Source organism: Actinomadura rudentiformis, assembly GCF_008923185.1.
GTDB classification, from domain to species: Bacteria; Actinomycetota; Actinomycetes; order Streptosporangiales; family Streptosporangiaceae; genus Spirillospora; species Spirillospora rudentiformis.
On the sequence record NZ_WBMT01000030.1, the window covers coordinates 1 to 115343 of the forward strand.

A 115343-nucleotide genomic window follows, 5' to 3' on the forward strand; every position below is an offset into this window, starting at 1 on the left:
TGCAGGCGCTTCCGGGCGGTGGCGCGATGGTGGCGATCGCTGCGGACGAGGAAACGGTGCGGCCGTTGCTGAGGGCCGGGGTGGACATCGCGGCGGTGAACGGCCCGTCGTCAGTGGTGATCTCCGGTGTGGAGTCTGAGGTGCTGGAGATCGCGGATCGGTTCGCAAGGACGAAGCGGCTGAAGGTGTCGCATGCGTTCCACTCATCGTTGATGGAGCCGATGCTGGCGGAGTTCCGGCGGGTTGCCGAGTCGGTGACGTATCACCCGCCGCAGATTGCGATGGCGTCGGGTGAGGTGACGTTGCCGGAGTATTGGGTCCGTCAGGTGCGGGACACCGTCCGGTTCCATGACGCGGTCGAACAGGTCACCGACCAAGGAGCCACGTGCTTTTTGGAGATCGGTCCGGATGCCGCCTTGTCAGTGCTGATCGATGGCGGGATTCCAGCACTGCGCAGGGGCCAGTCTGAGACGCAAGCTCTGATCGCCGCCGTGGGGCGGCTGCATGTGAGCGGGGTGTCGCCCGACTGGGAGGCGTTCTTCGCCGGGCGGGACGTCCGCCGCGTCGACCTGCCGACCTACGCGTTCCGGCGCGAGCGGTTCTGGCTGGACGGGCGTACCGACGGCGACGACGCCGCCGCTCTCGGGCTGGACCGTGCCGATCATCCGCTGCTGGGCGCGCTGACCGTCGTGGCCGACTCCGGCGCGGTGGTGCTGACCGGGCGGCTCTCGGTGGCGGCGCAGCCGTGGCTCGCCGACCACGGAGTGGACGGCCAGGTGGTGCTGCCGGGCACCGCGTTCGTGGAACTGGCGATCCGGGCGGGCGACCAGGTCGGCGCGGACCGCATCGAGGAGCTGACCCTGATCGAGCCGCTCCGCCTCGACGAACGGAGCACGGTGCGCATCCAGGTCGTGGTCGGCGAACCGGATGACTCGGACGCCAGGACGGTGGGGATCTTCGCACTGGACGAGGACGGGTGGACGCGGCACGCGACCGGACTGCTCACCCGTTCCGCCGAGCCAGGCGGATTCGACCTGGCCGCCTGGCCGCCCGCGAACGCCGAGCGGATTCCGGTGGACGACCTCATGGACGGCCTGGCCGAATACGGCCTGGTCTACGGCCCCGCCTTCCAAGGGCTGCACGCCGCATGGCGGCGCGGCGACGACGTCTTCGCCGAAGTCACGCTGCCCGCCTCGACCGGAGACGACGCCGCCCGGTTCGCCATGCACCCCGCGCTCCTCGACGCGGCGACCCATGCGCTGCGGCTCGGCACCGGCAGAGCCCGGCTCCCGTTCTCCTGGTCCGGTGTCACGCTGCACGCCTCCGGCGCGGACACCCTGCGCGTCCGGTTCTCGCCCGCGGGCCCCGACGGGTTCGCCGCTGAGATCGCCGACGCGACCGGCGCCCGCGTCGCCTCGGTCGAATCGATCGTCTTCCGTCCGGTCGCCGCGGCACCGGCCGGTGGGAGCGGGGGAGGGCTCTTCCGCCTTGAGTGGAGCCCGGTCCTCCCGACCTCGGACGTCCATGACGGGGAGGTGCTGACCTGCCCGAGCGGCGAGGTTCCGGAGGTCGTCCGGGAGGTACTGGAGGGCCTGCGGACCTTCCTGGAGAGCGACCGGCCGGCGCTGGCCGTGGTGACCCGCGGTGCGGTGACCGTGCACGACGAGACGCCGGATGCGGCGAGTGCCGCGGTCTGGGGCCTGGTGCGCTCGGCGCAACTCGAACACCCCGACCGGATCCTCCTGATCGACTCCCCTGATCCCGTCGACCGGATCCCCGTGGCCGGGCCGCAGCTGGCGATCCGTGGCGGCGTCGCCCACGCGCCCCGGCTGACCCGGGTGGAGCCGTCGCCCGGGTCGTTCCGACCGGATGGGACCGTGCTGGTCACCGGGGCGTCCGGTGCCCTCGGCGGTGCCGTCGCGCGTCACCTCGTCACCGCGCACGGCGTCCGCCGCCTGGTCCTGGCGACCCGGCGTGGCAGCACCGGCCTCGCCGGCGAGCTGGCCGCGCTCGGAGCCGAGGTGACCGTCGCCGAGTGCGACGTCGCGGATCGTGAGGCCCTGGCCCGCGTCCTGGCGGAGATCCCCGACCTGACCGGCGTCGTGCACGCCGCGGGTGTGCTCGACGACGGCGTGCTCACCGAACTGACGCCCGAACGGTTCGAGGCGGTCATGGCGCCGAAGGTGACCGGCGCGCTGAACCTCCACGACCTCACCCGCGACCGCGAGCTGTCGGCGTTCGTGCTGTTCTCCTCGGTCTCCGGAACGCTCGGCGCACCGGGACAGGGCAACTACGCCGCCGCCAACGCGGCCATGGACGCCCTCGCCGCCCGGCGCCGCGCCGAGGGACTGCCCGCGCTGTCGCTGGCATGGGGCCCGTGGGTCACCGGCGAGGACGGGATGACCGCCGGGCTGAGCGCCGCCGACCGTTCCCGCATCTCACGCGGCGGCTTCCTGCCGCTGACCGCCGAACGAGGCCTGGAACTCTTCGACGCCGCGCTCGGCTCCGCACACCCGGTGGTCGTCCCCGCCCGGATGGCCGGGGCGGACGGCCGGGCGCGCACTCGCCCGGCGGCCGCCGGGCGCCGGGCGGCGACGGGACCGGCCGCCGTGCCCACCGACCGGGCGGGCATGCTGGAGCTGGTGCGCGGCCAGGTCGCGGCGACCCTCGGGCACGCCTCCGCCGCCGCCGTCGATCCCGGCCGGCCGTTCCACGAGCTGGGCTTCGACTCGCTCACCGCACTCGAACTCCGCAACGGTCTCAGCGCCGCCGTCGGGCGCCGACTGCCCTCGACGCTCGTCTTCGACTACCCGACCGCCACCGACCTCGCCGCCTACCTCCTCGACGAGCCGGGTGGCCGGGCCGCGAGCCCGGCTCCGGCTCCCGCTCCGGCCGCCGAACCGATCGCGATCGTTGGGATGGCGTGCCGCTTCCCCGGCGGCGTGCGGTCACCAGAGGACCTGTGGCGGCTGGTCGCCGAGGGCGTGGACGCCATCGGCGGCTTCCCCGTCGATCGCGGCTGGGATCTCGAGCGCCTGATCGACAGCACGGGCGAGACCCCGGGCACGACCTACGTCGGCGCGGGCGGTTTCCTCTACGACGCGGGCGACTTCGATCCCGGCTTCTTCGGTATCGCGCCGCGTGAGGCCGCGCTGGTCGATCCACAGCAGCGGTTGTTGCTGGAGGTGTCCTGGGAGGCGCTGGAGCGGGCCGGGATCGACCCGACGTCTCTGAAGGGCAGCCCGACCGGGGTGTTCGCCGGAGTCCAGTACCACGACTACGTCGGCAGCAACAGCACGGGAGCGATCGCCACCGGCCGCATCGCCTACACCTTCGGCCTCGAAGGACCCGCCGTCACGGTCGACACGGCATGCTCGTCGTCGCTGGTCGCGCTGCACTGGGCCGCGCGATCGCTGCTCGGCGGCGAGTGCTCGCTCGCGCTGGCCGGCGGCGTGACCGTCATGGCGACGCCCGAGACGTTCGTGGAGTTCAGCCGCCAGCGCGGCCTGGCGCCCGACGGCCGCTGCAAGGCCTTCGCCGAGTCCGCCGACGGCACTGCCTGGTCCGAAGGCGTCGGCATGGTCGTCCTGGAACGCCTCTCCGACGCGCGCCGCAACGGCCATCCCGTCCTCGCCGTCCTTCGGGGAAGCGCGGTCAACCAGGACGGCGCGTCCAACGGGCTCACCGCCCCGAACGGCCCGGCGCAGCAGCGCGTGATCCGTCGCGCCCTCAACGACGCGGGCCTGTCCGCCGCCGAGGTCGACCTGGTCGAGGCCCACGGCACCGGTACGACGCTCGGCGACCCGATCGAGGCCGAGGCGCTCCTGGCCACCTATGGGCAGGACCGTCCAGCCGACCGGCCCCTCCGCCTCGGCTCGATCAAGTCCAACATCGGGCACACGCAGGCGGCGGCCGGAGTCGCCGGCGTCATCAAGACGGTCATGGCCATGGAGAACGGCGAGTTCCCCAGGACACTGCACGCCCGCATCCCGACGACGCACGTGGACTGGTCCGGCGGCGAACTGGAGCTCCTCACCGAGCAGGCTCCCTGGCCCTTGAACGGGCATCCGCGCCGGGCAGGGATCTCCTCGTTCGGCGTCAGCGGCACCAACGCCCACGTGATCATCGAGCAGGCCGAGCGGGACGACGACCGCGCCGCGCCGGTGCCCTCGCCGGTCGTCGCGTGGCCGGTCTCCGCCCGGACCCGCGCCGCGCTTCGCGCCCAGGCCGAACGTCTCCTCGCGCATGTCGACGACGCGCCCGGCACCGACCCCGCCGACCTCGGCTACTCCCTGGCCGCCGGGCGAGCGTCGTTCGAGCACCGCGCGGTCATCGTCGGCCGTGACCGGGGCGAACTCCTCACGGGACTCCTCGCCCTGGTCGACGGCGAGGACGCACCGGGTCTCGTTCAGGGTGTCGCCGACGGAGCCGGCAAGACGGCGTTCCTGTTCTCGGGTCAGGGTTCGCAGCGGGTGGGGATGGGCCGGGAGCTGTATGAGGCGTTCTCGGTGTTCGCTGAGGCTTTCGATGCGGTGGACGCCGAGTTCCCGTTCTCGCTGCACGAGGTCATCGCTGATGAGCGTGTCCATCAGACGGCTTACACACAGGCTGCTTTGTTCGCCTTCGAAGTGGCGTTGTATCGGTTGGTGGAGTCGTGGGGTGTGCGTCCGGATTGGCTGGTGGGTCATTCGATTGGGGAGTTGGCGGCTGCGCATGTGTCCGGGGTGTGGTCGCTGCCGGATGCGGCTCGTTTGGTGGAGGCGCGTGGCCGTTTGATGCAGGCGCTTCCGGCTGGTGGCGCGATGGTGGCGATCGCCGAAGCCGAAGAGGTCGTCCGGCCGCTGCTGAGGGCCGGGGTGGACATCGCGGCGGTGAACGGCCCGTCGTCAGTGGTGATCTCCGGCGTGGAAGCGGAGGTCATTGACATTGCGAGTCGGTTCGCAAGGACGAAGCGCCTGAAGGTGTCGCACGCGTTCCACTCGGGGTTGATGGAGCCGATGCTGGCGGAGTTCCGGCGGGTTGCCGAGTCGGTGACCTATCACCCGCCACAGATACCGATGGCCTCCGGCGAGGCGGCCTCACCGGAGTACTGGGTGCGGCAGGTACGCGAGGCCGTCCGGTTCCATGACGCGGTCGAGCAGGTCAGCGGCCAAGGGGTGACCCGTTTCCTGGAGATCGGCCCGGGCGCCGCCTTGTCGGCGCTGGTCGGGGACGCCGTCCCGGCGCTGCGCAGGGACCAGCCCGAGCCCAAGGCCCTGGTCACCGCCGTCGCTCAGCTGCACGTGAACGGCAGGTCCCCGCAGTGGCGGGCCTTGTTCGAGGGCGCCAGGACGGTGCCGCTGCCCACCTACCCGTTCCAGAGGGAGAGGTACTGGATGTCCGTACCCGGAGCAGAGGCGGACGCGGCGTCGATGGGGCTCGCATCGGTCGAGCACCCGTTGCTGGGCGCCGCGATCGAGTCCGCCGAATCAGAAGAGGTCCTGTTCAGCAGCCGGCTGTCGGTGGAGACACACCGCTGGCTGGCCGATCACGCGGTCGGCGGCGCGGTGCTGTTTCCAGGAGCCGGCCTGGTCGAGATGCTGATCCGGGCTGGTGACGAGGTCGGCTGCGGCCGGATCGAGGAGCTCACGCTCGAAGCCCCGCTGGTGCTGCCCGAGCGGGGCGCACGCCAGGTGCAGGTGGCGGTGAGCGCGCCCGACGGCGGCGGCGCCCGCACGGTGAACGTCTACTCGCGTGCCGAAGGCTCGGCCTGGACACGGCACGCCTCCGGGGTCCTGGTCCCGGGCACGGCCGACGCCTCGTTCGGCCTGACGTCGTGGCCGCCGCCCGGCGCCGAGCCCATCGCGATCGACGGTCTGTACGACGAACTCGCCGAGCGCGGCGTCGACTACGGCGCGGCCTTCCGCGGCCTGCGGTCCGCATGGCGGCTCGGCGACGAGGTCTTCGCCGAGGTGAGCCTCGCCGAGCCCGACCGGAGCCAGGCCGGCGAGTACGGCCTGCATCCGGCGCTCCTGGACGCCGCCCTCCACGCCGCGGGTCTGGCGAAGGAAAGCGACGAGGTGGCGCTCCCGTTCTCCTGGTCGGATGTGGAGCTGTACGCGACGGGCGCCGGCGATCTTCGCGTTCACGTGCGGGAGTCCTCGCTCCATCTCGCGGACGTCGCCGGACACCCGGTCGCCTCGATCGGCGGCCTGGTGCTCCGCCCCCTCCCGGCCGGAGGACTCGGAGCGGCGCACGGCCCGGACGACGCGCTCTACAAGCTCGCGTGGGCCCCCGGGGCCGTCCCGGCGTCCGCGCCCTCCTCCTGGAGCATGTACGAGGACCTCGTGGACGGCGCCGCCACGGCCCCCGACGTGGTCGTCCTGCCGGTCACGGGAGGCATGGACGCCCCCGCCGTCCACACCGCGACGAGCCGGATGCTGACGACCCTCCAGCAGTGGCTTTCGGAAGACCGCTTCGCGTTCTCACGGCTGGTGATCCTCACCCGGGGCGCGGTGGCGCTGCCCGGCGAGGACATCGCCGACCTGGCGGGAGCGGCCGTCTGGGGCCTGGTCCGCTCCGCGCAGAACGAGCACCCCGGCCAGTTCCTCCTCATTGACGCGGACGCCGGAACCGATGTCGCGGACATCGTGTCGATCGATCGGCCGCAGGCAGTGGTCAGAGGTGGCAGGACGCATCTGCCGAAGCTGACCGGTGTCCCGTCCGGCGCGTCCGGCGCATCCGGCGGGGGAGGCACCGACCTCGGTGACGGCACCGTGCTGGTCACAGGTGGTACCGGCGGTCTCGGCCGGATCGTCGCCCGGCACCTGGTCGAGCACCACGGGGCCCGCGACCTGCTGCTGGTCGGCCGCCGGGGCGCCGCCGCCGAAGGCGCGGCCGAGCTGCGGGCAGAGCTGACCGGCCTGGGCGCGGACGTCTCGATCGAGGCCTGTGACCTCGCGGACCGGAGCGCCACGGCCGAACTGCTCTCCGGCCGGAAGGTCACCGCCGTGTTCCACACGGCGGGCGTCCTGGACGACGGCACCATCATGAGCCTGACCCCGGACCGGGTCGGCACCGTTCTGCGGCCCAAGGTGGACGCGGTCCTCAACCTCCACGAACTGATCCCCGGCCACGACCTCAGGGCGTTCGTGCTCTTCTCCTCCGCTGCCGGTGTTCTCGGCACGTCCGGTCAGGGCAACTACGCCGCGGCCAACACGTTCCTGGACGCTCTGGCGTGGCACCGTGACGCCGCCGGGCTGGCGGCGCGGTCGCTGGCCTGGGGGCCCTGGGCGAGCGGCATGGCGGACGGGATCGGCGAAGAGGACCTCGCAGGCACCGGCCTGGCGGCCCTCTCCACCGAGGAGGGGCTGGCGCTGCTGGACGCGTCGGGGGTTGCCGTCGAACCGGCACTGGTGCCCGTACGGCTGGACCTGTCGACCCCGGACCTCCCGTTCCTCCTGCAGACCCTCGCCGACAACGCGCCGGCACGACGGTCCGTCGCGGCGGCCGGCGAGCCGGAGGAGGGGACCGGGTCGCTCCGCGACCGGCTCGCCGGCCTGCCGAAGGCGGAACGGGACTCCGCCCTGCTCAAGCTGGTCCGCGGGGAGGCGGCGGCGATCCTCGGCCACCCCGACCTCGACGCGGTCGGATCCGACCGGCCGTTCCACGAGGTCGGCTTCGACTCGCTGGCCGCGGTCGGGCTCCGCAACAAGCTGACCTTCGCGGTCGGCAGGCGGCTGCCCGCCACCCTGGTCTTCGACTACCCGACCCCGAGGGCCCTGTCCGGATACCTCGCCGCAGAGATGTTCCCCGACGAGCCGGACACGCCGCCCGGTGCCCCTCCGGTCGAGGACCGGCCCCCGGGCCTGACGGAGAGCTCGATCGACGCCCTGGACACCGACACCTTGATCAGCATGGCCCTGCGGGGCAGCGACCTTGACGACGTTGAAACGGGAGAAGTGAGCGTGCGATGAACAAGCCCGACGAGAGAGTGGTCGCCGCCCTCCGCGCCTCGATGAAGGAGACCGAGCGCCTCCGCGAGCAGAACACCAGGCTCACCGAAGCGCAGCGTGAGCCGATCGCGATCGTCGGCATGGCGTGCCGGTTCCCGGGCGGGGTGACCACGCCCGGGGAACTGTGGCGGCTGCTGGCCGACGGCGGCGACGGGGTCGGCGAGTTCCCGGCCGACCGCGGCTGGGACCTGGACCGGTTGTTCGCTGGGGACGGCAGGCCCGGCACGAGCGCGGTCCGCGAGGGCGGCTTCCTGCACGAGGCCCCCGAGTTCGACGCCGACTTCTTCGGCATCAGCCCGCGCGAGGCGCTGCTCATGGATCCGCAGCAGCGGCTGCTGCTGGAGACGTCGTGGGAGGCGATGGAACGGGCCGGGATCGACCCGCACCGCCTGAAGGGCAGCCAGACGGGCGTCTTCGCCGGGGTGATGTACCACAACTACCCGGGCAGCTACGGCTCGTCCGGTGTGGTGTCCGGCCGCCTGGCCTACACCTTCGGCCTGGAGGGACCGGCCGTCACGGTCGACACGGCGTGCTCGTCGTCGCTGGTCACGCTGCACATGGCCGTGCAGGCGCTGCGCCGCGGCGAGTGCTCCCTCGCCCTGGCCGGCGGCGTGACCGTCATGGCGACCCCCCGGACGTTCATCGAGTTCAGCATGGACGGGACGCTGTCCGGCGACGGGCGCTGCCGCGCGTTCGCGGAGTCGGCGGACGGCACCGGCTGGTCCGAGGGCGCCGGGATGGTGCTGGTGGAACGCCTGTCGGACGCCCGACGCCTCGGCCATCCGATCCTGGCCGTCATCCGGGGCAGCGCCGTCAACCAGGACGGCGCCTCCAACGGCATGACGGCCCCCAACGGGCCCGCGCAGCAACGCGTCATCAAGCAGGCGCTCGCCGACGCCGGCCTGACCGCAGACCAGGTCGACGCGGTCGAGGCGCACGGCACCGCCACCGTGCTCGGCGACCCGATCGAGGCACAGGCGCTCTTGGCGACCTACGGCCGGGAGCGTCCCGGCGACCGGCCGCTGTGGCTGGGCGCGGTCAAGTCCAATCTCGGGCACACGCAGGCCGCGGCGGGCGTCGCCGGGGTCATCAAGATGGTGGAGGCGCTCCGGAACGGGCTGCTGCCCAAGACGCTCCACGTGGACGAGCCCAGCCGGCACGTGGACTGGGCCGAAGGGCAGGTCCGGCTTCTCACCGAGCCCGTCCCGTGGGGACGCAACGGCCATCTGCGCCGCGCGGGCGTCTCGTCATTCGGGCTGAGCGGCACCAACGCCCATGTGATCCTCGAAGAGGCGCCCGAGGCCAAGGACGACGCGCCGCCGGTCCTGCCCCGGCCCGGCGCCGGGATCCCGTGGGTCCTGTCCGCGCGCAGCCGCGCGGCCCTCCGGGCTCAGGCGCGCCGCCTGCTCACCCACGCGACCGGGGCCGACGCGGCCCCGGCCGACATCGGCCTCTCCCTCGCCACGACCCGCGCCTCGTTCGAGCACCGCGCAGTGATCGTCGGCACCGACCGCGACACGCTGCTGGACGGCGTCCAGGCACTCGCCGACGGCACCGAGGCACCCGGCCTCTTCCAGGGACTGGTCCGCGGTGAGCCCGAGACCGCCTTCGTCTTCTCAGGCCAGGGTTCGCAGCGGTTGGGGATGGGCCGGGAGCTGTACGAGGCGTTCCCGGCGTTCGCTGACGTCTTCGACGCTGTGGATGCCGAGTTCCCGTTCTCCCTGCATGAGGTCGTCGGCGAGGAGCGGCTCAATCAGACGGCGTACACGCAGGCCGCCCTCTTCGCCATCGAGGTCGCGCTGTATCGCCTGGTCGAGTCGTGGGGTGTGCGTCCCGATCGGCTGGCCGGTCACTCGATCGGTGAGCTTGCGGCGGCGCATGTGGCCGGAGTCTGGTCGCTGCCGGATGCGGCTCGCTTGGTGGAGGCCCGTGGCCGCCTGATGCAGGGGCTCCCGGCCGGCGGCGCGATGGTCGCGATCGCCGCATCGGAGGAGACGGTGCGGCCGCTGCTGACCGCCGGGGTGGACATCGCGGCGGTGAACGGCCCGTCATCGGTGGTGATCTCCGGTGCCGAGGCTGAGGTGCTGAAGGTCGCGGAGCAGTGCGCCAGGACCAAGCGCCTCGATGTGTCGCACGCGTTCCACTCTGCGCTGATGGAGCCGATGCTGGCCGAGTTCCGCCAGGTCGCGGAGTCCGTGACGTACCAGGCGCCGATGCTGCCCGCCGTGTCCACCGTGACCGGTGAGCGTGTCACGGCCGCCGACTGGGGCACGCCCGAGTACTGGGTGCGGCAGATCCGGCAGGCGGTCCGGTTCCACGACGCGATCACCAACCTCAAGGCCGAGGGGGTCAACCGCTTCCTGGAGATCGGGCCGGACGGGACTCTCACGGGGCTGATCGACGACGCCGTCGCCGTCCCGGCCCTGCGCCGCGACCGGCCGGAGGAGGAAGGCCTGACCGCGGCGCTCGCCCGGCTCCATGTCGCCGGCGTCTCCCCGGACTGGGCCTTGTTCTTCGCCGACCGCGGCGCGCGGCTCACCGATCTCCCGACCTACGCGTTCCAGCGGAAACGGTTCTGGCTGGAGCCGTCGTCGGCCGAGTCCGACCCGGCCGCGATGGGCCTGACCCGCGTCGACCACCCGCTGCTCGGCGCGGCGGTCGAGATGGCCGACGGCGCAGGGCTGCTGTTCAGCAGCAGGCTCTCGGCCGAGACCCATCCGTGGCTGGCCGGGCATCGCGTCGGCGACGCGGTGCTGCTGCCCGGCGCGGCCTTCGTCGAGCTGGCCGTCCGCGCCGGTGACGAGGTCGGGTGCGGGCGGATCGAGGAGCTCACGATCGGCGCTCCGCTGGTGCTGCCCGAGTGCGGGTCGGTGCGGCTGCAGGTCGTGCTCGGCGGCCCGGACGAGTCGGGAACGCGTCCGGTGTCGGTGTACTCCCGGCCCGACGGCACCGGCACCGAGGCGCCGTGGACGCGGCACGCGACCGGCATCCTGACGCCCGGCGGAAGGCGGGAACCGGAGGATCTCACCGCCTGGCCCCCGGCGGGCGCCGAGCCGGTCGCGGTCGAAGGACTCTATGACGACCTGGCCACCACCGGACTGATCTACGGCGAGGCGTTCCAGGGTCTGCGCGCCGCCTGGCGGACGACCGGCGGGGAGATCTTCGCCGAGGTCGGGCTGCCCGGCCACGTTCGTGAGCAGGCCGAGGAGTACGGCCTGCACCCCGCGGTCCTGGACGCCGCCCTGCATGCCATCGCCCTGACCGGCGGGGGCGACGGCGAGGTCACGGTGCCGTTCGCCTGGTCCGGCTTCGAGCTCTATGCCACGGGTGCCGCCGATCTGCGCGTCCGGGTGAAGCGGAACGACGACGGGGTGTCGCTGGATCTCGCCGACAGCGCCGGGCGCCCGGTCGCGTCGGTGCGGTCGCTGGTCCTTCGTGCGCTTCCGGAACAGCGGGCCACCACCCGCGACCCGCTGTACCGCATCGACTGGGTGCAGCGGGCGATGCCCGCCGCCGGAGCCGGTCCCGAGCCGGAACTGCTGCGGGTCCGGCACGACACCGGCATCCGGGCGGTCCTGGAGGCCGTGCGGTCCTGGGTGACGGCCGAGGGTTCCGGAACGCTGGTCGTGCTGACCGAAGGCGCGGTCGCCATGCCCGGCGAGGACGTCCCGAACCTGGCCGGTGCCACCGCCTGGGGTCTGGTCCGTTCCGCGCAGACCGAGCATCCGGGCCGGATCGTGCTGGTCGACACCGACGCCGAACAGGACGCGATCACGCTCTTGCCCGGCATCCTGGAGTCCGGCGAGGGCTCGGTGATGGTCCGTGACGGCGTCATCCGCGTTCCGCGCCTCACCACCGCGCCGGCATCCGGCAGCGGAACGCCGGACTTCGGCGACGGCACCGTCCTGGTGACCGGCGGCACGGGTGCGCTGGGCCGGCTGGTCGCCCGCCATCTGGTGGAACGCCACGGTGTGCGAAGGATCCTCCTGGTCAGCCGCAGCGGCGCCGCGGCCGAGGGTGCGGAAGAACTGCGGGCCGAGCTGACCGGCCTGGGCGCGGAGGCCGGGATCGAGGCCTGCGACCTCGCCGACCGCGACGCCGCCGACCGGCTCCTGTCCAACCGCCGGATCTCCGCGGTCGTGCACTGCGCCGGAATCCTGGACGACGGCGTGATCACCGCGCTGACGCCCGAACGTCTGGACGCGGTCCTGCGGCCCAAGGTCGACGCGGCACGCAACCTGCATGAGCTGACCCGGGACCACGAGGTCAAGGCGTTCGTGCTCTTCTCCTCGGCCGCGGGTCTGTTCGGCGCGCCGGGCCAGGCCAACTACGCCGCGGCCAACGCGTTCCTCGACGCGCTGGCCCAGCACCGTCGCGCGAACGGCCTTCCCGCGCAGTCCCTCGCCTGGGGCCAGTGGGCCGACGCGGGTGGCATGGACGCCGCCGACGCGGGGTCGCGCAGGAGCGGGGGCGGCATCCTCGCCCTTACCGGCGACGAGGGCCTGTCCCTCTTCGACAAGGCGATGGCCGTGGACGAGGCGGTCCTGGTCCCGGTCAGGCTGGACATGGCCGAGCTCCGTTCCGCGCCCGGCGAGCTCCCGGACCTGCTCCGCGGCCTTGTTCCCGCCACGCGCCGGACCGCGGCCGACCGTGAGGACGGACTCGCCGTGCTCGCCGGCCTGTCCCCCGAAGAACGGTTCGACGCCCTCCAGGAGATGGTCCGCGGCCACGTCGCCGCCGTCCTCGGGCACAGCTCGCCGCAGGCGGTGGACGTCGACCGGGCGTTCCAGGACCTCGGATTCGACTCGCTGACCGCCGTCGACCTGCGCAACCGGCTGAGCGGCGCCACCGGCGCGCAGCTGCCCGCGACCATCGTCTTCGACCATCCGACGGCGTCCGCGCTGACCGCCTACCTTCAGGAGGTCCTCGCCGGTGCGGAGGAGGAGCCCGGCGACACCGGCCTCGTCGTGACCGAGGCCGCCGACGACGAGCCGATCGCGATCGTCGGGATGTCGTGCCGCTTCCCCGGCGGGGTCGCCTCGCCCGAGGACCTGTGGCGGCTGGTCGCCACAGGCGCCGACGGCATCTCGGCCTTTCCCGCCGACCGGGGCTGGGACCTCGACAGCTGGTTCGGCGACGGCCCCGGGACGACCGCGCAGCCGCAGGGCGGGTTCGTCGCCGGGGCTACCGACTTCGACGCCGGCTTCTTCGGGATAAGCCCGAACGAGGCCGTGATGATGGACCCGCAGCAGCGCATGCTCCTGGAGGCGTCCTGGGAGGCCATCGAACGCGCCGGGATCGACCCGGTCTCCCTGCGTGGGACGCCGACCGGCGTCTTCGCCGGCGTCATGCAGGCCGACTACGACCCGGGGATGTTCGGGACGTTCGACCACGCCGCGGGCTTCCGCAGCGTCAGCATGGGCATCAGCATCGTGTCCGGCCGCGTCGCCTACGCGCTCGGCCTCGAAGGCCCGGCGGTGTCGGTCGACACGGCCTGCTCGTCCTCGCTGGTGGCACTGCACTGGGCGATCCAGGCACTGCGGCGCGGCGAGTGCTCGCTCGCCCTGGCCGGAGGCGTCACCGCCATCGCGTCCCCCAACGTCTTCGTCGGCTTCGAGCAGGCGAGCGGTCTCGCCACCGACGGCCGTTGTAAGGCGTTCGGCGCGGGCGCGGACGGAGTCGGCTGGGCCGAGGGCGTCGGCGTGCTGGTGGTCGAGCGTCTTTCCGACGCCCGCCGCAACGGTCATCAGGTGCTGGCGGTGGTGCGGGGAAGCGCGGTCAACCAGGACGGCGCGTCCAACGGGCTCACCGCGCCGAACGGCCCGTCCCAGGAGCGCGTGATCCGGCGGGCGCTGGCCGTCGCCGGGCTGACTCCCGACGACGTCGACGCGGTCGAGGCGCACGGCACCGGGACCACCCTGGGGGACCCGATCGAGGCCCAGGCGCTGCTGGCGACGTACGGCAAGGACCGTGACCGGCCGCTGTTCCTCGGCTCGGTCAAGTCCAACCTCGGGCACACCCAGGCCGCGGCCGGTGTCGCCGGTGTCATCAAGACCGTGATGGCGCTGCGGACCGGCGAACTCCCCAAGACCCTCCACGCCGACGAACCCACCCCGCACGTCGACTGGTCAACCGGCAACGTCGCGCTCCTCACCGAGACCATCCCCTGGCCCGACACCGGCAGGCCCCGCCGCGCGGGAGTCTCCTCGTTCGGCCTCAGCGGAACGAACGTCCACACCATCCTTGAGCAGGCCCCGGAACCCGAGCCTCGCCCCGAGGCGCCCGTTCCGCCTTCTGAGGACGACGGCGCCGCGCTCCCGCTCCTTCTCTCCGCGCGCAGCCGCGACGCCGTACCGGCGCAGGCCGGACGGCTCCTCGCCCACCTGGCCGAGCGCCCCGAGGAGAGCCTGCTCGACGTCGCCTACTCGCTCGCCACGGGGCGTTCCCCTGACAAGCACCGCGCGGTCGTCGTCGGCGCCGGCCGCGACGAGCTGATCAGCACTCTCTCCGCTCTCGCGCAAGACGACCCGGCGCCGGGACTCGTCCGCGCGGAGGCGCGTCCCGGTGGCAGGACAGCCTTCCTCTTCGCCGGCCAGGGCACCCAGCGCCCGGGCATGGGCCAGGAGCTGTACGAGGCGTTCCCGGTGTTCGCCGAAGCCTTCGACGACGTCTGCGCACGCTTTGACCGCTTCCTGGACCGGCCTCTGCGCGAGGTGATGTTCGCGGAGGAGGGCTCGGTCCAGGCACGGCTGCTGGATCAGACGACGTTCACCCAGGCGGCGCTGTTCGCCTTGGAGGTCGCGATGTTCCGGCTCATGGAGTCGTGGGGTGTGCGTCCCGACTACCTGGCTGGCCACTCCGTCGGTGAGCTGGCCGCGGCGCACGTCGCGGGCGTCCTGTCGCTGAAGGACGCCGTGAAGCTGACCGCGACCCGCGGCCAGCTGATGCAGGAACTCCCGGCGGCCTGCGCGGTCGTCGAGATCCAGGCCACCGAGGACGAGGTCCGCCCGACGCTCACCGACGGCACCGACATCGCGGCGGTCAACGGCCCCGAGGCCGTCGTGGTCTCGGGAGACGAGGACGAGGTCCTCGACATCGTGGCCCACTGGGACGGCCGGGACCGCGCCACCCGGCGGCTGCCGATCAAACGGCCCGTGCACTCGCCGTTGGTCGAGGAGATGCTGGACGAGCTGTTCGACACCGCCGACGAGCTGTCGTACGAACCCCCCGAGATCCCGATCGTGTCGACCGTCACCGGCGAGGTGATCGCGCCCGACGACCTGTGCGATCCCGAGTACTGGGTCGACCAGGTGCGGCAGGCGGTCCGCTTCATGGACGCCGTCCGGACCCTGGAGGCGGCGGGCGTCGACCGGTTCGTCGAGATCGGACCCGGCGGTGCCCTGTCGGGAATGGCACGGCAGTGCCTCACCGGTGCGTCCGGCGACGCGACGCTCATCCCCGTTCTCCGCAAGGGACGGCCCGAGGCCGTCGCGGCGCTGACCGCGGCCGGGACGCTCCATGCCACCGGCCTGGACCTGGACTGGAAGCGGTTGTTCGCCGGGCGCGGCGCAAGGCGGGTGACGCTGCCGCCCTACGCGTTCCACCGGCAGCGGTTCTGGCCCGAGATGGACGCGATGTGGGCGGACGGCGAGCTGTCCGCCGCCGGGGTCGACCCGACCGCGCACCCGCTGGCCGGCGGGGTCGTCCGCCTCGCGGGATCTGGCGGCGCGGTCCTCACCGGGCGGCTGTCGACCGGCTCGCAGCCCTGGCTGGCCGACCACGCCGTCGGCGGCGCCGCGATCGTGCCCGGCGCGGCGCTGGTGGAGATCACCAGGCAGGCCGGAGACCAGGTCGGCTGCGGCCGGATCGACGAGCTGACCTTGGAGGCACCGCTGGTCCTGCCCGAGCGCGGCGGCGTCCAGCTGCAGGTCACCGTCGAGGACCCGGACGGCACCGGCACCGCCGCCGTGACGATCTACTCGCGGCCCGAAGGCGGCGGCGAGGGGACACGGGACGACTGGACACGGGACGATTGGACACGGCACGCCGCCGGCATCGTCTCCGCCGCGACCGCGCCGGTGCCCGCGAGCCGCACCGCCTGGCCGCCGGAGGGCGCCGAGCCGATCGAGACCGAGGGCCTGTACGAGGCGTTTGCGGACGCGGGGCTGGCCTACGGCCCGTCCTTCCGCGGTCTCACCGCCGCCTGGCGGGCGGCGGACAGCGGCGAGATCTTCGCCGAGGTCGCCCTGCCGGAGGAGGCGAGCTGGCAGGCCGGGCGCTTCGGCCTCCACCCGGCCGCGCTGGACGCCGCCCTGCACGCCATCGGCCTGAGCGACGGCGTCACGGTCGAGTCGGCGATGCCGTTCGCCTGGTCGGGCGTGGAGTTCTTCTCGACCGGTGCCGACCGGCTGCGCGTCCGGGTGACGCCCACCGCGCCCGACGCCGTGTCCGTGGAACTGGACGACCAGTCCGGCGCCCCGGTCGCGCGGGTCGGCTCTCTCGTCCTGCGCCCGGCGGGGGCCACCGGCGCGGCGAGCACCGGCCACCGCCACCTCTACACCTGGACGTGGACGCCGATCACACTCGCCCCCCCAGCGGACGCGGTAACGGATGTGACGGTCCTGGAAGTCTCGGGCATGGCCTCGCACGAGGTCCTCACCGCCCTCCAGGACTGGATCGCGGAGGAGCGGCCCGGCAGGTTCACCGTGGTCACGCGGGGCGCCGTGGCGCTCGACGGAGAGGACGTCCTCGACCTCACCGGGGCCGCGGTCTGGGGCCTGGTCCGTTCGGCCCAGTCCGAGGATCCGGACCGGTTCCTCCTTGTCGACGCCGACAACGATCCCGCTGAGTTGCTCCCGGGCCTGGTCGCCACGGGTGAGCCTCAGGCGGTCATCAGGAACGGCGTCGTGCACGGCGCCCGCCTGGCCCGCCCGGCACCTGTGGACGGGCCTGCGTCGGGCACGTTCAACTCCGGCGGCACGACGCTGATCACCGGCGCGAGCGGGACGCTGGGCGGGCTCCTCGCCCGGCACCTGGTCACCGAGCACGGCGTCCGCCATCTGGTGCTGGCCAGCCGCAGCGGCGGCGGCACCGACCTGGCCGCCGAACTGCGCGAACGGGGCGCGGAGGTCACCCTCGCGGCCTGTGACGTCGCCGACCGGGCCGCCGTCGACGAGCTGATCGAGCAGATCCCGGCCGACCGTCCGCTCACGGCCGTCGTGCACGCCGCCGCGGTCCTGGACGACGGTGTCCTCACCTCCCTGACCAGGGACAGGATGGAGGCGGTGCTGCGGCCCAAGGCCGACGCCGCGCTGGTCCTGCATGAAGCCACCGCGCACCTGGATCTGTCGGCGTTCGTGCTGTTCTCCTCGGCCGCCGGGCTGTTCGGGACGCCGGGCCAGGGCAACTATGCCGCCGCCAACGCGTTCCTCACGGGCTTGGCCGCGCACCGCCGCGCGCTTGGCCTGCCCGCGCAGGCGCTGGCCTGGGGTCTGTGGTCGGAGACCAGCGAGCTGACCGGCGGGCTCGCTGACGCCGACCGCGCGCGCATCGCCCGCGACGGCATGCGGGCGCTGACCGCACAGGAGGGCCTGGCCCTCTTCGACGCGGCACTCGCCCGGCCCGAGCCGCTGCTGATCCCGATCAAGCTCGACCGGGGCGCCGCCTCCGAAGGGGAGGTCCCGCACCTGTTGCGCGACCTGGTCACCACCGGGCGGTCCAGCGCCACCGCCGCCGAGGGCGCCGAGGGCACGGGCGTCGATGTGGCTGGGCTGGACGAGAGGGGCCTGTGCGATCTCGTCCGGGATTACTCCGCCGCCCTGCTGGGCCACGCCGGCGGGGAGGCCATCGATCCGCATCGGCACTTCCTGGAGTCCGGGTTCGACTCGCTGGTCGCCGTCGAGCTGCGCAACCGGCTCAACGCCGCCACCGGCCTGCGGCTGCCCGCGACGGTCGTCTTCGACCACCGGACACCGGCCGAGCTGGCCGCCCACCTGCGTTCCAAGCTCGGTGCCGTCACGACTGCGGATCCGCAGGCGGCGCCGGACCCGGCCGCCGAGACGCTCCGGGACCTGTTCCGGGAGGCCGTCCATGCCGGAAAGCTGTCCGAGGGTCTCGACATGTTGCGTGCGGTCGCGGCCGTCCGCCCGAGCTTCGGCGCCTCCACCGGCTCTGCCTCCGCCCAGGCGGTCACCCTCGCCGAGGCGGCGGGGCGGCCCAGGCTGCTGTGCCTCAGCACGCCGATGGCGATGGGCAGCCCCTACCAGCACGTGAAGCTGGCCGGGCACCTCCGGGGAACGCACGAGGTCGCGGGACTGCCCGTACCCGGGTTCGTGACAGGCGAGCGCCTTCCCGAATCGGTCGAGGCCTTGGTCACCGTGCTGGCCGGCAGCGTGCTGGACGCCGCCGGGGACGATCCGTTCGTGCTGCTCGGGTACTCCTCCGGCGGCCTCCTCGCCCACGCCGTCGCCGAACGCCTCGAACAGTCGGGGCGCGGACCCGCCGGCGTCGTGCTCATCGACACCTACACGGTCGCCCACACCGCCGATCACGACGATGAGGGCGAGTTCCTGGACTCCATGGAGGAACTGGCCACCGGTCTCCTGGAACGGGAGGCGTCCTACGGCCCGTTCGACACCGCCAAGCTGTCGGCGATGGCGCGCTACATCGATCTCATGCCGGAGATCCCGATCGGCGCGCTGGAGGCCCCCGTCCTCTTCGTCCGCCCCGAGGACCCCATCAACCCGGAGGCGGCGGCCGGAGGTGACGGCTGGCGCAACGGCTGGGCCACCGCCGAGACGGTGCTGACCGTTCCGGGCGACCACTTCACGATCGTCGAGGACCGCGTCTCCACCACCGCCGAGGCCATCGAGGGCTGGCTCACCGCCCGCGCCTGAAAGGAGAACAGAGATGTACGAGGCCGAAGACGCCGAGATCTACGACCTGGTCCACGAGGGACGCGGCAAGGACTACGCGGCCGAGTCCAAGACCGTCATCGAACTCATCCTCGACAACAAGCCAGGCGCCGCGTCCCTGCTGGACGTCGCCTGCGGCACCGCGGGACACCTGGCCTGCTTCGCCGAGCAGTTCACCGAGGTCGAGGGGCTGGACGTGTCGGAGGACATGCTGGTCACGGCCAGGAAGCGGGCTCCCGGCGCCAGGTTTCACCTGGGCGACATGCGCGACTTCGACCTCGGCCGCACGTTCGACGCGGTCACCTGCCTGTTCGCCTCCGTCGGGCACATGCGTTCCACCGGGGAGCTGGCGGCGGCGCTGCGCACCTTCGCCCGGCACACCGCGCCCGGCGGTGTGGTGGTGGTCGACCCGTGGTGGTTCCCGGAGACGTTCATCCCCGGTTACATCGCCGCCGACGTCGTCGAGGCCGCCGGGCGGACGGTGGCGCGGATCTCGCACTCCTCTGTCGAGGGAGACGCGACCCGCATGGACGTGCACTACCTGGTCGCCGACATCGAGTCCGGCATCCGCCACATCGCCGAGTCGACCCTGATCACCCTCTTCACCCGGGCCGAGTACGAGGCGGCCTTCGAGCAGGCGGGCCTCACCCCGACCTACATCGAGGGCGGCCTCGCGGGCCGCGGCCTCTTCGTCGGTGTCCGCCGTTCGGATGATCAGGGGGCCGGGCGATGAGCGCCGCCGGACGACGGATCCGCAAGTACCCGTTCGACATGCATGAGCTCGACGTCTCGCCGTTGTACGCGCGGCTGCGTGAGCAGGAGCCGCTGAGCCGTGTCCAACTGCCCTACGGGGAGCCCGCCTGGCTGGCCACCCGCTACGACGACGTGAAGCTGGTGCTCAGCGATCCCCGCTTCAGCCGGGAGCTCGCCCAGGGCCTCGACCAGCCGAGACTGCGCTCGGAGAACACCGACGACGGCATCATGGGCATGGACCCGCCTGACCACACCCGGCTGCGCCGCCTGGTGGGCAAGGCGTTCACCGCCCGCCGCGTCGAGCGGATGCGCGCCGAGGTCAAGGCCCGTGCCGGCGAACTCATCGACACCATGGTCGAGGGGGGAGGCCCGGCCGACCTGGTCGAGCAGTTCGCGCGTCCGCTGCCCGTGTCGGTCATCTGCGACCTGCTCGGCGTACCCTACTCCGACCACGTGCGGTTCCGCCGCTGGACCGAGGCGCTCACCAACGACGAGACCACCAGCGGCGAGGTGCTCGCCGAGATCGGCCCGGAGCTCGACGCCTACCTGGGCGAGCTGATCGCCGAACGCCGCCGGAATCCCACCGACGACCTGCTCGGCAGCCTCGTTCGCGCCCGCGACGACGGGGACCGCCTCAGCGAGGCGGAGCTGATCTCCATTGCGGGGCCCGGCCTGCTCACCGGTGGTGCCGAGACCGTGGCCTCCGGCATCCCGAGCTTCGCCTTCCACCTCCTGACCCACCCGGACGAGCTGGCGCGGCTGCGTGCCGAACCGGGCCTGATGCGCACGGCCGTCGAGGAGCTGCTCCGGTTCATCCCGATCAACACCGCGGCGATGTTCGCCCGCTACTCCATGGAGGACGTGCGGCTCGGCGACGTGACCATCCGCGCGGGCGAGCCCGTGCTGCCGGCGCTCGCCGCCGCCAACCGTGATCCCGCGGTCTTCGACGATCCCGAACGCGTGGACCTCGCCCGCGCCAAGAACCCCCACCTGGCGTTCGGGCACGGTCCGCACCACTGCATCGGCGCCCAGCTGGCCCGGCTGGAGCTCCAGGTGGCCTTGGAGACCCTCCTCGAACGTTTCCCCGCCCTCCGGCTCGCGGACGGGCCGGAAGGCGTGAAGTGGAAGTTCGGTGTGATCGTCCGTGGCCCTGCCGAACTCCGAATCACCTGGTGAGCTGATGGCTACTTCGTCCGACCAGATAGTCGAAGCGCTGCGCGCGTCCCTTTTGGAGAACGAGCGCCTGCGCCGGGAGCTCAGCGAAGCCTCCGAGCCGTCCGAGGCCCCCGAGCGCCCCGAAAGTCCAGCCGAGCCGATCGCCATCATCGGGATGGGATGCCGGTTCCCCGGTGGCGTGACCGGACCGCAGAGCCTCTGGCGCCTGGTCGACGGTGGAACGGACGCGATCTCCGGCTTCCCCGCCGACCGGGGCTGGGACCTCGACGGCCTCTACGACCCCGAACCGGGCCTGCCCGGACGCAGCTGCGCCAACGAGGGCGGGTTCCTCCACGACGCGGCCGACTTCGACGCCGGCTTCTTCGACATCTCACCGCGCGAGGCCCTCGGCATGGACCCGCAGCAGCGCCTGATGCTGGAGACGTCCTGGGAGGCCGTCGAACGCGCCGGAATCGTCCCCTCGGCCCTCCGGGGCAGCCGGACCGGCGTCTTCTGCGGCGTGATGTACCACGACTACGGCGCCGGCAGCAGCGACGGCAGCCTCGTCTCCGGCCGCGTCTCGTACACCCTCGGGCTGGAGGGCCCGGCCGTCACCGTCGACACCGCCTGCTCGTCCTCCCTGGTCGCGCTGCACTGGGCAGCCGAGTCCCTGCGCCGGGGCGAGTGCTCGCTCGCGCTCGCCGGAGGGGTGACGGTCATGGCCGCACCCGACATGTTCGTGTACTTCTCCGAGCAGCGGGGCCTGGCCGCTGACGGCCGCTGCAAGGCCTTCGGCGCCGCCGCCGACGGCATCGGCTGCTCCGAGGGCGCCGGTGTACTCCTGATGGAACGCCTCTCCGACGCCCGCCGCAACGGTCACCCGGTCGCCGCCGTCGTCACCGGCAGCGCGGTCAACCAGGACGGCGCCAGCAGCGGCTTCACCACGCCCAACGGTCCCGCGCAGCAACGCGTCATCCGGCAGGCCCTCGAATCCGCGCGCCTGGCGCCCGCCGACATCGACGTCGTCGAGGCCCACGGCACGGGTACCAGGCTCGGCGACCCCATCGAGGCCCGTGCGCTGCTCACCGCCTACGGCCAGGACCGGCCCGCCGGGCGGCCGCTCCTGCTGGGCTCGATCAAGTCGAACCTGGGCCACACCCAGGCCGCCGCCGGGGCCGCCGGGATCATCAAGATGGTCGAGGCGCTCCGCAACCGCCGCGTTCCGCCGACGCTGCACGCCGGCGAGCCGTCGCCCCACGTCGACTGGTCGGCGGGCCAGGTGCGCCTCGTCACCGAAGCCGTCCCCTGGGAACCGGATCCTGACCGCCCCCGCCGTGCCGGGGTCTCGTCGTTCGGCCTGAGCGGCACCAATGCCCACGTCATCATCGAAGAGGCACCAGGGAATGGGCTCCCGGAACAGCCTGACGCGCCGTCCGGCGACCGGTCCACTGGCCGCACCCTGCCGTGGCTCCTGTCCGCACGTTCACCTGAAGCCCTGCGCGCACAGGCCGCCCAGCTGCTGCCTCACGCGGCTCAGCACCCGGCGTCGGTCATCGGCCGTTCGCTGGCGCTCACGCGTTCCCACTTCGAACACCGCGCGGCCGTGCTCGGCGCGGACCGTGAAGAACTCGTCAAGGCCCTCGCCGCTCTCGCTGACGGCACGGACTCACCCGGTCTCGTTCAAGGGAAGGCGCGTACCGGACGCGCGAAGACCGCGTTCCTCTTCACCGGCCAAGGTTCACAACGTCCAGGCATGGGGCGTGACCTCTATGGCACGTATCCGGCCTTCGCGGAAGCCTTCGACGAGATCTGCGCCGAATTCGACGAGCACCTGGACCGTCCCATCAAGGACGTCGTCTTCGGAGAAGACGCCGGGATCCTCGACCAGACCGTCTACGCCCAGGCCGGGCTCTTCGCCCTGGAGGTGGCCCTCTTCCACCTGTTGCGATCGTGGGGAGTCTCTCCCGACATGGTCACCGGCCACTCCCTCGGTGAACTGGTCGCCGCCCATGTCAGCGGTGTCCTCACCTTGCCGGACGCCTGCACCCTCGTGGCGGCCCGCGGCCGTCTGATGCAGGCACTGCCCCCAGGAGGCGCGATGGCCGCCATCGCCGCCTCCGAGGCCGAGGTCCGTGCGGTCCTGACCGAGGGGACCGGCCTGGCCGCGGTGAACGGCCGCGCTTCCGTCGTCGTCTCCGGCGCGGCGGACGAGGTCGAGCTGATCGCGGCGCGTTTCGAAGCCGAGGGCCGCAGGGTCTCCCGGCTGCGGGTCTCGCACGCCTTCCACTCGCCGCTCATGGAACCGATGCTGGATGACTTCCGCCGGGTCATCGGGAAGCTGGCGTTCCACCCGCCGGGCATCCCACTCGTCTCCAACGTCACCGGCGAGGTCGCCGCACCCTCTGAGCTCGGCTCACCCGGGTACTGGGTCCGGCATGTCCGCGCAACGGTCCGCTTCGGCGACGGCGTGGACACCCTCCTGGCCAGCAAGGTCACACGCCTGGTCGAGGTCGGCCCCGACGCCGTTCTCACCGGCCTGATCGGCTCCGACGACCACCTCTGCGTTCCGCTCCTCCGCCGCGACACGGGCGAGTCCAGGTCGCTCATGACGGCCCTGTCCCGCCTCCATGCCGACGGCGCACGCATCGACTGGAACGAGGTCTTCGCGCCGTCGTCCCACCCCGTGGAACTCCCGACCTACCCGTTCCAGCGCAGGCGCTACTGGCAGGACGTCGCCACCCAGAACGGCGATCCCGGCAGCCTCGGCCTCGCGGGGACCGGGCATCCCCTCCTCGCCGCGACCATGCGTCACGCCGACCGGTCCGGAGCCACCCTCACCGGGCGGATCTCCCTCGCCACTCACCCGTGGCTCGCGGCTCACGAGATCGGCGGATCCGTCCTGCTCCCCGGAACGGCCTTCGTGGAGCTGGCACGCCGAGCGGGAGAAGAGGTCGGCTGTGACGTCGTCGAGGAACTCACCCTCGAAGCGCCCCTGGAACTCCCGCCCACGGGATCGACGACCCTGCAGGTGACGGTGGTCGCCGGCGCGGACGACGCGGACCGTTTCAAGGTCTCGATCTACTCCGGACGCGAAGACGGCCCGTGGACCCGCCACGCCGAGGGCGTCCTCACCACGGGCGCCGAGCCCCGGTCCTTCGACTTGATCGCATGGCCTCCACCGGGCGCGCAGCCCGTCGGCATCGAGGGCCTCTACGACGACCTGGCCGCCCAAGGCCACCGTTACGGTGCCGCCTTCCAGGGCCTGGCCGCGGCCTGGACCCACAACGACGAGATCTTCGCCGAGGTCACCCTTCCCCAGGAGAGCGGCTTCGGCCTCGACCCGGCCGCCCTGGACTCGGCTCTGCACGCGATCGGCCTGAACGCACCCGCGAGCGCGAGGCCGATGCTGCCGTTCGCCTGGTCACAGGTCGAGCTGTACGCGACCGGCGCACGTGCCCTCCGCGTCCGCATCTCGCCGTCCGGCCAGGAGTCGGTCTCCCTGAGACTGGCCGACACCGCCGGAGCCCCGGTCGCCTCGATCGGATCCCTGACCCTGCGCGCCCTGCCCGCCCAGGCCGCCCAGACTGCCTCCACCGAGTCCCTCCATCGCGTGGACTGGACCAGGGCACCCGCCGGCGAACCCGTGGCCGGTGCCGGAATCTGTGCGGTCTTGGGCGACGACGATCTGGGCCTGAACGTCGAACGCCACGCCGACCTCGCCGACGCGCTGGCCTCGGACGCCCCCACACCGGACACCGTGTTCGTTCCGTGTCCGGCTCCCGAAGCGGGCGACACTCCCGCCGCGGCCCGGTCCGTCGCCGCACAGTCCCTCGCCCTCGTCCAGTCCTGGCTGGCCGAGGAACGGTTCGAGTCATCCCGCCTGGTCATGGTGACCCATCGCGCCGTCGCCCTGGGCGACACGATCAACCTGCCGCAGACGCCGGTCTGGGGTCTGCTCCGCTCCGCCCAGCTGGAGAACCCCGGCCGGATCGTTCTCCTGGACCTGGACGGGCCCACACCACCCGGTCTCCTGCTTCGCGCCATCGCCACCGACGAGCCCGCCCTGGCCATCCGCGACGGCGAGATCCTCGCTCCCCGGCTGGCCACCCTGCGTGCCGATGAGCCCGCCCAGGCAGGCCCGGCGCCCGGCGGAACGATCCTCATCACCGGTGGCACAGGTGTGCTGGGCAGCCTGGTCGCGCGTCACCTCATCGAAGAACACAAGGCCGAGCACCTCATCCTGACCAGCCGCAGGGGCCTTGCGGCTCCGGGCGCCGATGCCCTCCTCGCGGAGCTGCGCGCCCTCGGCGCCGAGGTGACCATCGAGGCCTGTGACGCGGCCGACCGCGGCGCCCTGTCCGAACTCCTGCGCTCGATTCCCGGCTCGCGTCCGCTGACGGCCGTGATCCATGCCGCGGGCGTCCTGGACGACGGCATCGTCACCGCCCTGGACCAGGACCGGATGGACACCGTTCTGCGTCCGAAGATCGACGCGGCCTGGAACCTGCACGAGCTGACCAGCGAGCTGGCCGGGGACCTGACCGCGTTCATCCTCTTCTCCTCCGCGGGTGGAGCCATGGGCGCCGCGGGCCAAGGCAACTACTCGGCCGCCAACACCTTCCTGGACGCCCTGGCCGTTCACCGCCGGAACCTCGGCCTGCCCGCGGTCTCCCTCGCCTGGGGCCTCTGGGCGGAAGGCGGCCTGGGCGAGAACCTTCAGGACACGGACGTCATCCGCATGAAGCGCACCGGCGTGCTGGGCCTGCGCGTAGGTGAAGGCCTTCGCCTCTTCGACGCGGCCTTCACCGCGCCGGAACCGCTCCTCGTTCCGGTCCGCCTCGACCTGGCCTCGATCCGCCACCAGCAGGACGGCGTCCCGCACATCCTGCGCGGCATGGTCGCCACCCGTCGGCGCCCGACCGCGACCACCGCACAGGCCACCTCATGGCCGGCGCGCCTGGCAGGCCGTTCCGAGGGGGAGGCGGAACGCGTCCTCCTCGGCCTCCTGCGCGCCGAAGCCGCCATCGTCCTCGGCCACGCCTCTGCGGAGGCCATCGACCCCGATCGGGGCTTCCTGGAGCTCGGGTTCGACTCCCTCACGGCCGTCGAGCTCCGCAACCGTCTCGCCGCGCACACCGACCTGCGGCTGCCCGCGACCCTGATCTTCGACCACCCGTCCGTGACCGCCCTGGCCGGGCATCTCCGCACCGTCCTGGCCGGCCGTCTCCGTACCGCCGTGGCGGGCGACGACGCCTCAGCGGATCTCGATGTCCAGATCGACCGGCTGGCGGCGGCCTTGACGGCGACCACCCCCGACTCCCGGCGCCACCAGGAGATCGCGGCCCGTCTCCGCGACCTCGCGGCCGCCTGGTCGTTCCGGCACGAGGACGACCATCACTTGGAGACGGCCAGCGCGGACGACCTCTTCGACATCCTCGACGAGGAACTGGGCGCCGCCGAGTAGCCCGAGTAGCCGAGTAGCCCGAGTAAGCCGAGTAGCCCGAGTCAAGAGTCATGGCCCGATCACGTCGACGAACCCGAATGCCCGGGTCCAGCGGACCCGGGCTTTCGGGGTGGTCGATCAGGGTGGTCGTTCAGGCGGGGGCCAGTGCTTCGGCGGCGGTCGTTTCGGCTTCGCCGGCCAGGGCCATGGGGAGGTCGGCCCGGCGAGTGATGGCCAGCTTCCGGTAGGCGCTGGTCAGATGCTGCTCGACCGTGCTGACGGTGACATAGAGCTTGCGGCCGATCTCGCGGTTGGTGTGCCCGGAGGCCGCGAGACTGGCCACGCGGCGTTCGGCGTCGCTGAGAATGAGGGCGCCGTTGGCGTGTTCGGGCCGGGCCGGCTTGGAGTTGGGCTTGCCGGGGCTGAGGAGCGCGGCCAAGGAGGTGGCACCGCAGACCTTGCCTTCCTGCTCGGCGCGGCGGGCCGTGAGCCGGGCCTGGCTCAGCTCGCCTTGTTCGCGGTAAGCCTGGCTCAAGTCGGCCAGGGCATAGGCGAGTTCCCGGTGGTCGTCGCAACGTTCCAAGAGTTGGACGGCCTCCTGGAGCAGGAGAACGCGTTCCGGCACCGGCCCCGCCGCCGCCTTGACGCGCAGGGTGATGCCCCGCAGGCGGACGTCTGAGGGACCCGGGCCCAGACGGCCCAGCTGCTCGGTCAGCAGGACGCGGGCCTTCCCTGTACTGCCGAGGCGCAGGTGGGCCTGGGCCATGTCGGTCCGCCAGGGGACGGCCGCCGGAATGTCCAGGTCCCATTCCTTCATGAGCGCGCCGCAGCGTTCGAAGTCGTCGAGTGCCGCGAGCGGACGTCCGGCGGCGAGGTGGTGATGGCCGCTGGCATGCAGATAGTGCAGGCCGAAGACCGTGTCGAACATCGCGTCGGGGACGAGCTGGTCCAGCAGCTCGGTGGCCTTGCCGTGCCGGTGCAGCGCGGTGTTGGCCAGGACGCGGGTGCAGAGCGGGAGGCCGACGAGAACACCCCAGCTCTGCGGGTGCAGCGCGTTGAGCGCTTCTTTGGCCTGGTCGTCGGCTTCCAGCAGCTTTCCCTGGCGGAGCGCTATGGCGGCGCGGACGGCCTGGAGCATCGCCTGCCAGGTGGTCGAGCCCCGCCGTTCGGCCTCGCCGAGCAGCGTCTCGTGCCAGAACAGGGCCTTGCGCCGCTCACCGGCGTACTCCAGGAGGAGAAGGGCGATCGCGCCTGCCTCGGGGATCGTGTCGCCGAGGAAACTGCCCTGGAGCACATGCTCGGCGCCGCTGAGACCGTCCTCGATCGCGCCCCGCCGGACGGCCGGAGGCCGAGCGGCCTCCTTGCCGGCGAGGAGCCGGAGCGGCGAACCGTAGATCCAGCCGTAGGAGAAGGTCAGCTCGGTCACGGCGCGGGCGTCGGCCCGGCCCGCGGTGACGGCCAGCGCCTCAAGCGACTCGGTGGCGGCCTGCAGATCGCCGTTCCACAGTAGGTGCCTGATGATCGGCATGGCCTCGTGGCGGGCCAGCACACCGGCCCGCAGCGCGTCGTGCAGGGAGGGCAGGTGCCGCGCCGCCGCGGCCGGGTTGAACCGCCAGGCCCAGCGGACCAGGGCGATGCGCAGGCACCGCCGCTCGGACTCATCCCCGCACTCGCGGATCGCCAGCTCCAGGCTCCTGCCCGCGAGCTCGACGTCACCGGAACCCAGCGGCTGCTCGGCGGCCTGCCGGAGCACCCGCAGCGCCCAGTCGCCGGGCACGGCGTCGGCGCCGACCAGATGGCGCGCGACCTCGATCGGCTCGGCGCCCTGCTCGTACAGGAGTTCGGCGGCGCGGGCGTGCAGCTGGGTGGCGAGCTCAGTCGTCAGGCTGTAGAGGACGGTCGTGCGGATCTCGGGATGCCGGAACCGTCCCGACCGCAGCAGCCCGGCACCGTCGAGCACCGCCAGCATCTGCGTGACCGTGGTCGGCTTCATGCCGAGCAGACCGCCGACCAGCTCCGGTGTGGCGTGCTCGTTCAGCACGGCCAGGCCGATCGCGACCCTGATCAGATCCGGGTCCCAGCGGTGCAGGCAGTCCAGGAGCGCTTGGCGGAACGTCTCTCCCGCGCCGGCGCCCGCCCGGTGGTCCTCGATGAGCGCCTGGACGAGCAGCGGGTTGCCGCCGGTGATCTGGTAGCAGCGGGGAGCCAGCTCCACCCGGGAGGTGGCGCCGAGCCGATGCTCGACCAGCTCGGCGACACCGTCACGGGACACCCGGCCCAGCATGATCCGGCGATGCGGCCGGCGGACGACCTCCGCGTGGAAGACCGATCGCAGCAGGCTCGGCCGCGCCCACTCGGTGAGCGCCATGAAGATCCGCGCCGACCGCATCCGGCGGCGCAGGTAGAGCAGCACCTGCAGGGACGCGTGATCGGCGAACTGGACATCGTCGACACTGATCACGACGGGGCGGGTCCGGGCCAGTTCGAGGACCAGGGCCGACAGGCCGTGCAGCTGTCCGGTGTCGGTCGGCCGCACGGCCTTGTCGTCGGCGTCGTCGTCGAGCGCCTCAACGCGGATCAGGGATGTGGCCCTGTCGACGACTTCGGGCGGCAGGGACGCGCTGTGCAGGAGTTGCCACATAACGCCCATCTGAAGCCGTTGTTCGTCGCGTGCGCCCGCCGCGGTCAGAAGCAGCGCGCCCGACTCGTTGGCGAATTCGGCGACGGCGCCCAGCAGTTCGGTCTTTCCGCTGGCCAGGCCCCCAGTGATCAGGACCATCTGCCCGTGGTCGGCGGCCGAGCTGGAAATCGATTCCCGCAGGACCTCGTGGGTGTACTTTCTTTCAGCCGGTATGAACGGTGGTACTTCCACCCTTCAGCCCCCTGTCAAGGAAGTGGGTCTTCACCTAGCTTGAGCGGGGATATTTCTTTTACCCGCCAGCCATCGAGTAGTGGGGAATAGGACAACAGCCGTTGTCCGAACGTTTCTACTGTGGCCTTGGCTGCGGCGGGCGATTCGGCGAGCAGGAAGACCACGACTTCCATTTCAGTCCCGTGCCGGCGGGCGTAGAGATGTTCCAGATGGTCCGAAGGGCGGGCGAGTGCCCAGGCCAGGTCGCACATCGTCGCGGGCGACAGAGTGGTCGGGTGCGGGGCTGTGGGGCCCGGGGCCGTCGATGACGGGGCTGGAGAGGACGGGGCGCCGGCGCAGTCCACGGTTTCCAGAGTCATGCGAACTGCGTACACGGCTGATGCGATTTCCTCTCGTCAACCCCATGAGAATCCTCCGCCTGATCCGCTGGCCGCTACAGTGGCACAGTCGTGATCGAGCATTACTTGCGCTTCCGGATTCTGTGCCACCATTCCTCCTGGGTTTCGCAGCCTCTGATGACCGGTTGCTTGTCTGTTCTCCATCTTGGACACGCATTTGTCGAATGTCATCGATTCGACCTGGCAGCTTCCGTCATGGCAGCAAGGTGACAGGAGTTCCCAATGACAGCTTTGGGCCATGGACTTGATCGAGAGGTCTCTGACCAGCAAAACTATGGATCATGAAGACATGCTGCGGGAGGCGGAGTGCTGGAAGCGCTCGGTATCGATGAAGTGACAGAAAGCGTTTATCTCGCACTGCTCAAACATCCGGACGCCGGAGTGATGGCGACGGCCGAACGTCTCGGAATCACCGAGAAGGCCGTCAGGAAGGCGCTGGACCGGCTGACGGAACTCTCGCTCCTGCGCCGTTCGGCGGAGGAGCCGGGAACGCTGCTCCCCGTCAGTCCGGTCGTGGGGCTCAATATGCTGCTGGCCCGCAACCAGGAAGACCTGACGTTGCGGCACCGGCAGATCGAGCAGGCGAAAACCGTGGTGGAGGCCATCTCCGCCGAGTACGACGCCATGCAGGAATTCGACACCGGGGCCGTCAAGAAGCTCGACGGGATCGAGGCCGTACGCGCCAGGCTGGAGGAGCTCGCCCACAGCGCCCAGGACGACTGCCTGTCGTTCGTGGCGGGCCCGCAGCAGGAGGACGCACTCGAGGCCAGCCGCCCACTCGACCGGCTGGCCCTGGAACGCGGCGTCCGCATCCGGATCGTCTACCAGGAGAGTTTCCGCAACCATCCGGTCACCCTGCGGTACGTGCGGTGGCTGACCATGCTGGGCGGGGAGGCGCGCACGGTGCCGACCCTTCCGCTGCCGCTGGTCATCGTCGACCGTGAGGTGGCACTCGTCCCGCTCGATGCGGCTGACGTGCGGCTTGGCGCGCTGGAGGTGCGCAGCGGCGGTCTCGTCGGTGCGCTGTGCTCGCTCTTCGAGTACATCTGGATCTCGTCGATCCCGTTCGGCGACGAATTGGTCAAGGACGACATCGGCCTCGCCCCGCAGGAACGTGCCATTCTCCGGCTGCTGGCCAACGGCCAGACCGACGACAGTGTCGCGCGCGAACTGGGGCTCTCCGTGCGCACCGTGCGCCGCCAGGTATCGAGCCTCATGACCAAACTAGGGGCCAGAAGCCGCTTCCAGGCAGGGGTTCTCGCCGCTGAGAGAGACTGGCTCTAATAGGGGCCCCTAACCTTGCTCCCGGCCCATGGAAAACAGCTTTTCACTCCTTAGCCTTAGCCCATGACAGCGCTATTGGTAACCGGAGCCGCCGGATTCATCGGCTCCCACTTCGCGCGTTATTGGACGCGGCGGCATCCGGACGATACCGTCGTCGCGTTCGATGCGCTGACGTACGCCGGAACGGAGACCAACCTCGCCGACATCCGCGACCGGATCGTCTTCGTGCAGGGCGACATCGGCAACCTCGATCTGGTGCGGATCGTCCTGGACACCTACCAGGTCGACGTCGTGGTCAACTTCGCCGCCGAATCGCACAACAGCCTCGCCGTACTGGACCCGGCCCGGTTCTTCCGCACCAACGTGATGGGGACGCAGGCGCTGGCCGAGGCGTGCCGCCTCCAGCAGGTCGAACGCCTGCACCATGTCTCCACCTGCGAGGTCTACGGTGACCTCGCCCTGGACGACGACGCGGTGTTCACCGAGACGACGCCATACCGTCCCCGCACGCCCTACAACGCGAGCAAGGGCTCCGCCGACCATGTGATCCGGGCCTATCACGAGACGTTCGGACTGCCGGTCACCATCACCAACTGCGCCAACAACTACGGCAGCCACCAGTTTCCCGAGAAGGTGATCCCGCTCTTCACCACGCGGGCCCTCGACGGCCGCCCGCTCCCGGTCTACGCCAGCAGTGCCAACCGCCGCGAGTGGATCCATGCAGTCGACCACTGCCGGGCCATCGAGCTGGTCCTGCTGGAGGGCCGCGTCGGCGAGACGTACCACGTGGGCACCGGCGTCGAGGCGAGCGTCGAGGAGATCGCCGACCTCGTCCTGGACGAGCTCGGCCTGCCCGCCACCCTCAAGACCACCGTCCCCGACCGTCCCGGCCATGACCGCCGCTACCTCCTCGACTCCACCAAGCTCCGCGACGAACTCGGCTGGACCCCCGAGATCCCGTTCGACGCCGGAATCCGCGAGACCATCCGGTGGTACGCCGGCAACCGCGACTGGTGGTCCCCCCTGATCGGCCGGAGCCCCGTCCAGGAAGGCCAGTGGGCGACGGCGACGGTCTAGGCGCCGGCCAGGCACGAGAGCGTTGAGACGATCGCCGCAGGTGCGGGCTGGGCGCGGACCTCGTCCGCCAGGGCCTGAGCGGCCCGGGCGTAGGAGGTGTGCTCGAGGAGCGCCGTCACGGCCTCCGCCGCGGCGGAGGCGGAGGCTTCGGCGCCGACCAGCCTGATGGCGGCGCCGCTCGCGCTCAGCCGTTCGGAGTTGACGTACTGGTCGGTGCCTTGCGGGATCAGCAGCTGCGGGACGCCGTAGACGACGGCCGAGGACGAACTCCCCATCCCGCCGTGATGGATGATGGCGTCGCAGGTCGGCAGGACCTGGTTGAGCGGGACCCAACCGGCCATGACCACGCCTTCGGGCATCGGCCCGTGGCCCTCGGTCATCGCCGGGTCCATGCCGACGATGACCTCCCGCCCGTCCCCGGCCAGGCGTTCGGCGATGTCGACGACCAGCCGGCGCAGGGCGGCCGTTCCATGCCGGGGGAGGACGCTGCCGAACGTGAGGAGAACGCGGGGCCGCCCGCTGCGCGCCGGAACCCAGTCGGCGACGACCTCCGCCCCGTTGTAGGGGATGTAGCGCATGTGGGTGCCCGGCTCGGCATAGGGCTGCAGGAGGCTCGGGGCGCACGGGTACAGGGTGAGGTCGGGCCGGGGCAGCCCGGCCGGCTCCGCCAGCTCGGCCTCAGCGGCGTTCACGATCTCGGGTGGGACGGCCAGCCCCCAGTGATGCTGCACCCAGGGGATGCCCCGCTCGGTGGCGATCAGGCGGCCCGCGAACTCGGCGGGCTCGCTGATGAGCAGGTCGGGAGGGCCGGCCTTGAAGATGCCGGCCATCCCGTCGAGACAGCGCAGTCCGAGCCCCGCCCAGCCGCGTCCGCTGAGCTCGAAGGGATGCTCGGAGGAGTTCCCGTTGAACGCGGCGTAGTCCTCTTTGCCGAGAGTCTCGGAGACGATCTCAGCCGGCAACCCGGCACGCGTCACCGTCTCGGCGAAGTCCCGATGGCAGGCCACGACGACCTCATGACCCGCGGAACGCAGAGCCCAGGCCAGCGCCACCATCGGCGAGAAGTGCCCGAACAGGGGAATCGTGCTGACCAGAACGCGCAAGCGGCACCGCCTCAGAACGCGGGGGAGTTCCCGCCAATATAACGGCCCTGACGATCACCCCGAAAGATCTTCAGATGAAGATGCGCGGCACCAATGACGCCGATTCCCGGCGCCATTTTTCGGCGGCATCAGGCCAGCCGGCTCAATGACGCCGCAAAAGGATCGCCAAGCTTCCGGTACCGGACGATCGGGACGTCGAGAAGATGTGGGGGAATGGCGAAGCCGTCCACCAGGGTGCGGGCGTGCGGGCGCAGCAGCTTGCAGAGTTCGTTGACGGTCTCGAGCAGCGCCTTGGCGGTGGCCGGGCTGAGACGGCCGTGTTCGAGGAACCAGGCGCGGTCGGCCTCGATCGTGGACAGCACGTAGAGGTCGCAGACCCGGCCCAGCAGTTCGGTGGCGGCCTCGTCGCACCGGTCCAGGGCGGCGACGAAGGCCTCCAGGACGATCCGGTCGACATGGACGCGGGCCGCGCGCAGCACATGGTCCTGGGCGTCGTTGAAGACCTCGAACGGGTCGGCACCGTCGGAGGCGGCCCGGCGCAGCCGCCGGGCGAGTCCCTCCAGGACGTGCTTCTCCCTGTCCTCGAAGGCCTGCAACTGCCAGGCCCGGTCCAGCAGGTCGGCCTCGCTCGGCTCGCCGCGCGCGGTCAGAAGGCGGGCGATCGTGGAACGGGCCGCGGTGCGTTCGATCAGCGCCTCCGCGAACTGCTCGGCCACGAAGCGGGCCAGGCCGAGCGTGCCGAGGTCGTCCACGTCGTGTTGGAAGCGGGTGAGCAGCCCTTTGGCCACCAGCTGCAGCAGGACCGTGTTGTCGCCCTCGAACGTGGTGAAGACATCGGTGTCGGCCTTCAGCTGCGGCAGGCGGTTGGCCGTCAGATAGCCGGCGCCGCCGCATGCTTCCCGGCAGGCCTGGATGGTCTGCGTGGCGTGCCATGTCGATATCGCCTTGAGCCCGGCGGCCCGCGACTCCAACTCCCGCTGCCGCCAGTCCTCGACCTCGTCCTCACCGTGGAGGTCGTGCAGCGCGGTGACCAGCTCTTCCTGGGCGAAATGCAGCGCGTAGGCGGTGGCCAGCGCGGGCAGCAGCTTCCGCTGATGCGCCAGGTAGTCCAGGATCGGGACCTCGGTTCCGGTCCCAGGGCGGTCGAACTGGCGCCGCGCCTCGCCGTACCGGACGGCGAGGGTGAGCGCGGTCTTGGAGGCGGACCCCGCCCCGCCCGCGATGCTGACACGACCACGGATCAACGTGCCGAGCATGGTGAAGAACCGCCGTGCCGGGTTGTCGATCGGGCTGGAGTACACCCCTTCGGCGTCGACGTCGCCGAATCGGTTGAGCAGGGCCTCGCGCGGCACGCGGACGTGATCGAAATACAGGCGGCCGTTGTCGACCCCGTTCAGCCCGCCCTTGGGCCCGCAGTCCTCGATCCGCACCCCCGGGCATGGCCGTCCGTGCTCGTCCCGGATCGGCACGAGCAGGGCATGAACGCCGTGCGACTCCCCGCCGACGATCAACTGGGCGAAGACCACGGCCATCCGGCCGTCGCGGGCGGCGTTGCCGATGTAGTCCTTGCGGGCGCTCTCCACCGGCGTGTGGATCACGAACGCGCCGGCCTCGTACGTCGCCATGGTCTCCAGGTGGGCGACGTCGGAGCCGTGCCCGCTCTCGGTCATCGCGAAGCACCCGAGCAGCTCCAGATCCATGACCTGCCGGAGGTACAGGCGGTGGTGACGTTCCGTGCCCAGTGCCTGGATCGCCCCGCCGAACAGTCCCCACTGGACGCCCGCCTTCACCAGCAGCGACAGGTCGCCGAGTCCCAGCATCTCGAACGAGATCACAGAGCCGCCGATGTCGCCCTTCCCGCCGTACTCCTTGGGAAAGCCCTGCCGCGGATACCCCTCCTTGGCCAGCCGCCGCAGCTCCTCCAGGACCCTGGCGCGCTGCTCCTCGACGTCGCCGGTCTCGCCCGCGGGCGGCCTCAGCTCCTGCATCCGCCGGCGAGCGGCCTGGCGGACAGGCTCCCACCGGCCGTCCAGGACCCGGCGGAGCGCCTCCGGGTCGACTGCGTCCTCCAAGGGCGAAAGCTTCACCTGGTCCACCTTCCGGCCGTACGAGATCTTCCTCCGTACAGGCCGCTTACCCGCCAGTAGCCCATCCATGTCCCGGCGCCCAGGCCGGGACATGGATCGCCTTCGGCAGGTCAGTGGGGTGGGCGGCGGCCGAAGAGGCGCTCGATGCGGCGGCGCTCGCGCTTGGTGGGACGGCCCGCGCCACGGTCTCGGAGCCCGACCGGCATGGTCGCCTCGCGTGGCGGGCGCGGCGGGCTCTTGTCCACGTAGCATTCGGCGGCGATGGGAGCCCCGACCCGCTTGGTGATGATCCGGGAGATGATCACGACGCGTTCCCATCCCTCTTGGCGGATCCGCACCTCGTCGCCCACCCGCACCGTCTGCGCGGGCTTGGCACGGACCCCGTTCACCCGGACGTGACCGCCACGGCAGGCGGTGGAGGCCATCGAGCGGGTCTTGGCCAGCCGTACCGACCAGATCCAGCTGTCGACGCGCGTACTCACCTGCTCCTCTGCCATGCCGCCACTGTAATGCGCGGCCCGCCCGCCGATCTTGTGCATTTTCAGCGCAGCGGGCCGGGCGGTCGGGGCTGGACGGGCGGGCCGGCGACCAGGCCGCAGGTGGCGACCGCGCCGCAGGTGGCGAGCGGCAGCATGTGCTAGAAGACCTCAGTGCTGGGGACCGAGGTATAGCCGGACGCCTGGAGGTTGAAGAGCCTGGCGTACTCACCTTGGGCCGACAGCAGCGTTTCGTGGTCTCCGACCTCCACGATGACTCCATCGGACAGGACGACGATGGTGTCCGCGGACCGTACGGCGCCGAGCCGGTGCGAGATGAGCAGGCTCGTTCTGCCCGAACGGTGCCGTTTCAGCGAACTGTGGATCTCGTGTTCGGCCTCGGCGTCGAGTCCCGCGGCGGGTTCGTCGAGGATCATGAGGTCACGCTTGTCCCTCAGGAAGGCGCGGGCGAGGGCGAGGCGCTGCCACTGGCCGCCGGAGAGCGGAACGCCTGTCTCCGGGTCATCGGTGTCGCCCTCGAAGGAGTAGAAGACGCGGCTCAGCAGGGTCTCGTACCCTCGCGGCAGAGTGGCGATCTTTTCGTGAATGCCCGCGCGTTGTGCGGCGGCATGGACGAGGGCACGTTCATCGCGTTTCGCGAGGTCGCCCAGCTCGATGTTCTCGGCCGCGGTGAGGTCGTAGGTCATGTAATCCTGGAACACGATCCCGATGCGTTCCCGTAGTCCGGCTATGTCGAGGTCACGGATATCGACGCCGTCCCAACGGATCGATCCTCGTGTCGGATCGTAGAACCGGCATATCAGGCTCACCAGGGTTGATTTTCCGGCCCCGTTCAAGCCCACCAGCGCGAGGGTCTCGCCTTTGGCGATCCGCAGGTTGACGCCTTTCAGCACCCAGGGGTGATCCGCAGAGTAGCGGAACCATACATTGCGGAGTTCGATCTCGTTTTCCAGTGGTGTGACCGCTCGCGGGCGAGACGGAGCCGACAGGTCGGATTCCGCCTTTACGACCGTGCGGAAATGGTCGAACATCAGGATCGACTCGTGGCACCGGGCGATCGCGCCCGCGGATTCGAGCAGCGCGGCCTGAACGCCGTTGATGGCGGCGACGAAGAGTGTTATGTCGCCCACGGTGACCGTTCCGGCTTTGGCGGCCAGGATGCTCCAGAGGAGCACGGCCGCGGACAGGACCGCCCCCATCAACCCGAGCGACGACTGGCTGAGAAGTTCCCTGCGGTCCACTCGTTTCTTCGCGGCGTTCGCTTTCCGCCGTTCACCCAGCAGGCGGTCGCGGAAGTACGAGCCGAGGCCGAAGATGCGCACTTCCTTCGCGGCCTCGACGCTCGTCAGGAGCTGTGCGTAGAAAAGCTCGCGGCGCTCCACGGGACCGATCTCCCAGAACATCGCCGCCCGACGTCTCGATATGACGATCTCGGAGACGAGCATGGGGATGCCGCTGAACATCACCAGGCAGGTGATCCACGGGCTGATCACCAGCATGGCTCCCAGGAACCCGACGATCGTGATCACTGCCTGGACGAGGGCGAGCAGGCCCTCGACCGTCTGGTTGGGGCTCGTGGCCGCCGACTGCTGGGCGAGCCGCAGGCGGTCCAGGAACGCCGGGTCCTCGAACCGCGCCAGGCCGGTGAAGCCGTTCACCGCGGTGAGCAGCCGGTCCTGGGCGACGAGGCCGACCTGCCGGTCCAGTTCGGCTCGCAGGTACCGGGTGAGGTGCGGGATCACCGCGGCGCTGAGACCGGCCAGGCCAAGCCCGAACGTGTAGCCGACCAGCGTGCCCGTGCGCTGTCCCTGGACCAGGCCATCGATGATCAATTTGGTCAGCCAGGCGACGGCGACCGGCCCCGCGCCGGCGACCACGGCCAGCACGACATAGGCCGCGAAATGGAGAGGAGCCGCCCTCGCCGACAGAGCGATCACACTGATGAGGCGCACCGGGAACGGCCTCCCTTTCGGCCTAGCCGTCACTTTTGGCGTATCGGGAGTTTCACTCGCAGAACAGACGAGCACTCCTCTCGGTGCACGCCTGCTCCAGGATGGCGTGCACCGAGAGGAGAGCTGTTGTCCTGCTGGTTCAGCCGGTGCAGATCGCCACGCAGGACCTTCTCATCAGCAGAACGTCGCAACTTGCCTTGCGACAGTATTCGTATCTCATCTGACTCGCGGTCAGGCAGGACCCTACTGGTCCACACTGTACCCAGCAGTACGGCTCACAGGCCGCGGCCGCAGTAGTACGTGGAACGACGGCCGATATCATGGCGTCAGCCGCCCGCCGAATAAATTTGATCACGGAGGACCCTTCCCAGAGTGTGATGGTCTTGTCGCGAATGCTCGGCTACCAGGCTGCGGTGCCCTTTGTACTTTCAGCGCATCGATCACTTCCTTTCTTCGTACGGCGACACCGATGACCAAGTCGTTGGGAATGCAACCCCACGCCCTGGAGTCGCGGCTGTGCGGCCAATCTCCGAGCACGACCAGATGCTCAGCGGGCACGAATCTCGACTCTCCGGTGGTGGGGACGTGAGGCGGAACCGGGTCATCGGCTACAGCGGCAACGCGCTTGACGAGGAGCGGGTAGGGGGCGCCGGCGCCGTCGGGATTCCTGATGGCGACGATGTCGCCGGGGCGGACGGAACGGCCCGGCACACGCACCATGAGCAGACGTTCGCCGTCAACCAGGGTGGGCTTCATGCTCCCGCCCCGCACTGTGACGAGGAGCAGATAACGCCTGGCCAGCGCAAGTAAAAGGGCGATCGGCGCTAGGCACGCGGCAAGGCTGAGCCGCTTCTTTGCCGGCCGCTTCTTCACCGTGCGTCCACTTCCTGAACACGGGGCAAGCCTTCGAGTCCGTCGCAGGACACGGCGTTGGCCATGACGACCCCTTCCTTGAGCATCAGGAGGGTCGGGAAGGCGTTGACACCGAGTGCTGCCGCCGTCGAAGGCGGCCCTTCTTCGATGACGACGAAAGCATGGTCGTCGAACAAGGCGGCCAGTTCTCTCGCTTGCGCCGCGTCCCCCGCGATAAAGGCGAAGAACTGACCGGAGCCGTGCGAGAGACGGGCGAACTCGGGAAGTTGCTCCCGGCATGGTGCGCAACCGGTGTCGAAGAATCCGATGAAAGCCTCGCCAGAGCCGACCAGGGCCCTGTCGACAGGGCTGCCGTCCGTGGTCGTCGCCGAGAAGTCTTGCAAGGCGGTCCCCACCGGAGGGCTGGATGAAGGCAACGTACCGGTGGAGGCGAGTTCGGCGATCCGTGTTTCGTGCTCTTTGACGCGCCGGACGACGCCATAGGTGAAGAGCAGATTGATGACGCCTATCACTGCGACGGCGGCGCTCATGCCTGTGCTCATCGGCCATCAGCCCTTTGTGTGAATCGGATCAGCGAGAGGAGTTCGCCGAGGTGCATGAGGACAAGCGCCCAGAAGATGCCCACCGGGACGCTGATCATCAGCACCGCGGCATCCGCGGCGTGCTGACCGGAGGGCGAGATCGCCAAGCCCGACGCCGCCAGCACCAGCAGGATGGTGTTCCGGTAGAGATGCGCGGCCCCCACCGGCTCGACCGAGCTTCCGAAGCACTGACAGGAAGCCTGGTCGTTTCGTCTGATGGCCCTCGCGATCATCCCTGAGAAGGCCACGAGCAGCAGGATGCACGCGATGAATCCGTATGTGGTGCCGTAAGGGATGAGCAACAAGGAGGCCACGGCGAACTCCGCGGCGATCACCAGGGCACCGACTCCCAGGGCGATTCTCGGCGGCACCAGGCCGGTCGCCTCAATCACGTTTCGAAAGGACCGCCAAGCTTCGATCCGGTGAACCTTGCTCACACTCGCCACCAGGAAGGTGACGGCAAGCGCCACTCTGATGGAAACATCGAGAAAAGCCATTCAACCTCCACGCGGGAGTCACCCGCGGTGTGCCGCCGATGTTGATCATCTGGCGGGGTCGGGAATCCTGTCAGTGTTTCTCTGTGCAGACTGTGTGTCCGTCCGTGCATCCCAGACGTCATGGCGGTATTGCCCGGGAGGCATTCCGTAGGTGGCGCGGAAGAGCTTGCTGAAGTGAGCGCGCTCGGTGAATCCCCAACGGCTCGCGATGGCGTGGATGGGCCGCCCGCTCAGCGCCGGGTCCGCCAGGTCCTGCCGGCAACGCTCAAGCCGGCGTCGCCTGATCCACGCCGTGACGGTGTGCCCGCCTTGGTCCTGGAACAGCTTGTGCAGATGGCGCAGTGAAATCTGATGGGCGTCGGCGATGCTCTGCGGGGTCAGCCTCGGGTCGTCCAGGTGCTGCTCGATGAAGCCGTGGATCTTTGTGACCAGCGGCGATTCAGGTGCCCCCACCTCACGGGTGCACAACGCGGCGATCAAGTCGAGCAGAACCCGGCTGATGGTGGCCCGCTCCGGGGCCGTGCACTCGCCGGCATGCCGCATCACGACGTTCAGATAGCGCGAGAGCAAGGCCCCCGTGGCCTCGCCGGCGCTGATCGGCACACCAACCAGGCTGTCGACCGCACTCGGCAGCGCGGAGCGCGGGAACTGCACGCGAACGGAGATGGCCAGCCCAGGCGCTGCCCGGCTTTCAAAGGGATGCGAACTCGTGCGCAAGAAGAGCCGCCCTGGCCCCACCTCCACATGCCGGCCGCACTGCGTGTGCCAGACCGAGCCGGCCCGCACCAGGCAAAGTTGATATACCTCGGGATTCCACTGCCGGATCAACCGCTCCGTTCGCGTCACCCGGATTCCGGAACTGATGAGTTCCGATATCCGCACCGCACCCAGCTCCATGTGCCGGTACGTCGCGTGAAAGTCCTCGTCCGAATCGTTTCGGAGCTCGACCGGGAACTCCGTCTCCGACAACATCTCCTGCCAGCACGCCAGGCGCTCCAGTCGTAGTGTGTCGATCTCGAACAACGCCGAGTCACCCCACGCCATCAGATCTCCAAGAATCTGCAGGCACTACCGAGCGATCGCCCCCGCTCGCACTCCTCACCTGAGGCAGATGGCGACCACCGCGACTCCAGTGACCGAGCCGACGGACCCGGCCATGATGCGTCGAACGCAGCGCCTGTCTCTCGACGATGCGCGCACGGTTACCGAACATCCGTGCACTACGGAACGTAAGGATGTAATCGCAGACAGTCAATGGATGGGTGCATTGACAAGAAGGGGAGCGGCCAAAGGCCGCTCCCCTTCTTTTGTTTGCTTTTAGAGCTTGCTGATGGCGAAATCGGCGGCCTCGTTGGCGTTACCGCCGTAGCTCAGGTGTGCCAGGACGTTGAATCCGTTTCCGCAAACCGGGTCACCGGCAGCGCAGAAGTCCTTGGCCCGGTTCCAGTAAGGGGTGCTGAGTGGCGTCGTGATGTTCTTTCCGATGAGGTGGCTCGGGTCGCCGAAGACCATGACGGCGGCGATACGGGATTCGAACTCGGACGGAATCGTGGTCTTGGCGTCACCCAGGCTCTTCAGGCCGATCGCGTTGTCGACGACGAAGGCGCCCTGGGAGTAGCCGACGAGCACGAACTTCTGGCTGGGGCAGGACTGGGCCTGTTGCTTGATGTGGTTGACCAGGTCGATCGTGCCCTTGGAGGGGCCGCTGAGGTCGATGCTGGCCGGGTATTTGACCGAGTACAGGCTCGTCGACCTGAGTGGCTGCAGCTTGCGCTTCATGGTGTTGTACACCTGGTCTCCGACGATGAGACCGGCGGTCCCGGGCTCGAACGTTCCGCGTGCGGAGACGACCTCGACGGTCGTGCACGCCGCCGCCTGTGCGGGAGTCGCCGCAGTGATGGCGAGTCCGCCTCCGCAGACCAGAATTGCTGACGCGGTGGCGATCCGCGTACTCGCACGTCGTTGTTTCCGGGACCAGGGAATGCGCATCGAGCACCTCTTCGCTTGCGGGGGATGGAGCGAGAAAGCAAGCGAGAGACTAATCACCCGGAAAATGTAATAAACTAGTTATTCGACAAAGTTTTGTCTTTTACTTGTCAGGTGGCTGAGGGTGTCGCCGGGGCGGAAGCGGGCGCGGAACTCCCGGGGAGACAGGCCGAACTCGGCCTTGAAGAGCTTGCCGAAATGGCTGGGGTCGTGAATGCCCCAGCGGGCCGCCACGGCGTACGACGGAAGGTGGGACAGGGCGGGATCGGCAAGGTCCCGGCGGATGCGGTCCAGGCGCCTCCGCCGGATGTGATCGCCCAGTGTCTCGCCCTGCTTCTGGAACAGGACGTGCAGGGTGCGGACCGAGATGTGGTGGGCGGCTGCGATCTGCGCTGGTGAGAACTGCCGGTCCAGGTGCCGGTCGATGTGTTCGAGGATCCGCTCCAGCGTGCGCGTGTGGGAGGGCTGCGCGGGCCGGCCGCCGTGCTCGCGGACGAGGGTCCGGACGACGCCCGTGACGTGCTCGCCCATCTCTCCCCTCGACAGCGGTCCGAGGTGGTGGCCCCGGTGGGCGAGCTCGACGAGCATCGAGGACAGGATCCGGCCGCAGGGAGAGCGGCTGAGCTCCGGGTTCGCCACGGTGTTCGGGATCCGTTGCGCGAGCGAGATCGTGCCGGGGTCCAGCCGTACCACGAGCCAGCGGTAGGCGTCGCCGAGGTCCAGACGGTACGGGTGCCCGCCGCTGTAGAAGACGACGTCGCCTGGAGACAGGGGGCACACGCGGCCGTCCTGCTCGATCGTCCCGTCACCTTCCAGCATCAGGCCCAGTGCGATGCCGAAGTCCTGCGCCAAGGGCGCCGTGTGCGGGCTGACTTGTGCCGGTTGCTCGCCGGCGATGTCGCATGCGGTGAGAGCGCCGAACCGGTGGAGGCGGGTGTCGGCGGCGTAGGGAGTCGTCGTCCGCACCAGGACGGCGTCGAACGCCTTGGCGGGGTCGCGGACGTCGGGGTCCATGTAGCCGTAGACGATCGTGCCGTCCGGGCGGGCTTCGAGGGGCATGAGCTCCTCCTCTGCGCTCCAGTACCAGAAGTGTGCGCTGTCGTGCCAACACGGCCTTCCGGAGTGGCCGATATTGCCATTCATCTCCTGTTCGCGGAAGAGGAAGGACGTCGCCACGTGGACGTACTCCTGGCGATCATCACCCTGTTCGGCCTCTACGGGCTCGTCACCGTCGGCATGGCCGTGACCTTCGCGGCGACCCGCGTGGTGAACCTGGCGCAGGGCGACCTGGTCATGGTGGGGGCGTACACGGCGGCGGTCGTGACCGGGCCGGCGTTCGGCTGGCGGGTGACGCTCGCCCTGGTGGGCGCGGCTCCGCTGCTGGTGCTGATCGAACGGCTTCTGCTGCGGCGTCCCCTCTCGGACCCGCTGGCGACCATGCTCGTCACCTGGGGTGTCGGCATGGCGCTGCGTCAGGTGGCGGAGCTGCAGTTCACCTCCACCGCCCGCTCCGTCAAGCCGCCGATCGCCGGGACCGTGACGGTGCTGACCGCTCCCTATCCGGCGTACCGGCTGGTCTGCGGCCTGGTCGCCGTCGCGGTCATCGGGCTGGTGCTGCTGGCGGCCTACCGGACGGGCTGGGGACTCACGCTGCGCGCCGTCGCCGACAACCCGACCATGGCGGCGCTGCTCGGCATTGACCCGCGCAGGCTCCGCACCATCGCGTTCGTGCTCGGCGGGCTGCTGGCCGTGCTGGCGGGTGCTCTGTACAGCCCGCTGCTGGCAGTGACTCCGACCATGGGCTTCGGCCTGCTGGTCCCCGTGTTCTTCGGCCTGTTGTTCAGCCGCCCTGGCGCGCTCGCGACGGCGGCCGCCGCCGCCCTGCTCATCGCCGCCCTGTCGGTGCTGCTGCGCGTCTGGATGAGCGACGTCCTGGCCGAGGTCCTGTTCTATCTGATCATCGTTGCGATCGCGGCGCTGCGCTCGCGTCCCTGGATTCGGAGGTACTCCTCATGGCTCACACGCGTTCGCGTGCCGGCGCGGGCGTCCTGACCGCCGCCGTCGTGCTGCTGGCCCTGAGCGGCTGCGGCGGATCGGCGGTCTCGGACGCCCAGGACGGCGGGAAGGGGCCGTTGAAGATCGGCGTCATCGTGCCGCTCACCGGACCCGTCTCCTCGACCGGTAAGGCCCTGCGCAACGGCTTCGAGCTGGGCGTCAAGAAGGTCAACGCCGCAGGCGGCGTGGGCGGCGAGAAGGTGCGGTACGTCGTTGTCGACGACGCGGGCGACCCGGCGACTTCGACGCAGCTCGCGCGCAGGCTCATCCAGCAGGACCGGGTGTCGATGCTGTTCGGCACGATCACCGGGGACACCGCCGAGGCCGTGGGCAAGGTCGCCGACGACGCGAAGGTCCCGTTCGGCACGGCCATCCTCGGCGACGTCGAGCGGTGCCACCCCTACGGGTGGGGCTTCGGCGAGAGCACCCGTCAGCTCCTCACGCCGACCATGCCCAAGCTGATCGAGAAGTACGGCCCGAAGGTGGCGATTGTCGGCTCGGACTACAACTACCCGCACTTCTACGCGGGCGTGGTCAAGGAGCTGGTGAAACGGGAGGGCGGCTCGGTCGTCGCCGAGGAGTACAGCCCGATCGGGCAGACCGACTGGCAGCCGGTGATCAAGCGGCTCAAGGCGGCGAGACCGCAGGTGCTGATGGCCATGGTCGTCGGCGCCGACGCGGTGTCGTTCAGCCAGCAGGCCAAGCAGTTCGGCCTGCTCACTCCCGGACTCGGCTACGAGGGCGCGCCCCTGGACAGCGACTACCACCCGGCGCTGGGCGCCCTGGTGAACGGCCGCACGCACACCGTGCGCTGGGCCGACGGCCTGGACGACCCTGAGAGCCGCACGTTCGTGGCGGACTACCGGGCGGCTTACACGTTCAACGCCCCCATACCCGAAGTGGCGGGCAACGCCTACTTCGGCGTCCAGTTCTTCCTGGCCGCCGCGAAGAAGGCCGGCAGCTCCGACGGCAAGGCGATCAACTCCGAGATCGCCCGGTTGACCTTCGACTCGCCGCTCGGCAAGGGCACCCGCTTCGACCCCGCCAACCACGTGTTCCAGGCCGACATGCTGGAAGCGACGATCAAGCCGGGCATGGAGTACGAGGTGAGCCGCAGGCTCGGCCGGATCGCCGACACCACGCCCAAGCCGGGGTGCTCGTGATCACGCAGGTCCGCCATGGCGCCGCCGTGCCACGGACCGGCGGGCGGGGTCTGCGTCTGAACGTGGCGGTACCGTTCGTCCTGATCCTCGTTCTCTTGGCGGCGGCTCCGTTCGGGCTGAGCACCTTCGCGGTGGCGACCCTGACGCTGGGCTTGTGCAACGGGTTGTTCGCCTACGGCCTGGACCTGTCCTGGGGACGGGCGGGGCTGCTCAGCGTCGGCCACGCCTCCTTCTTCGGGCTCGGCGCGTACGCCGTCGCGCTCAGCCAGGAGCACGGTTGGCCGCCGGCCGCACTGCTGGCACTGGCCTTGCTGACCTCCGTCGGCATCGCCGTGCCCGTCGTCCGGATCGGGCTGGCCTCCGGCGTGCCGGATGCGCCGCTCATCCTGCTGACGATCGGCGTCAGCCTGCTGCTCCAGCACGCCGCCACGAGCCTCACCGACCTGACGGGCGGGACCAACGGGCTGTCGATCGGCGGCTCGGACACGGTCTCGATGTACTACCTGACACTCCTGGTGGTGGCCGCCACGGTCGCCCTGACCAGCGTGACGGTCGTCCGCAGCCGGTTCGGCGCACGGCTGATCGCGGCGTCCCGCAATCCGGAGCGCGCCGCCCAGACCGGCATCGACCCGGTGCGCGTCCGCACCGCGGCCTTCGCGGCGAGCGCGGCGGTGTCGACGGTCGCGGGTGCCCTCTACGCGCCCGCCGCCGGGCTGGTGTCACCGCAGATCTTCGGGCTCGGCCTGTCGACCAGCGTGCTCGTCTGGCTTGCGCTGGGCGGGCGGAACTCGACCCTGGGCCCGTTCCTCGGCGCGATCCTGATCACGGCGGGCGGGCAGATGCTCGGCAGCACCTGGCAGGGCTGGTACGTGCTCGGGCTCGCCGCCCTGTTCGTGCTCGTCGTCCAGGTGGCCCCGGCGGGGCTGGCGGGGATCTCCCAGGTCTGGACGCGCGGACCCGCGCTGAAACTGCCCCCGGCGGCGGCGCCCCGGCACCGCAAGACCGACGCTGACACAGAAGAAGGTGACACAGAAGAAGATGACGCCGAGGAAACGGCAGCGCTGTCGCTCCAGGGAATCCGCAAGTCCTTCGGCCCGGTCGACGTGCTGCGCGGCGTCGACCTGACGATCGGGAACGGCCGCTGCGTCTGCCTGATCGGCCCCAACGGCGCGGGCAAGAGCACGCTGCTCGGCATCGTCGCGGGCCAGCTCACCGCCGACACGGGAGAGGTACGGATCTTCGGTGTGGCCGCCGGCGGGCTGCCCGTGCACGACCGCGTCCGCTTGGGCGTGGGCAGGATGTTCCAGATCCCCAGCGTCCTGACGGAGCTGTCACCCGCCGACAACACCCGGCTGGCCCGCCTGATCGCGCCCCGGCACATAGAACTGCCCGCCGAATACGACGACCTGGCCCGCGACGACACCGGCGAGGCCAAGGCACTGCCGCTGGCCGACCGGCGGCGGCTGGAACTGGCCATGGTGCTGGCCGGGGCGCCCCGGCTGATGCTGCTCGACGAGCCGGCGGCCGGGCTCGGCCCCGACGACGCCCGCGCGCTCATCCGCGAGCTGAAGGACGTCTCGCGCAGGACGGGCTGCACACTGCTCGTCGTCGAACACGACATGGCGATCGTCCGCGAACTGGCCGACGACGTCGTGGTCCTGCACGACGGACGGGTGATCGCCCACGGGCCCATGGACGAGATCGCCGCCGACCCCGCCGTGCGCGAGGCCTACCTGGGAGTGCACTGATGCTGGAACTCGACGGGATCGGCGGCGGGTACGGGCAGGCCGAAGTCGTCCGCGACGTGGACCTGCGCGTTGCGGAGGGCGAACGGGTCGCCCTGCTCGGCCGCAACGGCACCGGCAAGACCACCCTGCTGCGCACGATCTTCGGCCTGGCCGATCGGCAGGGCGGGCACGTCCGCCTGGCCGGACGTCCCGTGCCGCCCGGACGTCCCGACCTGCTCGCGCGCCGGGGCGCCGCGCTGATGCCCGAGGACCGGGGCGTGTTCCCCACCCTCACCGTCGCGGAGAACCTCCGCTTGGCCGAGCGGCGGAGCTTCGTCCCGGCAGTCGATCCCTGCGAGATCTTTCCGATGCTCACCGAACGGCGCGGGCAGCCCGCCGGAACGCTGTCCGGTGGGCAGAAACAGCAGCTCGGCATCGCCCGCGCGATCCTGTCCGGGCGGTCGATGATCGTCGTGGACGAGCTCACCCAGGGCCTGCAGCCGTCCCTCGTGCGTGCGGTCCTGGAGTCGCTGGCCCGCATCGCCGCCACCGGCGTCTGCGTGGTGACGGTCGACCAGCACGCCGGACTGCTCCTCGACCGGTGCGACCGCGCGATCGTCATGGAGGCGGGCCGCATCGTCTTCGACGGCCCGAGCACGCCGGGGACACGCGAAGAACTCGACCGGCTTCTGGCAGTCGCCTGACCATCACCGCCACAGATTGGAGCCCTCATGGACCCGTTCGACTCCGCCGTGCGCCTGGCACAGGCCGTGCGCAAGCGCGAACTGAGCCCGGTCGAGATCGTCGACGCCTATCTTGAGCGCATCGACCGGTTCGATCCCGAGATCGGAGCCTTCGTCTGGCGCAACGACGAGGACGTGCGCCGAGCCGCCCGGCGGGCGGAGCAGGCCGTCATGGACGGCGAAGAGCTTGCGGCCTTCCACGGAGTGCCCATTCCGATCAAGGACCTGACCATGGTCGCCGGGCAGCCCGCCACGTTCGGGAGCCGGGGGATGTCCGACGCGCCCCGGACCTCCACCGACCCGGTCGTGACCCGGCTCCTCGACGCGGGCTTCCTGTTGATGGGCAGGACCAGCACCCCGGACATGGGAATGCTCACCGCCACGGAGAGCTCCCGTTACGGCATCACCCGCAACCCGTGGAACCCGGCCTTCTCATCGGGAGGATCCAGCGGCGGAGCGGCGGCGGCCGTCGCCGCCGGGCTCGCGCCCGTCGCCCACGCCAACGACGGCGGTGGCTCGATCCGCATGCCGGCCTCGTGCTGCGGGCTGGTCGGCCTCAAACCGAGCCGGGGCCGGGTGCCGCAGTACCTGGCGGCCTGGGAGCACGCCACCGTCGAAGGCGCCATCACCCGCACGGTCAGCGACGCGGCCGCGCTGCTGGACGTCATGAGCGCCCCCGACGACCTGGTGATGTACCGCGCGCCCGAGCCGCGCCGACCGTTCTCCGACGAGGTCGGACGCGACTCCGGCCCGCTGCGGATCGGCGTGCTCCTGGAAGCGCCGACCGGAGTGCCGGTCGACCCGGAGTGCGTGGCGGCGGCCGAGCGGGCGGGCCGACTGCTGGAGTCCCTCGGCCACACGGTCTTCCCGGCCTCGCCGCGCTTCTACACGGAGGAGGCGATGTCCGGCTACGCGCAGGCCGTTCTCGACGCGTCACTGTGGGCCGTGCCGTACGACGATCCCGAGAAGGCCGAGCCGCACCTGCGGTTCCGGATGGAGCGCGCCGCGACCCGCCACTCGGGGATCTACACCCGGGCGGCCGCGCTCATGCAGACCGAGTCGGTGGAGGTCCGCGCCCAGTGGGGCCGCGACTTCGACGTCCTGCTCACCCCGACGCTCGCCTGCCCGCCCCCGCAGGCCGGCGCCTGCCTGGAGGAGGCCAACGCGAACCCGGACGGATTCCGGCTCACCGAGGTCCAGATGATCTCGTTCACCTCGGTCTGCAACATCTCCGGCCTGCCCGCCGTCACGCTGCCGGTCCACACCTCGTCCGACGGCCTTCCGATCGGCGCACACCTGATCGGCGGCCCCTGGAACGAGGCGGTGCTCGTCCGCCTGGCCTCCGCCCTCGAAGAACTGGACGGCTGGCCCACCCGCCACCCCCCACACCTCACCTGACCCGCACGAAGGCGACCTTGATCACTATTCCTTAAGTTGGGAGAGAAACCCATGTGACCTGCATGGATTCGCATTCCTGGGGAACAAGCCGAGCGACATGGCACCCCACTGAGGTGTAGCGCATGCGCGGCAGAGATCTGGTGACGCTGTTCCTGTGCGGCGACGTGATGCTCGGACGGGGCGTCGACCAGATCCTTCCGCACCCTGGTGATCCGGCTTTGCTGGAGCCTTCGGTACGGGACGCGCGGGTGTACGTGGAGCTGGCCGAGGCGGAGAACGGACCGATTCCCCGCCCGGTCGGGTTCACCTGGCCCTGGGGAGACGCACTACAGACTCTCGAAACGGCAGCACCGGACGTCCGTGTGATCAATCTGGAGACCAGCGTCACTCGCAGCGGCTGGTTCGCCCCGAACAAGTTCGTGCACTACCGCATGAACCCGGCCAACGTGCCGAGCCTGGTCGCTGGGCGCCCCGACGTCTGCGCGCTGGCCAACAACCACATCCTGGACTTCGGGTACGAAGGGCTGGAGGAGACGCTCGCCACCTTGGCGGAGGCCAAGATGGTGTCGGCTGGGGCCGGACCGGATCTGAACCAGGCACAACGACCCGCGATCGTCCCGGTCGAGGGCGGCAGGGTACTGGTGTTCTCGTTCGGTACCGGCTGCAGTGGCATCGAACAGGGATGGGCCGCCACCCCGGACCGTCCGGGCGTCGCCTTCGTTCCAGAGCTCTCCGACACCGGCGCCGCCAAGATCACCGAACGGGTGCGCCAGATGAAGCGTCCGGAAGACATCGCTGTCGTCTCCATTCATTGGGGCTCCAACTGGGGGTACGGGGTTTCCCACGCCCAGACCCGGTTCGCGCACGCACTCATCGACGGCGGCGTGGACGTCGTCCACGGTCACTCGTCCCACCACCCCCGCCCCATGGAGCTGTACGGCGGCAAGCTGATCCTCTACGGCTGCGGCGACTTCATCGACGACTACGAGGGCATCGCCGGCTACGAGAGGTACCGCGACGACCTCCGGCTGCTGTATCTCGCCTCGGTCCAGCCCCGGACGGGCATGCTGGCCGACCTCAAGATGATCGCCATGCAGTCCCGGCACCTCGCGCTCCGGCCTGCCTCGCTCGACGACGTCCAGTGGCTCACCGCCCTGCTCAACCGGATCAGCCGCGGCCTCGGCGTCCGTATCGACGCCGAACATGACGGAACGCTCGTCCTCAACCCGACCTGAGGGCGCCGCTCGACCGCGTCGGCTGAGGCGACCGCGCGCCCAGGTCGTCATGACGGTGGTGTCCGACCCTCCTCGCATAATCCGGGCATGAGCGATGGCGCGATTGCGTATTACAGCCGGATGCTGGACGAGCATGCGTTGTCGGAGGCGGCGTGCTGGACGGTCATCGAACCCATCGGTGAACCGATCACGATCGAGACCGTCGCCCAGCGGCTCGGAGCCGAACCTGCGGACATCCGGGAGCGGCCCTGGACCGCTGCCTACGACGAGCCAGGGGATGTCCAGGTGGTGCATCTGGCGCAGGCCGGAGCGGCTGTGGTCATGGTCGAGGTCAACGGTTTCCAGGGCAAAGCGCAGATCGAGCGGCTCAGCGAAGAGGCACGCGTGCACAGCGCGTACTGGAACGTCAATGCGGTCAGTTCGTTGAGCTGCGCGGCCTACGGGCAGTTGCTGGTCGCTTTCGAGGGGCTGTTTCCCGACCAGCGGCACGGCATCGACATCTGCGCGCTGGATGAGGAGCTGGATCCGTTGTACGTGGCGTTGCATGCGCTGCATGACGACGAAGGCGACAGTTTGTGGGCTGTCATGATGGCGATCGTCGAGCGGCGTACCGGTATCCGTTTCGACGAAGAGTGGTTGAGCGAGGACTGTCCGGCGATCCTGCTTCCCCAGACCCGCCGTCACCGCAAGGCCATTGAGCACGGAGGCTTCTTCGACCCGGAGCTGGAGGCGGCGTTGTGGCTGGCGTCCTCCACCGCCTACCAGGCGTTCACCCATGACCTGGTCGAGCTGCTGGTGGAGGTGGGGGAGCTCGCCGACGAGCCGGAGATTCAGCCGATCTTGGAATGCCTCGCTGCGGAGGGGCCGGTGGGAGACCAGCGCTATCAGCCGCTGGAGCAGTTCGCTGCACGTACCGGCGACGACTTCGAGAACACCTCGATCGCCATGCCCGTCCGGACCAGCCGCACCTGGCGCCGGATGCACGCAGCGTGGGCTCTGCAGCACGCGCTCGTTCCACCGGCACACACCCCCCGTGCGGTGCACAGCCTGCTGGCCCTCCGGCTGATCCTCGGCGACCAGTGGCTGCCTGTCCGCAACCGCCTACGCCGCCACTTGCTCCGCACCCCGTGACTAGGGCTTCAGAGACCGAAGCAGCGGACCATTTGGGGGTGGAAACAGCCGAAGATGATGTGCGGTGGCCGTGGTCTCGGTGCGGACCAGGTGGGTGGAGGTCCTGGCGATCGAGCAGTTGCCGGGGCTGCCACTCCAGCGACGTCGGCCTGCTCGTTGTCTGTTAGGCGTGGATGAGGGTGACGGTCCGGCCGCTGGGTGAGGTGGCGGTGTCGATGCCGGTGCGGGCGGTGATCGGTGGGGCATCGGTGCGGCGGTCGAAGACGAGCAGGGTGCCGGTGTCCAGGCCGAGCCGGCCCAGGTAGGCGTCGAGTTGCTCCAGGCCGGGCTTGATCTGGTCGCCGGAGACGTCGCTGCGGACCTTCAGTTCGAACGCCGACCACTGGATCGCCGGCTGTCCGGTTTCGTCGGTATAGGGCTTGCGGATGGTCAGGTCCAGCCGCTTCTTGCCGAGGGCGTACTCGCGGTCGATGTGGCCGCCTCCGTTGACCACGCGCTGCAGGAACGCCATGAAGATCAGATGGCAGGCCGCCTCGTGGTAGGTGCGGTCGGTGTCGATGATCTCCCCGTTGGCCTTCCACCAGGCCGTGAACTCGTTCAGCAGGCGGGCGATGTCCAGGCGGCCGTCCGGCAGCAGGAAGGCCTGCGGATCGGCCTGGATGTTGATCTCCAGGAGCTGGGTCAGTGCGCGCACCACTGTCTCTTGGTAGATCGGGTTGGCGATCTGGACCGTCCTGGTCCGGGCGATCAGACCGAGGTCGCGAACGTAGGCCAGGTCGTCGTTGTACACCACGTCGCCCGGCGCCGTACCCCCGATGATCATCGGTTCGATGATCCGCCGCACCCGGGGTTCGGAGAGCCGGGCGACCAGCGAGTCCAGGTGGGTGGCGCGCTGGACGATGAGCCGTTCGACGGCCTGTTCCATCAGCGAGTCGGTGATCGGCTGCTCGACCGGGATGCTCATCTCCTCGATGATGTCGCGGGCCAGCGCGTTGAGCAGCCACGGCTGCCCCTGGCTGGCCTCGAAGGCCCGCTGGATCGCGTAGCCGGTGAACGCCTGCCCGGTCGCCTCGGTGTGCTGCCCGTACAGCTCGGCGACCTCCTCCAGGCCGAAGTCCCCGATCCGCATCGACTCAACGCTGATGTTGAACGGGCTCTGCGTGCCCAGCCGGGTCGGGTCGCCTCCCGAGGCGGCCTTGTAGTCCCGGACGTTGCGCATCCCGCACAGCACCACCGAGTGCGGGAACGGCGTGTCGATGGAGGTCGCGCCGTCACGCAACTGCCGCAGCACGGACACCAGTGCCGGACCGGCCAGCGCGTCGATCTCGTCGAACAACAGCACCAGCGGTCGGGAACTCTTTCGTGCCCAGGCCCGCAGCGCGGCGAACACCATCCCGAGCGGGCTCGCCTCCGGCCATCGCCCGGGCGGCCGGCAGTCTGTCGTCAGCCCCTGGTCCTCCGCCGCGTAGTGCATCCCCTCCAGGATCGCTTCCTGCGCCGAGGCCAAGTCCTCCACCCCGGCCGCCCTCTCACACGACACCCGGACCGCGGCGTAGCGGCCAGTGCCGTTCAGCTCGTGGGCCAGCGCTCGCAGCGCGGTGGTCTTGCCGGTCTGGCGTGGCGCGTGCACCACGAAGTATTTGCCCTGCTCTGCCAGCCGGAGCGCGTTGGGGAGCCGGGCCAGGGGGTCGAGCATGTAATCCCGACCCGGAACACAGGGGCCCGCCGTGTTGAAAGCCTTCACCCTACGTATCCTAATGGTCACGACTTGCGCCGATCCCAGTTTCTACCCGGTGGAGCGGGCGAAGAATCGTGTGCTGCCGTGGGGGCCGCAGGGTGCGGGATCAGGTTGTTACGGCTGCTTCGGCTCGGGACAGGGCGAGTTGGAGTACGGCTAGGAGGGCGTCTCGGACTGAGCCTGTTTTGCGGGCGTCGAAGACGATGAGCGGTACGTGCTCGGCCATGTCGAGGGCCCACCGAACCTCGTCCAGGTCGTGTTCGATCGTTCCGTCGAAGGCGTTGATCGCGACCACGAACGGGATGTCCTTGTACTCGAAGTAGTCCACCGCCGCGTAGCAGTCGTCCAGGCGGCGGGTGTCGACGATCACCAGGCCGCCGAGGGCGCCCTCGACCAGGTCGTCCCACATGAAGCCGAACCGTTCCTGGCCCGGGGTGCCGAACAGGTAGAGCTTCAGCGTCGGGTCGATGGTGAGGCAGCCGAAGTCCATGGCGACCGTGGTCGTGGTCTTGGCGGGAGTGTGCGTGAGATCGTCCACGCCTGCCGCGACCTCGGTGATCGCGGCCTCCGTGGTGAGCGGTCGGATCTCGGAGATCGAGGCCACGGCCGTGGTCTTGCCGACTCCGAAGCCGCCGGCGATGACCAGCTTGACCGGGAGCGGCGGCCGTTCGGTTTCAGTCGGGGACGGCACGGAGACCATCGATGATCCTTCGCAGTACGGAGACGTCGTGGGTGGCCCTGATGTCGGGCACGTAGATGGCCAGGTACTCGGCGGCGCACAGATCCTCGGCCAGCACGCGGATCACGTTGAGGTGCAGCCGCAGCCCGGCGGCGAGTTCCGCCACCGACTGCGGCGACCTGCAGGCGGCGACGATGTCGTGGTGTTCGAAGGTGAGCGAGTTGAGAACGGAGAGTCCCGTCGGAGTCGACACCACCTGGGTCTCGAGGGGGAGCGGCGGCGCGGTGCCGCCCCCCGACACCCGGCCCGCGGTCAGCAGGAACGGCCTGATCGCGGGTGCGCGGCCGACCGGCCCCGCCTCTGCTTCGTGTGATGCCGGTTCATCGGCGGCCATCACGATCCCCTCCTCCGTGCCTGGATCAGCTCGCGCCGACGCTGTTCTTCAGCTCCAGCACCAGTTGGGGGGTGAGCGCGGCCCCGGCGCGGTTGCCGAAGAGCGCCATCTCGTAGGCGATGTTGCCCAGCTTCGCCTCCTTCGAGGCAACGACGCCGAGGACGGCGCCGTTGCCGATGGCCGACACCAGGACGTGGCCGCCCTCCAGGTCGATGATGACCTTGTTGAGGGCGCCCAGGCCGTAGTTGCCGGAGGCGCCTGAGGCGAGACTGATGATGCCGGACACGATCGCGGCGAGCCGATCGGAGTCGGCCTGGTCGCGCAGCTGGGAGACCGCGATCAGCAGGCCGTCGGACGAGACCGCGATGGCGTCGACGACACCGGCGGTCTCGGTGGCGAACTGCTTGAGCAGCCAGGTGAAGTCCGTTGCGGCGGCCCGCAGGTCGCGTTCCGCCCACTCGGGCCTGCCTTCACCGGTCGACGTGGTCACTGCCCGACTCCTTCCTTGGGTCCTGGTGTGGCGATGGTGCCGGTTGTGGTGATGGTGCCGGTTCCGCCTGAGGAAGGGAGCTGTCCTGCTCTGCCTGGCGTACGGCGGCCTCGAACTCTTCGAGTTCCGAGCGGACCGCGTCGGCGTCGACGGGCCGGCGCACGTCCGCGATCCCGCCGTCGGCCGGTGGTGTGGTCATGGAGAGAGTCGCGCCCCGTACACGCCGCCGCAACGGCCGGGGGCCCTGTTGCGGTTCGGGCGGGGTGGCGGTCTGCTCCGCGCCGGTACGGGTCCGGACGCGCCGGGGGAGGCCGCCCTCCGGCGGTTGCCGTTCGGCGTCGGGGGCCGGGGCCGGTACGGGCAGGAGCGCGGGCTCGGCGGCCGGCCGCTCGGGCCTGGACGAGAGCGCCGTCACGGTCCCGGTCGGTCCCGTGGTCTGGGACGGCGTGGGGTCTGCGGGGTTCATGGTCAGCAGCAGCGCGGAGGGGACCCAGACGGTGCTGGTGACACCGCCGCCCGGCGTGCGGCTCAGGGTGACCCGGATGCCCCAGCGCCGGGCGAGGGTGCCGATGACGAAGAGGCCGAGCACCTTGGTCGGTACGAGGTCGAGCCGTTCGCGGCGGATCAGCCGGGCGTTCTCCTCGGCGAGGCGTTCCGCGCTCATGCCGAGGCCGTGGTCGATGACCTCGATCAGCGCGCCGCCGTCCGAGGTGACGTCGGTGCCGGGCCGGACGACCACCTCGACGGGCGCGTGGGACGGGGAGAACGTGACCGCGTTGTCCAGCAGTTCGGCGAGCATCAGCGTCAGGTCGCCGATGATGTCGGGTGCGATGGTGACCTCGGTCTCGGACCGCAGGGACACCCGCTGGTATCCCTCGATCTGGCCGAGGGCCGTCCGGATGACGTTGGCCATGGTGGTCGGCTGGGCGTCGACGCCGGCCTCGCGGATCCCGGCGAGCAGCATCAGGCTGTCGGCGTTGCGCTGGAGGCGCACGGAGATGTGGTCGATGCGGTAGAGCTGCTCAAGGACATCAGGGTCGGTCTCCTCGCGTTCGACGGCGTCGATCAGGAGGAGCTGGCGTGAGGTCAGGTTGCTGACTCTGCGCCCGACGTTGCCGAACATCTCGGCGACGTTGCGGCGGCTCAGCACCTGCCGCTCCAGCAGCTGGGCGGCGGTGACCTGCACCTGGTTGAACGCCTCGGCCAGCCTGCCGATCTCGTCGCGGACCGGGACCGGGATCGCCCGCGGCCGCAGCGGGGAGCTGTCGGCCGACTCGTCGTCGGAGATCCGGGCGAGTTCCTCGCCCGCCACGTCGACCACCTGCTGGGCGGTGTCGGTCAGGGTCGCCAGGGGGCGTACGACCGAGCGCCGGACCAGGATGCAGAAGGTCAGCCAAGCGGCGAAGCCGAGCAGGGCCAGGCCGAGCATGACCGCCGCCTTGCGGAGTGCGTTCTGGGAGACGGCGTCGGCCTCGGCGGCGATGTCCCCGATCAGCGACCGCGTGATGTGGAGGCGGGACTGGGCCATCTGTGTCCCGGCGGCGAGCGACTTGGCCAGCTGCTGCGGCGTCTGGCCCTGCAGAGAACTCGGATCGATCTGGAGCTCCGCGAACTGGGCCTCGATGCCGTTCTGCTCGGCACTGCGCTCGATGCCGTCCATCCGCAAGGCCTGTTCCGGGGTGGCGATCCTGCCGAACCGGTCCGCCTGGTGGTCGTAGAGCCTGTGGGCGCCGACCGCGCGGGTGAACTCGGTGATGGCGTTGGCGTCACGCGTCTGAGCTGAGAACACGCCGCTCTCGAACGCGGCGTGGGCGGCGTCGGCGCGCAGCACCGCGTCGAGCAGGTCGACGACCGAGGAGGACGAGGTGCCGGAGAAGCGGCCGAGCCCGATGCCGTCGATCAGGTAGTCGACCGCGGAGGCGTACGCGGGGTCGATGTTGGCGGCGGGGACGTAGCTCCGCTCGAGCTTCTCGCGCAGGACGGACAGACCGCCGATGTACGAGAGCGCCTGTGCTTCCTCCCCGGCCAGACTCGAGCCGAACGCGGAACGCACGGCGGCGAGCTGCGCGTCGGTGTCCCTCTGCACACGGCGGTAGGCCGCGGACGACGGAGGGGCGACCCCGGGGCGGGCCGACTCGTACTGCACCGAGAGCAGGAGCGCCTGCCGGTGCTCGGCCTGCACGTCGTTGATCAGCTTGGCGACCTGCTCGCTGTCGCGCACCAGCTCCGCGATGCGGCTGGCGGCCCGGGCCTGGTCCACCTGGCTGTTGACGCCGATGCCGAGGAGCACGCCGACGACCGCGATGGGCGCGACCACCAGGACGTTGAGCTTCCGCCGGAACGGCCATCGGTCGAGGACGGCGCCCATCCTCCGGCGGAACCGCGCCGAGGGGTGTGCATGCGCGGGCGGGTCGGGTGTGAGCTGCGGCTCCACTGTGTTCGCAGACACCCGGGCCTCCTTCGATGTGCTCTCGAGCGGCGACCGCGCCGTCGTTGCCGCCGGACCTGCGACGAACCGGGGACGGAGGTGACGTTGTCGCAGCTCATGCCCGGATAGGAGCGAACGGGATCGTGCGCCACATGTCCGGACTGAGGTTGCAGGCTGCGTAGATTACCGTTTGCTCCATCCGTCACGTGGCTGTTCACGTGTTATGTCCCATCAAGAGTTGATTACGAATAGTTCGTGGATTATCTACTGACTGCAGTGTTTCGTCTGTTAGAACGCTCCGTCGCCGGGTCGATACCGACCGGTGATCTGCTGGCCCTTGACGGTACGCCGGAGCCATCGCTTGGATCGTCGGCGTCGTTCCCCCCTCATTCGCCCTCGTTTCCCCTCGTGCCTGCTAGGAGCCCGATATGCACCCTGCCCGCAGGGCGGCCCTGACGTCCGCCGCGCTCCTGGCCGTGGCCATCACCGCCGTCGCCGGCTGCGAGGGCTCAGCCACCACCGCGTCCCCCACCGCCGAATCCGCCGCGCCCGGCTGCCCCACCGTCCTCGCCAACGCCAAGCAGGCCGTCGAGAAGGCCGAAGACGTCAACGCCCCCTGGATCGGCCCCACCACCGGCCCCAAGGCCGTCCCCCGGAAGTCCATCGTCTACGTCGCCCAGACGATGACGAACCCCGGCGTCGCCGGTGTCGCCAAGGGCGCCCAGGAAGCCGCCAAGGTGATCGGCTGGGACCTCCGCACCATCGACGGACGCGGCACCCCCGCCGGCATCCGGGCCGCTTTCAGCCAGGCCATCGCCCTCAAGCCCGACGGCATCGTCATCGGCGGCTTCGACCCCACGTCGGCACCCCAGCAGGTTCAGCGGGCCGGTGCCGCCGGCATCCCGCTGATCGGCTGGCACGCCGTCGCCACCCCCGGTCCCAGCAAGAACCCGAAGCTCTTCAGCAACATCACCACCAAGGTCGAAGAGGTCGCCAGGATCAGCGCGGACTGGATCATCGCCCGGTCCAACGGCCGCGCGGGCGTCGTCCTCTTCACCGACGCCTCGATCCCCTTCGCCAAGAAGAAGTCCGATCTGATCAGGGCGGAGCTCGCGACCTGCTCCGACGTGAAGGTGCTGCAATACGAGAGCATCCCCATCGCCGAATCCAACACCCGCACCATCCCGTCGGTCTCCTCACTTCTCACCCGCTTCGGCGACAGGTGGACCTACTCCGCCGCCATCAACGATCTGTACTTCGACGACGCCGCCCCCGCCCTGCGCGCCGCGCGCAAGCAGGGTGGCGGCGCCCCGTTCAACATCGGCGCCGGTGACGGCGACCCGTCGGCCTTCCAGCGCATCAACGGCCGGCAGTACCAGGCCGCCACCGTGCCCGAGCCCCTGTCCGAACAGGGCTGGCAGATCATCGACGAGTTCAACCGCGCGTTCGCCGGCAAGCCTGCCAGCGGATACGTCGCCCCCGTCCACATCACCACCGCGGCCAACAGCGGCGGCGCACTGTCCTGGGACACCGAGGGCTACCGCACGGCTTACCGCAAGATCTGGAACAAGTAAGAGACGGGAAACCGATCTGGAGAGGCGGTGCCGGGCATGCGGTCACGAAGCCCAGCACCGCCATTCGGGTTTCAGTCGGCGCGGTTGATACGGATGTCGCCGCCGGTCATGGCCGTGCCGGAGGGCAGGTCGTAGACGACCTCGCCGGTGACCGTGTTCCAGATCCTCATGGTGAGTGAGTTGATTCCGCCGGTGCCCGTTCTGCCGGTTACTGCCAGGCGGTACGTGTAGGCGCCGGCGGTGCCCTGGAGTTCGGCGCGACCACCGGTGACGACCAGCCAGTCGAACGTCTTGGACGACAGGTCGATCCCACCGGCCTTGAATGCGAACTTCATGTGGCCCTCAGGAGCGGTACGGCCGTCCTTGCGGTACTTCACCAGCAGGCTGAAGCGGGCCTTTCCAGTGAGCGCCGGGTTCTTCAGGTAGGCCCCGGCCGGGGAGGTGTACCAGCCGCTGCCCGACGGGTAGCCGGCCGACCGGTCGTACACGATCGTCTCCGGGGCGGTGGCGCGCGGCCGCCCGCCGTCGTCGTCGTCGACGGTCACCACGGGCCGGTAGATGCCCGCCTTGGCGTAGGTGTGCTTCGCGGTGCAGACCCCGTCGGCGACCTTGCCGTCGCCAACGGTCCCGTCCCGCCAGTCGACCTCGCAGGTGTGGGTGTCGGCGGAGCCCGCGTCGGTGAACGGCGCCCTCAGCGTTGTGACGGCGCCCGCCTTGACCGGCCGCCCTCCGGTGGAGACCGAAGTGATGTGCGGAAGGGCGTTGGCAACGGTGAGCCTCACGGTGTCCGAGCTCTTGCCCACCGTCAGGGTGAGGGTGAACGTGCCGTCGTCGGCGCAGGTGACCGTCGTCGCTGGAGCGTTCTTGTCGGCGAACGAGCATGGCGCGCCGGTCGACCAGGTGCCGGTTCCGGAACCCGTGACCCGTCCCGCGAGCGCGATCTTCGCGCCCTCGGCCCCGGACAGGTCGGGGCCCGCGTGGGCGACGCCCACCGGTGCCACCGACTCCAGCGTCGGGACCACCTTCTTGATCGTGCCGTCGGCGTTGAACTCCAGGCGGTCGATGGTCGTCTCCCGGTGGGTGCCGTCGCCGCCCGGGATCGCGAAGCGGTGGTAGACGATGTACCAGTCGTCCGATCCCGGAACCTGGACCGCCGAGTTGTGGCCGGGACCCTTGATCCCGAGCGCGAGGTCCTTGCTGAGGATGACGTCCTGCCTGGTCCAGGGGCCGAGCGGCGACGTCGAGGTGGCGTAGGCGACCTGGTAGTCCTCGCTGCGGGTGTCGTTCTGGGACCACATCCAGTAGTAGACGCCGTCGCGCTTGAAGACGAACGAGCCCTCGTTGTAGCCGGACGGCTTGTACGTCTTCAGCTTCGCGGCGTCGAAGGAGACCATGTCGGCGTTCAGCGGCACCTGGTACCCGTTGCCGTTGCCCCAGTACAGGTAGGACGTGCCGTCATCGTCGGTGAAGACGGCCGGATCGATCATCTGGCCGCTGTACGTCCCGGCCGGGACGAGCGGCTTGCCGAGAGCGTCGGTGAACGGCCCCGTCGGGGAGTCGGAGACCGCGACGCCGAGGCTCTTGGGCCCGCCCGCCGGACCGCCGGAGAAATAGAAGTAGTACTTGCCGCTCTTCTCCGCGATCCCGGGTGCCCAGGCGCTGTCGTCGGCCCAGCTCACATCGGGCCCGAGGTCGAGGATCACGCCGTGGTCGGTCCAGTTGACCAGGTCCTTGGAGGAGTAGGCCTTGTACTGGGTGCCGCTCCAGCCTGGGAACCCGTCGGTGGTCGGATAAAGGTAGAAGGTGTCGCCGAAGACCGCGATGTTGGGGTCGGCGTTGAGGCCCGCGGGCAGCGGGCTGTTCATGACGCGCGCCTCGATGGTGACCTTGCGGGTGGCGCCGTCGGATCCGGTGACGGTGTAGCTGACGGGCCGGGACAGGTCCTGGGCCGAGCCGGAGGCGGGGCTCACCGTCGCGCCCTTCGCCAGGGTGAGGACGGGTGCGAGACGTGTCAGGTCGGTGCCCGGCTTGACCGGCAGGACGACCCGGTCACCGGTGGTCACGGCGGGCGCCTTGAGCTCCGGCACGCTGACGTCGGCCACACCGGTGGTGTTCCCCGCCAGGGTGAGGAGCTCCGATGGAGCCAGGGCCCGGCTGTAGATGCGGAAGTCGTCGACCTCACCCGCGAAGTACGGGTCCGCCTCGTACAGCGACTTGCCGATGTGGCCGCCGGCGGAGGCGGTCGGGCTGTACAGGTCGGACGGCTTGACGGTGACGTTGGTGGCCTTGGCCACGGCGACGCCGTCGAGGTAGAGGGTCGCCGTCTTGGCTGCGGAGTCGATGGTGACGGCCACGTGCTTCCACTCGCCGCCGGGCAGTGCCGTGGAGGCCGCCGCGCCCGACTCCGCCTGCCAGCCGCCCGTCGTGATCGCCGTCCTGAGCGCCCTGCTGCCGCTGGACGGCGTCATGAACAAGTACTTGTTGCTGTCAGGACCCAGGCCGAACAGCCACTGGTTGACGGTGCTGGAGGACGTCCACTTCACCCATGACGCGACCGTGACGTTGTTGAGGCCGTTGAGGACACCACGGGGAAGGGAGACGTACGGCGCGGTGGTCGAGCCGCCGGGGCCGCCCGCCATCTTGAACGAGTCGCCGTGGACGCCCTTGCCCCAGGCGGGCGTCCGGACATAGGCGCCGTTGTTGCCGTTGCCGGTCACGTCGTACGCGGTGTTGCCGGCGCCCTCGTCGAACTCATAGCGCAGCACCATGTCGTCCGGGGTGCCCGGCTCGTACGGGTTGTACGCCGCCAGCAGCCGGTCGTACTCGGCCTGGGTGACCGGAAGCACGGTGCCGTGGCGCGGCCGGGACGGCAGCGAGTAGTTCGTCGAGGCCGTCCACTTGCCCGAGGCCAGGTCGGTCGTCTCGAACGGGATGTAGCCGCGGCCGCCGAACTCGTCGATGAACAGGTACCACTTGTCCTCGGTGTTCGACTTGAAGACCGTCGGGCCCTCGCCCTGGTTGATCGCCCCCTTGCCGATGCAGTCGGAGACGAAGTCGTAGGAGGTGTCGAGGATGTCCGTCGACTTCTGCTCGATGATGAACTTGCTGCACGGGGTGGAGGAGCTGTTGTTCCGCTCGTCCTTGGTGAAGCGGTAGTAGACGCCGTCGTGCTTGATCATCGTGGAGTCGATGACCGAGTAGCCCGGGTCGTTCCAGACCTTCGCCTCCGAGAACGTGCGGAAGTCGCGGGTCGTGGCGTACATCATCTTGTTGTAGGTGCTGCCCGTGTGGTTCGGGTCGTCGGCGGAGTAGATCTTGGATGCCCAGTAGACGACGTACGCGCCGAGTTCCTCGCTGTAGTAGGCCTCGGGAGCCCAGGTGTTGCCCGCCGTGTCGGGCGAGACCTTCACCAGGCGCGGCTCGGACCAGTGGACCAGGTCGGTCGACTCCCACACCAGGATCGACGTGCTGCCGACGCGCTGGGAGGCGTCCCAGTCGCCCCAGCCATGGATCTTCAGGTCGGTGGCGATCTGGTAGAACTTGTCGCCCTCCGGGGAGCGGATGATGAACGGGTCGCGGGCACCCTTCGTGCCGATGTCCGTGGTGAGGACCGGCTTGCCGTAGTTGAGCTCGCGGTAGCGCAGCGGGTCATTGCCCTTGCTCAGGGCGTTGTAGACCTGCTCGCCGGTGGAGGTGCCCTCCCCGGTGAAGTAGCTGAACAGGTAGCCGGTCTTGGGCGCCTGCACCGGCAGCTCGGGAACCTTCGCGGTGAACACGCGCGTCGCGGTTGCGGTGCCGACCGTGACCGTCGCGGTCAGCTTGACGGTGGTGCCGCCCGCGCCGGACGCGGGCCGGCGCACGACACCGGTCGTATCGACGATGCCGGGTTTCTCCGAGTCCCACGTGACGGTCGCGCTGTGGGCGCCGGTCGTGGGCAGTGTGAGGTTGCCGCGCACGTCGTCGATGTTGTGGACGACCAGTGCCTCGGCGGCGGCGTCCGCCTTGCCCTGAGCGGTCAGGTCTGCCTTGACCGTGATCTCGAACGTCTTCGTCGCGGTGGACGCGCCACTGGTGAGCGTCGCGGTCAGGGTGGCCCGGGCGTCAGGCCCGCCGGCGGGCGGACGGGTGACCTTCCCGGCCGCGGTGATGACGGAGGCGTCACTGGTCTTCCACGTGATCGCTGAGCCGGCGTCCCCGGTGGCGGGAAGGGTGAGGTCGGTGGTGACGGCACCGGTGTCACCCAGAGAGAGCGACTGGCGGTCCTGCGCGACGACGGTCTCGGTGACCGGGGTGGCCATTGTCTGGACCTCGGTGGCAGCGAGCGCCCGATTGTAGATCCGGAAGTCGCGGAGCTTGCCCTTGAAGAACGTGTCGCCGGTGTAGAGGGAGCGGCCGAGGTAGTTGGCGGTGGTGACGCCGCCGCCGATCGAGCCCGGTGTGATGGTGACGCCGGTCTTGCGGGCCACCTCGACACCGTCGAGGTAGAGCACCGCGGTGCCGCTGGCGAGGGTGTAGTCCAGATGCTTCCAGACGCCCCGAATCAGATTCCCGCCGCCGCTCGTGGTCTGCTCGGTCGACCAGTTTCCGGTGGCCAGCGACGTCCGGTAGGCGTTGCCCGTGGTGAACAGGTAGCCGTCGCCGTGCCCGGTCGAGGGGGACGTGTTGCCCATCCCGTAGATGAAGTAGGGCGTGGCCTGGGAGGGATCGATGAGCACGTCGGCGGAGACGGTGATGTCGGTCAGTCCGCTCAGCACGTTGTCGGGCATCTTGACGTAGGTGTCGGACCCGTTGAATCCGAGTCCCTGCGTTCCAGCCCAGGCAGCGGTTCCGTTGACGCTCCCGTTCCGGCCGTTGCCGGAGGCGTCGGCGGCGACCGTTCCGGAGCTCTCGTCGAGCTTGTAGCGGAGCACCAGCCCCTCGGTCACGTCCTCAGCGTGGGCGGGGGCGTGGGCCTGGGCGGGGGTGGCGGGAAGGACGGGGAGGACGGGCAGGGCGAGCGAGGCGACAGCGCAGACGAGTGCGGCCATGCGTACACGCATGAGCTTCTCCGTTGGGGGGTACGGATGTTAGCGCAAACATTCAGAAGCAAGTGCCTGGAGTATTCCCGCGACAGGGCAGCGGGTCAATGCCTCATCCAGAGTGATTGCGTAAACATGCCTTCCCCGAGCGAGCGGGACGTCGGCCTCGACGCCCCGCTCGGGCCGCGTTGGCTCGAATCGGTTCGATTCGTCGATGCGTGGTCAGCGGCCGGGGGCCGGGCCGGTGCTGGAGCGCAGGGAGATGGCCGGGGTCAGCAGCAGGTGCCGGGGCGGGGTGTCGGAGCGGGAGATCTTTTCGATCAGCAGCTCGACGGCGCGGGCGCCCATGTCGGTGGCGAGGACGTCGGCGGCCGTCAGCGGGGGGCGGAAGTTCTCGGCCCAGTGCTGAGCGGCGACGCCGGTGACCGAGAAGTCGCGCGGCACGACCATGTCGGCCTGTTCCAGGGCCCGCTGGATGCCGGGCAGCGCGGCTTCGTTGATGGTGGCCACGGCGGTGACGTCCGGTTGGGTCTCCAGGATCCGGCGCATGCAGGATTCGCCGGAGACGATGTCGTCGCCGCAGCAGACGTCGGTGCCGTCGATCCCGCGCTCCGCGACGGCCTCGGTGAAGCCGGTCAGCGCACGGTGGGCCGGGCCGTAGCCGGCCGCCGCCAGTTCGGCGGATCTGTTGATCAACGCGATGTGCCGATGCCCGAGGTCGGCGAGATGGTGCACGCAGCGGGCGATGAGGCCGGCGTAGTCGACGTCCACCCAGGTCATGTCGTCGGGCTCGGCGGTACGCCCGATGCCCACGAACGGCACCGCGGCCTGCTGGAGCCGGGTGACCCGTGCGTCCTCAAGGCGGATCTCCATGAGGATCACGCCGTCGACGCGGCGCCCGGTGACGACCCGTTCGAACGAGCGGTCGTGGTCGCCGCCGGAGGGCGACAGCAGCACGTCCAGGTCGGCGCGGGCCGCCGCGTCCATGACACTGGCGACGAAGTCGAGCTGCATGTCGGTCAGCCGCCGTCCCGCCGGCGGTATGACGAGCCCGATGGTGCGGGTCCGGCCCTCCTTCAACGCGCGCGCGGCGGCGTTGGGCCGGTAGTCCAGCTCGTCGATGACCTCCTGGATACGGCGGCGCGTCGCCTCCGACACGGCGCGCTTCCCGCTCAGCGCGTAGGAGACGGTGCTGCGCGAGACGCCCGCCCTACGGGCGATCTCCCCGATGTTCACATCGCTCCCCTCGCCGGTGTGCTTCCCGACTGAGTGTCGAATCGGTTCGCCAACGCTAGGCGTGGCTCCTTGGCCTGTCAACGCCGCCGACCAGCATAACTGGGCGATCTCAGCTCGAAGTATTGACTTGGATCACACTGCCATCCTACGTTCTGTCGAACCGATTCGCTCGATGGTGCGCAACACGGCGGAAACGGTCCGGAAACACGTCCGGACCGGTGCCGTGTCATCGGCCCCCGGCCTTGCGGGAGCGGCTCGGGTCTGCGCCTGAGGAGGAGAACCATGAACACAAGGATCGCGCGGCGCCGGACACTCGGGGCGGGTTTGGCCGCGCTCGTCCTGACGGGCGGGCTCGTCGCGTGCGGCGGCGGTGAGGGCGGGTCCGGCGGTGCCGGGTCGGGCACCTACACCATGTGGGACCCCTACCCGCAGTTCGATGACACGTCAGCCTGGGTGAAGCTGCTGAAGGACTGCGGCACCAAGGCCGGGGTCACGGTGAAGCGCACCGGTTACGACACCAGCGACCTGACCAACAAGGCGATGCTGGCGGCGCAGCAGGGCAACGCTCCCGACGTGCTCATCATCGACAACCCGGTCGTGTCCTCGCTGGCCGAGGCCGGCGTCCTCACCACCACCGAGGACGTGAAGATCGACACTTCCGCGATCGACACCAACCTGCTCGGTGCGGGCCAGATGGACGGCAAGACCTACGGCGTCCCCATCGGCGCCAACACCTTGGCGCTCTACTACAACAAGGACGTCCTGAAGAAGGCCGGGGTCGACATCGCGTCGGTCAAGGACTGGCCTTCCCTGAACGCGGCGCTGGCCAAGGTCAAGGGGGCCGGCAAGAAGGGCATCACCTTCTCGGCGGTCGGCACCGAGGAGGGCAGCTTCCAGTTCCTTCCCTGGTTCTGGGGCTCGGGCGCCGCGCTGACCAAGATGGACTCCCCGCAGGCCGTCGCGGCGGTGTCGCTGTGGACCGACTGGCTGAAGAAGGGGTACGCCCCCAACTCGGTCATCAACAACACCCAGACCACGAGCTGGCAGGAGTTCGCCACGGGGGACTACGCGTTCGCCGAGAACGGCACCTGGCAGCTGGCCAACGCCAAGAAGGCCGGCTTCGACTACGGCATCATCCCGATCCCGGGCGTCAACGGCGGCACCGCGCCCGCACCGACCGGCGGCGAGTTCGTGACCGTCCCGGTGCAGAAGCAGACCGGTCGCTACGCCACCTCCCTGAAGCTGATGGAGTGCCTGACCAGCACCGACAACCTGTTCGCCACGGACAACACGCTGTCCTATGTCGCCCCGACCGCGGCGGTGCAGGCCAAGCAGGTGGCGGCCAACCCCGACCTCAAGGTGTGGGTGGACGCGGTCAAGGCGGCCAAGGGCCGGACCGGCGACAACCTCGGCACCAAGTACCCGAAGATCTCCGAGCAGATGTGGACCGCGGTCCAGGCGGCGCTCAGCGGCAAGGCGTCGCCGCAGGACGCGCTGACCAAGGCGCAGACCGCGGCCGCGAACGCCCAGTGACCGTGGACGGGACATCGATCCGATGAACCACACGACACGGGCACGCTCACGACCGTCTGTGCGTGGCCTGGACGGGGAGGCCGCAGCCTCCCCGTCCCGGGTCCGCAAGCGGCGGGGGCAACACGGGCAACGCGGGCGGCAGCGGGCCATGCGGAGGCCGAGGGCCACGCGGCGGCCACGTGCCACGACGTGGGCAGGCTGGGCCTTCCTGGCACCGTTGACCGTCTACCTGCTCCTGTTCTTCGCCTACCCGCTCTACCGCAACCTCGACCTGAGCCTGCGCGACTACAACGTCCGTTCGTTCGTGCAGGGCGGCGCGGAGTTCGCCGGCCTGGACAACTACCGGAAGGTGCTGGAGGACCCGGCCTTCGTCCCCGCGCTGACGCACACGGCCGTGTTCACGGTGGTCTGCCTGGTCGTCCAGTTCACGATCGGGCTTGCGCTGGCGGTGTTCTTCAGCCGTTCGTTCCGCCTGTCGGTGACGCTGCGCGGGCTGTTCCTGGTGCCCTGGCTGCTGCCGCTGATCGTCTCGGCGTCCACCTGGGCGTGGATGCTCAACAGCGACTCGGGTGTGGTCAACTCCGCGCTGAGCCTGGTCGGGGTGGGCCCGGTCAACTGGCTCACCTCGCCGGACTGGTCCCTGGCCTCTGTGATCATCGCCAACATCTGGATCGGCGTCCCGTTCAACCTGGTCATGCTCTACAGCGGCCTGCAGAACATCCCGGCCCAGCTGTACGAGGCCGCAGCCATCGACGGGGCCGGCGGCTGGCGGCAGTTCTGGAGCATCACGCTCCCGCTGCTGCGCCCGGTCACCGCGATCACACTGCTGCTGGGGCTGGTCTACACCGTGAAGGTCTTCGACATCATCTGGATCATGACCAGGGGCGGCCCGGCGGACTCGTCGGCCACCCTCGCCACCTGGTCGTACCGGCTCGGCTTCGGCAACACGCTGCCCGCCTTCGGTCCCGGCGCGGCGGTCGGCAACCTGCTCATCGTGATCACCCTGATCGCGGGGCTGGTCTATCTGCGCGTGGAACGAAGGCGGTACGCGTCATGACCGTGACCAGAAGCTGGTGGAGGACGCTGCTCGGGCTGGCGCTCACGGCGGTCATGTTGTTCCCGGTCTACTGGATGATCAACGTGTCGTTCACCCGGGACCGGGACATGCGCAAGAGCCCGCCGAACTGGTTCCCCATGGACGGCACGCTCGACGGCTACCGGGCGGTCCTGGACCAGCAGCTGCCCTATCTCGGCACCAGCCTGCTCGTCGGGCTGGGCACGGTGGCGCTGACGGTGGCCATCGCCGCCCCTGCCGGGTACTCGCTGGCGAAGCTGCGTCCTGCCGGAGGCGGGCTGCTCGGGTTCGTGCTGCTGATCGCGCAGATGATCCCCGCGATCATCATGGCGATGGGCTTCTACGCCATCTACCTGAGGCTGGGCGTGCTCAACACCGTCGGCGGCTTGATCATCGCGGACTCCACCATCGCCGTCCCGTTCGGCGTGCTCGTCTACACCGCGTTCATGTCCGCGATCCCGGAGGAGCTGATCCAGGCCGCCAAGATCGACGGAGCGGGCGCGCTGCGCACGTTCTGGTCGGTGGTCATGCCGGTGAGCCGCAACGCCACCATCACCGTGTCGCTGTTCGCGTTCCTGTGGGCGTGGTCGGACTTCGTGTTCGCCTCCACCCTCGACGGGGGCGGGACGCTGCGCCCCATCACGCTCGGGATCTACCACTACATCGGCAACAACAACCAGGAGTGGAACGCGATCATGGCGACCGCGGTCGTGGCGTCGGTTCCGGCCACGGTGCTGCTCGTCATCGCGCAACGCTACGTCGCCGCGGGAGTGACCTCGGGGGCCGTCAAGGACTAGCCACCTGCCCACAGCCCCTCCGCCGAACGCAACAGCGCTCCTGGCCCAATCCCACCACGCCACAACGCGTTCGGTTCGGTTCAGCACGCCCGTGAACGTCACGCGCACACCCGCCCGGTCGCGCGTCGCCGCAGAAGTGAGAGTTCCCCCGATGACGTCCCCGATCACCGCCGTCCCCTCGTCCCCCTCGTTCTCCGTGGCCGAGATCCCGTTCAGCCATCACGGATCCTGGTTCGACATCTCACCCGTGATCGCCGAGAAGACCTACGCCGACGACCTGCACCTGGTCTCCCACCAGACCGGATTGCACCCGGTGCTCCGGCTCGTCCCCACCGACGGTGACGACCGGGTCGACGCCACGGTCACCGCGACCCCGGCCCTGCTCAGCTGGGTCCACGGCACGGGACGCGTCGAGCTGGCGTACGAGAACGCCGACACCATCCGGGTGCGCGGCCGCGCGCTGGGCATGCGGATCGTCGCGGCGAACCCGACCCTCACCCCGTTCAGCGGCCCCTACTTCTTCCGTGACCCCGTCGACGGCGCGTACGTGTTCACCCTCTACGAGACCGGACGCCGCTACCGGATCACTCCGATCGCCGGGCCGCCCGGCGCCGCTCCGGGGACGCAGGAGCTGGGCTCGGCCGAACGCGGCCTGGTCTTCCCCGCCGACCGGGAATGGGAGGTGGTGATCGAGGAGTACGAGACGGCGCGCCCGCCCTACACCCCACAGGCGCCGTTCGAGGAGGTCGCGCGCGCCGCCCACGACCGGTTCGCCGCGTTCACCGACGCGATCGCCCCCTGGCGCAGCGCCGCCACGCCCGCCGCGGAACTGGCGGCCTATGTGCTCTGGTCGGCGACGGTGCGCCCGGCCGGATTCCTGGCCCGGCCGGGCGTGCTGATGTCCAAGCACTGGATGGACAAGGTCTGGAGCTGGGACCACTGCTTCAACGCCATCGCCCTCGGAGAGGGAGCTCCTGGCCTGGCCGTGGACCAGTTCCAGCTGCCCTTCGACCACCAGGACCCCGCCGGAGCGCTGCCCGACTCGGTCACCCATTCGGAGATCCTCTACAACTTCGTCAAACCGCCCATCCATGGCTGGGCCCTGCATCACCTGCGCGAACGGCTCCCCGAGGACCTCGACCGGGACACCCTGGCGCAGCTCTACCAGCGGCTGGTCGCATGGACCGATTTCTGGCTGACCGCCCGGCGCGCTCCGGGACAGCCGCTGCCGCACTACCAGCACGGCAACGACAGCGGCTGGGACAACGCGACCACCTTCGACCCGGAGCGGGTCATCCAGTCCGCCGACCTGGCCGCCTTCCTGGTCTTGCAGCTGCGCTGCCTCGCCGTTCTGGCCGCCGACCTCGGCGAGGACGACGCGACCTGGACCGCGGCCGCCGACCGGCTGCGCGGCGACCTGATCGACCGGCTGTGGGACGGCGACGCCTTCACCGCCCGCGGTGTCGGCACGGGGCGTACCTGGGCCACCTCCAGCCTGCTGGACCTGATGCCGATCGTGCTCGGCGAGGAGCTGCCGCGCGAGGTCGCCGCCGTGCTGGCCGGACGGATCAAGGCGCACCTCACCGACTACGGGCTGGCGACGGAGCTGCCGTCCTCGCCGCACTACCAGCCCGACGGCTACTGGCGCGGCCCGATCTGGGCGCCCGCCACCGTTCTCATCGAGGACGGCCTGCGCCGCGCCGGGTTCACCGAGCTCGCCGACGACGTCAGCGCCCGGTTCCGCGCCCTGTGCGAGAGGTCGGGATTCGCCGAGAACTTCGACGCGCTCACCGGCGCGGGTCTGCGGGACCGCGCCTACACCTGGACCGCCAGCGGTTACCTCATCCTCGCCGCCGCCCATGAACGGCGCCGCGCGGATGCCCCACCCCCCACCACGGCGCCCTAAGGAGGACACGCGCCCATGTCCAGAGGAAGACCCTTCGCGGCCTGGCTCGCCACGGCCGGGCTGCTGCGCACCGTCTGCACCAAGGCGCAGGACGGCCCGCAGCACCCGGGCGCGGACGCGCTCGAGCGCCGCGGCAGGGCCGCAGCGGCCCGCACGATGATCACGGGCGTGATACAGGTCACTACTTGGTGACATTGAGTAAAATTATTGATGCGGTTCGTTACGTTCGGTTGTCGTGAAGTTGGTGGTGCAGGTGAAGCTGCTGCCGACGCCCGAGCAGGTGGCGGCGCTGGCGGTGACCCTGCATACCGTCAATGTGGCGGCGAACTGGGTGTCGGCCCGGGCGTATGAGAGCCAAGTGTTCTCCCGCGCGAAGCTGCAGAAGGCCGTGTACGCGGAGTTGAAGGCGGCGGGGTTGTCTGCGCAGCCGACACTTCACGTGATCCGTAAGGTCGCCGATGCCTACAAGACCCTGCACGCACTGCTCGATGCCGGGCTGCTGGGCAAGGAGGGGTCCAAGCGGCGCCGTAAAGCTGTGTCCAAGCCGATCGCGTTCCGCCCGAACGCGGCCCATCCGTTCGATGACCGGTGTCTCAGCTGGCAGTACGACGCCCGCACCGTGTCCATCTGGACGACGGCGGGCCGGATGCAGGGCATCGCGTTCACCGGGTCGGCCGCGCAGCTGAAGACCCTGGCCGAGCACCGCAAGGGCGAATCGGATCTGGTGTTGCGGGACGGCATGTGGTTCCTGCACACCACTTGCGAGGTCCCCGAGCAGCCGCTCAACTCCGACCCGGCCGACTGGCTCGGCGTGGACCGGGGGATCGAGAACCTGGCCACCACCAGCGACGGGGACAACTTCCAGGGCAAGGCGCTGAAGCGGTACCGGCGGGCACAGGCGCGCCGCCGTGCCGAACTGCAGAAGAAGAAAGCCGCCGGGTCCCGCTCGGCGGCGCGCAGGCTGGCCAAACGCACGCAGCGTGAGTCCCGGCACGCCACCAACACCAACCACATCATCTCCAAGCAGATCGTGGCCGATGCCCAACGCACCGGACGCGGAATCGCCATCGAGCAACTCGATGGGATCCGCGACCGGGTCCGGCTCAAGCGGCACCAGCGGGCCACGCTCTCGAATTGGCCGTTCCACCAGCTCGGCACCTTCCTGGCGTATAAGGCCCTGCGGGCCGGGGTGCCGTTCCAGCAGGTGGATCCGCATTACACCTCGCAGAGCTGTCCGAACCCCTGGTGCGGGCACATCTCCCGAAAAAGCGCCCCGCCCGGGGCACCTTTTTGTGCGTCGCGTGCGGGCTCGCTGGCCTGGCCGACGACATCGCCGCCGTGAACGTCCGCAACCGGGCGCGCACGGCGTGGGCATTTGTCACCATGCCCGACCCCAACCCCGAGCCAACCGGCCGGGACCAGGGTGATGCGCCCCCAGCACGGCAGCCAGCCGCGAAGGGGAGCGCGACGAAGCGTGAACACCGAGTCCTCAAGCTCAGTCGTTCACGGCCGAGAAGGTGACCTACCACACCTCGGTGCCCGGCCTGCGCACCGGATCGGACCTCGAACTCAAATTCAAGGTGTCCGCTCCGCAGGACGGCACCTACGACCTGAGCGTGTTCGCGAACTCGCTCAACACCTTCCCTGCGGTCAAGGAGCAGGGCCCGACCAACATCTTCATGCGCGTCGACGGGAAGGACGAGCAGGAGCTCTCCATGCCCCTGGGCTACAAGTGGGTGGTGTGGGACCACGCCGACACCAAGGTCAAGCTGACCAAGGGCGATCACGTGATCTCGCTGGCGGCGCGCAGCCTGGACGGCGTCCGCACCACCAAGGGCGACGCCATCATCGACAAGATCGATCTGTCCCTGCCCGACCCGGCGGCGACGCAGTCCCTCTACGAGGCCGAGTACGCCGACCTGAAGGGCGCGAGCCCGGACTACACGGTCAACAAGGCGTCGTCGTCCGGCGTCGCCATGCTCGACAAGGGAGACACCGCCACGTTCTGGGTCTACTCTCCCCGCGACGGGGAGGCGACGCTGCACGCCGACACCTTCGGCGGCGGCTGGGCCGAACTCGTGGCCAACGGCCGGAAGGTCCGCAACCTGGCCGCCTCGGCCAAGGCCAAGGTGTTCCTGACCGGAGGCGTCAACAAGATCACTGTGACCGGGACGTTCGGCCGCCTGCGCCTCGACAGGCTGCGCGTCCAGCACACCGCAGGCGCGCTGACGACCACCTGGTACGAGGCCGAGAACGCCCAGCGCGCCGGAACGGCGCAGGTCATGGCCTCCTCTTTGGCCAGTGGAGGCAAGGCCGTCACCGCCATCGGCGGCGACCGGGACAACGGCAACACCCTGACCTTCAACGCCACCGCCCCGAAGGCCGGGCGGTACGCGCTGACCGTCCGCTACTCCAACCCGGAGCAGTCCCCGGCCACGCACTACAACCCCGACCCGCTGGCCCGGCACGCCGACATCACCGTCAACGGCACGATGCGGCGGGTGCTGTTCCCCCACACCTTCCACGCCAACAACTACTGGGAGCAGACCATCCAGGTGGACCTCAAGGCGGGCGCGAACACCATCTCGTTCGCCTCCGAGGAACTGCCCAACTTCGACGGTAAGACCTACATCTCCGATGTCTTCCCGGACGTCCTGCTCCGCTCCGAGCACGCGCCGAACATCGACAAGATCGGCATAACCCCGTTCACCGACCAGAACTGAGCGACCAGATCGCGAGGCGCTCCACGCTCCGACCGAGGGTGGAGCGCCTCAGCGTCGCGATACGGGGTCACACCTGGATACAGGGGGCCACCTGGATACGGGGGTCACACCTGGATGCGGCCGGTGAGCCATGCCTCGATGAAGTGCTCCAGCGACGGTGCGATCGGGCGGCGATTGTCGGTCCGGTGGTCCCAGACGAAGATGTCCGGCCTGCCCTCGGGGACGAGGGCGTAGGCGAACAGGCTGCCGTCCCCGGGAACGTCGGAGAAGAACAGCAGCTGGTCAAACGCCATGTAGAGCCGTTTGAGGGCGGGGTAGGTGCGCATCTCCAGATTGCCCTGGACAAGCTGTTCGGCGGAGAAGATCAGGTTGTAGCCGTTGGCGTCGATCACTCCGTCGGTCTCACCGAGCAGCTTGCCCAGGTCGTTCGGGAGCAGGTGCCCCAGGGACTCCTCTGCCCGGTGCAGTGCCTGTTCCGTCGCTGGAGAGGCGAACCGGGCTTGGGAGGTGTGTTGTTCGATCAGCTCGCGCCACATTCGCGCATCATGACGAAAGCGCGCCTGTGCCGTCCAGTTTCCGGCCGTCCATGAGGCCGTTGAGGGCGCGGTGGAAGTGCTGGACGCCGGGTTCGTTGCGGCCGAAGACGTAGTCGGTTCCGGACAGCGCCTCCATGCCCCGCTGGACGCCCTCGCCGGTCAGGTAGTCCTCGTCCAGCACCACGTCGTGGAACCAGTCGCGGGCCTGGTCGGCGGACTTGATCTCCTCCTCGGTGGACGGCGGCTCGTTCAGCAGGATGAGCTGGTGGGTGTGGGACTCGCCGACGTGGCGGCCCGGGAACACCAGGGAGACTGCCGTCTGGTGGCGCAGGCCGCCCGCGATGGCCAGGCCCGGGAAGATCCACAGAATGGGCCCGGTGCAGGTCGCCGGATCCCACGTCTCGGGGGGCCGGGACACCGCCCCGGCGATGGGCCGCAGCGCGAACACGTTGCGCTGGTGCGGGCCGTAGGCGTCGAACGCGGCCATGTTCGACAGGTTCGTCTTGAAGACCGTGGTGCGGTGCAGGGAGGCGAAGTGGTAGCCCTCCAGGTAGCCGTCCACGACCACCTTCCAGTTGGGGCCCTTGATCAGCCGGGTGGAGTGATGGTGGCGGGTCTCCAGCCGCAGCGCCTCCAGCAGCGGGAGCGTGTCGCCCAGCCAGGCGTCGAGTTCCAGCTCCAGGCCGGGGGTGAGGCAGACGAAGATGATGCCGGCCCGTTCCTCCACCGGCAGCGCGATCAGTGAGCGCTCGGCGCGGTCGACCGGGCCGAAGGTCTTCTCGCCGTACACGCCGGTCAGGCATCCCCGCAGGTCGTACGACCAGGCGTGGTAGGGGCAGGTGAGGTGGCGGGCGTCGCCGGTGCCCGGGCCGACGATCTCGGCGCCGCGGTGCCGGCAGGCGTTGACCATGGCGTGCGCCCGGCCGTCGCCGTCCCGGGTGATCACCACGGGGATGCCGGCGGCCTCGATCGCCTTGTAGGAGTGCGGTCCGGGAAGCTCGCACGACAGCGCCAGCGGAAGCGGAATCCGCCGGTGGACCTGTTCGATCTCAGCGCGGAACAGGTCCGGGTCGGCGTAGTTGCGCACCGGCTCGCGCCACTGCCCGTCGGCGAGATCGGTGGTCTTGTCCCGGTAGTGGCGGACCAGCCGCTCCATCACCCGCAGGGCATCCGCGTGGGCGGCCCCGTCCAGTCCGGTGCCGGGGACATAGGTCGGTGTGGTCATGACGACTCCTTCGCATGGGGTTGCCGGGACGAGCTCATCGGCTCGCCGTCCACCACCCGGTAGCGGTACAGGCCGCGTCCGATCCTGGTGAGCGACGCGCTGCGGGCGCGGAACGTGGCGATGTGCTCGGTCGCCAGGTGCTCGTCGAGGCTGGCGGCGTTGCGCCAGCGTTCGAACACGTGCAGGCGTCGCGGATCGCCGGGGTCGGGGGTCACCGTGTAGGCCAGGCAGCCGGGCTCGGCCAGCGTCGGCCCGGTCGCCTCGAGGAAGCACTCCAGCGCGCGGTCCCGGTCCTCGAGCGCCCAGTCGATCCAGCCCGCCACGATGACCTCTTCGCCGGACCCCGCGCGGGGGAGCGCGGGGGCCGTCTCGTCGCGCCCGGCGACCTGCAGTTCCCGGGTCGCGATCAGCCACCGTCCGCCGGTGCGGATGAGGCGGTCGACGTAGCGGCCGTGCAGGACCGTCTCCCCGCCGTCGGGGCGGCGATGCCAGGCCCGCACCGTGGTGATCGCGTTGGCGGCGTCGGGCCCGTCCGGCGTGACAGCGGGGAGGCCGAGGAGGTGGCTGGTCGCGGTGTAACGTTCCAGCGCCGACCGCAGGTACTTCAGCAGCTCCTCGCGTCCCCGCAGGGGTGTGTCGCGCGCGTACCGGACGTCGCAGTCGGGAGTGAACCGGTCGGCGAGGTCGTCCGGACGGTTCTCGTCGGCGAGGCGGGCACAGTCGGCCAGCACGGCGCAGACGGCCTGCCGGAGTTCCGCCCTCGCGGTGGGGGTGGGGGCTTCCATCTCAGTCCGTCCTCCTGCAGGGTTCTCCGACCAGGGCGTCGCCTCCGGATCGTCTCTCAGATGAGCTGGGGGGCCGGCTCGTCCACGGTGACCCGGCCTGCGTCGCCGTCCACCGTGACCAGCATCCCGTCGCGCAGGCGCTCGGTGGCGCCGGTCGCCGAGACGACGCAGGGCAGGTCCAGCTCACGGCAGACCACCACGGCGTGGCTGTTGGTGGCGCCGACGTCGACGACGACCGCGCCCGCCACCATGAACAGGGGCGTCCACGCGGCGTCCGACAGCGGCGCCACCAGGACCTCACCGGGTTGCAGCGCCGACAGGCCGGCCAGGTCGCGGATGACGCGCACCCGGCCCTGGTACGTGCCGTGCCCGCCGGGCACGCCGGTGAGCAGGTCGCCCTGCGCGAGCGCGGTGGTGGCGACCCTGTCGCGGCGTGGCCAGGACGACAGGGGCGGCACCTCGCGGGAGATGATGAACGGCGGCTCGATCTCGTGCAGCGACCGGTACTCCCGCAGCCGCCGGGCGATCACCTCGGCGAGGCCGTCCGGGTCGGTCAGATAGTCGTCGAGCTCCGGCTCCAGCAGCATCATCACGTCCGCCGGCTCGGCGAACCGGCCCGCCCGCACGCCCCGCCGGCCGAGCTCCAGGGCGGCCATGCGCACCTCGTTGATGAACGTGACGGCGTTGGTCTTGGTGCGTTCCCGGGCCGGCATGAACAGGTGCGCCGACCGCAGTGCGGCCTCGAACTGGCCGAGCGCCTCCGGGTCGGCCTCCAGCGCCGCCCGCACCTCGCCCGCCGCCGCCTCCCGGCGCTGCCGCAACCGTTGGTGCCGGACGTGCGGGGAGGCGTCCTCCGGCGAACGGCGCAGCCGGTCCAGCAGGGCCGGCACGAGCGCCGGCTCGCTCTCCCAGGAGGGCGAGTGGATGTCCCACTCGTTGGGGCCGCGGCAGCCGAAGCGGTGCAGGAACCGGTCGAGCTCCTTGCCGAACACCGCGGCGTCCGAGCCCGGCTCGGCCGATTCCAGCTCCGCGGCGAACGCCTTGGCGCCCTCGTCCATCAGCGCTGTCAGCGCGGGGGAGGCGGCGATCCGCCGCCCCAGGTCCCACAGGGCGAACGAGGGGGCGGCCGAATCGACCTCGCCCCAACCCGAGAGCAGTTCCAGCAGGAGGTCTTCGCGCCCGATGCTGGCCAGGATCTGCCCGATCACGGCGGGGGCGACGGTGGAGGCCAGCGTGCTGTAGTCGTGCCGGTAGAAGGCGTTGTCCAGCTCTGGCAGGAAGGAGCGCATCCGGGCGACCAGTTCGGCGTCGGACAGCGTGCCCAGGTCGGGCCGGGCGTCGCGGGCGGCCTGGGCCCTCTCGCGGTCGGCGTCGATCTCCGGGAACGCCTCGGCCGTCATCGCCCAGACGATCCCGGCGGCGGCCTTCTCGGCGCATTCGGCGGACTGGTCGCCGGCTTGCGGCTCGTAGGGCGGCACGTCCGGGTGGCTGCCCAGCAGCGCGGCGTCGAACGCCTCGACGGTGGAGCCCATCCGGATCGCCATGAGCCGCATGTGCGACAGGTTGAGGTAGAAGTAGCCGCCGAACATCCCGGCGACCTGTGGCCGGTCGGTGTCCAGTTCGTGCGGCAGGTCGACCCCGAAGTCGATGAACCCGCGCCGCCAGCCCTTGAGCAGGCCCTGCTCGAAGACCAGGGTCCAGCCGAGCGGGCTGGCCGGGTCGGGCAGGACCTCGCCCGCGTTGGCACGGGTGTAGTGCGGCAGGCGCTCGCTGACCCGCCAGTCGGTGACGAAGGAGTCGGCGATCTCACCGGGACGCGTCACCATGCGGCGGTCCCTCCGTCCACGTTGACCAGCGTGCCGGTGATGCCCGCGCCGTTCTCGCCGGCCAGCAGCACCGCCATGGCGGCCACCTGCTCCACGGTGTTCAGCTTCTTGATCATGGATTCCTGGGCGTACCCGTCCAGGAACTGCTCGTAGGTGATGCCCTGGGCCTCTGCGGCGACCGGTCCGGCGTCCTTCATCAGGTCGGTCTCCACCGCCCCCGGGCAGATGGCGTTGCTGGTGATGCCCATCGGCCCGTACTCGAACGCGACCGCCTTGGTGAAGCCGTTGATGGCGTGCTTGTTGGTGATGTAGTGGCTGACCGCCGCCTTGGTGGCCTGCTTGCCCTCCACCGAGGAGATGTTGATGATCCGGCCGTGCGAGGCCGCGACCATGTGGCGCAGGGCCCGCCGGGTGCCCCAGAAGGTCGCGTTGAGATTGAGGGCCAGGGCGTTGTCCCACGCCTCGTCGCCGAGCTCGTGGACAAGGGCGAAGCCGTCGGAGCCGCCGGCGTTGTTGACCATGATGTCCAGCCGCCCGTAGGTGCGGGCCGCGAAGTCGACCAGGTCCTCGACCTGCTCCCGGACGCGCACGTCACAGCGCTGGAAGGCGGCGCCGTCACCCGCGTCGAGCTCGTCGAGCGCCTGCTTGCCCTTGTCCTCCGACCGGCCGCCCATGACGACCTTGGCGCCCTCGGCCGCGAACGCCCGGGCGATGCCGAAGCCGATTCCCCGGGTGCCCCCGGTGATGACGGCGACCTGTCCTTGTAGTTGCACGGTTGGCTCCCTAGCGGTGCGGTGAGCGGGGACGGTTCTCCACGTCGGGCGGAGTGTGCGGGGCGCGTCGGCGATGAGTATGACCTCAGTCACAGCGACTGTGCAACGGTTGGAAGCACTAGAAACTAAATCCAGTATCTAGTTACTGATCGAGATCGCACCTCGGTGACCTGTGATGATCGACGCTCGCGGAACGGTGAGAACTGAGATCGAGTGCATGAACTTGTGGGGCCTCCGGGTCTGTGCGACGGTTTGTCGCGTGTTCGCGGCCATCGAGGTTGTGGTCTCCCCGTTCCTGTGCCGGCGCCTGGTCGACCACCAGGTCATCAGCCCCGCCGACGTGGAACGCCTGCACGCCGACGTCCTCCGCCGCTTCGGCGCCCCGGGGTTCGCGGAGGAGGCTGGACGTCCGCCCCGCTGGTCACTGGACGTCCGGCCCGCTAGTTACTAAAGTCGCTCATAAGTAACTAGCGAGGAGGCGACGATGGATCTCGGACTGGCCGGCCGCAGGGCGCTGGTGACCGGGGCGAGCCGTGGCATCGGCCGCGCCATCGCCGAGGTCCTGGCCGCGGAGGGATGCTCGCTGGCACTGTGCGCCAGGGGGCGCGAGGACCTCGACAAGGCGCGCGCCGAGCTGGAGGCGGGCCCGCTCCAGCGCCATGGCGCCGCGATCGTGGCCGAGGCCGTGGACGTGAGCGACGTCGAGGCGCTCAGAGGCTTCGTGGACATCGCGGCCGACCGGCTCGGCGGCCTCGACATCGTGGTGTCCAACGTGTCGGCCGGCAACACCAAGGGCGACGACGCCTGGGGGCAGAGCTTCCGCGCCGACCTGCTGGCCTTCGCCGAGCTCGCCGCGGCCGCCGTGCCGCACCTCGAGCGCGGCGACTCGCCCGCCATCGTGGCGATCGGCACGACCAACGCCTCCGACACCGCCCGCCCGGCCGGCCCCACCCCGTACTCGGCCGTCAAGGCGGCGGTCGTGCAGCACGCCTCCGCCCTGGCGCACTCGCTCGCCCCCAAGGGCATCCGGGTCAACACCGTCTCCCCGGGGCCGATCGACTTTCCCGGAGGCCCGTGGGAGCAGATCAGGCAGGCGCGGCCCGCGGTGTACGAGGAAGTGCTGGGCAAGCTGCCGATCGGCCGGTACGGAGCCGCCGAGGACGTGGCCAACGCGGTGGCCTTCCTGGCCAGCCCCCGGGCCGCCTTCGTGGTCGGGGCGAACTTCGTGGTCGACGGCGGGCTCCTCACCCGCGTCCAGTACTAGGACGGCCGGTGGGTCCCGGCGGCAGGCTCGACGCGGTCCTGGTCTGCGGCGGGCGGTGGCACGACTTCGACCACGCACGGCTCCGCCTGCTGACAGAGCTGGCGCGGCACGAACGCGTGCGCACCAGGGTCTTCGAGGACTACGGCTTCGGCGGAGCCCTGAACGCCCCCCTGGACACGGCGGACCTCCTGGTCACCTACACCTGCGACGTGCGGCCGGCGCCCGGGCAGCAGGACGCCCTCACCGAGTTCGTCGCGCGCGGCGGGCGCTGGCTCGCGCTGCACGGCACCAACGCGGCCATCGACGCCCCGCCGGACGGCGGCCCTCGCATCTTCCGGACGCCTCCGGCGTTCGGGCAGGTCGAGACGGTGCTGGGCAGCCGCTTCCTGAGGCATCCCAAAATCACCCCCTACCGTGTCGAGGTCACCGACCCGGCGCATCCCCTGGTGGCGGGCATCGAGCCCTTCGACGTGCGCGACGAGCTGTACGTCAGCCGGCTGCACGAGCCGCTCCGGGTCCTGCTGCACACCACCTACGAGGGGCCGTGCCCGGGCTTCGAGGAGGGCCACGACGGTGGCGATCCGCTGCGGCCCGTCCTCTACCTGCGGCGGCATGGGGCCGGCGAGGTCTGCTACTTCACCCTCGGGCACTGCCGGGGCCGGTTCGACGTGCAGGACCTCGGCGTGGACGACACCGGGCGGATCGACCGGGGGAGCTGGGACGTCCCGCAGTTCCAGACGGTGCTCGCCCGGTGCGTCGACTGGGCGGCCGGCGGCTGACCGGGTGCGTGCCGCCGCGGGTTTCCTTGCCGGACCCCGAGGTACTTACTAGAATCCGTCTATAGTTGCTTCGGCGAAGGAGAACCGATGACCACTCCGCAGGAGCCGGGCTCGGCCCGCTGCCCCGGGCCTAGCGTCCAGGACTATCTCGACCGGGACAGTCGTCCGGTGCCCGCGGTGCTGCGCTACGAGGCCAACGACTTTCTTGGCAGCGAGGACATCGACGTCGAGCGGTTCGTCTCCCCCGAATGGGCCCGGCTGGAGCAGGAGCGGCTATGGCGGCGGGTCTGGCAGTTCGCCTGCCTGGAGGACGAGATCCCCGAAGTCGGCGACCACGTGGTCTACGAGATCGGCACCGACTCGATCCTCATTGTGCGCACCGAACCCGGCGAGCACGGCCAGGACATCCGCGCGTTCGTCAACGTCTGCCTGCACCGCGGCCGCAAGCTGCGCACCGAGGGCGGCAACGTGCCGGAGTTCCGCTGCCCGTTCCACGGCTTCACCTGGAACCTGGACGGCTCGCTGAAGAACCTGCCCTGCGCCTGGGACTTCCCGCACGTGGAGCTGGAGAAGTTCACCCTGCCCGAGGTGCGGGTGGACACCTGGCGGGGGTTCGTGTTCATCAACATGGACCCCGCCGCCGAGCCGCTGGCCGACTTCCTGGGCACGTTCCCCGAGTACTTCGTCTGGCCGCTGGAGGATCGCTACAAGGCGCTGCACATCGCCAAGGTCCTGCCGTGCAACTGGAAGGTGGCCCAGGACGCCTTCATCGAGTCCTTCCACGTCATCGCGACGCATCCGCAGCTGCTGCCCTGGCTGGCCGACGCCAACTCCCAGTACGACGCCACCGCCGACCAGCCCAACTGGAGCCGGATGATCAACATCCAGGGCGCGCCCAGCCCGCACGTCGCCGGGACGGTGACCGAGCAGGACGTGCTGGAGACGTTCTACTTCTCCCGCTCGTTCTACGCCGCCAGCCAGGGCCGCGACCTGCAGGCGGCGGACGGGGAGATCCCCCAGGTCCCCGAGGGCGGCACCGCCCGCGCGGTGCTGGCCGACCAGATGCGCACGCAACTCGCCGCGGCGACCGGGCGGGACTACTCCGCGACATCCGACAGCGAGCTGCTCGACGCCGTTCACCATCTGGTGTTCCCCAACTTCCACCCGTGGGGCGGTGTGAAGAGCAACATCGTCTACCGGTTCCGGCCCGACGGGCTGGACCCGGACTCCTGCATCGCGGAGATCATCTACATGTCCGCCTACCCGCCGGACGGGCCGAAGCCGGAGCCCGCCAAGATCCGATGGGTGCCGGATGACGCGCTGTTCGCCGACATCCCCGAGCTCGGCCTGGTCGGCCCGGTCTTCGACCAGGACGTCGAGAACCTGCCGCATGTGCAGACGGGCCTGAAGTCCCTGCGCAAGCCCGGGATCACGCTGAGCAACTACCAGGAGAGCCGTGTCCGGCACTTCAACCGCACCCTGGACACCTGGATGGAAAGGTGACCGGGACGGTCGTCGTCCAGCCGGCCGGGGTGGAGATCGTGGTCGAGGACGGCGAGTCGCTGATGCGGGCCGCCGAACGCCTGGGCTACCGGTGGCCGACGATCTGCGGCGGCCAGGGCACCTGCCGCACCTGCTTCGTGCAGGTCGACGAGGGCCTGGCGCACTGCTCGGGGATCGGCGGGCTGGAGCGCGAGGGCATCGCGGCGCTGCGCAGGCCGGTCGACGGGCGCACCAGGCTGGCCTGCCAGCTGCGTGTCACCGGCGGCCCCGTGACGGTGACCAGACGCGGCGTACGCCGCCGGACCGAGGGGGAACAAGGTGTCGGCTGACAAGGAGGTCGTCCACCCGCTGACCAAGCAGGTGTACCGTCTCACCCCCGAGGGCCTGGTCGAGGTGTACGACCCGGCCACCGGCCTGCGGGGCCTGTTCGACGAGCGCGGCCAGTGGCAGTCCGGCGAGCTGCGCTATGCGGACCTGCAGATCGCCGGCTGGGTCGGACGGCTGGCCAGACGCAACCCCCTCCCGGAGGAGCCGTGACCGTGCCGCGCACCCGCGTGGTGTGCCTGGTGCGCCGCCCTGCGGGCGATCCGGTGCCTGAGGACTTCGCCGTGGAGGAACGGCCGCTGCCCGAGCCCGGCGAGGGGCAGCTTCTTGTGCGCAACGTCTACATGAGCGTCGATCCGTCCATGCGCGGGCGGCTGGAGGCCACCGAGAAGCACTACACGCACAACTTCCGGCCCGGCGAGCCCCTGGACGGACGCGCCATCGGCGAGGTGATCGTCTCCCGCGCGTCCGGCATCGAGCCGGGCGCGTACGTGCGTCACCAGCTCGGCTGGCGGGAGCACGCGGTGGTGGACGCGGTGGACGTGTCCACCGTGGACCTGTCGGTCGCGCCGCCGCGGACCTGGCTGGGCGTGCTCGGCTCGACCGGCTTCACCGCCTACGTCGGGCTGGTACGGGTGGGTGAGCTGCGGGCCGGTGACACGGTGTTCGTCTCCGCCGCGGCCGGCGCGGTGGGCAGCGCGGCCGGCCAGTTCGCCCGGCTGCTGGGCGCCGGACGGGTCGTCGGCAGCGCGGGCGGCGAGCGCAAGAGCCACCTGGTCGTCGAGGAGCTCGGTTACGACGCCGCGTTCGACTATCGGGCGGAACGGCCGCAGGACGCGCTGGCCCGGCTGGCGCCGGGCGGCGTCGACCTCTATTTCGACAACGTCGGCGGAGCCCAGCTCGTGGCGGCCCTGCACGCCATGCGCCAGGGCGGCCGGGTCGCGCTGTGCGGCATGGTCTCCCAGTACGGCGACCGGCGCGACCAGCAGGACCTCCAGCACCTCGTGCAGGCCGTCCTCAAGCGCCTGACGCTGCGGGGTTTCATCGTCCGCGACCACGAGGATCTGCGGCCCGAGTTCGAACGGCGGGTCGCGGGCTGGCTCGCCGCAGGCGAACTGGTCGCCCGCGAGACCGTCGTCGAAGGGCTGGACAACGCCGCCGGGGCCCTGCTGTCGATGATGCGCGGCGCCAACGTGGGAAAGATGCTCGTCCAGGTGGGCGAGGAGCGCTGACCCGCCCCGGATCACGAACCGGGGCGGGAGCCAGATCAGGAACCGGGGACGGGGACGGGGACGGGGACGGCGGCCGGGACGCGCCGGTCGGCGACCAGGTGGGCGGTCTCGTTCACCGACTCCACGACCACCCGTCCCGCGGGTACCCGGCGGACCCGTGACACCGAGGTGTAGCCCGGGTGGAACCAGAAGACGCGGGGCGCGTCGATCACCATCGCGAGGTAGGCGTTGATCAGACCGCCATGCGAGACCACGACGACCCGGCCGCCCGGATGCGCGTCCATGATCTCGTTCATCACCCGGCGGATCCGCCCGCGGAAGGCGGGCAGGTCCAGCTCCGGCACGAAGTCCTCGAACCGCCCCTCGGCGAGGGCGACGGCCCGCGGATCTCCCGGGTCGAACTCCTCGACCGGCGTGTAGACCAGGCGGCGGACGGTCTCGCCGTCCCATTCCCGCAGGTCCTCCAGCACGCCGGCGGTCATGCCCAGCCGCCGTTCGACGGGCGCGGCGGTGTCGCGAGCGCGCTGGTAGGGGCTAGTGCAGACCGCGTCGACGCGTTCGCCGGCCAGCCAGTCGGCCAGTCGTTCGGCCTGCGCGATGCCGGTCTGTGAAAGCCCCGGATCCATCACCCCGCCCTCCGGCAGTGCGTGCCTCACGAGCAGCAGCTCGGTCATGCGTTCTTCTCTCCGATCCGGGGTCAGCCCGCGATGGTCCGCTCGGATGCCCAGTACGGGCGGCGCAGCGCGCGCTTGTCGAGCTTGCCCATGGCATTGCGGGGCAGTTTCTCTACGAATTCGTATGCCCTGGGGCACTTGTAGGCGGCCAGCCGTTCCCTGCAGTGCGCGTCGAGAGCTGTGGGGGAGGGGACCGGGTCACGTGCCACCACCAGTGCCCGCAGCGCCTCTCCCATGTCGGGGTCGGGGACCCCGATCACCGCGACATCGGTGACACCGGGATGCTGGGCGAGTACCGCCTCGCATTCGGCCGGGTAGAGGTTGACCCCGCCGGAGACCACCATGTCCGCGGAGCGGTCGGTGATGTGGATGTAGCCGTCCTCGTCGACGTATCCGATGTCGCCCAGGGTGAACAGGCCCGGCGCCAGGTACGCCGCGCGGGTCTTGGCCTCGTCAGCGTGGTAGCGGACGCCGTGCCCGTCGGGTGCGCGGAAGGCGAGCCTGCCGATCTCGCCCCGGGGGAGAGGGTGCGCGTCCTGGTTCACCACGACCGCCTCGAACGGCGGGACGGCACGGCCGACCGAACCGGGATGCGCCAGCCACTCGTCGCTGTCGATCCTGGCGACGGTGCCGACCTCGCTCGCCCCGTAGGACTCCACCAGCACCGGTCCGAACCATTCGATCATCGCTCGCTTGACGCCGGGCGGGCAGGCCGAGCCGGTGTGCGCGACCAGCCGCAGGCTGGAGAGGCCGTGGCGGGCGCGTTCGGCCTCCGGAAGCGCCAGCAGCCGCTGGAAATGCGTGGGGACCATGACCGAGGAGGTGACACGCCACTCGTCGATACGGCTCAGGCAACGCCGGGCGTCGAACCTGCCGAGCACGACCACCGGCTGGCCGGACATCAGATGGCGCAGTGCGGTGAGCGGCCCGTTGTGCTGGAGCGGACCCACGACGAGATGGGGCCCGTCCGGGAAGTTCGAGCCCGCGGAGATCGCGGTCAGGTAGTCGGCGGCGGTCCGGGCGCACGGGTCGGCCCAGCGGACCTCGGTCCCGCGGGCGCGGCCGGTCGTGCCGGAGGTGTAGACGAGCGGTGGCCGCGCCGGGCGCCCGTCGGGCACGGGGCGTACGGGCGCCGAGCACCAGTCGTCCCAGGCGACGACGGAACCGCCCGCCTGTCCGTTCTCCGAGCCGTGCACCGCCACGGCGCGCAGCCCCAGCTCAGCTCCGGCACGGACGGCGGCCTCGCGGCCCGTGGGGCCGGTGACGGCCGCGACCACTCCGGCGTCGGCGAACTGGCCGGCCATCTCACGGGCGGTGAGCTGGCGCGAGGTCGCGACGGTGCCCACTCCGGCCAGCAGCCCGGCGGCGTGCGCCACGAGCGTGGCGGCGTTGTTCTCACCGATCACCGCGACGCGCTCGCCGTCTCCGGGAGCCAGGCCGAGCAGGACGCCGGCGACCCGCTCCACCTGGTCGGCGAACCGGCTCCACGTCAGCGTCACGTTGTCGTCGGCCACCGCCGGCGCGTCCGGTGCCGTGCGGGCGCGCTCGGCGATCACTTTCCGGGACACCGGACTCCTTCCCGGCGGCCGTGGAGGCCGCCGACGTTCCTTTGCTTGCGGGGATCACAGGGCTTGCGAGGATCACAGGGCTTGCGGGATCACGGAGAAGGGGCGACGGGCGCCGGATGCCCGGCGGCCCATCGGCGTGCGGCCTTCGAGGCCACCCAGGCGATGGCGTTGCCGAGCAGGCGCCGGTACGGGGGGAGGGCGAACGTGGCGGCTGAGTCGCCCGGCTGCAGCACGACCAGGGGGCTGCGCCCGGCCACGCTCGCCCAGCCGATGAGATCGGACGCCGGCGGGTGGCCCGTGCAGTCGGGGGCCGCCTCCTCCCCGTGCAGCACATGCTCGTACGTCCGCACGAACAGCGCCGGGTCGAGATCGGCGTCGGCGCGGAGCAGCGGGACGACCTCGGAGGCGAAGACCGGGCAGCAGTACAGCTCGTCGTCCAGCTCGAAGTCGCCGACGCCCGCGCACACGGGGTGGTCGGGGGCGGCCACGCGGGCGGTGTACCGGGTGAGCCGGGTCCCCGAGGACGGCCAGTCCTTGCCGCGCAGCCGTCCGGGGGCGTAGTGGAAGCGTCCGCCCAGCGCGTCCGCCCAGCCCTCCCAGCCCGGCCATCCGGCCAGCGCGTGATGCAGCATCACCAGGCCCTGCCCTTGGTCGAGCAGGTCCGCCACCGCCCGGGCGGTGGCGGGGTCGGGGCCGGACGGCTCCGGGGCCCGGCCGCGTTCGAGACGCAGGCCGGGCAGGTCGTGGCAGACGACGGCGTCGAAGGCGTCCGCGTGCCGGGGGCTCAGCCAGCCCTGCGCGGACGGTTGCACGGCGTGGGCCCATGTCCAGGCGCGCTCGGCGCAGACCGCGTCCATCATGGCGCCGAAAGCGTCGAGATCGACGCGATGGCCGCCGGTGATGGCGAGGATCCGCCCCGCGCCTGCCATGGCCCCTCCTCGTCGACGGCGTGCCGGCCACTCCGGCCGAGAGAAGTAACTGTATTCAGTGTTAACAAACTTGGACAAGGCTCTGGACAAGACTTACTGAAGTCGACTACAAAAAAGTCAGGGCCGTCCGCCCACTCCGCACGACGCGCGCCCCTCGCGCCGCCGGGCCGGGACCACCCCGCGGGAGGAGCATCCACCAGTGCCACCAGCAACCACCGATCCCGTGACCGCGCAGGCGCCGCCGGCCGAGGTGACCCGGGACGTCCACGAGCGCATGGTCCGCATCCGGCTGTTCGAGACCGAGGCGGGCCGGCTGATGGAGGCCGGCCGCCTGCCCGGCTTCCTGCACCTGTACGTGGGACAGGAGGCGGTGGCGGCCGGGGTGATGAGCGCGCTCGCCGACACCGACCAGATCACCTCGACGCACCGCGGTCACGGGCACGCGATCGCCAAGGGCGCGCGGTTCCGCGAGATGTACGCCGAGCTGTTCGGCAAGGCCACGGGCTACTGCCACGGTCACGGCGGCAGCATGCACATCAACGACCTGTCCATCGGGATGCTCGGCGCCAACGGCATCGTGGGCGCGGGCCTCCCGATCGCGGTGGGCGCGGCCTTCGCCAGCGTCTACCGCGACGACGGCGGGGTCGCGGCCGCCTTCTTCGGCGACGGTGCCAGCAACATCGGGGCCTTCCACGAGGCGGTCAACATGGCCGCCGTGCTGCGGCTGCCGGTGATCTTCGTCTGCGAGAACAACGGCTACGCCGAGTTCACCGCCCAGGCCGACCACATGCTGCTGCCCGACGTCGCCGACCGCGCGGACGCCTACGGCATCGCCAAGGAGATCGTGGACGGGATGGACGCCGTCGCGGTGCACCTGGCCGCCCGGCGCGCCGTCGACCGCGCCCGCTCCGGTGGCGGCCCCACCCTGCTGGAGGCCAAGACCTACCGCTACTACGACCACCAGGGAGTCAAGGGCCTGCGCATCCCGTACCGCACGCAGGAGGAGATCGACGCCTGGAAGGCGCGCGACGCCATCGACGCCATGGAGTCCTGGCTGGTCGAGCACGGGCACGCCACCCGCGAGGACATCGACGCCGTCTGGGACAGGACCCGGCGGGAGATCGCCGAAGCGATCGAGTACGCCGAGCGCAGCCCCGACCCCGATCCGGACACCGACCTGCTCCGCGACGTCTACACGACCGGGAACGCCAACACCACCGGGGACGCCTCATGACCACCCTCTCGGCCGGCAGTGCGGCCCCCGCCGCCGCACCGGTCGTCACGCGCCGGCTCACCTACGTCAAGGCGTTCAACGAGGGCCTGGCACAGGTGATGCGTGAGGACGCCGACGTCTTCGTCGCCGGAGAGGACGTGGCCGGCTACGGCGGCGTCTTCCACATGTTCGACGGCCTGCTCGGCGAGTTCGGGCCGCGCCGCGTGGTGGACACCCCGATCGCCGAAATGGCGCTGGTCGGGCTGGGCGTGGGCGCGGCGGCCCGCGGCCTGCGGCCGGTGGTCGACCTGATGTTCATGGACTTCCTCGGCGTCTGCCTCGACCAGGTGGTCAACCAGGCGGCCAAGATGAAGTACATGTACGGCGGCGCCGTCTCGGTCCCGCTGACCATCACCACCGCCTCGGGCGCCGGCCTGGGCGCGGCGGCACAGCACAGCCAGAGCCTGGAGATGTGGCTGGCGCACATCCCGGGTCTCAAGGTGTGCATGCCCGCCACCCCCCACGACGCCAAGGGGCTCATCGTCGCCGCCGTCCGCGACGGCGATCCGGTGGTGGTGATGCTGAACAAGGTCCTGCTCGGCGCCAAGGGCGAGGTGCCCGAGGAGATCTACGAGGTGCCGCTGGGCAAGGCCGACGTGGTGCGCGGTGGAGACGACGTCACCATCGTCACCGTCGGCCGGATGCGGGACGAGGCCGTCAGGGCCGCCGAGGAGCTGGCCCGGACCGGCGTCCAGGCGGAGGTGATCGATCTGCGCACCGTGCAGCCGCTGGACATCGGCACGGTGCTGGAGTCGGTGCGCAGGACCAACCGCGTGCTCGTCGCCCACGAGGCCGTGACGTTCGGGGGCATCGGCGCGGAGATCGCCGCACAGATCCAGGACCAGGTGTTCGACCATCTCGACGCCCCGGTTCTCCGGCTCGGCGCGCCGTTCGCGCCGGTGCCGTTCGCCCCCGTGCTGGAAAAGGCGTACGTGCCGGACGCCGAGCGGATCGCCGCCGGCTGCCGCCGCCTCCTTGAGCGGAAGTGACCGCATGGCGATCGAGGTGCTGCTGCCCAAGCTGGGCCTGACCATGCAGGAAGGCACGATCGAGGAGTGGCTCGCCGCGCCGGGCGCTCCGGTGCGGCCGGGTGACCCGCTGCTGCGCATGACCACCGACAAGGTGGACATCGACGTGGAGGCGGAGGGCGAGGGCGTCTTCCACCCGGCCGTGGAGGTCGGTGCCACGCTGGTCCCCGGCACGGTCATCGGCTGGCTGCTGGCCGGCGGCGAACCGATCCCGGCGCCGCCGGCACCGGCGTCGGCCCTGCCACCGCCCGCCCAGGACCCGCAGGAGCCGCAGGCCTCCGTCACGGCACCGGAGGGGAGGCTGTTCGCCTCGCCCAACGCCCGCCGGGTCGCGGCCGCCCACGGCGTGGACCTGGCCGCGCTGCGCGGTACCGGGCCCGGCGGCCGGGTGGTCTCCGAGGACGTCGAGGACTACTTGGCCGCTCAGGCGGACGCCCACGTCCCACAGGCGGACGGCGCCACTGGCATTGTGCCGTCCGGGCCGCTCGTGCGCCGCGACGCCAGGGAGCGCGGCGTCGACTTGGCCGCCGTGAACGGCACCGGCGTGGGCGGACGCGTGCGGCGCGCCGACATCGAGGCCGCCGTGGCCGCCACCGCCGTGGTCGAGGCCGCCGTGGCAGAGGGCGCCACCGGCCCCACCGTGGCGGGCACACGCGTCATCCCGTTCAAGGGGATGCGCGGGGCCATCGCCCGGCGGATGCACGCCAGCCTCCAGGAGATGGCCCAGCTCACCCACGGCTACGAGGTCCGCATGGACGGCGTCGCCGACCTGCGCGCCCGGCTCAAGGAGGAGTGGGCCGGCACCGGCCAGGCCGTGCCGACCCTCAACGACTTCGTCGTGCGGGCGGCGTCGCTGGCCCTGCAGGAGCATCCTCTGCTGAACGCCACCGTCCGCGACGACGGCGTCCACCTACTGGAGGAGATCCACGTCGGGCTGGCCGTGGCGGTACCGGACGGCCTGGTCGTCCCGGTGATCAGGGACGCCGCCGGCCGGTCGCTGGCCGGGCTGGCCGGGATCACCCGTGAGCTGGCCGGCGCCGCCCGGGCCGGCACGCTGGGCCTGGACCAGCTCGAAGGCGCCACGTTCGTGGTGACCTCGCTCGGCGCCTACGGCGTCGACATGTTCACCCCGGTGATCTATCCGGGCAATGTCGCGATCCTGGGGGTCGGACGGCTGCGGGACGGGGTGGCCTGGGAGGGCGACCGGCCGCTGCGCACGCGGGTGCTCACGCTGAGCCTGACGTTCGACCACCGGGCGGTGGACGGCGCCCCGGCCGCCGAGTACCTGCGCACGGTCGACCGGCTCCTGCGGCGACCGCTGCGCCTGCTCGCCGGGTGACCTCGCGGCCGGCTACCGCTGTGCCGTCCCGGTGACCTTGTCGACCAGGGCGACGACCTCCGCCAGGAACGCGCGGTGGCCCAGCTTCTGGTACGTGACGTCCTTGGCCAGCCAGGAGGAGACGGTCGTCTCCAGCAGGGACAGCAGGCCGACGCCGATCACCTCGGCCTCGCCCGCGGCGAGCCGTCCCCGCGCCCGGCGGGTGGCCCTGCTCAGCAGTTCCAGCAGTTCGGTGCGCTGCTGCCGCCGCACCACCTCGACGTCCTGGTTCACGCCCACCGAGGAGATGAAGTAGGTCTTGCCCGCGGCCTCGTGCTGGTCGATCCAGCGCACGACTCCGGTCATCATCTCGCCCAGCCGCCCGCCCCGCGGCAGGTCGTCGGCCGCCTGCGCCGCGTGGGCGATGAGCGCGGCGCCGAAGCTCTGCACGCCCTCCAGCAGGATCTGGTCCTTGGAGGCGAAGTGGTAGTACACGGCCGCCGACGTCATGCCCGCCCGCTCGGCGATGTCGGCGACCGTGACCATGTCGGGCGCCTGCACGGCGAACAGTTCCATGGCGGCGTCGACGACGGCCTGGCGGCGGGAGGGCCGGTGCGCCGCGCGTGGGGCGGAGATGGTCATGGTGTGCCTAGTCTGCCCGCCTGCTGGGCACCTGTCATCTCGCTGGATAGGGTCGGGTCGTGACCGAGGCGCAGCAGGAGCAGAAGCAGCCCGCGCACCGCCCGTCGCGGCGGCAGCACATCGTCAACGCGGCCGTGCGGGTGTTCGGGCGGGCTGGGCTGGCCGACGCGAGCATCCAGGACATCGCCGACGAGGCCGGGGTGGCGGCGACGGCCGTCTACTACCACTTCAGCGGCAAGGAGGAGCTGTTCGACCTTGCCCTGCGCCGGGTCCTGGACCAGCTGGACGAGGTGGTCCGGCGGTCCCGGGCGGACGACGAGCCGGGCGATCCGGAGACCCTGGCCAAGGTGATGGACGCGGTGTGGGACTGGATGGAGGAGAACCCGGACTCCGCCCGCATGTACCAGCTCCACCTGGCCGGCGCGACGGGGCAGGCTCGGGTGATGCGCGAGGAGTTCGAGCAGCGGCACGTGCAGCGGGCCTTCGACTACCTGTCCGACCGGCAGCCGCGCAACGCCCGGTCCGCCGCCGCCCGCCACGCCGCCCAGACGCTGGCCGTCCGGACCATGATCACATCGACGATCTACGTGTCGGCGCTGCGGGCCGAGGGCGGGCCGCTGTCGACCCTGCCGCAGCGTTCGGTGCGGCGGGCCCTGCACGACCTCGCCCAGCGCCTGGTCTCCTCCTGACCGGTGTCCTCCTGACCAGCCGTTTCGTCTGGTATTCCGGGAGTCGTTGCACTAGGGTGCTACTTACTGAAGTTGGTCACCAGTAAGTCCCTGGCCTGGGAGGCGACGGTGGACGTTGCGGTCGTGGATCCCGCCCTCTTCGCCGGGACGGCGCCGCCCCGGTTGGCCGGCTCGCGCTGCCCCGGCTGCGCCACTGTCACCTTCCCTCGCCGCGGCTCGTGCCCGCGCTGCCCGTCAGGGACGATGGCCGCGCACACGCTCCCCGAGCGCGGGGTCGTGTGGTCGTGGACGGTGCAGGAGTTCGAGCCCAAGCCGCCCTACCGGCGGCTTGGGGAGGCGTTCGTGCCGTACGCGGTCGGCTATGTCGACCTCGGCGTGGTCATCGTGGAGTCCCGGCTGGACGTCCCCCGCGAGCGGCTGCGGATCGGGCTCCCCGTGCGGCTGACCATGATCCCCGCCTTTCTCGGCGAGGACGGCACCGAGGTGCACACCTTCGCCTTCTCCGCCGACGAGGACGGGGAGATCTGGTGAGCGTCCGGGAGGACGTCCATATCGTCGGCGTGGGCATCCATCCGTTCGGCCGTAACGAGCATGTGGACGGCTACACGATGGCCGAGCAGGCATGCCGGGACGCGCTCGCCGACGCCGGGCTCGCCTGGCACGACATCGGCTACGCGGTCGGCGGCTCCAACGAGGCCGGCAAGCCCGACACACTGGTCGACCGGCTGGGGCTCACCGGCGTGCCGTTCGTCAATGTGCGCAACGGATGCGCGACCGGTGGGGCCGCCCTGGTCACGGCGGCCGGCGCGCTGCGCGCCGGTGAGGCGGGCACGGCCCTGGTCGTGGGGTTCGACAAGCACGAGCGCGGCGCGTTCAGCCGGCCTGCCGCCTCCTACGGCCTCGGCGACTGGTACGCCACCACCGGGATGATGCTGACCACCCAGTACTTCGCCCTCAAGACCCGCCGCTACCTGCACGAGCACGGCATCCCGGAGGAGGCGCTGGCGACCGTGGCCGCGCGGGCGCTGCGCAACGGCGCCCGCAACCCGATGGCCTGGCGGCGCAAGGAGCTGCCGGAGCAGGAGATCATGGACGGCGCCCCGGTGAACCCGCCGCTCACCAGGTACATGTTCTGCTCGCCGGCGGCCGGGGCGGTGGCGCTCGTCCTGGCCACGGGGGAGCGGGCGCACGACCTGTGCGAGCGGCCGGTCCGGCTGGCGGCGCTGTCGCTCAGAACCCGCCGCTTCGGCTCGTTCGAGGTGTTCTCCCCATGGCTTGCGCCGGAGCCGGACCACAGCCCCAGCATCGACGCCGCCGCCGCGGCGTTCGACCGCGCCGGGGTGCGGCCGTCCGAGGTGGACGTCGCGCAGGTGCAGGACACCGACAGCGGCTCGGAGATCATCCATCTGGCGGAGACCGGTCTGTGCAAGGCGGGGGAGCAGGAGACGCTGCTGCGCGGGGGCGCCACCGAGGTGGGCGGCCGCCTGCCCGTCAACACCGACGGCGGCTGCCTGGCCAACGGCGAGCCGATCGGCGCGTCCGGGCTGCGGCAGGTCCATGAGGTCGTCCGGCAGCTTCAGAGCCGCGCCCTCGGCGCGCAGGTGCCCGGTTCGCCACGCGTCGGCTTCACGCACGTGTACGGGGCCCCGGGCGTCAGCGCCTGCACCGTCCTGGCCGTCTGAGCAGGGGGATCAGACGGGCAGTTGCAGGGAGGTCAGCTCGACGTACTCGGCGAGTCCGTGCCGGCCGAGTTCGCGGCCGTTGCCCGACTTGCGGTATCCGCCGAACGGCGCCAGCACGTTGAACCGGCCTCCGTTGAGGGACACCTGGCCGGTACGCAGGCGCCGCGCGATCGTCTGGGCGGCCTCGACGTCGGCCGCCCACACGCCGCCGGACAGGCCGTAGTCGCACGCGTCGGCGATCCGGATCGCCTCCTCCGCGTCCTGGACGGGGATGACCGCGAGCACCGGCCCGAAGATCTCCTCCTGGCTCACCACGGCCTCGGGCGGCAGCCGCGAGATGATGGTGGGCGGCGCGAAGAAGCCCTTGCACGTCCTCGGGCGTGCGCCCGGTCCGGTCAGCACGGTGCCCTCGCGGGCGCCGACCTCGATGTGGCCGAGCACCGAGCGCTGCTGCGCGGCCGAGGCCAGCGGCCCGACGGAGGTGACCGGATCCAGGGGGTCGCCGACCACCAGCCCGGCGGCCAGCGCGGCCAGCCGTTCCTCTGCCTCGGCAAGCCGCGAACGCGGCATCAGCAGGCGGGTGAGCGCCGCGCAGGTCTGACCGTTGTTGACGAAGCAGGCGCGCAGCGCCATCGCCATCGCCGCGTCCAGGTCGGCGTTCTCGGTGACGATCAGTGCGGACTTGCCGCCCAGCTCCAGCGCGACGCGTTTGATCGTGCGCGCGGCCAGCTCGCCGACCCTGGCCCCGGCCGCCGTGGAGCCGGTGAGACTGACCATGTCCACCTGCGGATGCGCGGCCAGCCGCTCGCCGGCTCCCGCGCCCGTGCCGGTCAGCACGTTCAGCACTCCGGCGGGCAGCCCCGCCTCGTGCGCGATCTCGGCCAGCGCGAACGCCGACAGCGGCGCGACGGTGCTGGGCTTGACCACGCAGGTGCAGCCGGCCGCCAGCGCGGGGGCGATCTTGGCCGCGATCTGGTACAGCGGGTAGTTCCAGGGAGTGATCATCGCGACCACACCGACCGGGTTGCGCACCACCACCGAATGCCCGATCCGTTCGTCGGCCAGTTCGGTCTCGGCCAGGTCGGCGGTGGTGCGCAGCACGGCGGCGGGCATGTCCACCTGGATGCGGCGGGAGTCGGCGATCGGCGTGCCCACCTCGCGGGCGATCAGCTCGGCCAGCTCCTCGCGGCGTGCGGCGATCCCGTCGGCTATGCGGTGCAGGAGCGCGACCCGCTCGGCGATCGGGACGGCGGCCCAGGCGGGCAGTGCGGCGCGTGCCGCCTCGACCGCCCGGTCGACGTCCTCGTCCTCCGCAAGCGGGACGCTGCCGATCAGCGCGCCGGTGGCGGCCTCGTGCACCTCGGCGCGCCGCCCGCCGGTGACCGGCGACCAGACCCCGTCGACATAGATGTCCACGTCGACCTGCTCGTGATGGCGCATTTCGCCTCCGGGGAGGAACGGTTCAGGAACGGGGCAGCCGGGAGAACGCGCCATTGTCGGCCCGTGGCTCGCGGGGCAGCCCGAGCACCCGCTCGCCGATCAGATTCCGCTGGATCTCGTCCGTGCCGCCCGCCACCCGGTAACCGGGGGCGCCCAGCAGGTGCCCGGTCCAGGCGAACGTGCCCGGCTCGCCGGTGTCGGCGGCGATGCGCGCCCCCATCACCTCGGCGGCGACCCGGCCGGTCAGGGTGAGCGTCTGCGAGGCCATCAGCTTGGTGATGGACGCGGCGGGGCCGGGACGCCGTCCGGCGGCGGTGGCCCGGGCCACCCGGTCCACCGTGGCCGCGTGCAGGACGGCCCGCACGTGCAGGTCGGCCAGCCGCTGACGTACCAGCGGGTCACCGGTCCGGTCGAGCCGGCGTGCCAGTGCCACCACGTCACCGACCGATCCACCCTTGCGTCGCCTGCCCGCCCCCGAGGCGGACCGCTCGAACGCCAGCGTGGCGTTGGCGATCTCCCAGCCCTGGCCGGGCGCGCCCAGCCGCAGTGCGTCGGGGACGCGCACCCGTTCCAGGAACACCTCATTGAAGGACGACCCGCCGCTCATCTGCCGGATCGGCCTGATCGTCAGTCCCGGTGCGTCCATCGGCACCAGGAACGCGGTGATCCCGGCCTGCTTGACCACCTCGGGATCGGTGCGCGCCAGCACCATGCCGTAGTCGGCGAACCGGGCGCCGGAGGTCCACACCTTCTGTCCGGTGAGGACCCAGGCGTCACCCTCGCGCACGGCCTTGGTGGACAGCGCGGCCAGGTCGGAGCCCGCGCCGGGCTCGCTGAACAGCTGGCAGGCCAGCAGGTCGGTGCGCTGGAAGGCGCGGGCGAGCCGCCGGCGTTGCTCCGGCGTGCCGTAGACGGCGACCGCCGAACCGACCAGGCCCACGGTGACGCTGATCAACTCGGTGCTCGGCGGCACCGCGAAGCCCGTCTCCTCCTGGGCGAACGCGGTCGCGTACGCGGCGGGCAGGCCCCGGCCGCCGTGCTCCTCGGCCAAGGTCAGCGCCTGGAATCCGGCGTCGAACCTCGCCCGCTGGTAGGCGCGGGCCCGGTCCAGCAGCGCCCGCTCCTCCTCGTCGGACAGGTTGTGGAAGACGGCGTAGTCGTCCGGTTCCTCGTCATGGTCGAACCCTTTGGGCGGCAGGGTGGCGGCGAGCCATCGGCGTACTTGCTCCCGCCACTGCTCCAGGGTGGGTGTGGGCATGTCCGTTCCTCGTTCTCGCCCGCGCACTACCAGCCCAGAAGCCGGGCGAGCCGTTCGCGGTGATGGGCGGAACCGCCGAGCAGAGCGGCGTCGGCCACCGCCCGCCGGAAGTACAGGTGCGCGTCGTGTTCCCAGGTGAAGCCGATGCCGCCGTGGAGCTGCACGGTCTCCTCGGCCACCCACGCGTAGGCCTCGCAGCACCAGCTCTGCGCCACCGCCGCGGCCTCAGCGAGCGCGGACGGGTCGTCCTGGACGGCCACCGCGCGCAGCACCGCCGACCGGGCGGTCTCCACCTGCAGCAGCATGTCGGCGCAGCGGTGCTTGACCGCCTGGAAGCTCCCGATGGCACGGCCGAACTGGGTGCGTTCACGGGCATAGGCGACGGTCATGTCCAGGCACGCCTGAGCGCCACCGAGTTGCTCGGCCGACAGGGCCACCAGCGCCAGGTCGAGGCCCTCGGTGACCGCCGTCGCGCCGGTACCGCCGACGGTGACGCGGACGGCCGGGGCGTCGTCCAGCAGCAACATCGCCTGGGAACGGCTCAGGTCGAGGCATTCGGTGGGCCGCGCCGTCACGCCCGGGGCACCGGCGGCCACGGTGAACACGTCCACTCCGTCCGGCCCGGCCGCCGCGACGACGAAACCGGCGGCGGCGGTGCCGTCGAGCACGAACGGGCTCATCCCGGTCAGCCGCCAGCCGTCCCCGGCCGGCTGCGCGGTCACCGCCAGGTTCTCCGGACGCCAGGCTCCGTCGGCGTCGGCGACGGCCAGCGCGTGCACCTGCCCCTCTGCCAGGGCCTTGAGGGCGGTCGTGGAGAGCGGGCCGCACCGGGCGAGCACCTGGCCCGCCAGCACGGTCGAGCCCAGGAACGGCACCGGCGCGAGCACCCGGCCCAGCTCTTCGCACACCACGGCCAGTTCCGCCAAGCCACCGTCGCCGTACGGCCCGGGAAGGCCCAGCCCGGCGAGTCCGACTTCCTGGGCGAGCACACGCCACAGCCGCTCGTCGTATCCTCGCCCGTTCTCGTCCAGCTCGCGGACGGACGTCGTCCCGCCCGCGTCGGCACAGACCTCACGGACGGTGTCCCGCAGAGCCTCCAGCTCCTCGTCGTCCAACGTCGAGGCGCCGGTCTGCGCGGTGCCGGTCTGCGCGGTGCTCGCGGTCATGGGGTCCTGCCCTCCTGTGCGGCGCAGGTCGCCTGGGCGGCGGCCAGGCGGGCGACCGGCACCCGGCCGGGCGAGCAGGACACGTAGTCCAGGCCCAGCCGGTCGCACAGCTCGATCGAGGCCGGGTCGCCGCCGTGCTCGCCGCACAGGCCGAGTTTGATGTCCGGACGCACCGCCCGGGCCCGCTGGACGGCGATCTCGATCAGCGCGCCGACCCCGTCGGCGTCGAGCCGCTCGAACGGGCTGGCGGCCAGCAGCCCGCCCGCCACGTACGGCTCCAGGACCCGCCGCTCGACGTCGTCGCGGGAGAAGCCGTAGGTGAGCTGGGTCAGGTCGTTGGTCCCGAAGGACAGGAACTGCGCGGTACGCGCCAGCTCCCCGGCCAGCAGGGCCGCGCGCGGCGTCTCCACCATGCTGCCGATCCGGTACGGCACGGCGCTGACGTCGATGCCCGCCCGCGCCGCCACCGCCTCGGCGGCGGCACGGACCTGCCGGGCGGCCGCGGTCAGTTCCTCGGGCAGGCTCACCAGCGGGATCATCACCTCGAGCTCCGGCTCGACACCCTCGGCGCGCACGTCGAGCCAGGCGCCGAACAGCGCCTCTGCCTGAGCCGGGTAGAGCCGGTCGTGCAGCAGGGCCAACCGCACGCCGCGCACCCCGAGCATGGGGTTGGCCTCGCGCAGTTCCTCGGCGCGTTCCTCGGCCTCGGCGTCGCCGGCCCGGCCGGGCGCGGGCAGGAACTCGTGCATCGGCGCGTCCAGCAGCCGCACGGTGACGGGCCGGGAGCCGGTTCCGCGCAGCAGTTCGCGGAAGTCCTCCCGCTGGGCCTCCGCCAGCGCGTCCAGCGCCCGCCGCTCGGCCTCGGGATCGGCGGCCAGGATGACCCGCCGGATCAGGGGCAGCCGCTCGCCGAGGAACTGGTGCTCGGTGCGGCACAGCCCGATGCCCTCGGCCCCGAGCTCCACCGCCGTCCGGGCGTCCCGCCCGGTGTCGGCGTTGGCGCGCACGCCGAGCTTGCGCAGCGTGTCCGCCCAGCCGAGCACGGTCTCGAGTTCGCGTGGCGGGCGGGCGGCACTGATCTCCACCTGGCCCGTGTAGACCGCTCCGGTCCGCCCGTCCAGGGCCACCATGTCGCCCTCGCACAGCGTCCGGTCTCCGGCCGTCGCGGTGCCGGACGCGGCGTCGATCCGCAGCCCGCCGGCTCCGCAGACAGCGGGCACCCCCACGCCGCGCGCCACCACGGCGGCGTGCGAGGCCAGCCCGCCGGCGGCGGTGATCACCCCGGCGGAGGCCAGCAGGCCGGGCAGATCGGCCGGCGTCGTCTCCGTGGCGACCAGCACGACCGGGACGCCCTCGGCGGCCCGGCTCACCGCCGCGTCGCTGGACAGGACCATCTCACCGCACGCCGCCCCGGCGGAGGCGGGCAGCCCTCGCACCAGTTCGGTCTCGGTTCCGGTCAATCTGAGCTGGGGATGCAGCAACTCCTGCACGTCGGCGGGCCGCACCTGCCGGACTGCCGCGCGCTCGGCGCGGGCCCCCGCGTTCACCAGATCCACGGCCAGGCGGACGGCGGCCAGGCCGGCGGCCCGTTCCGGCCGGGCCGACAGCAGCGCCAGTTCGCCGTCGCGCAACTCGAAGTCCAGGGCGGCGGGCGCCGCGAAGTGCTGTTCCAGCGTGAGCAGCGCGCTCTCCAGAAGCCCCGCACCGCCCGGCACCGCCGACAGGTCCTCCGGCCGGGGCGGGCGGGGGGCGCTGCGGCGCACACCCCGGTAGAACGTGCCGGTGGGACGGAAGGCGCCGGTCTCGGGGTCGCGGCTGGTGGCGGTTCCGAAGCCGGACAGGTCCCACGGGCCCAGCACGAGGGCCTGGACGTGCAGTGCCAGCGGCAGGTCGGCGGGCAGCTTCTGGGTGCGCCGCGCGCGCTTGGCCCGTGGTGTCTGCCAGCGGGCCAGCATCGCGCGAGCCGCCACCGCGAGCTGGCCGGCCGGATCGTCGGGAAACGGCGCTTGGGCCTCGGCGGCGATGAGCTCCAGCAGCGCGGGCACCTGCTCGCACGGGTCGGTCACGTCGAACATGAGGTCGTCCATCGCCGCCCCGGCCACCCCCAAGCCGTGCTCCCCGATGCTGCGTAGCATCGTCCCCCACACCTCGTGCAGCACCCGGTCACGTGCGATGACCTTCATCACGGCATCGCGGTTGTGCGGGGCCAGCCCCACCACTGGCAGATCGGGCGGCAGCCCTGCGACCGGAACGGGGGCGCTGGCGGTGAGCCGCACCAGCATCGGACGCTCACCGTGGGCGAGCCGCCGCCCGGCCAGCTGCTGCAGTAGCTCGACGGCGGCCATGGCGAGGTCGGGATCGGTGAGGGACTCGGCGTCGGCGACCGGTACGGTCAGGCCGGCGACCGTGGGCAGGCCCAGGGAGATGAGCTCGTCCATCTGGAACCCGTGCGTGCCGAGCGCGGCGGCGTCGAGCCCGCGGGCGCGTCCCTGCCCGTAGGGAATCAGCCCGTAGGGGATCAGCCCGTGCCCGAGTGATGAGCCCGCGCGGGACGCCCGGCCGGAGACGCTCAACCGGCGTCCCTGGTTTCGGCGACCAGGCGCTCCTCGAGCTCGGCGTCCTCGGCGCGGCTGACGCCCAGGGCCAGCAGCAGCTCCTGGTGGAGGTGCATCCAGACCGTGTGGTACGAGTCGAACATCGGTGAGGCCAGCCAGGAGTGATCGCCGTCGTCGAGCCGCTCCAGTGCCGCCTCCAGCCGCGTCAGGTATCCGCCGGTGCGGGGCAGGACCGGCGCGAGCCGCCGCAGGACCGGCGCGACCGCCTCGTGGACGTCATCGAGGTCGTCCCGGACCGCGGCGTCGTAGGCGGCGTCCGAGTGGTCGTTGGCGCTCCCGTCCGGGTGGCATTGCCAGGCGGTGCACACATCGCGCAGGCGCCGGTTGATCGGCAGGAACGTCTCGTACAGGGCGCGGACCCGCTGCTCCTCGGCGGAACCGGAGGGCAGCCGCAGCATCTCGCCCGCCAGCTCGGTGCCTCGTGGGGTCGGCATCGCCAGCGGACCCTTGAGCACCGCGAATCCCTGGGCGGCCAGGGCTTCCAACTGCGGGGTCGCGGGTCCGCGGCGCATCCCGCGGACGGCGAGCTCGACCAGTTCGGCGGCGAAGTCCTCGGCCAGTGGCGTGGCGGACCGGCCGACGCTGCCGGTGGCGGGCAAGGCGGGCATGTCGCGCTCCTCTCCGGACCGCGGCGGCCCGGCGCTGGCGGGTCACGGCACCGGGGCGACGTGACCTGGGTGGGTGACGGGGGTGAGTGACGGGGATGAGCGGCGGGGATGAGTGACGTGGGTTACATCGGGTGGTGAGGGCATCGTGCCGCGTTAGCGAACTCGACGTCAAGAAACTCGCCGCTACTTTTTGGAGGTTCGATCAAGTAAGCCGCCGCGTCCGGATGGCCGGGAATCGTGCGCGTTCCAGGGTGCCGGTACTCCATGGAACACCAGGTCGGTGGCCATATTCCAGTGCCCGACCGACGATCATCGGCTGGGCCGCCGGTCGGGCCGTCCCGGCGGGTCCAGTGGCGGGTGCGCGGCGGTGCGGCGCCGACGCGATCGGAGGCGGAGGCGGTGCCCGGGTGCCGAATCCGGATCCCTTCCCACCCTCCCGGCCTGGTGCACCCACTCCCGGTGCCCGGCCGCGAACCGCGCCAGATACTGTAGCCATGATAAAGAAACTGGGTCATACTTCCGGCCATGGGAGCTGACCTTCCGCCCGGCCGGACCTCGTCCGGACGGGCCCGCGCGGCGGAGCGGCGGCCATGAGCGCGCGCCCCTTCCGCTTCGCCTGCCAGGCCTACCGTTCGACGTCCGCGCGGCACTGGCGGGAACTGGCCCGCCGGGTCGAGGCGCTGGGCTACGCGAGCCTGCAGGTGCCCGATCACTACATCGGCCCCGGACCGGCGCTCGACTCCACGGGGCACTCGGTACAGGTGCTGGCCGCCGTTCCGGCGATCGCGATGGCCGCCGCGGTGACGTCGACGCTGGAGGTCGGAGCCAGGGTCCTGTGCACCGGCTATCACCACCCGGTCGTCCTGGCCAAGGAGGCCGCCACTCTCCAGCTGCTCTCGGAGGGCCGGTTTCAGCTGGGACTGGGCGCGGGCTGGCTCGCGGCGGAGTACGACGCCATGGGTGTGCCGTTCCCGAGTGCCGCCGAGCGCATCGACCGGCTGGAAGAGACGCTGGAGCTGGTGCGGCAGAGCTTCGCCGGCGGCCCCGTCGACGTGCGGGGAGAACACGTGCACGCCACGGGCTTCACGGCGGTGCCCGCGATCGAGCGACCGCCGCCGATCATGGTGGGCGGCGGGGCGCCGCGTGTCCTGAGGCTGGCCGGTGCCCGGGCCGACATCGTGAGCGTCAACTTCAACAACGCCTCCGGCGTCCTGGGGCCGGACAGCGTCGCGTCGTCCACGGCCGAGCAGACCCGGCGCAAGCTGGACTGGGTGCGGTCCGGGGCGGGAGAGCGCTTCGGCGGACTCACGCTGGAGATCGCCGCCTACTTCGTGGCCGTCGACTCGGGAAAGGGCCCCGGGGCCGAGGCACTGACGGCGCGCACCGGGCTCGACGCCGAACGGCTCCGCGAGTTCCCGCACGCGCTGGTGGGGTCGGTTGACGCGATCTGTGAAGAGCTCGAACGCCGCCGTGCCGAGTACGGCTTCTCCTACGTGACCGTGGGCGAGGCGGTCCTGGACGACTTCGCGCCCGTCGTCGCGCGGCTGTCCGGCCGCTGAGCCCCGATCGGTGCTCGCCGGAAGGGAGTGAGAGCACATGCCGTCTGAGGTGATCTCTCCGGTCGCTCTGGTGACCGGTGCCGGCTCGGGCATCGGCCGGGCGACCGCCGAACTCCTGCTCGCCCGCGGTTACCGGGTCGTCGGCGTCGACCGGGACGCCGCGGCCATCTCCTGGCTGTCGGCCGGACCGGCCGCGGAGACGGTCTGCGGCGATGTCGCCGACGAGGCCGTCAACCTCCGCGCGGTCGAGGTCGCCGAGAGCCGTTTCGGGCGGCTCGACACCGTCGTGCTCAATGCCGGCATGCCGGGGTCGGGCTCCCTTGAGACGCTGGACCTGGAGGTTGTCCGGCGGGTGTTCGCGGTCAATGCCTTCGGCGTGGTGCTGGGCATGAGGTCCGCCGTTCCGGCGCTGCGCCGCGCGGGCGGCGGCGCCGCCGTGGTGACGGCCTCGGTCTCCGGCCTGGGCGGTGAGCCGAACCGCTGGTCGTACGGCATGTCCAAGGCCGGCGCGATCAACCTCGCGCGGTGCCTGGCCGTCGACCTGGCGGTGGACGGTGTCAGGGTCAACGTCGTCTGCCCGGGACCGGTGCACACCCCCATGACCCGCGGGCTGCGGGAGGCGCAGCCGGAACGCTACGAGGCGCTCCGCCGGGCGGTGCCGCTGCAGCGCTGGGGCGAGGCCGCGGAGGTCGCCGAGGTGATCGCCTTTCTGGTGTCGCCGGCCGCGAGCTTCCTGACCGGCGTGGTCATCCCGGTGGACGGCGGCGTCTCGGCCCGGACCGGCCAGTTCCTTCCGCCCGAGCCGGGGACGGCGCCCGTCACCAGCGCGACCCGGCACGAACCACCAGCTAACTAATAGTCGGCATCAGTAACTGACCCCGGATTTCACCATCGGTCCAGGGGAGAGTCCGGTTCGACCGCGCGGTAGTCCGGTAGGCCGGTCCTGCCGCGCGGATTGAGTTGTCGCTGGTGGAGCTGGAAAATTCCCGGCCTCAGCCGATTGCGCGGCCGGTAGTGCCCGGTTACTGTGTCCCACATCACAAACACTAACGGCTCTCAAGTAAGTCGAGCCGGGACTGGGATGCCGGGAGGGCTCATGCCGGGATCAGCCCTACGGGTGAAGGGGCTCTCGAAGACCTTTCCGGGTCAGCGGGCCCTCGCGGACGTCGATCTGGACATCGCACCCGGTGAGATCCGCGGTCTGGTGGGCCAGAACGGCTCGGGCAAGTCGACCCTCATCAAGGTGCTGGCGGGCTACCACGCCCCCGATCCCGGCGCGGCGGTGGAGGTCGCGGGCATGGCGCTGCACCTCGGCGCCCCCGGCGCGGGCGACGCCGCGGGGCTGCGCTTCGTCCACCAGGATCTCGGGCTCGTGCCGAGCCTTGACACGGTCGACAACCTCGCCCTGGGCCGCGGCTACGAGACCGGCCCCACCGGGCTGGTCCGCTGGCGGCGGGAGCGCGTGGCGGCCCGCTCGGCCCTGGAACGGCTCGGCTACGACTTCAGCGTCCGGCGGCCGGTGGGCGAGCTGTCGGTCAGCGAGCGCACGGCGGTGGCGGTCGCGCGCGCTCTCTCCCGGCACGCCACGCCGCCGCGCGTCCTCGTCCTGGACGAGCCCACCGCGAACCTGCCGGACACCGAGGTGGACCGGTTGTTCTCGCTCGTGCGCTCCGTCCGTGACTCGGGAGTCGCCGTGCTGTTCGTCTCCCACCATCTCGACGAGGTCTTCGTGCTCTGCGACACCGTGTCGGTGCTGCGCGACGGCCGGCACGTGGCCACCGTGCCCGTCTTCGGACTTGAGGAGAACGCTCTGGTGGAACTCATGATCGGGCGCCGGCTGGAACAGCACGACGCCCCGGCCTCCGTCGCCGGCGCGGCCGGCGAGGTGGTCGTGACGGTGTCGGAGCTGACCGGCGCGGTGCTGGCGGGGGTCTCCTTCGAGGTGCGCGCCGGCGAGGTGGTGGGCATAGCCGGGATCACCGGCTCGGGCCGGGAGGAGATCACCTCGGCGATCTTCGGGGGAGTCCCGCGCGGGGGCACGGTGTCGGTCGCCGGGACCGCGCTGCCGCCGTCGCGGCCCGACCTGTCCATGGCGGCCGGGATCGGGCTGGTGCCCGCCGAGCGGCACGCCAACGCCGCGTTCCTCGAACACTCCCTCCGGGAGAACGTGTCGATCGCCGACCACGGCCCGTTCCGCCGGCACGGCCTGCTGAGCCGCGGCCGCGAGAGGAGCGACGTCGCCGCCTGGCTCGAACGGCTGGACGTCCGGCCCCCCGGGACCGAGCGGCGGCTGGACGCGCTGTCGGGCGGCAACCAGCAGAAGGTCGTGCTCGCGCGCTGGCTGCGCCGGACCCCGCGCGTGCTGCTGCTCGACGAACCCACCCAGGGCGTGGACGTCGGGGCGAAGGAGGAGATCCACACCCTGGTCGACCGGGCCGCGGCGGGGGGCGCCGGCGTGGTGGTCGCCAGCAGTGACGACACCGAGCTCGCCCGCCTGTGCGGACGGGTCATCGTGCTCCGCGGCGGCCGCGCCGCCGAGGAGCTTCACCGTCCCGATCTGGACGCCGACCGGATCACCGCCCTGACCGTCCGCAAGGCGTCCGCCTGAGCCGGCGCATCCGGCCGTCCGTCACGTTGTCCGAACCGCCGAGCGGCAACAGGGCCGAGGGAGTGCACATGACCACAGACGCAGCCGAGCCGAGGACCGACGGCGTGCCACCTCATGCCGGCCACGGGCCGGTCGCGCAGACGTCCCCGGCCACGCCCGGCCGCCTCCGGCGCCCGCCGAACCTGGGCCTCGATCGCTTCAGCGGCCTGTACGTCTGGGCGGCGGCCATCGTGATCTTCGCCGTCTGGGTGCCGGACACCTTCCTGACCACCGCCAACGCCCGTGTCGTGGCGGGCGACCAGGCGATCACCGCGATGCTGGCGATCGGGCTCGTCCTGCCGCTGGCGGCCGGGGTCTTCGACCTGTCGTGCGCGGCGACCATGGGGTTCTCGGTGACCGTCGTGATGTGGCTGCAGGTGCACGGGGTCAACGCGCTGCTGGCCGCGCTCATCACCATCGCGGTGGGAGCCGGGATCGGGGCCCTCAACGGGTTCATCGTCGTCGAGCTGCGGGTCAACTCGTTCATCGGCACCCTGGGGGTCAGCAGCATCCTGACCGGCGCCGCGTACTGGGTGACCAACGGCCAGCAGATCGTCGAGGGCGTCTCGGTGAACTTCCTCGACTTCGGCGGGTTCCAATGGTGGGGCCTGCCGCTGCCCTTCTACCTGATGCTGGTGCTCGCCGCCGTCGTCTACATCGTCATCGAGCACACCACCGTCGGCCGCTACCTGTACGCGGTCGGCGGCAACCCGCAGGCGGCGCGGCTGGCCGGCGTGCGCGACCGGCGCCTGGTGTTCGGCGCGCTGCTCACCTCGGCGACCGTCGCCGCCTTCACCGGAGTCGTCCTGGCGAGCAAGCTCGGCTCCGCCTCCTATGACGTCGGCCTGACCTACCTGCTGCCGGCCTTCAGCGCGGTCTTCCTGGGATCGACCCAGATCAGGGCGGGCCGCGTCAACGTGCTCGGCACGCTCGTCGCCATCTACCTGCTCGCGACGGGCGTGAAGGGACTGCAGCTGGCCGGTGCGCCGGTGTTCGTCAACGACCTGTTCAACGGGCTGGCGCTCGTCGTCGCGGTCGCGCTCGCGGGCCGCTCGGCACGCCGTACCTGACCCCGCCGCCGGCCCGGCACGCTCCCGCCTTCGTTCCCCGCCCGCCACGGGGACCCCTCACCCCACGGAAGAGGAGCAATGATCAACTTCAAGCGGCCGCTGCTCGCGGCCACCCTCGTGTCGGTTCTGGCGGTGACGGCCGCGTGCGGCGACTCGGACGCGGGCACCACCGGTACCGTCGACGTCGCCGCCGTGAACCAGGCCAAGGCCGCCGTCGCCCAGCTGCTGAAGAATCCCACCGGCATCGAACTCACCGAGCCGGTGTCCAAGCGGCCGCCCACGGGCAAGCTCATCGCCGTTCCGGAGAGCCCGCAGCCGGTCACCCACGTCAAGAACCTCGGCATCGTCGAAGCCGGCAAGGCGCTCGGCTGGCGCGTCCAGGTCATCCCCGAAGGCACCGGCCCCGAGGACGCCGCCAAGGCGTTCGACCAGGCGCTGGCCCTGAAGCCCGACGCGATCGTCTTCTCCGGCACACCGGTGGCGCTGCTGCGGGCCCAGCTGGAACGGGCCAAGGCGCAAGGCGTCCCGGTCCTCGGGGAGAGCATCACCGACCCCGTGCAGCCCGGGATCATCTCCACGTCGCTGGACGGCGTCCCCCAGGTGGCGCAGTACGGGAAGATGGTCGGCCAGTACGTCGCGGCGCACAGCGGCGGCAAGGCGCACGCCGCGGTCTTCACCATCAGCGGCTATCCGATCCTCACCACCTTCACCGACAACTTCCGGCAGGCGCTGACCTCCGCCTGCCCGTCCTGCAAGGTGACGGTGGTCAACCAGCAGATCAGCGACCTGGGCACCAAGACGCCGCAGAGCGTGGTGAGCACGATCCAGCGGGACCCGAGCGTCAACTGGGCGATCTTCTCCATCGGCGATCTCACCCTGGGCGTGCCCGCGGCCCTGCGGGCCGCCGGCCTGACCGGGAAGGTGAAGATCGGCGGGGAGACGCCCTCGCCCGCCAACATCGCGGCGCTCAAGGCCGGCACCGAGGAGGTGTGGACCGGCTTCGCCGCCACGATCCTCGGCTGGCGCGACGTCGACATGCTGGTCCGGCACTTCAACGGCGACAGCCTCGACACGGCCAACACGACCCTGCTCCCGACCCAGCTCATCACCAAGGACAACGTCCGCTCGGTCCCGCTGGACTCGAACGGCTACTACGTCGGCTACCCGGGCTACGCCGACGCCTTCAAGAAGCTCTGGAAGATCGGCTGACCCTCGGCGGGTCGTCTGCGAAGGGAAGATCACCATGCTCAAGGGACTGGCGGGCAAGACCGTGGTCGTCACGGGTGCCGCCGGCGCGATCGGCGCCGCGGTCTGCCGGCGGCTGGCCGAGGAGGGCTGTACCGTCGTCGCGGCCGACATCGACCGGTCCGCCGTCGAGGACATGGCCGGCAAGCTCGGCGACGGCGTGGTGCCCCTCGCCGCCGACGTGACCACGCCGGAGGGCGCCACGGCGTGCGTGGACGCCGCAGTGGCGATCTCGGGACGGCTCGACCTCTTCCATGCCAACGCCGGAGTGGAATGCCGGGTGCGTCCGGTCGCCGAACTCGACATCGCCGACTACGACCGCGTCTTCGCCGTGAACGTCCGAGGCGTGTTCCTCTGCGCGCAGGCGGCCGTACAACGCTTCACCGAACAGGGAGGCGGGGGCGGGCTGCTGTTCACCGCCTCCATCGCCGCGCTCATGGGCACCGCCGGCACGTCCGTCTACAACGCCTCCAAGCACGCCGTGCACGGGCTGGCGCGCTGCCTGGCCCGTGAGGTCGGGGGCCAGGGCATCCGCGTGAACACCCTCGCCCCTGGCGTGGTCGACACCCGCATGATGCGCTCCCTCGAAGAGGGGCTGGCCCCCCTCGCGGGAGTCGGCGCCGCGGATTTCAAGACGGCGATGGAGCAGCAGGTGCCGCTCGGCCGCTACGCGACGCCTGATGAGATCGCCGCGACCGCCGCGTGGATCCTCAGCGACGAGGTCCCCTACCTGCACGGCGAGGTCGTCACCGTCGGCGGCGGCATCGCCCCCTGAGCATCCCCGGAGACCGGGCCGACCCCCCGGATCTCCTTCCACCACCCGGCAGGAAGACCAGATGCCACCCGAGGAGGGCCAGATGCCACCTGAGGAGTACCAGATGCCACCCGAGAACACCGCGTCGTCCTGGGACACGGCGCCGAGCGCGCGCTTTCCCATCTACACCAGGCTGAACGCCGCCGACGTGCTGCCCGATCCGCTCACGCCGCTCGGCGCCAGCCTCGCCTGGCGGCCGCACATCTTCCCGGGCTGGGCCGCGGGCTACGTCGCGCTCGACGCCTTCCGGCCGTCCGAGCTGGATCCCGCCGGGGCCGCCGTCGGCGGGATCTTCTACGGGCACCTCTATGTCAACCAGTCCAGCGTGCGGGTCGTCGGCATCCGGGCCGGCATCGGGGCGGACGCCATCGACGCCGCCTTCTTCGCCCACCCGGACGCTCCCCCGCACGTGCCCCACCAGGACGACGTCAACGAGGAGCTGTCGGAGCGGATGGCGGCGCGCACGCAGTGGGCGCTGACCACCACGTCCGTCCCGGAGATCGAGGAGGACCAGAGGATCGCCGACCGGGTCCGCGCCGAACGGCCGGAGCTGCCGGAGCTGTCGCTCGCGGCGCTGGTCGCGCGCGCCCGGTCGATGATGCCGATCGAGCGGCTGATGTGGCGCGGCGAGACCATCGGCAGCAACCAGGCGGCGATCGGGCCGGGCGTGATCGGCGCCCTGGTCGGTGCGGCTGACCCCTCCCTTGTGGTGCGGCTGATCGGCAAGGCCGGGGACGTCGACTCCGCCGCCCCGTCCTACGCGCTCTGGGAGCTGTCGCGCGAGGTCTGGGCGGACCCGGGCCTCACCGCGACGTTCGACGGCGGCGTGGAGGGGCTGGCGGCACGGATCGACGCCGCTCACCCGGACTTCGCCGGAAGGTTCCGGGGGTTCCTGCGCGAGTACGGCTACCGAGGGCCGGGGGAGTGGGACATCGGCGCCGACAGCTGGGAGACGCGGCCCGAGCTGGTCCTGGCACTCGTCGACCGGCTGCGCCACCTGGACGAGGACGCCTCGCCCGCCGCCCGGCAGCGGCGCCAGGCCGAGGACACCCAGGCGGCGATGGACCGCGCGCTCGAGATCGTCGGTGACGACGAGACCGCCAGGCAGACCCTCCGCACGGCCGTGGCCTCGGCGCGGCGCTTCGCCGCCTTCCGCGAACGCGGCAAGACCAACGCCGTCAAGGTGCTGCACGAGGCCCGCGTCGCCCTGCTGGAGGTGGGGCGACGGCTGCACGAGGCCGGCCATCTCGACGGCCCGCGGCAGGTCTTCATGGCGCTTGAGCACGAACTCGACGGCCTCGTCGCCGAGCCGCAGGAGCTGAAGGAGACGCTCGCGCGCCGCGAGAAGGAGTGGCGGTCGCTGTTCGGCCTGGAACTGCCGACCTTCATCGACGCGAACAGCCCGCTGCCCTCGCTGGAGCAGCTCTCGTCCCGCAGCGACGCCGAGCACGCGCCGGCGCGGGTGGGAGAGGTGCTGCGGGGAGCCCCGGCCTCCGGCGGCGTGATCCGCGGCAGGGCGCGGGTCGTGACCGACATCTCCCAGATCGCCGAGTTCGAACCGGGCGAGATCCTGGTGGCTCCGCAGACCGATCCGTCCTGGACGCCCCTGTTCATGGCGTCGGCCGGTGTGGTCGTCGACACCGGGTCGATGGGCAGCCACGCCATGATCGTCAGCCGGGAGCTGGGCATCCCCTGCGCCGCCGGCGTCCAGGACGCCACCCGGCGCATCCCCACCGGAGCCCTCGTCGAGGTCGACGGCTCCACCGGAACCGTGACCGTGCTCGACCTCTGACCCCAGGAGAGATCATGAAGCTGCAGGACAAGGTCGCCGTCGTCACCGGGGGAACGGCCGGCATCGGCAAGGCCATCGCGGCCGCCTTCCTCGCCGAGGGCGCACGCGTCGTCATCAACGGCCGCAGCCCGGAGAAGGGCGAGAAGGCGCTGGCCGAACTCGGCGCGGGGGACCGTGCCGTGTTCTGCCGGGGCGACGTCAACGACAAGGACGACATCGAGCGGCTGATCACGACCGCCGTCGACACGTTCGGACGGCTCGACATCCTCGTCAACAACGCCGGCGGGGCGGCCAGGCTCGCCCCGGTCACCGAGCTCACCGACGAGGACTGGGATCTCCACATGAAGTGGAACCTGTACTCCACGTTCTATGCCACCCGGGCGGCGTTGCGCCTCATGCTGCCGCGCAAGTGGGGCCGCGTCATCAATATCTCCTCCGTCGAGGGCAAGCACGGCAAACCCGTCATCACCCCCTACGTCACCGCCAAGCACGCCATCAACGGGTTCACCAAGGCGGTCGCCAAGGAGGTCGGCACGGAGGGGATCACGGTCAACGCCCTGTGCCCCGGCATCATCATCACCGACATCGTCAAGGACGAAGGCCCGCGAACCGCCGAGGCCATGGGCATCACCTACGAGCAGCTGATCGAGATGTACGTCCAGGACTCGGCGATCAAACGGCCGAACACGGTCGAGGAGGTCGCCGCCGTCGCGGTCCTGCTCGCGTCCGACGCCGGCGCGGGCATCACCGGCGCGATGCTCAGCATCGACGGCGGCACCGCCGCCTACTGATGGAGGCACCGAGCATGGAAACCTACGACGTCGTCGTGCTCGGCACCGGCGCCGCGGGCCTCACCGCGGCGCTGGCCGCCCACGACGGGGGAGCCCGTGTCGGCCTCTTCGAGAAGGCGTCCCAGGTCGGCGGGACGACGGCCTGGTCCGGCGGGATGGTCTGGATCCCCGGCAACCCGCACATGGCCGACTTGGGCCTGGACGACGACCGCGTGCAGGCCCTGACCTACCTGGAATCGCTCTCGCACGGCCTGATGGATCCCGATCTCGCGGCCGCCTTCGTCGACACCGGGCCCGAGGCGGTCCTCTGGCTGGAGGCCAAGACCCCGGTCGAGTTCCGCGTCATCCCGGGCTTCCCCGACTACCACTCCGAACATCCGGGCGCCAAACGCGGCCGCTCGCTGGAGACCCTGCTGTTCCCGTTCGACCGTCTCGGCCCGTGGGCGGAGCGGGTCACCACCGGCTACCAGATCACCGGCAACATCATGATGGGCGAGACCTCCCTCGGCCGGGGCGCGCCCGGCGGCGTGCCGGAGGAGGAACTGGCCCGCCGGCGGATCCACGACGAGCGCGGCGCGGGCCAGGGCCTGGCCGGCGCCCTGCTGGCCGGATGCCTGGACCGCGGCATCGAACCTCGCACCGGCAGCAGGGCCGTGGAGCTCATCGTCGACGACGGTCAGGTCACGGGCGTCCGCTTCGAGACGGCCACCGGCCCCCTCCTCGTACGGGCGACAGCCGGAGTGGTCCTGGCGACCGGCGGTTTCGAAGGCGACGCTGAGCTCGTCCGTGCCTTCCTGCGCGGCCCGATGGAGCGCCCGGTCTCCACTCCGACCAACACCGGCGACGGGCTGCGGATGGCCATGCGCGTCGGCGCGAGCCTGGGCAACATGCGGGAGGCCTGGTGGGTACCGACGATCGACATCGACCACCCCCAGGCAGGAAGGGTGCCGTGGCAGGTCAACGGTGAGCGGTCCAAACCGCACTGCATCATGGTCAACCGTGCCGGACGGCGCTTCGCGAACGAGGCGGCCAACTACAACGCGCTGGGGGCGGCCTTCCACGTGCTGGACGTCACCACGTTCGACTATGTCAACCATCCCGCCTGGATGGTCTTCGACCACCACTACCTCACCCGCTACGGCCTGGCCGGCCACCGTCCGGACCATCCCACTCCCAGCTGGATGATCGAGGCACCGACCGTCGAGAAGCTCGCCTGCGCCCTGGACATCCGGCCCGAGACGCTGACGGAGACCGTCGAACGGTGGAACCGCCATGCCGACGCCGACCCCGACTTCGGCCGGGGTGACAGTGTCACCGACCGGTGGTGGGGCGATCCGGCGCTCGGTGACACCGCCGCCTCGACGATCGGCCCCCTGGACACCGCGCCGTTCTATGCGGTCCAGGTCCGCAGCGGCACCCTCGGGACCAAGGGTGGACCGCGCACGGACACCAGCGCACGCGTCCTCGACGTCGACGGCCGGCCCATTCCCGGCCTCTACGCCGCCGGCAACACCATGGCCTCCGTCATGCACATGACCTATGGCGGAGCCGGCGGCACACTCGGGCCCGCCATCGTCTTCGGGTACATCGCGGGACGCCACGCCGCCGGGGAGACGCCATGACCGGCAGGACGGCCGTGGTCACCGGTGCGGCCGGTGGCATCGGCCGTGCGACGGCACTGGCGTTCGCCGAGGCGGGGGCGAGTGTGACCGTCGTGGACTTGGCGGCCGACGAGGGACGGGAGACGGCCCGCCTCATCGAGCAGGCCGGCGGACGGGCCCGCTTCATCCCCGCCGACGTCGGCGACGCCACCGACGTCCAGCACATGATCGACGAAACGGTGAAGACGTTCGGCCGCCTCGACTGCGCCGTCAACGCCGCCGCGATCGGCCCCGAAACCGTCCCCCTGGCCGAATGCGACGAGGCGACCGCCGACAGGCTGCTGCGCGTCAACCTCATGTCGGTGTTCCTGTGCATGAGATGCGAGATCAACCAGATGCTGGAGCAGGACACCGGCGGGGCGATCGTCAACATCGCCTCCGTCAACTCCTTCCGGCCCCAGCCGCACCAGGCCGTCTACACCGCGACCAAACACGGTGTGCTCGGCCTCACCCGAGCCGCGGCCGTCGACTACGCCTCCGCCGGCATCCGGATCAACGCCATCTGCCCCGGCGCCATCGCCACCCCCATGCTCGATGCCGCGATCAAGCAGCGCGGCCGGGATCCCTCCGAGGTTGCGGACCGGCTCAGCCTGCTCGGCCGCTTCGGCCGGCCGGACGAGATCGCCAAGGCCGCCCTTTGGCTGTGCTCAGACGAGGCGTCCTTCACCATCGGCCACGCCCTCGCCGTCGACGGCGGCTACCTGGCCCGCTGACCGGAACCCGCGGAGAAACCATGGGCCGCGGCATCAGCTCGCCCGCGCGTCAGCGGTGCTTCTTAAGCGACCTGCGTTCTTCGGCTTGGTGTGCGGCCCGGACTCCGGGGGCGTGTGGTCCGCCAGGCCCAGGCGCCGTCTGCCTGGCCGGGCATGAACTGCGTCTGCTCGCCGCGATCGCCAGCCGGAATGAGGCCACGCCGGTGATCCGCGGGTCGCCCTCCAGCGACGCGAGCGCGGCCCCGGCGCCTACCGGGCGACCGCGTTGCGGCACGGGAAGATCCGGATCGAGTGCGCCGCTCGTTCGTCGTCATCGATCTCAAGCAGGCCGCTGTCCAGCGCGGCCCTCGGAATGCTCGGTGATCGAATTTCACTGGCGTGTGTGGGCTTTGGAGATGGCCCGCGCAAGGGTGTCCAGGGTGATCGCGCTGACCAGACGCGAGGAAGGCCCGCGCGGAATGAGAGCCCACCACCGCTGGGTGTGGATGCCCCACCAGCAGGAGACGCCTGGGAAGCGCCGCCGTACCTCCGACACCGTCATCGCTCGGTCCGGGATGATGCCCAACGCGGCCGGAAGCCACGGTCCGAGGAGGAGTGCGATCGTCTCCGCAGCGGCCGTGGGGTCATCATGCGGTCCGAGCAGGATGCCGGTGCTCGTTCGGTACCACCACTCGTCGCTACGGCCAGGACCGACGGCGATCGTTTCGCCGACGTGAGTGGCGGACGGGATGTAGACGCGCAACCTCGGGGGGTCGTCTTCGTAGCGGGGGAGCGTCGGTAGGCCCTTGCTGGCAAGCGCGTCAGCGAGGCGGTCCAGGTGGACGGTCGGGGAAGGGGCCGCGCGGACGGTGTGCCCGGGGGGACCCTCACCGGCCGCGCGGCCCTTCCTCCCCCGGCGGAGCCGCGCACTCCAGCGGCGCGGCTCCTTCCGGTGACGTCGCAGGAGCGTCATCACCGGGCCCTCCGTCCGCGTTCGGCGTCGAGTGCCTGCCGCAGGTCGGCGGAGCTGTCGCGGATCACGGTCGGGTCGATACCGGCCGAGTCGTCGTGGAGGGTCGCGACCCAGTCGCCCGGGAGGCCGTCGTACCGGGTCGATCGCCAGATTCGGTGCCCGGGGAAGTCGGCGCGAAGCCGGGCGAGTGCCTGGTCATCGGGATTTGTGTGCGTATCCATCACGTAGCGAGCCTCATGGGTCGGAAACTCTCGGTTACGACTCACAAGCTTGCTGTGATCGCCGTACTCTCGGAAAGAGCAAGAAGCCCACCCTTCGAAAGCCCATGTCGGTCGTTAGAAACCGCCCCCGATTTCGAATCAGCGGAGTGCCCGATGCCCCGTCGCCCCCGTGACCCTGGTGTCCCGCAATCGCCAACCGAATACTTCGGGACTGAGCTGCGCGCCTATCGCGAAGCGGCAGGTCTGACGCGGCCGCAGCTCGCCGAGCAGCTCGGCTATACGCCGCAGTGGATCGGCCAGATCGAAGCAGGTAGAAGCACTCCATCCGAGGACTTCGCCAAGGACTGCGACACGTTCTTCCACACGAATGGAACATTCCACCGAATGTGGACATGGATCCAGCTTCTTGGAAGGCTCAAGGTGCTTCCGCCGGGTTTTCCCGATTTTCTGGATCGTGAGGCTGAGGCCACGATGATGCACATCTTCGAGACGATGGTGATCACCGGACTATTCCAGACGCCCGAGTACGCCTACGACGTGCTCAAGGCCGGGCGGACGCCCGAGGTGATCGAGCAACTTGTGGCCACCCGGGTGGAGCGGCAGGAACTCCTGGACGGCGAAGATCCGCCACATATCGTCGCGATCTTCGATGAAGGAGCGGTCCGCCGCCCGATAGGTGATCGGGAGGTCATGAGGGGTCAGCTTCGGCGGCTGATCGAGCTTGCCCAGCGGCCGAACATCACCGTTCAGATTGTCCCGTCCAGCAAAGGCTCCTATGCGGGGTTGCCGGGAGCGTTCATGGTCCTGGGATTCGTTGATGCTCCGGATGTCGTTCATGTTGGCGGGCATGTGGAAGCGCAGCTCATCGAGCACACCGGCACCGTTCGCAACTATGCGCTACGGTTCGATTTGATCAGGGGTGCGGCTATGTCCGCTGATGACTCCCTTGAGCTGCTTCGTGCGATCTTGGAGAGCCTATGAGGACGCCGGATTACACGCCATTGTGCTGGCGCAAAAGTAGTCATAGTGATGACACAGGCGGCGCGTGTGTCGAGCTTGCCGACCTTGATGGTGGGGTCGCGGTGCGGGATTCCAAAGATCCTGAAGGGCCTCAGCTGGTGTTCGGCACCGCGGACTGGGGGACGTTCGCCCGGCGGGTCAAGGAAGGGCGGCTCGACCTGTGAGGATGCCTGAATTCTCGTCGGTCCGCTGGCGCAAGAGCAGCCACAGTGACTCCTCGGGCAGTGAGTGCGCGGAGTTGGCCGATCTTGATGGTGGGGTCGTGGTGCGGGATTCGAGGGATCCTGAGGGGCCTCGGCTGGTGTTCGGCACCGCGGACTGGGGGCGTTCGCTCGGCGGATCAAGGACGGTCGGCTCGACCTGGTCTGAGTACGGCCCGCACCGGCGTGCGGAGCGGGCCGTGCCCGTGTCTACAGCTGGGCGGCGATCTCCTTGGCCACCCGCTCACCTGAGCGCACCGCGCCGTCCATGTAGCCGGTCCAGTAGTCGGAGGTCTCCGTACCCGCCCAGTGGATCAGGCCGGTGGGCTTCGCCAGCGCATGGCCGAACTCCGTCAGCACGCCGGACGCGGCGACGCCGACCGGGCCGCCGCCGCTCCAGAGTTCGTTGTCCCAGCGCTGGAACGCGGTCCGCTTCGGGCTGGCGGCCTTGGCACCGAAGTACTGGACGAAGCTGCCCAGGCAGGCCTTGGCGAAGTCGGCGGACGACGCACTGTCCAGCTTCCGCATGTTCGACTGGCTGACGAAACCCATGAGGATGCCGCGGGAGGCGTCCGGCGGGCTGTTGTCGAAGGTCGCGTCGATCGGGCCGATGTCGCTGACCGCCTGGCCGGTGAGCCCGTCGGCCCGCCAGAACGGCGTGTCGTAGACGGCCACGAACTTGGCGACCGACCCCATTGGATAGCGCTGCATGAGCTGCGCCCGCGACGCCGGAAGGGCCGGCTCGAAGTCGATCTTCGAGGCCATCGAGGGCGACATGGCGACGATCGCCCGCTTGGCGGTCACGGTGATCCCGTCGGCCACGACGGTCACCCTGCCGCTGGCGACCGTCACCTTGCGGGCTGGCGCGCTGTACTTGACCACGCGGCCGAGCTTGGCCGCCAGTTTGAGAGGCACCAGCGCCGAGCCACCCACGAACCGGCTCTCCTGGGCGCCGCCGGCGACGTTGATCAGCCGGTCGAGGGTGCCGTGGTTGCCCTCGTTGCCGGCCGCGG

Annotated in this window: 83 protein-coding genes and 1 pseudogene (1 of these 84 running past the window's edge); 48 read left to right on the forward strand and 36 right to left on the reverse strand. The window is 70.8% G+C overall.

Going from position 1 to position 115343, the window contains the following annotated elements; all coding sequences use genetic code 11:
- Positions 1-26: 26 nt before the first annotated feature.
- From F8566_RS50600 to F8566_RS44925, 5 genes are read left to right on the forward strand one after another with little or no spacing between them, the layout of a single operon-like run.
- On the forward strand, positions 27-7955 hold the full coding sequence (locus F8566_RS50600; RefSeq protein WP_264159540.1) for a type I polyketide synthase: 7929 nt from the start codon (positions 27-29) through the stop codon (positions 7953-7955).
- The gene (locus tag F8566_RS44910; protein WP_151569716.1) at positions 7952-18889 is read left to right on the forward strand and encodes a type I polyketide synthase; all 10938 of its coding nucleotides are present in this window, start codon (positions 7952-7954) and stop codon (positions 18887-18889) included. Before F8566_RS50600 ends, F8566_RS44910 begins: the two co-directional genes overlap by 4 nt.
- Before the next feature lie 13 nt (positions 18890-18902).
- Positions 18903-19640, forward strand: a complete 738-nt coding sequence (locus F8566_RS44915; RefSeq protein WP_151569718.1) for a class I SAM-dependent methyltransferase — start codon at positions 18903-18905, stop codon at positions 19638-19640.
- On the forward strand, positions 19637-20836 hold the full coding sequence (locus F8566_RS44920; protein ID WP_151569720.1) for a cytochrome P450: 1200 nt from the start codon (positions 19637-19639) through the stop codon (positions 20834-20836). Before F8566_RS44915 ends, F8566_RS44920 begins: the two co-directional genes overlap by 4 nt.
- A gap of 4 nt (positions 20837-20840) precedes the next feature.
- Positions 20841-26279 (forward strand): type I polyketide synthase, encoded by a 5439-nt coding sequence (locus F8566_RS44925; protein ID WP_225994101.1) that lies wholly within the window; start codon positions 20841-20843, stop codon positions 26277-26279.
- A 130-nt stretch (positions 26280-26409) separates the two neighbouring features.
- On the opposite strand, the gene F8566_RS44930 is transcribed toward F8566_RS44925, so the two are convergent.
- Positions 26410-29130, reverse strand: coding sequence for an AAA family ATPase (locus F8566_RS44930; RefSeq protein ID WP_192810209.1), 2721 nt, complete (start codon positions 29128-29130; stop codon positions 26410-26412).
- Between the two features lie 14 nt (positions 29131-29144).
- A complete protein-coding gene (locus F8566_RS44935) occupies positions 29145-29381 on the reverse strand; it encodes a hypothetical protein (protein ID WP_151569724.1) in 237 nt (78 codons plus the stop codon).
- A 480-nt stretch (positions 29382-29861) separates the two neighbouring features.
- Between F8566_RS44935 and F8566_RS44940 the strand changes: the two genes are divergently transcribed.
- Positions 29862-30812, forward strand: coding sequence for a LuxR C-terminal-related transcriptional regulator (locus F8566_RS44940; RefSeq protein WP_404800404.1), 951 nt, complete (start codon positions 29862-29864; stop codon positions 30810-30812).
- 63 nt (positions 30813-30875) lie between these two features.
- Positions 30876-31889, forward strand: a complete 1014-nt coding sequence (gene rfbB / locus F8566_RS44945) for a dTDP-glucose 4,6-dehydratase (RefSeq protein ID WP_151569728.1) — start codon at positions 30876-30878, stop codon at positions 31887-31889.
- Here rfbB and F8566_RS44950 read toward each other — a convergent pair.
- The 10 genes from F8566_RS44950 to F8566_RS44990 form a co-directional block, all read right to left on the reverse strand.
- Complete coding sequence (locus F8566_RS44950) at positions 31886-32992, reverse strand: nucleotide disphospho-sugar-binding domain-containing protein (protein WP_151569730.1); 1107 nt, start codon at positions 32990-32992, stop codon at positions 31886-31888. The two genes, rfbB and F8566_RS44950, sit on opposite strands and share 4 nt — an antisense overlap.
- A 128-nt stretch (positions 32993-33120) precedes the next feature.
- Positions 33121-35079: an acyl-CoA dehydrogenase family protein gene (locus F8566_RS44955; RefSeq protein ID WP_225994102.1), complete on the reverse strand. Its 1959-nt coding sequence runs from the start codon at positions 35077-35079 to the stop codon at positions 33121-33123.
- A gap of 110 nt (positions 35080-35189) precedes the next feature.
- Complete coding sequence (locus tag F8566_RS44960) at positions 35190-35576, reverse strand: RNA-binding S4 domain-containing protein (RefSeq protein ID WP_151569734.1); 387 nt, start codon at positions 35574-35576, stop codon at positions 35190-35192.
- 140 nt (positions 35577-35716) lie between these two features.
- Positions 35717-37528: an ABC transporter ATP-binding protein gene (locus F8566_RS44965; RefSeq protein ID WP_225994103.1), complete on the reverse strand. Its 1812-nt coding sequence runs from the start codon at positions 37526-37528 to the stop codon at positions 35717-35719.
- A gap of 351 nt (positions 37529-37879) precedes the next feature.
- Positions 37880-38401: a S26 family signal peptidase gene (locus F8566_RS53195; protein WP_192810210.1), complete on the reverse strand. Its 522-nt coding sequence runs from the start codon at positions 38399-38401 to the stop codon at positions 37880-37882.
- Complete coding sequence (locus F8566_RS50610; RefSeq protein WP_192810211.1) at positions 38398-38931, reverse strand: TlpA family protein disulfide reductase; 534 nt, start codon at positions 38929-38931, stop codon at positions 38398-38400. The genes F8566_RS53195 and F8566_RS50610 overlap by 4 nt, the downstream gene beginning before the upstream one ends.
- 8 nt (positions 38932-38939) lie before the next feature.
- Complete coding sequence (locus tag F8566_RS44975; protein ID WP_151569740.1) at positions 38940-39479, reverse strand: MauE/DoxX family redox-associated membrane protein; 540 nt, start codon at positions 39477-39479, stop codon at positions 38940-38942.
- A 45-nt stretch (positions 39480-39524) separates the two neighbouring features.
- Positions 39525-40502, reverse strand: coding sequence for a helix-turn-helix domain-containing protein (locus tag F8566_RS44980; RefSeq protein ID WP_192810212.1), 978 nt, complete (start codon positions 40500-40502; stop codon positions 39525-39527).
- Positions 40503-40796: 294 nt separating this feature from the next.
- Positions 40797-41468 carry a cutinase family protein gene (locus tag F8566_RS44985; protein ID WP_151569743.1) on the reverse strand — a complete coding sequence of 224 codons (672 nt, stop codon included), beginning with the start codon at positions 41466-41468 and terminating at the stop codon, positions 40797-40799.
- A gap of 78 nt (positions 41469-41546) precedes the next feature.
- Positions 41547-42524 carry a helix-turn-helix domain-containing protein gene (locus tag F8566_RS44990; RefSeq protein WP_151569745.1) on the reverse strand — a complete coding sequence of 326 codons (978 nt, stop codon included), beginning with the start codon at positions 42522-42524 and terminating at the stop codon, positions 41547-41549.
- A 117-nt stretch (positions 42525-42641) separates the two neighbouring features.
- Here F8566_RS44990 and F8566_RS44995 point away from each other — a divergent pair, with 117 nt between their 5' ends.
- The 7 genes from F8566_RS44995 to F8566_RS45025 all read left to right on the forward strand — a co-directional run bounded on the left by F8566_RS44995 (position 42642) and on the right by F8566_RS45025 (position 50917).
- Positions 42642-43517, forward strand: coding sequence for a branched-chain amino acid ABC transporter permease (locus F8566_RS44995; protein ID WP_192810213.1), 876 nt, complete (start codon positions 42642-42644; stop codon positions 43515-43517).
- On the forward strand, positions 43478-44683 hold the full coding sequence (locus F8566_RS45000; protein WP_151569749.1) for an ABC transporter substrate-binding protein: 1206 nt from the start codon (positions 43478-43480) through the stop codon (positions 44681-44683). Before F8566_RS44995 ends, F8566_RS45000 begins: the two co-directional genes overlap by 40 nt.
- Positions 44680-46431: a branched-chain amino acid ABC transporter ATP-binding protein/permease gene (locus F8566_RS45005; protein ID WP_192810214.1), complete on the forward strand. Its 1752-nt coding sequence runs from the start codon at positions 44680-44682 to the stop codon at positions 46429-46431. The genes F8566_RS45000 and F8566_RS45005 overlap by 4 nt, the downstream gene beginning before the upstream one ends.
- Positions 46431-47114 (forward strand): ABC transporter ATP-binding protein, encoded by a 684-nt coding sequence (locus tag F8566_RS45010; RefSeq protein WP_151569753.1) that lies wholly within the window; start codon positions 46431-46433, stop codon positions 47112-47114. The genes F8566_RS45005 and F8566_RS45010 overlap by 1 nt, the downstream gene beginning before the upstream one ends.
- A gap of 27 nt (positions 47115-47141) precedes the next feature.
- Positions 47142-48551, forward strand: coding sequence for an amidase (locus tag F8566_RS45015; RefSeq protein WP_151569755.1), 1410 nt, complete (start codon positions 47142-47144; stop codon positions 48549-48551).
- A 122-nt stretch (positions 48552-48673) separates the two neighbouring features.
- The gene (locus tag F8566_RS45020) at positions 48674-49786 is read left to right on the forward strand and encodes a CapA family protein (RefSeq protein ID WP_151569757.1); all 1113 of its coding nucleotides are present in this window, start codon (positions 48674-48676) and stop codon (positions 49784-49786) included.
- Positions 49787-49873: 87 nt separating this feature from the next.
- Positions 49874-50917 carry a DUF6461 domain-containing protein gene (locus F8566_RS45025; RefSeq protein ID WP_151569759.1) on the forward strand — a complete coding sequence of 348 codons (1044 nt, stop codon included), beginning with the start codon at positions 49874-49876 and terminating at the stop codon, positions 50915-50917.
- A 163-nt stretch (positions 50918-51080) separates the two neighbouring features.
- Here the strand turns inward: F8566_RS45025 and F8566_RS45030 are convergent, their stop codons facing one another.
- From F8566_RS45030 to F8566_RS45050, 5 genes are all read right to left on the reverse strand, one after another.
- Positions 51081-52682 carry an ATP-binding protein gene (locus F8566_RS45030; protein WP_404800405.1) on the reverse strand — a complete coding sequence of 534 codons (1602 nt, stop codon included), beginning with the start codon at positions 52680-52682 and terminating at the stop codon, positions 51081-51083.
- A gap of 79 nt (positions 52683-52761) precedes the next feature.
- Entirely contained in the window at positions 52762-53355 is a 594-nt protein-coding gene (locus F8566_RS45035) for a GTP-binding protein (protein WP_151569764.1), read from the reverse strand.
- On the reverse strand, positions 53330-53728 hold the full coding sequence (locus F8566_RS45040; protein ID WP_151569766.1) for a DUF742 domain-containing protein: 399 nt from the start codon (positions 53726-53728) through the stop codon (positions 53330-53332). The genes F8566_RS45035 and F8566_RS45040 overlap by 26 nt, the downstream gene beginning before the upstream one ends.
- A 25-nt stretch (positions 53729-53753) precedes the next feature.
- A complete protein-coding gene (locus tag F8566_RS45045) occupies positions 53754-54218 on the reverse strand; it encodes a roadblock/LC7 domain-containing protein (protein WP_151569768.1) in 465 nt (154 codons plus the stop codon).
- Complete coding sequence (locus F8566_RS45050) at positions 54199-56667, reverse strand: sensor histidine kinase (RefSeq protein ID WP_225994104.1); 2469 nt, start codon at positions 56665-56667, stop codon at positions 54199-54201. The genes F8566_RS45045 and F8566_RS45050 overlap by 20 nt, the downstream gene beginning before the upstream one ends.
- Before the next feature lie 407 nt (positions 56668-57074).
- On the opposite strand from F8566_RS45050, the gene F8566_RS45055 reads away from it, so the two are divergent.
- The gene (locus F8566_RS45055) at positions 57075-58220 is read left to right on the forward strand and encodes a substrate-binding domain-containing protein (RefSeq protein WP_151569770.1); all 1146 of its coding nucleotides are present in this window, start codon (positions 57075-57077) and stop codon (positions 58218-58220) included.
- Positions 58221-58291: 71 nt separating this feature from the next.
- Here the strand turns inward: F8566_RS45055 and F8566_RS45060 are convergent, their stop codons facing one another.
- Entirely contained in the window at positions 58292-63259 is a 4968-nt protein-coding gene (locus F8566_RS45060; RefSeq protein WP_151569772.1) for a family 43 glycosylhydrolase, read from the reverse strand.
- 201 nt (positions 63260-63460) lie between these two features.
- On the reverse strand, positions 63461-64474 hold the full coding sequence (locus F8566_RS45065) for a LacI family DNA-binding transcriptional regulator (RefSeq protein WP_151569774.1): 1014 nt from the start codon (positions 64472-64474) through the stop codon (positions 63461-63463).
- 282 nt (positions 64475-64756) lie between these two features.
- Here F8566_RS45065 and F8566_RS45070 point away from each other — a divergent pair, with 282 nt between their 5' ends.
- The 7 genes from F8566_RS45070 to F8566_RS45095 all read left to right on the forward strand — a co-directional run bounded on the left by F8566_RS45070 (position 64757) and on the right by F8566_RS45095 (position 72508).
- Positions 64757-66007 carry a sugar ABC transporter substrate-binding protein gene (locus F8566_RS45070; RefSeq protein ID WP_151569776.1) on the forward strand — a complete coding sequence of 417 codons (1251 nt, stop codon included), beginning with the start codon at positions 64757-64759 and terminating at the stop codon, positions 66005-66007.
- A 217-nt stretch (positions 66008-66224) separates the two neighbouring features.
- On the forward strand, positions 66225-67064 hold the full coding sequence (locus F8566_RS45075; RefSeq protein ID WP_225994105.1) for a carbohydrate ABC transporter permease: 840 nt from the start codon (positions 66225-66227) through the stop codon (positions 67062-67064).
- Complete coding sequence (locus tag F8566_RS45080) at positions 67061-67879, forward strand: carbohydrate ABC transporter permease (protein WP_151569780.1); 819 nt, start codon at positions 67061-67063, stop codon at positions 67877-67879. Before F8566_RS45075 ends, F8566_RS45080 begins: the two co-directional genes overlap by 4 nt.
- A 151-nt stretch (positions 67880-68030) precedes the next feature.
- Positions 68031-69785: an amylo-alpha-1,6-glucosidase gene (locus F8566_RS45085; RefSeq protein WP_225994106.1), complete on the forward strand. Its 1755-nt coding sequence runs from the start codon at positions 68031-68033 to the stop codon at positions 69783-69785.
- A gap of 15 nt (positions 69786-69800) precedes the next feature.
- Positions 69801-69977: a hypothetical protein gene (locus F8566_RS50615; RefSeq protein WP_192810215.1), complete on the forward strand. Its 177-nt coding sequence runs from the start codon at positions 69801-69803 to the stop codon at positions 69975-69977.
- A gap of 43 nt (positions 69978-70020) precedes the next feature.
- The gene (locus F8566_RS45090) at positions 70021-71127 is read left to right on the forward strand and encodes an RNA-guided endonuclease InsQ/TnpB family protein (RefSeq protein ID WP_225994107.1); all 1107 of its coding nucleotides are present in this window, start codon (positions 70021-70023) and stop codon (positions 71125-71127) included.
- 175 nt (positions 71128-71302) lie between these two features.
- Complete coding sequence (locus F8566_RS45095; protein ID WP_151569782.1) at positions 71303-72508, forward strand: CBM35 domain-containing protein; 1206 nt, start codon at positions 71303-71305, stop codon at positions 72506-72508.
- A gap of 104 nt (positions 72509-72612) precedes the next feature.
- On the opposite strand, the gene F8566_RS45100 is transcribed toward F8566_RS45095, so the two are convergent.
- The 5 genes from F8566_RS45100 to F8566_RS45120 are packed head-to-tail and all read right to left on the reverse strand — an operon-like array spanning position 72613 to position 77653.
- Positions 72613-73044 (reverse strand): SMI1/KNR4 family protein, encoded by a 432-nt coding sequence (locus F8566_RS45100; RefSeq protein WP_151569784.1) that lies wholly within the window; start codon positions 73042-73044, stop codon positions 72613-72615.
- Positions 73045-73051: 7 nt separating this feature from the next.
- Positions 73052-74269, reverse strand: a complete 1218-nt coding sequence (locus tag F8566_RS45105; protein ID WP_151569786.1) for an aromatic ring-hydroxylating oxygenase subunit alpha — start codon at positions 74267-74269, stop codon at positions 73052-73054.
- A complete protein-coding gene (locus tag F8566_RS45110; RefSeq protein ID WP_151569788.1) occupies positions 74266-75054 on the reverse strand; it encodes a nuclear transport factor 2 family protein in 789 nt (262 codons plus the stop codon). Before F8566_RS45110 ends, F8566_RS45105 begins: the two co-directional genes overlap by 4 nt.
- A 56-nt stretch (positions 75055-75110) precedes the next feature.
- Positions 75111-76880, reverse strand: coding sequence for a PEP-utilizing enzyme (locus tag F8566_RS45115; protein ID WP_151569790.1), 1770 nt, complete (start codon positions 76878-76880; stop codon positions 75111-75113).
- Entirely contained in the window at positions 76874-77653 is a 780-nt protein-coding gene (locus F8566_RS45120) for an SDR family NAD(P)-dependent oxidoreductase (protein WP_151569792.1), read from the reverse strand. Before F8566_RS45120 ends, F8566_RS45115 begins: the two co-directional genes overlap by 7 nt.
- A 259-nt stretch (positions 77654-77912) precedes the next feature.
- Here F8566_RS45120 and F8566_RS45125 point away from each other — a divergent pair, with 259 nt between their 5' ends.
- The 7 genes from F8566_RS45125 (at position 77913) to F8566_RS45155 (ending at position 82755) form a co-directional block, all read left to right on the forward strand.
- Positions 77913-78104: a hypothetical protein gene (locus F8566_RS45125; protein WP_151569794.1), complete on the forward strand. Its 192-nt coding sequence runs from the start codon at positions 77913-77915 to the stop codon at positions 78102-78104.
- A gap of 33 nt (positions 78105-78137) precedes the next feature.
- Positions 78138-78917, forward strand: a complete 780-nt coding sequence (locus F8566_RS45130; protein ID WP_151569796.1) for an SDR family NAD(P)-dependent oxidoreductase — start codon at positions 78138-78140, stop codon at positions 78915-78917.
- An 8-nt stretch (positions 78918-78925) separates the two neighbouring features.
- On the forward strand, positions 78926-79696 hold the full coding sequence (locus F8566_RS45135; RefSeq protein WP_151569797.1) for a ThuA domain-containing protein: 771 nt from the start codon (positions 78926-78928) through the stop codon (positions 79694-79696).
- An 87-nt stretch (positions 79697-79783) separates the two neighbouring features.
- Complete coding sequence (locus F8566_RS45140) at positions 79784-81199, forward strand: aromatic ring-hydroxylating oxygenase subunit alpha (protein ID WP_151569799.1); 1416 nt, start codon at positions 79784-79786, stop codon at positions 81197-81199.
- Entirely contained in the window at positions 81196-81528 is a 333-nt protein-coding gene (locus tag F8566_RS45145; protein WP_151569801.1) for a 2Fe-2S iron-sulfur cluster-binding protein, read from the forward strand. The genes F8566_RS45140 and F8566_RS45145 overlap by 4 nt, the downstream gene beginning before the upstream one ends.
- The gene (locus F8566_RS45150; protein ID WP_151569803.1) at positions 81518-81736 is read left to right on the forward strand and encodes a transposase; all 219 of its coding nucleotides are present in this window, start codon (positions 81518-81520) and stop codon (positions 81734-81736) included. Before F8566_RS45145 ends, F8566_RS45150 begins: the two co-directional genes overlap by 11 nt.
- Positions 81737-81738: 2 nt before the next feature.
- Positions 81739-82755, forward strand: coding sequence for an NADP-dependent oxidoreductase (locus tag F8566_RS45155; RefSeq protein WP_192810223.1), 1017 nt, complete (start codon positions 81739-81741; stop codon positions 82753-82755).
- A gap of 35 nt (positions 82756-82790) precedes the next feature.
- Here the strand turns inward: F8566_RS45155 and F8566_RS45160 are convergent, their stop codons facing one another.
- The 3 genes from F8566_RS45160 to F8566_RS45170 form a co-directional block, all read right to left on the reverse strand.
- The gene (locus F8566_RS45160) at positions 82791-83429 is read right to left on the reverse strand and encodes a histidine phosphatase family protein (RefSeq protein ID WP_151569807.1); all 639 of its coding nucleotides are present in this window, start codon (positions 83427-83429) and stop codon (positions 82791-82793) included.
- A 23-nt stretch (positions 83430-83452) separates the two neighbouring features.
- Entirely contained in the window at positions 83453-84997 is a 1545-nt protein-coding gene (locus F8566_RS45165) for an AMP-binding protein (RefSeq protein WP_151569809.1), read from the reverse strand.
- Positions 84998-85086: 89 nt separating this feature from the next.
- Positions 85087-85926 (reverse strand): ThuA domain-containing protein, encoded by an 840-nt coding sequence (locus F8566_RS45170; RefSeq protein ID WP_151569811.1) that lies wholly within the window; start codon positions 85924-85926, stop codon positions 85087-85089.
- 199 nt (positions 85927-86125) lie between these two features.
- Between F8566_RS45170 and F8566_RS45175 the strand changes: the two genes are divergently transcribed.
- From F8566_RS45175 to F8566_RS45185, 3 genes are read left to right on the forward strand one after another with little or no spacing between them, the layout of a single operon-like run.
- Entirely contained in the window at positions 86126-87160 is a 1035-nt protein-coding gene (locus tag F8566_RS45175; RefSeq protein WP_225994108.1) for a thiamine pyrophosphate-dependent dehydrogenase E1 component subunit alpha, read from the forward strand.
- Positions 87157-88188, forward strand: a complete 1032-nt coding sequence (locus F8566_RS45180; RefSeq protein ID WP_151569813.1) for an alpha-ketoacid dehydrogenase subunit beta — start codon at positions 87157-87159, stop codon at positions 88186-88188. The genes F8566_RS45175 and F8566_RS45180 overlap by 4 nt, the downstream gene beginning before the upstream one ends.
- Positions 88189-88192: 4 nt before the next feature.
- Positions 88193-89566: a 2-oxo acid dehydrogenase subunit E2 gene (locus F8566_RS45185; RefSeq protein WP_151569814.1), complete on the forward strand. Its 1374-nt coding sequence runs from the start codon at positions 88193-88195 to the stop codon at positions 89564-89566.
- A gap of 12 nt (positions 89567-89578) precedes the next feature.
- On the opposite strand, the gene F8566_RS45190 is transcribed toward F8566_RS45185, so the two are convergent.
- Positions 89579-90187 (reverse strand): TetR/AcrR family transcriptional regulator, encoded by a 609-nt coding sequence (locus tag F8566_RS45190; protein ID WP_151569816.1) that lies wholly within the window; start codon positions 90185-90187, stop codon positions 89579-89581.
- Positions 90188-90246: 59 nt separating this feature from the next.
- Here F8566_RS45190 and F8566_RS45195 point away from each other — a divergent pair, with 59 nt between their 5' ends.
- The 3 genes from F8566_RS45195 to F8566_RS45205 all read left to right on the forward strand — a co-directional run bounded on the left by F8566_RS45195 (position 90247) and on the right by F8566_RS45205 (position 92558).
- A complete protein-coding gene (locus F8566_RS45195) occupies positions 90247-90876 on the forward strand; it encodes a TetR/AcrR family transcriptional regulator (protein ID WP_151569818.1) in 630 nt (209 codons plus the stop codon).
- 108 nt (positions 90877-90984) lie between these two features.
- The gene (locus F8566_RS45200; protein WP_151569820.1) at positions 90985-91407 is read left to right on the forward strand and encodes a Zn-ribbon domain-containing OB-fold protein; all 423 of its coding nucleotides are present in this window, start codon (positions 90985-90987) and stop codon (positions 91405-91407) included.
- Positions 91404-92558 carry a thiolase family protein gene (locus F8566_RS45205; protein ID WP_151569822.1) on the forward strand — a complete coding sequence of 385 codons (1155 nt, stop codon included), beginning with the start codon at positions 91404-91406 and terminating at the stop codon, positions 92556-92558. The genes F8566_RS45200 and F8566_RS45205 overlap by 4 nt, the downstream gene beginning before the upstream one ends.
- Before the next feature lie 9 nt (positions 92559-92567).
- Here the strand turns inward: F8566_RS45205 and F8566_RS45210 are convergent, their stop codons facing one another.
- Genes F8566_RS45210 through F8566_RS45230 form a run of 5 tightly spaced genes read right to left on the reverse strand, consistent with a single transcriptional unit; the run spans position 92568 to position 99645 of the window.
- Positions 92568-93998 (reverse strand): aldehyde dehydrogenase family protein, encoded by a 1431-nt coding sequence (locus F8566_RS45210; protein ID WP_151569824.1) that lies wholly within the window; start codon positions 93996-93998, stop codon positions 92568-92570.
- A 22-nt stretch (positions 93999-94020) separates the two neighbouring features.
- Positions 94021-95256 (reverse strand): acyl-CoA dehydrogenase family protein, encoded by a 1236-nt coding sequence (locus tag F8566_RS45215; protein WP_151569826.1) that lies wholly within the window; start codon positions 95254-95256, stop codon positions 94021-94023.
- A 26-nt stretch (positions 95257-95282) separates the two neighbouring features.
- Entirely contained in the window at positions 95283-96422 is a 1140-nt protein-coding gene (locus tag F8566_RS45220) for an acyl-CoA dehydrogenase family protein (RefSeq protein WP_151569828.1), read from the reverse strand.
- Positions 96419-98995 carry a putative PEP-binding protein gene (locus F8566_RS45225; RefSeq protein ID WP_225994109.1) on the reverse strand — a complete coding sequence of 859 codons (2577 nt, stop codon included), beginning with the start codon at positions 98993-98995 and terminating at the stop codon, positions 96419-96421. Before F8566_RS45225 ends, F8566_RS45220 begins: the two co-directional genes overlap by 4 nt.
- Positions 98992-99645: a MarR family transcriptional regulator gene (locus F8566_RS45230; protein ID WP_225994110.1), complete on the reverse strand. Its 654-nt coding sequence runs from the start codon at positions 99643-99645 to the stop codon at positions 98992-98994. The genes F8566_RS45225 and F8566_RS45230 overlap by 4 nt, the downstream gene beginning before the upstream one ends.
- A 590-nt stretch (positions 99646-100235) precedes the next feature.
- Between F8566_RS45230 and F8566_RS45235 the strand changes: the two genes are divergently transcribed.
- The 10 genes from F8566_RS45235 to F8566_RS45280 all read left to right on the forward strand — a co-directional run bounded on the left by F8566_RS45235 (position 100236) and on the right by F8566_RS45280 (position 111937).
- A complete protein-coding gene (locus F8566_RS45235) occupies positions 100236-101204 on the forward strand; it encodes a TIGR03621 family F420-dependent LLM class oxidoreductase (protein WP_151569830.1) in 969 nt (322 codons plus the stop codon).
- Positions 101205-101241: 37 nt separating this feature from the next.
- Positions 101242-102060 carry an SDR family NAD(P)-dependent oxidoreductase gene (locus F8566_RS45240; protein ID WP_151569832.1) on the forward strand — a complete coding sequence of 273 codons (819 nt, stop codon included), beginning with the start codon at positions 101242-101244 and terminating at the stop codon, positions 102058-102060.
- A 240-nt stretch (positions 102061-102300) separates the two neighbouring features.
- Entirely contained in the window at positions 102301-103812 is a 1512-nt protein-coding gene (locus F8566_RS45245) for a sugar ABC transporter ATP-binding protein (RefSeq protein WP_192810216.1), read from the forward strand.
- Positions 103813-103880: 68 nt separating this feature from the next.
- Positions 103881-104921 (forward strand): ABC transporter permease, encoded by a 1041-nt coding sequence (locus F8566_RS45250; RefSeq protein WP_151569836.1) that lies wholly within the window; start codon positions 103881-103883, stop codon positions 104919-104921.
- Between the two features lie 78 nt (positions 104922-104999).
- Positions 105000-106130: a sugar ABC transporter substrate-binding protein gene (locus tag F8566_RS45255; protein ID WP_151569838.1), complete on the forward strand. Its 1131-nt coding sequence runs from the start codon at positions 105000-105002 to the stop codon at positions 106128-106130.
- 34 nt (positions 106131-106164) lie between these two features.
- Positions 106165-106941, forward strand: a complete 777-nt coding sequence (locus tag F8566_RS45260; RefSeq protein WP_151569840.1) for an SDR family NAD(P)-dependent oxidoreductase — start codon at positions 106165-106167, stop codon at positions 106939-106941.
- An 82-nt stretch (positions 106942-107023) separates the two neighbouring features.
- The gene (locus tag F8566_RS45265; RefSeq protein WP_225994111.1) at positions 107024-108772 is read left to right on the forward strand and encodes a PEP-utilizing enzyme; all 1749 of its coding nucleotides are present in this window, start codon (positions 107024-107026) and stop codon (positions 108770-108772) included.
- A 14-nt stretch (positions 108773-108786) separates the two neighbouring features.
- On the forward strand, positions 108787-109563 hold the full coding sequence (locus tag F8566_RS45270; protein WP_151569842.1) for an SDR family NAD(P)-dependent oxidoreductase: 777 nt from the start codon (positions 108787-108789) through the stop codon (positions 109561-109563).
- A 14-nt stretch (positions 109564-109577) separates the two neighbouring features.
- The gene (locus tag F8566_RS45275; RefSeq protein WP_151569844.1) at positions 109578-111185 is read left to right on the forward strand and encodes an FAD-dependent oxidoreductase; all 1608 of its coding nucleotides are present in this window, start codon (positions 109578-109580) and stop codon (positions 111183-111185) included.
- Positions 111182-111937, forward strand: coding sequence for a glucose 1-dehydrogenase (locus F8566_RS45280; RefSeq protein WP_151569846.1), 756 nt, complete (start codon positions 111182-111184; stop codon positions 111935-111937). The genes F8566_RS45275 and F8566_RS45280 overlap by 4 nt, the downstream gene beginning before the upstream one ends.
- 370 nt (positions 111938-112307) lie before the next feature.
- On the opposite strand, the gene F8566_RS45285 is transcribed toward F8566_RS45280, so the two are convergent.
- Entirely contained in the window at positions 112308-112889 is a 582-nt protein-coding gene (locus F8566_RS45285; RefSeq protein ID WP_151569848.1) for a hypothetical protein, read from the reverse strand.
- Entirely contained in the window at positions 112889-113110 is a 222-nt protein-coding gene (locus F8566_RS45290) for a hypothetical protein (RefSeq protein WP_151569849.1), read from the reverse strand. The genes F8566_RS45285 and F8566_RS45290 overlap by 1 nt, the downstream gene beginning before the upstream one ends.
- A gap of 153 nt (positions 113111-113263) precedes the next feature.
- On the opposite strand from F8566_RS45290, the gene F8566_RS45295 reads away from it, so the two are divergent.
- The 3 genes and pseudogenes from F8566_RS45295 to F8566_RS52510 form a co-directional block, all read left to right on the forward strand.
- The gene (locus tag F8566_RS45295) at positions 113264-114091 is read left to right on the forward strand and encodes a helix-turn-helix domain-containing protein (RefSeq protein WP_151569850.1); all 828 of its coding nucleotides are present in this window, start codon (positions 113264-113266) and stop codon (positions 114089-114091) included.
- Positions 114088-114294 carry a DUF397 domain-containing protein gene (locus F8566_RS45300; RefSeq protein ID WP_151569851.1) on the forward strand — a complete coding sequence of 69 codons (207 nt, stop codon included), beginning with the start codon at positions 114088-114090 and terminating at the stop codon, positions 114292-114294. The genes F8566_RS45295 and F8566_RS45300 overlap by 4 nt, the downstream gene beginning before the upstream one ends.
- A 2-nt stretch (positions 114295-114296) precedes the next feature.
- Positions 114297-114443: pseudogene (locus F8566_RS52510) on the forward strand (DUF397 domain-containing protein); the annotation flags it as partial.
- Between the two features lie 97 nt (positions 114444-114540).
- Here the strand turns inward: F8566_RS52510 and F8566_RS45310 are convergent.
- Positions 114541-115343: the 3' portion of a flavin monoamine oxidase family protein gene (locus F8566_RS45310; protein ID WP_225994112.1), read on the reverse strand. Its footprint extends 661 nt past the window's final position; only the last 803 of its 1464 coding nucleotides appear in the window; its start codon lies beyond the right edge, outside the window; its stop codon occupies positions 114541-114543.

What these genes read in the sequence shown, in the direction of transcription:
- F8566_RS44985 (WP_151569743.1), bottom strand. Translation starts at nt 41,468, where the DNA reads ATGCGCATTCCCTGGTCCCGGAAACAACGACGTGCGAGTACGCGGATC.
- F8566_RS45270 (WP_151569842.1), top strand. Translation starts at nt 108,787, where the DNA reads ATGAAGCTGCAGGACAAGGTCGCCGTCGTCACCGGGGGAACGGCCGGC.
- F8566_RS44925 (WP_225994101.1), top strand. Translation starts at nt 20,841, where the DNA reads ATGGCTACTTCGTCCGACCAGATAGTCGAAGCGCTGCGCGCGTCCCTT.
- F8566_RS45240 (WP_151569832.1), top strand. Translation starts at nt 101,242, where the DNA reads ATGCCGTCTGAGGTGATCTCTCCGGTCGCTCTGGTGACCGGTGCCGGC.
- F8566_RS45110 (WP_151569788.1), bottom strand. Translation starts at nt 75,054, where the DNA reads ATGGAAGCCCCCACCCCCACCGCGAGGGCGGAACTCCGGCAGGCCGTC.
- F8566_RS45235 (WP_151569830.1), top strand. Translation starts at nt 100,236, where the DNA reads ATGAGCGCGCGCCCCTTCCGCTTCGCCTGCCAGGCCTACCGTTCGACG.
- F8566_RS45140 (WP_151569799.1), top strand. Translation starts at nt 79,784, where the DNA reads ATGACCACTCCGCAGGAGCCGGGCTCGGCCCGCTGCCCCGGGCCTAGC.
- F8566_RS45255 (WP_151569838.1), top strand. Translation starts at nt 105,000, where the DNA reads ATGATCAACTTCAAGCGGCCGCTGCTCGCGGCCACCCTCGTGTCGGTT.
- F8566_RS45245 (WP_192810216.1), top strand. Translation starts at nt 102,301, where the DNA reads ATGCCGGGATCAGCCCTACGGGTGAAGGGGCTCTCGAAGACCTTTCCG.
- F8566_RS45020 (WP_151569757.1), top strand. Translation starts at nt 48,674, where the DNA reads ATGCGCGGCAGAGATCTGGTGACGCTGTTCCTGTGCGGCGACGTGATG.
- F8566_RS50600 (WP_264159540.1), top strand. Translation starts at nt 27, where the DNA reads ATGGTGGCGATCGCTGCGGACGAGGAAACGGTGCGGCCGTTGCTGAGG.
- F8566_RS45220 (WP_151569828.1), bottom strand. Translation starts at nt 96,422, where the DNA reads ATGACCGCGAGCACCGCGCAGACCGGCACCGCGCAGACCGGCGCCTCG.
- F8566_RS44990 (WP_151569745.1), bottom strand. Translation starts at nt 42,524, where the DNA reads ATGCCCCTCGAAGCCCGCCCGGACGGCACGATCGTCTACGGCTACATG.
- F8566_RS45265 (WP_225994111.1), top strand. Translation starts at nt 107,024, where the DNA reads ATGCCACCTGAGGAGTACCAGATGCCACCCGAGAACACCGCGTCGTCC.
- F8566_RS45280 (WP_151569846.1), top strand. Translation starts at nt 111,182, where the DNA reads ATGACCGGCAGGACGGCCGTGGTCACCGGTGCGGCCGGTGGCATCGGC.
- F8566_RS45275 (WP_151569844.1), top strand. Translation starts at nt 109,578, where the DNA reads ATGGAAACCTACGACGTCGTCGTGCTCGGCACCGGCGCCGCGGGCCTC.
- F8566_RS45015 (WP_151569755.1), top strand. Translation starts at nt 47,142, where the DNA reads ATGGACCCGTTCGACTCCGCCGTGCGCCTGGCACAGGCCGTGCGCAAG.
- F8566_RS44910 (WP_151569716.1), top strand. Translation starts at nt 7,952, where the DNA reads ATGAACAAGCCCGACGAGAGAGTGGTCGCCGCCCTCCGCGCCTCGATG.
- F8566_RS50615 (WP_192810215.1), top strand. Translation starts at nt 69,801, where the DNA reads ATGTCCAGAGGAAGACCCTTCGCGGCCTGGCTCGCCACGGCCGGGCTG.
- F8566_RS45070 (WP_151569776.1), top strand. Translation starts at nt 64,757, where the DNA reads ATGAACACAAGGATCGCGCGGCGCCGGACACTCGGGGCGGGTTTGGCC.
- F8566_RS45295 (WP_151569850.1), top strand. Translation starts at nt 113,264, where the DNA reads ATGCCCCGTCGCCCCCGTGACCCTGGTGTCCCGCAATCGCCAACCGAA.
- rfbB (WP_151569728.1), top strand. Translation starts at nt 30,876, where the DNA reads ATGACAGCGCTATTGGTAACCGGAGCCGCCGGATTCATCGGCTCCCAC.
- F8566_RS45180 (WP_151569813.1), top strand. Translation starts at nt 87,157, where the DNA reads ATGACCACCCTCTCGGCCGGCAGTGCGGCCCCCGCCGCCGCACCGGTC.
- F8566_RS45290 (WP_151569849.1), bottom strand. Translation starts at nt 113,110, where the DNA reads ATGGATACGCACACAAATCCCGATGACCAGGCACTCGCCCGGCTTCGC.
- F8566_RS45170 (WP_151569811.1), bottom strand. Translation starts at nt 85,926, where the DNA reads ATGGCAGGCGCGGGGCGGATCCTCGCCATCACCGGCGGCCATCGCGTC.
- F8566_RS45115 (WP_151569790.1), bottom strand. Translation starts at nt 76,880, where the DNA reads ATGGTGACGCGTCCCGGTGAGATCGCCGACTCCTTCGTCACCGACTGG.
- F8566_RS50610 (WP_192810211.1), bottom strand. Translation starts at nt 38,931, where the DNA reads ATGAGCGCCGCCGTCGCAGTGATAGGCGTCATCAATCTGCTCTTCACC.
- F8566_RS45100 (WP_151569784.1), bottom strand. Translation starts at nt 73,044, where the DNA reads ATGTGGCGCGAGCTGATCGAACAACACACCTCCCAAGCCCGGTTCGCC.
- F8566_RS45080 (WP_151569780.1), top strand. Translation starts at nt 67,061, where the DNA reads ATGACCGTGACCAGAAGCTGGTGGAGGACGCTGCTCGGGCTGGCGCTC.
- F8566_RS44960 (WP_151569734.1), bottom strand. Translation starts at nt 35,576, where the DNA reads ATGGCAGAGGAGCAGGTGAGTACGCGCGTCGACAGCTGGATCTGGTCG.
- F8566_RS45040 (WP_151569766.1), bottom strand. Translation starts at nt 53,728, where the DNA reads ATGGCCGCCGATGAACCGGCATCACACGAAGCAGAGGCGGGGCCGGTC.
- F8566_RS45060 (WP_151569772.1), bottom strand. Translation starts at nt 63,259, where the DNA reads ATGCGTGTACGCATGGCCGCACTCGTCTGCGCTGTCGCCTCGCTCGCC.
- F8566_RS45285 (WP_151569848.1), bottom strand. Translation starts at nt 112,889, where the DNA reads ATGACGCTCCTGCGACGTCACCGGAAGGAGCCGCGCCGCTGGAGTGCG.
- F8566_RS45260 (WP_151569840.1), top strand. Translation starts at nt 106,165, where the DNA reads ATGCTCAAGGGACTGGCGGGCAAGACCGTGGTCGTCACGGGTGCCGCC.
- F8566_RS45185 (WP_151569814.1), top strand. Translation starts at nt 88,193, where the DNA reads ATGGCGATCGAGGTGCTGCTGCCCAAGCTGGGCCTGACCATGCAGGAA.
- F8566_RS44920 (WP_151569720.1), top strand. Translation starts at nt 19,637, where the DNA reads ATGAGCGCCGCCGGACGACGGATCCGCAAGTACCCGTTCGACATGCAT.
- F8566_RS45250 (WP_151569836.1), top strand. Translation starts at nt 103,881, where the DNA reads ATGACCACAGACGCAGCCGAGCCGAGGACCGACGGCGTGCCACCTCAT.
- F8566_RS45160 (WP_151569807.1), bottom strand. Translation starts at nt 83,429, where the DNA reads ATGACCGAGCTGCTGCTCGTGAGGCACGCACTGCCGGAGGGCGGGGTG.
- F8566_RS45105 (WP_151569786.1), bottom strand. Translation starts at nt 74,269, where the DNA reads ATGACCACACCGACCTATGTCCCCGGCACCGGACTGGACGGGGCCGCC.
- F8566_RS45230 (WP_225994110.1), bottom strand. Translation starts at nt 99,645, where the DNA reads ATGCCCGCCTTGCCCGCCACCGGCAGCGTCGGCCGGTCCGCCACGCCA.
- F8566_RS45130 (WP_151569796.1), top strand. Translation starts at nt 78,138, where the DNA reads ATGGATCTCGGACTGGCCGGCCGCAGGGCGCTGGTGACCGGGGCGAGC.
- F8566_RS45025 (WP_151569759.1), top strand. Translation starts at nt 49,874, where the DNA reads ATGAGCGATGGCGCGATTGCGTATTACAGCCGGATGCTGGACGAGCAT.
- F8566_RS45190 (WP_151569816.1), bottom strand. Translation starts at nt 90,187, where the DNA reads ATGACCATCTCCGCCCCACGCGCGGCGCACCGGCCCTCCCGCCGCCAG.
- F8566_RS44935 (WP_151569724.1), bottom strand. Translation starts at nt 29,381, where the DNA reads ATGTGCGACCTGGCCTGGGCACTCGCCCGCCCTTCGGACCATCTGGAA.
- F8566_RS45085 (WP_225994106.1), top strand. Translation starts at nt 68,031, where the DNA reads ATGACGTCCCCGATCACCGCCGTCCCCTCGTCCCCCTCGTTCTCCGTG.
- F8566_RS45055 (WP_151569770.1), top strand. Translation starts at nt 57,075, where the DNA reads ATGCACCCTGCCCGCAGGGCGGCCCTGACGTCCGCCGCGCTCCTGGCC.
- F8566_RS44975 (WP_151569740.1), bottom strand. Translation starts at nt 39,479, where the DNA reads ATGGCTTTTCTCGATGTTTCCATCAGAGTGGCGCTTGCCGTCACCTTC.
- F8566_RS45035 (WP_151569764.1), bottom strand. Translation starts at nt 53,355, where the DNA reads ATGGTCTCCGTGCCGTCCCCGACTGAAACCGAACGGCCGCCGCTCCCG.
- F8566_RS45000 (WP_151569749.1), top strand. Translation starts at nt 43,478, where the DNA reads ATGGCTCACACGCGTTCGCGTGCCGGCGCGGGCGTCCTGACCGCCGCC.
- F8566_RS44915 (WP_151569718.1), top strand. Translation starts at nt 18,903, where the DNA reads ATGTACGAGGCCGAAGACGCCGAGATCTACGACCTGGTCCACGAGGGA.
- F8566_RS45210 (WP_151569824.1), bottom strand. Translation starts at nt 93,998, where the DNA reads ATGCGCCATCACGAGCAGGTCGACGTGGACATCTATGTCGACGGGGTC.
- F8566_RS45300 (WP_151569851.1), top strand. Translation starts at nt 114,088, where the DNA reads ATGAGGACGCCGGATTACACGCCATTGTGCTGGCGCAAAAGTAGTCAT.
- F8566_RS45215 (WP_151569826.1), bottom strand. Translation starts at nt 95,256, where the DNA reads ATGCCCACACCCACCCTGGAGCAGTGGCGGGAGCAAGTACGCCGATGG.
- F8566_RS45010 (WP_151569753.1), top strand. Translation starts at nt 46,431, where the DNA reads ATGCTGGAACTCGACGGGATCGGCGGCGGGTACGGGCAGGCCGAAGTC.